Consider the following 113752-nt stretch of genomic DNA (forward strand, 5'->3'; position numbering starts at 1 on the left):
TGTCGTCGCTATCGCCGCAACTCTGCTCTGGCTAAGATAACTGTCCACGCGACCTAGAGCATGATCCGGAAAAGTGGAGACCGGCTTTCCGAAAAGATCATGCTCGAATAAAGAACGATCGGTAGCGGCGGCGATCACGTGAACGCTATTCTCAAAACGGGAATCGATCACGGCGACAACGATAAACAACCACAGACATTAACGCGTGCTGCCGCCGCGAAACGACGCGGCGGCGCACCATTGCAATCGCGCGCGAGCAGTTCGGACCGAATAGCGTCGGAGCACGGGATTTGAGGCCGCCGATGCGCTGATCTGCTTCGATTATTCATTACAATTTTAGCTTTATTTGTCTCTTTAACCCTACCTAAGCATTCATGGGGATTTGAAAGGAGGGTCCTCAAATTTCCCGATTAAGGCCGCCACGGAGATGTACGAGTCAAATCGACATCACGGGAAAGGGCGGGCATGAATCAAATCAACCCCAAGGAATACGCACGACCCGGCTGGTTCGGTCATCGCAAATTGACGCCGCGGGCTTGCGTCGCCGATAGCAAGAAGCACCTTCGTACCTTTCTTTCTGATGCTCTCGAGGATCTCGGCTTCATCACCTCGGAGTGCGGCGAGGCCACCGAACTGGATGGCGCGCTGGACGCGCATCGGCCCGACCTGCTTGTGCTCGGTGTCTCCGTCAACGGGATCGAGGTCGGCAGGATTCTGGAGGTTCTCGTCAGAAAGAATTTCGCCGGCAAGGTTCTCGTCATCGGCCCGCCCGAGTCGATTATGGTAAAAGCGGTCAGGCAAATTGGCGAAGAATACGGCGTAGCCATGCTGCCGCCGCTGGCGACGCCGTTCGGCGCCGGAACGCTGCGCGACAGCGTTGCGATGCTGCTGCCGCAGGAGCCCGCGCCGAGCCCCGCGGTCGATGTGGCAGAAGCGCTCAAGGCCGGCTGGCTCGAATTGTGGTACCAGCAGAAGATCAACTTGCGCACTCTGGTGCCCGCGGGCGCGGAGGCTCTCGTCAGGATGCGGCATCCGGCGTGGGGTGTGGTGCCGCCGGCCTATTTCATTCCCGATGAAAGCGATCCGCATTTCCAAGCGCTGTCCGAATTCGTGGTCGGTCGCGCCATCGAGGACTGGCACTATCTCTTGGAGCAGAAAGGACCGGTGGACCTCTCGATCAACCTGCCGGTATCGTTCCTGAGCGATCCGCAAGCCGTGCGCGAATTATGCCGCCGCGTGCCGCAGCATCCCGCGTTCGGCGGCCTGCTGCTCGAGATCGGAAGCGCCGAGGTGATCGAGAACCTGGACCTCGTGATCGAGGTCGCGCGGCAGGTGCGGTTCCACAACATCGCGATATCGGTCGACCAGGTCGGCACGGAGTGGCCATCGCTGATGGGTCTAAAGAACTTCCCCTTCGTCGAACTGAAGATCGATCATCAATTCGTCACCGGCGCCGCCGACGACCGGCTGAAGCAGACCGTGTGCAAACATGTCGTCGAGCTTGCCCACGACCACGGCGCACGGGCGCTCGCCCAGGGCGTCGAGACCCGCGCCGACTTCCTCACCGCCCATGCGGTCGGCTTCGACCTGGTGCAAGGCTATCTGTTCGGCAAGCCGATGGGAGTGAAGAAGTTCGCCCGCTCGCGGCCTTCCCCTGCCGCGAGCGCTGAATCGAAATCGTGACGTTCACTGGAACGTCATGTCGATGCATTTCGAGATATCCGAGCCGAGGCCGGAGGAGATCGTGATGCAGCCGCGCACCTTCTGCACATTGTTGTCGCTGGCCCAGACCGAATAGCCGCCGGGACCGAAGAACGAGTTGGTGTTCGGCGGTTCAGTTTCGGTGGCATCGAAGGAGTAATTGCCATCGGTGTCGAAGATGCGCGGCCGCTTGGTGCAGCCGCCATCGGCCTGCACGTTGATAACCTCCTTGTTGTCGCGCGTCAGCGCCAGCGAGACCTGGCAGCGGAAATATTCCGAGGTCTTGGTGTTGAACAGATAGGCGTAGGACTTGCAGGTCGCAGTGTTGAGCTTGCCGGCGGACAATCCCCGGCTGCAGGCGATGCGCTGGTTGTTGGAAAGCTTGAATTCGTCGGCATAAGCCGCGGTGGCCATCGTCATCAGCGAGAGCGCAATACCGAAACCGATGTTCATGCCGGGGGTCATTCGAATCATCCCTATCAAACTTTTCGCAATCATGCGTTTGTAGATGGAAACGGCAACATAGTCGCGAAGCAGGAAATCACAAACCCGCAGGTTGCACGTGATGCCGCACGACGACTTCCGTCGTATTGACGGAATAATGACGTTCGTGATTTGTTCAAGGCAAGGGCGCCGGTTTCGGCAGCGACGACTGGGGAGGACGATCATGACTCGATTTCAGGCCAAGAGCTTTTTGATGACGGCTTTTTTGACGGCAGCGGCACTGACGACGCTGGCGGCTCCCGCACTCGCACAGGATGCATCGCCCGCACCCTGGGAGCTGAAGTCCGACATGGGCTACGCCTATGGCAAGGACGGCTCGACCCTCGCCTACAAGATGGGGACCAACAATGCCGGGCTGCTGCTCAAAGGCGCCAAGAAGGTGCCGAGAGGCACGCTGTTCTTCGTCGGCCAGAACGGCCAGCTCTACATGCGCTCCGGCCCCTATCTCGAGGGCGACGGCAAGTTCATGTTCGGATCGAATTAGGCGACGATGCCGCTGTAACCTGTAGGGTGGGCAAAGCGCAGCGTGCCCACCATCCACGGTCGGTGCAAGAAAGGTGGGCACGCTTCGCTTTGCCCACCCTACGGCCCGCGGGCCACTAAAACACTGACGCCAGTTCCTTGGCGCCGGGCTTGTTGCTGTTGAAATCCATCCGCTCGTCGGTGACTGCGAGCAGCTTTGCTACCGTGTTGTGGCGGATCGCGACCGGGTTGCGCTCGTAGCCGCCGCGCTGGAAGAAGTTCGACGTCGGCACCCTCTCGCGCATCGCTTGCGGCATCGTGACCATGTCGTAGCCGGTGCCGTCTCCGGTGAGGTTCATCATCTCGAGTTCGGCCGCGCTCAGCGGGCGGGTGTAGCCCTTGTTCCGCGCGAAGATGACTGACGTCAGCAGCTTGTGGGTCTGCAGCATCGGGCCGACGTCGATATCGAGCACCATGGAATGGACTGCCCAGCCCTGCGGCGTGCTCGCGAGCCGCTCATGCGCCGACCAGTCGTCCGGCACCGTGCGTGCGAATGCCACCATCTTCTTCAGCACCGCGAGCTTGTGATCCATCGCCTTGCGCGCGGGACCGGACAGCGTAGCGGCCTTTTGAGTCAGCACCTTGATGAACTCAGGGCCCTGCTGCGCGATCAACTCGACGGTGTTGGTGGTGAGCAACTGATTGTAGCCGATTGCGGTCGAGATCGCCTTTGTGCCCGGACCGCGGTAGCCCGACTGCATATCATGATTGCCGGTGCCGCCGGTCTCGAAGGAATAGACCCGCACCGCCTGCTCGCGCGTCAAGCCGGCCGCGAGCGCGTAACGGGCGTAGGCGCGCTTGAACTCGATCTCGGTGGCCGGCCGCTCTGGCGTGAACTGAAACTGCTCGGCGGCGGCCTTCAGGAAATCGGCGACGAGAGGAATGGTCCTGCGTGGACGCGACGGTTCCTCTTCTTCGGGTTCCGGATTCACCGGCCGTTTCGGCCCGGTATAGAGCGGCGGCTGATCGAGCACATAATCATCGAGCGTGATCGGCTGTCGCTCGCGCCGTTTGGCGTTGCGGGTGCGCCGTTTCTCGGAAATCGCACTCCAATAGGCGCCCGCCTCCTCATCGAAGGCGGCGCGCGCTTCCTGATATTCGCGCAGCTTGCGGCGATATTCGGCGATCGCCTGCGGCGTTGCGGCCTGCGCCATCGCATCCGCGGTGGAAGCCGAAAGGGTGGCAGCCTCGACCGCCACGGCCTCCGGCGCGCCCGCGAACAGCGCGAGCGCGACCAATCCGGGGAAACAGCGAATCAATGGCGGGCGCATGCTCTCTTGTAGCAAGGACGCGCGCGATGTCAGCCTCGAATTGAATCACTCAAAAGCGACCAAACGCCCCGCCATGGCCCAGAACAAGTGCTTCTCACTCCGGCTCGACGCCGCTGGCCTTCACGAGCTGCGCCCACTTCTTCTCGTCCTTGTCGATGAACTCGGCGTAATCCTCGGGCGAGCCCGGCGTGATCTCGGTGCCGTCAGAGCCCAATTGCCGCTTCACCTCCTCGGAGGCGAGCGCATCGCCCAGCACCTTGTTGAGCTTGTCGACGATCGGCCGCGGCGTGCCGGCCGGTGCCGCAAGGCCATAGTAGAGCGAAGCGTCGAATCCGGGAACGCCGGCCTCGGCGATCGTCGGCACGTCGGGCAGGAGACCGGAGCGGGTCACGCTGGTCACCGCGAGTGCGCGCAGCGTTCCGCCGCTGACATTGGCGTGAGAGGCAGGGATCGGCGCAAATGCCATCGGGATGTGCCCGCCGATGAGGTCGACCAGCGCAGGGCCCGTTCCCTTGTAGGGAACATGCACGAGCGAGATGCCGGCACTGCGCGCGAAATATTCGCCAGTGATGTGGCTTGCTGTGCCGGCGCCGGCCGAACCGAAACTGACCTTGCCCGGATTTTCTTTGGCATAGGCGATCAGCTCGGCGACGCTCTTGGCCGGGAACGACGGATGCACGACCAGCGAATTCGGCGCATTGCCGATCATGCCGATCGGCGCGAAATCTTTCCGCGGATCGTAGCCCGCTTTCTTGTAGAGCGACGGGCCGATCGCGAGTGTCCCGGTATAGCCGAGCACCAGCGTGTAGCCATCGGGGTCGCTCTTGGCGACCGCCTTGGTGCCGACCGTGCCGCCGGCGCCGGGGCGGTTGTCGATCACGATCTTCTCGCCGAGCAATTCACTCATCTTCTCGGCAATGCCGCGGCCGACGATGGACGTGCTGCCGCCGGGCGCGAAGGGGATGACGAGCGTGATCGGCCGGTTCGGATAATCCTGGGCCTGCGCGGGATGCGATGCTGCGCCGACAGCGAGCGCGGCGATGGCAGTGTAAAGTCGCTTCTTCCAGGACAGCATGCCCGAGAGCCTCCCCTGATGTTTGTTGTTATGGTGGCATTGTCGCTCAGATGCCTGGCGTCAGCAACTGGACTTCTGATGACTCGGCCGCCCCGTCATTGCGAGCGGAGCGAAGCAATCCATCGCGCCATTTGCGGAGACGCGGATTGCTTCGTCGCTGCGCTCCTCGCAATGACGGTTGAGAGCTGCCTACTTCCAGGCGAAGACCGGCTGCTCGAGATCGGCGACGCGGGTGTCGCGGCCGGCCAGCACTTCGCGGAACTGGTAGATCAAGGCGGCCGTCGGCGCATGGATGTGCTGGCCGGCGTGGCGGAAGCGGATCACGCGCCTGACACTTTCGGGAATGGTGGTGAAGCTGAACGCATCCTCCGCCTCGATCGATTCAAGCGTGATGCGATGGACGGAAGCTACCTCGTCCGGGTTGGGCATGATCGGCGCCCGTGTCGAGACCCACACTACCACCGGAGTGATCAGATAGCCCGAGCGGGTCGGATAGTCGTCGAGCACGCCGAGCACGTCGCCATCATTGACGCGCAGCCCGAGCTCTTCGTGCAGTTCGCGCAGTGCCGCTTCCGCCTGTGTCTCGCCGGAATCGCAGCGTCCGCCGGGCAGCGCCCATTGCGCGCTGTGGCTGCGCAAGCTGGCCGCACGGCGGGTGAGCAGGAATGCGGTCTCCTCGCCCTCGCCGCTCGTGAGTGCGATCGCGACCGCCGCGCGTTTGAGCAGCGGCGCAGAATCGTCCGGCAGGCGCCTGAACGCCGTACAGAGCTCTGCGATATTCCGCCGGGTGGCATCATCAAATGAACGGGCCATTGATCTTGACTACAACAGTCCCGCGTTCGATGAAATGACCTGATATCATGCCTCGCCGGACGGAAAGCATCACATGACGAAACATGCCGCGGAAAAGCTCAAATCCGACGGCTGGAAGATCGTCGATACATCCGGTTTCCTGCATCTGGTCGGGCCGCTGTGGCAGCGCCTCGTCGATGACGAGCATGAATATGCGTTGATCACCGAGGATAAGCATCACAATCGCCGCGGCCTGGTGCAAGGCGGCGTGATCATGACCTTCGCGGACCGCACCTGCGGCATGACCGCCCGCTATGTCTCGGGCAAGCCGGCGCTTGCGACCGTGCAGCTTGATACGCACTTTGTGGAGGCCGGCAAGATCGGCGAAACCTTGATCTCGAAGCCGCGCGTGGTACGCTCGACCAGGAGCCTGATCTTCATCACCACCGAAGTGACCGTCGACAAACGCTGCATCGCCATGGCGAACGGCGTGTTCAAGATATTGAAGAGCGAGTAGGCTGAGATCGTCGTTCCGGGGCAATGCGAAAGCATCGAACTACGATGTGCAATTGCACATCGGAGAATCTCGAGATTCCGAGTTCGGTCCTGCGGACCGCCCCGGAATGACGCGACAACGCAGAGGTTTGATACATGCAGTACGGTCAACTCGGCCGCAGCGGCCTGAAGATTTCGCCGATCTGCCTGGGCACCATGATGTTCGGCGGCCCGACCGACGAGGCGACGTCGGCGCGGATCATCGCAAAGGCGCGCGAGGCCGGCGTCAACTTCATCGACACCGCGGATGCCTATAATGGTGGAAACTCCGAGCAGGTGGTGGGCCGCGCGATATCCAACAACAGGCAGAACTGGGTCCTCGCTACCAAGCTCGCTAATCAGATCGGCGACGATCCGAATTTCGGCGGGCTGTCGCGACGCTGGGTGCTGCAGGCGGCGGAGGCGAGCCTGAAACGGCTCGGCACCGACTACATCGACATCTACTACCTGCACAAGGAAGACCACACGACGCCGCTGGAGGAGACCGTGCGCGCGATCGGCGACCTGATCAGGCAGGGTAAGGTGCGCTACTTCGGCGTCTCGAACTATCGCGCCTGGCGCGTTGCCGAGATCTGTAACATCTGCGACCGGCTCGGCCTCGACCGCCCGATCGTGAGCCAGCCCTATTACAACGCGATGAACCGCATGCCCGAGGTCGAGCACCTGCCGGCCTGCCGCTATTATGGCCTTGGGGTGGTACCCTATAGCCCGCTCGCCCGCGGCGTCCTGACCGGCAAATACCGCGCTGATGCCACCCCCGACAAGGACACCCGTGCCGGCCGTAACGACAAGCGCATGATGCAGACCGAGTGGCGGCCGGAATCCTTGAGGCTGGCGCAAGAGATCAAGCAATATGCGGAAGCACGCGGCATCACCGCCGCGCAGTTCGCGGTCGCCTGGGTGCTGAATTCATCCCTCGTCTCCGCCGTGATCGCCGGTCCGCGCACGGAAGCGCAATGGGACGATTACGTCCGCGCGCTCGACTATCGCTTCACCGTCGAAGACGAGGCGCTGATCGACCGGCTCGTCGTGAGCGGGCATGCTTCCACGCCCGGCTACAACGATCCGGCCTATCCGATCGAGGGGCGGCGGGCGCGGACGGCGGAGCGGTCCTAGCCGCGCTGAAGATTGAAATAAGCCGCAGACAGCCTTCACGGGCGGCGCCGACGACACCCGAGGCCGCTTCCGACTCGGGCACGCGGACCTCATCCGCTGCCCGACGCTGCTCACGATGCCGGAGAGCGATCCGATTGCGGCCGCGGCGCCGTGGTTCTTCGAGGCGCTCCGCTGCTGCAAGACGCCGTTGTGCTTCTCCGCCAGCGAGCATGGCAATCATGCGCCGAATTTGACGCCAGTGATTCACCCGGCCCTGCGAGCGCGGGGATCGAGGCGATGTTGACGGCGGCCGGCCTTTGGCTCAGAGATGCCGAGGTAAGAGCGTGAGCCTCGATGGAAAGCGCGACGCTGGTCCAAGCCCTCAATCTCCTGGGAACGCTGGTGTTCGCGCTCAGCGGCGCCGCCGCGGGCGTCCGGCAACGCATGGATATTTTCGGCGTTCTCGTGCTAGCCTTCGTGACCGCAGTTGCCGGCGGCGTTCTCCGTGATCTCCTGATCGGCGCGACTCCACCTGCCTCCGTGACGAATTGGCATGCGCTCGCCATTTCCGCCGCCGGCGGCCTGTTCGCATTCTGGTTCTCGGCGCTGATCGATCGCCTGCGCTTTCCGGTCGAACTGTTCGATGCGGCAGGCCTTGGCATCTTCGCAACGACCGGCACACAGAAAGCCCTCGAATACGGCATTCCCCCTGTCATGGCCACGATCCTCGGCATGGTGACGGGGATCGGCGGCGGAATGGTGCGTGACCTGCTCTCCGTGCGGATGCCCATCGTCCTCTATTCCGAGTTCTACGCCATGGCCGCCCTCGCGGGCAGCGCGGTCGTCACGGTCGGACACGCGCTGGGCATGCCGGTCGCGGCCACCCTGCTGCCCGGCACGGCACTCTGTGTGCTGCTTCGCGTCTTGGCGCTCTATCACGGGTTCAGCCTGCCGCAGCCGCGCCGACGCGACGACGAACCCTCGGACCGGTAACCCGATCGCGAGATGCTGGGGCCAAGTCGACTGCGCTGAAAGTCTAATAGAGCCTCCAGCCCTGCGGCTTGTTACCAGAGCGTTTTCTGCTCCTGCCGGAAATAAATCCGAACTCGCAGTCGCGAGCTTGTTGCTCGCGGCCCGCGTCCTAGCGTCGCATCATCGGGAACGTTCTTGCCAAACTCCTGCGCACGCCTTTGTCTTCCTTCCTAAAAAAGAGCGGATCCTAAAGGGACCGCCAATCATAAGGGCAGGGAGGAAACTATGACCAAATCCAATAGAGGCAGTGCGTCCAGTCGTCGCCGCTTCCTGAAGGTTGCGGCCGCGGGCGCCGCAGCAAGCGTTGCAGCGCCTACCATCGTCAGCGCGCAGGGCCCGATCAACATGCGCTGGCAAAGCACCTGGCCGGCCAAGGATATTTTCCACGAATACGCGCTCGACTACGCCAAGAAGGTCAACGACATGACCGGCGGCGACCTCAAGATCGAGGTGCTTCCCGCCGGCGCCGTGGTGCCGGCCTTCGGCCTGCTCGACGCCGTCTCGAAGGGGACGCTCGATGGCGGCCATGGCGTCTTGGTCTACCACTACGGCAAGCAGACCGCGCTGGCGCTGTGGGGCTCCGGTCCGGGCTACGCGATGGATGCCAACATGCTGCTGGCCTGGCACAAATATGGCGGCGGCAAGGAGCTGCTCGCCAAGCTCTACGCCTCGATCGGCGCCAATGTCGTCTCCTTCCCCTATGGGCCGATGCCGACCCAGCCGCTCGGCTGGTTCAAGAAGCCGATGTCCAAGGTGGATGACTTCCAAGGCCTGAAATTCCGCACCGTCGGCATTTCCATCGACGTGTTCACCGGCCTCGGCGCCGCCGTCAACGCGCTGCCCGGCGGCGAAATCGTCTCGGCGATGGACCGTGGCCTGCTCGACGCTGCCGAGTTCAACAACGCGACTTCCGACCGCGTGCTCGGCTTCACCGACGTCTCCAAGATCTGCATGCTGCAGAGCTACCATCAGAATGCCGAGCAGTTCGAGATCATGTTCAACAAGACCAAGTACGATGCCCTGCCGGACAAGATGAAGGCCATCATCTCCAACGCCGTCGAAGCGGCCAGCCAGGACATGAGCTGGAAGGCGATCGACCGCTACTCGAAGGACTACGAGGAGATGCAGACCAAGGACAAGGTCAAGTTCTACAAGACGCCGGATTCGATCCTGCAGAAGCAGCTCGAGATCTACGACCAAGTGGTTGAGAAGAAGTCGGCCGAGAACCCGCTGTTCAAGGAAATCGTCGAATCCCAGCTCGCCTTCGCCAAGCGCGCGACGCAGTGGGAGAACGACACGGTGGTCAACCGCCGTATGGCCTACAACCACTATTTCGGACCGAACGCCAAGAAGAAGACCTGACAGGCGCTGCGCACGACCGAAGCGTCATCCGGAGACAGCGAACCCGGATGACGCTTCCGCTGTCTCTACACCAACCCGATACTTCCGGAACGGCCGGTAGCGAACGCAGATGAGCGCACAGCGTTTCCTGTACATGATCGACGGCATCAGCACCTGGACCGGCAAGGCCGCGGCGTGGCTGGTTGTCGGGCTGATGGGCCTTGTCTGCGCCGAGGTCTTCAAGCGCTACATCCTCAACATGCCGACGGCGTGGATCTTCGACGCCTCCAATATGCTGTACGGCACCCTGTTCATGATCGCGGGTGCCTACACGCTGGCGCAGAACGCCCATGTCCGCGGCGATTTCCTCTACAGCTCGATGCGGCCGCGCCTGCAGGCCTCGCTCGACCTCGTGCTGTATTTCGCGTTCTTCCTGCCGGGCATCGCGGCGCTGGTCTACGCCGGCTGGGACTACGCGCTCGATTCCTGGCGCATCAACGAGCATTCCAACGTGACCGCCGACGGCCCGCCAGTCTACCACTTCAAGTTCATGATCCCGCTCGCCGGGGCCTTGGTGCTGCTGCAGGGCGCGGCCGAGATCGCGCGCTGCATCATGTGCCTCAGGACCGGCGCCTGGCCCGACCGGCTCCGTGACGTCAGCGAGATCGACGTCGTCGAGGAGCAGCTCGCGCACAGCGAATATGTCGATGAGGAATCGCGCAAGGCCGCGATCGCGCATGCGCAGGACATCGAGGAGAGCGCGCGGCAGCGCGGCATGGGCGGAGACCTGCAGCGATGAGCGATCCGGCACTCGGGCTGTTGATGCTCGTCCTCATCGTGGTCGTCATCATGATGGGCTTCCCGACGGCGTTCACGCTGATGGGGCTCGGCATGTTCTTCGGCTTCTTCGCCTATCACCGCGGCGGCGAGGCCTGGAGCGACAATCACATCTTCGACCTGATGGTCCAGCGCACCTACGGTGCGATGACCAACGACGTCCTGATCTCGATCCCGCTGTTCGTGCTGATGGGCTACGTGATGGAGCGCGGCGCGCTGGTCGACAAGATGTTCTATTCGATCCAGCTCGCGTTCCGCCGCCTGCCCGCTTCGCTCGCGGTGGCGACACTGATCGTCTGCACATTTTGGGGCATCGCCTCGGGCCTGGTCGGCGCGGTCGTTGTGCTGATGGGCGTCATCGCCTTCAACCCGATGCTGAAGGCCGGCTACGACGTCAAGCTCGCCTCCGGCGTCATCACCGCCGGCGGCACGCTCGGCATCCTGATCCCGCCATCGGTGATGATCATCGTCTACGCGGCAGTGGCCGGGCAGTCGGTGGTGAAGCTCTACGCCGCGGCGATGTTTCCCGGCTTCTTCCTCGCCTTCCTCTATCTGGTCTACATCGTCGGCTGGGCGCTCTTGAATCCAAAGATCGCGCCCAAGCTTCCCGAGAACGAAACCAAGGTTCCGGTGCGGCCCTGGATCGCCAAGCTGCAGCAGTCCTATTCGCGCAAGATGCTGCCCGCGCTGCTTGCGGCGGTGCTGATGCCCGCAAGGGCCGTCAACGCCGGCGTGGACGGCACCCGCGTCACCTATTCGATGCTGCTGACGAGCCTCGCCCACGCCCTCGTGCCGCTGATGCTGACGCTGGCGACGCTGTGGGCCGCCTGGTGGTACGTCGTGATTCACCAGCAGCCGGATATTGCGCCGCAGCTCCCGGCCGCCGCGCAGCAGCAGCGAACCCAGGAGACGCTTCAGCCGCTTGGTGCAGGCGCCCAGCCCGCGGAAGAAAGCGCGGAAGAGAAACTCGAGGAGCTCGGCGGGGGCGGCGCGAGCCGGTCGGAGGCCACCACGAAGAACGAGCCGGAGGTGCTGCAGGAGATGGGCAGTGCCGAGCTGCGAGGCAAGACCATCGCGGCGCCGGCGGAGCTCGGACCGCCGCCGGAGTTCTATACCTACTTCGCGTTCGTCGCCGGCATCTGCGGCCTGCTGCTTCTCTACTATTACTGGACCATGGAGGCCGAGCAGTTCGAGGTGCTGCGGCTGCTCATCACCTCGGTGATGCCGCTCGGCATCCTCACGGTGGTGGTGCTGGGCGTGATCCTGTTCGGCATCACGACCGCGACCGAATCGGCAGCAGTCGGCGCTGCCGGCGCCTTCCTGCTCGCCTTCCAGGCGCGGACGCTGGACTGGAAGCGCACCAAGGAAGCGGTGTTCCTGACCGCCAAGACCACCTCGATGGTGTGCTGGCTGTTCGTCGGCTCGGCGCTGTTCTCGGCGGTGTTCGCGATCCTCGGCGGCCAGGCGCTGCTGGAGAGCTGGGTGCTGTCGCTCAACATGTCGCCGGTCCAGTTCATGATCCTGTCGCAGGCGATCATCTTCATTCTGGGCTGGCCGCTGGAATGGACCGAGATCATCGTGATCTTCGTGCCGATCTTCCTGCCGATGCTGAAGCACTTCAACATCGATCCGATTCTGTGGGGTGTCCTGGTCTTCGTGAACCTGCAGGCGGCGTTCCTGTCGCCGCCGGTGGCGATGTCGGCCTTCTATCTGAAGGGCGTGGCGCCAAAGCACGTCACGCTGAACCAGATTTTTGCCGGCATGATGCCCTACATGCTGATCGTCATCATCTGCATGGTGCTGATGTATATCTGGCCCGGCCTGACCTTGTGGCTGCCGAACTATCTCTACGGTAACTGACGGGCGGCAAGGTTCTAATTCACTGCATCGAATTTGTAGGACGTCTGCAGGAACGTGCCGAAGCGTTCGGCGCGGATCGGGAGGGTCGATGTCGGAAACGGACTGCCGAATCCCCTCGTGAAAACATCGGTCGCCCACATCGACCAGAAGCGGCCGCCGACGCCGACACTGAAGCGCTCGGTCACGTCATAGGTCAGCACGGCTTCGAGCTGCATGCCGCGCCCGGTGCCGTTGGCCGGGGAATAGGGCGACGGCTCGTCGGAACGCAAGTAATGCGTATCGAGACCGGAAACGGAAACGTAGGGCAAATAGGCCGCGTCGGCCGTGAGCTTGAGTCCGGGCGCAATCGTGACGATCCCGTTCACACCGATGCGCAGAGAGTGCCAGTCTTCGGACTGCGAGATGGTGATCCCGGTGGTCGGCGAGGGAACGGCGCAAATCACGCCGCCGCCGGGATACGCAATCTGGACGCATCCATAGGAGTCCTTGCGGTCGCGATAGAAATTATAGCCTGCGAACGCCCCGAATTTCGCGCCCGGCGTTTCCAGCAGGGTGTATCCAACGTCCAGCGTGGCATAGGCAATCGTGCCCTCGACCCTGCCCTGGTCTGTGTTCGAATAGGCCATGGCCGTGTTGCGATAGGTTGGTAGCCAATCCTCATCGTTCATGTGGCCAGATGTCAGCCCGCCACCGCCGGCAAAGCCTTTCAGGAACACCCTGGCCGGACTGTCGACCCGGCCGAACACCTCGCCGGAGTGCCCTGTGGTCTCATAGGTGAGCCGTGAAATCAGCGCGTTCTGCAGCGGCTGATCTGTGCTCATACCGAGATCGTTCTGATAGCGACCGCTGCTGTACCAGTAACGCGCGCCGACTTCCGCCGACCACCCGGAGACCGACGGCGTCGCCGTCAGCAAAGCAGCGAGCCGATTGTCCCAGCCGCGCGATGCGTCAACACCAGGGCGATAGTTCACGCCGAGCTTGACGACATGGCTGTCCTGCCGGACTCCCGTCGGCAGACCAGCGGTTTCGACCAGGCCGGCTGGATCGAGCGGCGCCGTCTGAAGACCGCCGAGCGGCGTCGCGATGTCGCGGCTTCCGAAATTGGCATAGTCGTATTCCAGCTTCATCGACCAAGCCGGTGCCAGAGCGTGTTCGACACCGAGCCCGATTGTCCATCCCCACTGCACGGCATTGGCGTCCACCGAAGCTTCCGGCCGCCCGAAGAAATCGAGAGCGTTGGTCGTCATCGAGAAACGGCTCGACAGAAACGCAGCACCGCCTTTCACATAGGCCAGCGAGTGACCGGCCGGCCCAAAGGCCTGGCCGACCCGCCCGGTGATCGTTCCCATCACATCCTGCCGGATACGACAGTTCGCCGAGACGAACAGGCCGGAATAGGCGAGACAGGTGTTGGTGCCGTCGACATCGACGGCGGAGACATCGGCTTCGAGGCCGAACACCCATGGTGATCCGGCCTGCTGCCAGTTGTAGCCAAGCTGGCCACCGATGAGCGCCTTCGGCGTACGGATGTCGTCGCCATAGATCGACGGACCGTAGGGATCACCGACATGGGTGATGCCGGAGCCTCCGCCAAAATGTCCGCCGATATAGAAGCCGTTCCAGGTCCACGGCAGTGGCGGCGCCTTCACGACCGGCCGCACAATGTCGGCAGAAAAAGCATCCGTTCCGTTCAGCGCCATGAGCACGCCGACCGCCACCACGTACCGCATCCGTAACACGAGCCGAGTCCTTGCCTTCGAGGAAACCAACTACGCATTACTGAGCCCGCACTATGGTAGGGGCGAAGATTCGAACACCACTGGAGATAGCACATCAGCCGGGCCCGGCAACACCGACCCGCGCGGAATGGAGCCAAGCGTTACCACGCGAAGCTGTGGTGGAGCAGTCCGTAGGATGGATAGAGCGCAGCGAAACCCATCGCGATGGAGCAAGCCGCCCGAATGATGGCTTTCGCTTCGCTCTACCCGTCCTACGATTCTCGCTGTCGTCCCGCGAAAGCCGTAGGGTGGGCAAAAGCGCACTTGCGTCGTGCCCACCATCCAGTGCTGTGCTCGCGATGGTGGGCACGCTTCGCTTTGCCCACCCTACGGCACCGCCAGGACGACGCCGTCATTGCGAGCGCAGCGAAGCAATCCACCTCTCCACGCGCGGAGGTATGGATTGCTTCGCTGCGCTCGCAATGACGGGGATGGGTTCTGATTCAAATTTCAAACAGCGTGAGGATGTGAGTTCGCGTTCTCGCGGCGCATTGCGTCCGAGCTTTGCGTTACTTTGCACCCTCATCGATAGCAGAGGGCGCAGGGAAAGCCGGGTGCTGGTTGCACCCGTGGGTCCCGTGCAACAAAAAGCACGGGGGTAGGACCACAGGTTCAACCGAAGCATTCCGGCTTTCCCTGCGCGATGGTGTTACGGTTTCCTTCGTGCTCTCCCCGGTGACCGGGCTTTTTTGCCACCGTCACCCGCGGCAGCTCTTTGCTGCTCGCGAGCTTAGCGCCAGCGTCGGGGCGCCAGGACCACACGACTTCGCCGTCCGCTGATGTTGCGTTCGTCTCTCGCAACACCTGCGTCCACCGCATCTCACCGCAACGTTCGTGACGATCGCGACCCGCCCCTCATCCGCTGTGAGACGCGCGGAGTTAAATCACTGATTTGCCCGACGACGGAAGCGGATTGTTTTTCGCGCGAAGGGTGGACAGGGCAAATCACGTTGATTGGCCTAAGGAAAATCGCGCGAATGATACGACGCCGTCACGCCCGGGCAAAAGCGCGAAGCGCGTCTTCGCGCAGATGTCCGGGGCATCCACGTCCTTCGCGCCCGGGACAACGTGGATGGCCGGGTCAAGCCCGGCCATGACGGAGGAGAGGATTGCGCAAATGCGTCCCCTGTCATTCCGGGGCGTCCGAAGGACGAGCCCGGAATCCATTTCTCCACCTGCGCACGCGGCGTGATGGATTCTCTGATGTGCAATTGCACATCATAGTTCGCGCTGCGCGCGCCCCGGAATGACGGAGGCGCAACCGCCGGCGCGCCTCACCGCACTATGGCGCCGTAGATGATGTCCTGGACCTGCTCGCGGTAGTACTTTCGGAGCTCGCCCGGCGCCGCCGTTCCGACGACCACAACCAGGCGCTCCTTCGGGTCGCAGAAGAACTGCGTGCCATAGGCGCCGTTCCAGGTGAACTCGCCGGGGTTGCCGGGGACCGCTGACAGACCTTCGCTCGTTCGCACCGCCACCCCGAGACCGAAACTGAAGCCGCCGCGATGCGGCTCCACGTTCGCGACGTTGTTCTTGATCTCGGGCCCGAGGTGGTTGGAGGTCATGTGATGCACCGTCTTGGGCCCGAGAATGCGTTTTCCCTCGAGCTCCCCACCATTGAGCAGCATCTGGCCGAAGCGGAGATAGTCGCCGACGGTGGCAAACGCGCAGGCGCCGCCGCAGTCGAACTTCGTCGGCGTGTCGAGCAGCCTGATGCTCTGCGGCCTGCCCGTCAGCGGGTCATTCGGAAACGGTCGGGCGAGGCGGTCGCGCTCGCCCTCCGACGGATGGAACGTGGCGTCCTTCATGCCGAGCGGCTGCCATACATTCGCAGCCAGATAATCGCCGAGCCGCTGCGAGGTGACTTTTTCGATCACCGCGCCCAGCACGTCGATCGAGAAGCCATATTCGAATTCCGTCCCCGGCTGGTGCACCAGCGGGAGCTTCGTGATGCGATCGATAAAGGCCTGCGTATCGCCCTCGACTGCCGGCGCCGTGCCGTCAGGATAGAGGCGCGCGAGCGGGCTCGCGCTGTCCGGCCGACCGCCATACATCAGGCCGGAGGTGTGGCGATAGAGGTCATGAATGGTGATCGGCGAAGCCTGCGCTTCCATCTTCAGTGAACCGTCCACCTGCGGAACGCCGACCTTCATGTCGGCAAAGGCCGGATAATAGTTGGCGAGGCTGGCCTGCAGCGGCAGGCGGCCCTGCTCCATCAGTGTCAGCCCGGCGACCGCCGCAAGCGGCTTGGTCATGGACGCCAGCGCGAAGACGGCATCGAGCGACATCGGCGTGCCCTTGGCCGGGTCGAGCTGGCCGTAGGCTTTGTAGAGCACGAGCTTGCCGTCCCGGGCGATCGCGACCACGGCGCCGGGCACCCGTTTCGCCGCAATCTCGCGGGCGAAGAAATCGTCCAGCCGGGCAAGGCCCTGTTCCGAGAATCCGACGTCATCAGGCTTGGCTTCGGGCAATGGCGCAGCATGTGCCATTTCGAGAACGAGGCCAGCAGCCACGGCCGCGGCGATGAGCCTTTTCATGATTTCCTCCCCGGTGCGGATTTCGCCCGATTGTTATGCGATTTATGCGTCCACCCAATTTATGCTTAAATCATGTCTGCCGACCAACGGAGTTCGAGATGACCAGGAAACTTGCAACCGCCGCCCTCATCGCCTTTGCGACGCTGGCGCCTTTCGGCACAAGCGCGAAGGCGGCGCAATGCGGTAACGGTCCCGGCGGTTTCGAGGCCTGGAAGGCGGAATTCGCCCGCGAGGCGAGTGGCAAGGGCATCGGACAAGCCGGTGTCGCCGCCTTGATGCAGACGCACTATGCCAGCGCGACCATCGCCGCCGATCGCGGCCAGCGCAGCTTTGGCCTGTCGCTCGACCAGTTTCTCGCCAAGCGCGGCGCCTCGACCATCGTCGCGCGCGGACGATCGCTCAAGCAATCCCACGCAGCGCTGTTCGCCTCGATCGAGCAGCACTACGGCGTCCCACCCGGGCCGCTGATCGCGATCTGGGGCATGGAGACCGGCTTTGGAAGCCAGCGCGGCAATCAGAACATGCTGTCCTCAATCGCCACTCTTGCCTATGACTGCCGCCGACCCGAGTTCTTCACCGATCAGCTCTACGCGGCGCTGAAGCTGGTCGACCGGGGCGTGCTGTCGGCAAGCACACGCGGATCCATGCATGGCGAGGTCGGCCAGACCCAATTCATGCCGAAGAACATCCTGGCCTATGGCACCGGTAATCTCGACGTGGCCGCCAACGCGCTCAACTCGACCGCCAACTTCCTTAAGGCCCACGGCTGGCGCGCCGGCGCCGGCTACCAGCCCGGCGAACCCAACTTCGCGGCGATCGAAGCCTGGAATGCCGCCGGCGTCTATCAGAAGGCGATCGCGATCATGGGCCGCCAGATCGACGGCGAAGGCCGTGCCTCGGCGGCGAGGTGACAGCTGGTAGGGTGGGTTAGCCGAGCTACGGCCTCCGCTGCTTCAACACACGAAGGTGCAAGGCGTAACCCATCATCCTTGGCGAGAGCGAATGGTGGGTTACGCCTCCACCTTCGCTCTTCGAGCTTCGGCGGACGCTAACCCACCTACAAACCACGAACTGACTATTGAGCCTGCGCGGTCGTGGTGCTGGCATCGGGCACCTTGTCGTTCCAATCCGGCGGTACGCCGATCGCTCCTCCGACCAGGCCCGCGATGCCCGGCTCGCGGCCGAATGCTTCGCACGCCGCATATTTCGGCGCGCCACCCGCCCATGACTGGATGCGATCCATGGAAGGTGGTTTCCCGAGCCCTCCGAAGGGTGTCTTGCCGGTGACCAGCATGCGGCTGAAATCGTCGCCGAACGCACTCGCCAATTCGTAGGCATCGCCCGACGGAGACACACGCGCCGAACCGGAGAGGGCATTCGCGCCGCGCCCCCAGACCATGGCGCCTTCCTGCTTGCCGTCGCGCGCCCTCGCTTCCGCTTCGACCGACAGTGAGCCAAGGCCAATGGGAATGCGCGGAACCGGCACCGGCACGCCGGGCAGCAGCACGGTCTTGGCAACGGATGCCCCTTTCGATGCCGCCACCGCCTTCTCGTCGGTCGGCGTCATCTGCGTGATCCGCGAATGAACCGTGATATCCGCGTCGTCGTTCGCGGCGACCACGGTGAAGCGTTCGCTGAGGCCGGCGCAAAGGGAGCGATCGATCGCATTGGCGACCAATCTTCGCTCCTGATCCGTGATCCCCTCCACCCTTGCCTTCTCGGCAATCGTCGCGGGGACGATCCGCACGGTGCGTGCCGCCAGCACCTCTTGTTCACGCACATAGAGCTTCGACTTCGTGACCACGCCGTCGGAGGGTTGGAGCTGACTATACGATGTCAGCGACCCGCCCTCATCCAGCGCCACCGTGGCGCAGCCAGACATCAGGCAGGCCGCGGCCAACGCCGCCACACCCTGCAACCTGGCGCGACCGGACAAATTCCGCATCCGCCGTCGGAGCAGATTCGGTAGCAGGCGATGAACGACCATCTGACAGTCCTGTTTCTGACGGCAATGCTGACGACCGTCAGATGCACGACCGATTGAGGCGGAGATATGCTCTCCTCAATACAGATAGATGATTGCGAAATCCTGTCGCAATCGCCGCCGGTATCGTGGTGGGATTCGCTCTGCCGCATCACGCTTGGGTCGGGGACAATGTCGTAGGATGGGTAGAGCGCAGCGAAACCCATCATTCGCGCAGCTTGCTCCATCGCGATGGGTTTCGCTGCGCTCTACCCATCCTACGGGGCTCGCTCGCGATGACGCATCGTATTGACTCCCGGGCCAATCGTTATAAGGTATAACTATTCTGGGAAGGAAACAATAAGGCCATGGGAAACGCCGACTCCGCCGCGATCGAGGATCGCGCGGCGCTACTGACAATCGAGAACAACGGCGCGGTCCTGACCGTGGGCCTCAACCGGCCGGCCAAGCGCAATGCGCTGAACGACGGCATCATGCTGGCGATCCAGGATTGCTTTTCCGACATCCCCGATGGCGTCGGCGCCATCGTCGTCCACGGCATCGGCGACCATTTCTCCTCCGGCCTCGATCTCTCCGAACTCTCCGAGCGCGACGCGACCGAAGGCCTGCAGCATTCACAGATGTGGCACCGGGTGTTCGACCGCATCCAGTACAGCCGCGTGCCCGTGATCGCCGCACTGAGGGGCGCCGTGATCGGCGGCGGGCTGGAGCTTGCCTGCGCCGCGCATATCCGCGTCGCCGAACCGTCAGCCTATTTCGCACTGCCCGAAGGCCAACGCGGCATCTTTGTCGGCGGCGGCGGATCGGTGCGGCTGCCGCGCCTGATCGGCGTGCCCCGCATGATCGATATGATGCTGACGGGACGCGTCTATTCCGCGACCGAAGGCGCGGCCTACGGCTTCGCACAATATCTGACGGACGCGGGCGGCGCATTGCCGAAGGCGATCGAGCTTGCCGAGCGTATCGCCGGGAATGCGCCGCTGACCAATTTTGCGGTGCTGCAGGCGCTGCCGATGATCGCCGAAGCCAATCCGCAGACCGGGCTGTTGATGGAATCGCTGATGGCGACGGTGGCGCAGAGCGACAAGGAGGCGAAACGCCGGATCCGCGAATTCCTCGAGCACAAGACCGCGAAAGTGAAGCCGACCTGAGATGAGCGCGAGAGCCGACATGTCAGCGCTAGTTACAGACGTCGCCGCGCATCCGCTGCGCGCGATATCGTTCGGCAATCCCGCTGTTATCATCGAGCGCCGCGACGATGGCACGATCTATCTTCGCCCACGCAGCAAGCTCCTCGATTATCCGCAGCGCATCACCGATCGGCTGCATCATTGGGCCAAGGTCGAGCCCCGCCGCGTGTTCATGGCGGAGCGCGCCGCGGACGGCGCGTGGCGCGAGATCAGCTACGCTGAGCTGCTCGATGCCGCGAGGCACATCGCCTCGGCACTGATCGCGCGCGGCCTGTCGGCGGAAAAGCCGCTCGTGATTCTGTCGGGCAATTCGATTGACCACGCGCTGCTCGCGTTCGGCGCGCTCTATGCCGGCGTGCCGTTCTGCCCGGTGTCGCCGGCCTATTCACTGGTGTCACGCGATTTCGGCAAGCTCGGTTTTGTCATCAAGCTGCTGACGCCCGGCCTTGTCTTCGCCGATGACGCCGGCAAGTTCGCCGCAGCGCTGTCCGCGAATGTAGCGCCAGAGACCGAGATCGTCGCCACGCGCGGCGACCTTCCCGGCCGGGTCGTGACCAGACTTTCCGAGCTGCTGGCCACGCCGGAGCATCCGCTGCTCGACGCTACACACCAAGCCATCACGCCGGACACGATCGCGAAATTCCTGCTGACTTCCGGCTCGACCGGCAACCCCAAGGCCGTCATCAACACCCAGCGCATGCTCTGCGCGAACCAGGTGATGTTGCGCGAGACATTGGCGTTCCTGAAGGACGAGCCGCCTGTCATCGTCGACTGGCTGCCCCGGAATCACACCTTTGGCGGCAACCACAATATCGGGCTGACGCTGTTCAACGGCGGCTCGATGTATCTCGATGAGGGCAAGCCGATGCCCGGCGGCATCGAGGACACCGTGAAGAACCTCCGCGAGATTTCGCCGACGGTCTATTTCAACGTGCCCAAGGGCTATGAATCGCTGCTGCCCTATCTGCGCGACGATGCGAACCTGCGCGCGAAGTTCTTCGGCCGCCTGCACGCGATGTTCTTCTCGGGCGCGGCGCTGTCGCCCTATGTCTGGAACAGCCTCGACGAGCTTGCGGTCCGCGAGACCGGCTTCCGTGTGCCGATGCTGACCGGGCTCGGCGCCACCGAGACCGCGCCGTTCTTCATGTCGGTGCGACCCGACACCAGCCGCTCCGGCCATGTCGGCCTGCCCGTATCAGGCAACGAAGCCAAGCTGTTGCCGAACAACGGCAAGCTCGAAGTGCGCGCCAAGGGGCCGAACGTCACACCGGGCTATTGGCGCCAGCCCGAATTGACCGCCGCCGCCTTCGACGAAGAGGGCTTCTACAAGTTCGGCGATGCGCTGAAGCCGGCCAAAGCGGATGATCTTGATGCCGGCTTCGATTTCGATGGCCGCATCGCCGAGGATTTCAAGCTCGCGAGCGGCACCTGGGTCAGCGTCGGCCCGCTCCGCGCGCGCTTCATCGCGACCTGCGCGCCGCTCGTGCGCGACGTCGTCATCGCCGGCATCAACCGCGACGAGATTTCCGCCATCGTGATCCTGGATCTCGACGGCTGCCGCGTGATCAACCCGGCGCTATCAGCCAACGATATCGCGGCGGCGGCGTCCGATTCCCTGGTCCGCGCCGCTTTCCGCGAGCGCTTCGCCCGCTTCCTCGCCAGCGCCACCGGATCGTCGACCCGGATCACCCGCGCGATCCTGCTCGATGCGCCGCTATCGATCGATCGCGGCGAGGTCACCGACAAGGGTTCGGTCAATCAGCGCGCGGTACTGGAACATCGCGCAGCGCTGATCGAGGCGCTTTATGCCGATGTGCCGCCTGCGCACGTCATCACATTGAGCTGAGTTTTATAAGGGAGAAGATCATGCAGTTGAAGGATCAGGCCGCCATCGTCACCGGTGGCGCATCGGGACTGGGCGCCGCGACCGCGCGCCGGCTCGCCGCGCAGGGTGCCAAGGTTGCAGTGTGCGACCTCAACGCAAAGCTTGCCGAAAGCGTCGCGGCCGAGATCGGCGGCGTTGCCGTGATCTGCGACGTGTCGGATGCAGCCTCAGCCGAAGCCGCGGTCGCGCAGGCTGCGACAGCGCATGGCCCGGCGCGCATCCTGGTCAACTGCGCCGGCATCGGCGTGGCAAAGCGCGTGATCGGGCGTGACGGCCCGATGCCGCTCGGCGATTTCGACAAGGTGATCAAGGTCAACCTGCTCGGCTCCTTCAACATGCTGCGGCTTGCGACCGCGGCGATGACAAAGCTCGAGCCGCTACCAACCGGCGAACGCGGCGTCGTGATCTCGACCGCATCGATCGCCGCCTATGACGGCCAGATCGGCCAGGCCGCCTATTCGGCTTCCAAGGGCGGCATCGTCGGCATGACGCTGCCGATCGCGCGCGAGCTCGCGCAGTTCGGCATCCGCGTGCTGGCGATTGCGCCCGGCCTGTTCCTGACGCCGCTGCTTGCAGGCCTGCCGCAGGAAGCGCAGGATTCGCTCGCCGCCTCGATCCCGTTCCCGCACCGGCTCGGCGATGCGGGCGAGTTCGCTTCGCTGGCGCTGCACATGATCGACAACCCCTACCTCAACGGCGAGGTGGTGCGGCTCGATGCCGCGCTTCGCATGGCGCCGCGCTGAGGTCGGCGCATGTTCGTGCACCGGCGCGATGTGCAGATCCAGTGGGGCGACTGCGACCCCGCCAACATCGTCTATTACCCGCGCTATTTCGCGATGTTCGACGATTCGACCTCGATCATGTTCGAAGCGGCCGGCTTCTCGAAACAGGACCTCGTCCGCAACTACGGCCTGGTCGGCATTCCCATGGTCGACACGCGGGCGAAGTTTTACATCCCGTCGACGCACGGCGACTGGATTACAATCGAAACACGGGTGGAAAGCATCAAGCGCTCGAGTTTCGAAGTGACGCACAAGGTGTTCAAGGGCGAGGCGCTGGCGATCGAAGCTTTCGAAACCCGCGTCCTCGTCGGCCGCGATCCGAACGATCCCGCAAAATTGAAGTCGGCGCCGTTTCCGCAGGAGATCATTGACCGTTTCATGATGGGCTGATTTGAGTGCCCTGCCCTATTGACCTAAAGAAGGGGCTGGATTGGCTCCGCCAGTTGCTTACACCAACAAGAATAATTCAAGGGAGGAATGAATGAGGAAGGCTTATCTCGCCGCGGCTGCGCTGGCTGCAGCGCTGGCGCTGCCGGGCACGCCGGCATCCGCGCAGAATAACGAGATCGTCATCGGTATCTCGATCTCGACCACGGGGCCTGCCGCGGCGCTCGGAATCCCCGAGCGTAACGCGCTGGATTTCGTGCCGAAGGAGATCGGCGGCGTGCCGCTCAAGGTGATCGTGCTCGATGACGGCGGCGATCCGACCGCGGCTACCACCAACGCGCGGCGCTTCGTCACGGAATCGAAGGCCGACATCATCATGGGCTCCTCCACCACTCCGCCCTCGATCGCGGTCTCCACCGTCGCCAACGAGGCTGGCATCCCGCATTTCGGGCTGGCGCCGTTTCCGATCAACGAAGCGCGCGCGAAATGGTCGGTCGACATGCCGCAGTCGATCCCGATCATGGGCAAGGTCTTGTACGAGCACATGAAGGCGCACGGCATCAAGACCGTCGGCTATATCGGCTACTCCGATTCCTACGGCGACCTCTGGTTCAACGACTTCAAGGCCCAGGGCGTGCCGATGGGCCTGCAGATGGTCGACGAAGAGCGATTTGCCCGGCCCGATACCTCGGTCGCGGGCCAGGTGCTGAAGCTCGTCGCAGCCAATCCCGACGCGATCCTTGTCGGTGCCTCCGGCACTGCCGCGGCGCTGCCGCAGACCGCGTTGCGCGAGCGCGGCTACAAGGGCCTGATCTACCAGACCCACGGCGCCGCGAGCATGGACTTCGTCCGCATCGCCGGTCCCGCGGCGGAGGGCGTCATCATGGCATCGGGCCCGGTGATGTCGCCGGAGAGCCAGCCGGACAGCGCGCTGACCAAGAAGCCAGGGCTTACGCTCAACACCGCCTATGAGGCGAAGTATGGCGCCAACAGCCGCAGCCAGTTTGCCGGCCACTCCTACGACGCCTTCGAAGTGTTGAAGCGCGTGATCCCGGTCGCGCTGAAGGCCGGCAAGCCCGGCACGCCGGAGTTCCGCGAAGGCATCCGCCAGGCGCTGATGAGCGAGAAGGAAATCGTCGCTACGCAAGGCGTCTACAACTGGACCGACAAGGACCGCTACGGTCTCGACGATCGCTCGCGGATCCTGCTCACGGTGAAAGACGGCAAATACGTGCCGGCGATGTGACGATGCGGGGCGGGAGCGTGGATCAAACCGCGCTCTCGCCCTCATGCTGGAAGCCGAGATAGCTTGCGGCGACGCGCTGGTTGCTGGCGATGTCGCGAGCCGCTCCGCTGAGCACGAACTCGCCGAGCTCCATCACATAGGCGCGGTCGGCGATCTGTAGCGCGGCCTGGGCGTTCTGCTCCACCAGCAGCACCGACACGCCGGCGGCGCGAAGCTCGCCGATGGTGCGGAAGATGTCGGCGACAATGATCGGCGCGAGGCCCAGGCTCGGCTCGTCCAGCATCAGGAGTTTCGGAGCGCCCATCAGCGCCCGCCCCATCGCGAGCATCTGCTGCTCGCCGCCAGAAAGCGTGCCGGCGAGCTGCTTGCGCCGCTCCCTCAGCCGCGGGAACAGGCTGTAGACGCGCTCGAACGAATTTGCCGCGGTCGCCTTCGGGACCCGGAATGCGCCGAGCTGCAGATTGTCCTCGACATTCATGGTCGCGAACAATTCGCGGTGCTCCGGCACGAGGCTGAGGCCCGCCGCAACACGATCCTCGATGTCGAGCGTGGCCATGTCTCGGCCTGCGAAGGCGGTGCGGCCCTTCAGCGGCAGGATGCCCATGACGGCGTTGAGCAGCGTGGTCTTCCCGGCCCCATTGGCGCCGATGATGGTGACGATCTCGTTCTCGTTAACTTCGAGCGAGACGCCGCGCACGGCTTCGACCTTGCCATAGGCGATATGCACATCGGACACCGACAACAACGCGCTCATGCCGCGGCTCCGAGATAGGCCTTGATGACCTCGGGGTTCTTCTTGATCGCCTCCGGCGTGCCTTCCGCGATCTTGGTGCCGAAATCGAGCACGACGATGCGGTCGGCGAGGTCCATGACAAAACCCATGTCGTGCTCGACCAAGAGCACCGACATGCCGCCGTCGCGCAATTGCCGCAGCAGCGCCGCGAGCCGCTGCTTCTCCATGTGCCGCAGCCCCGCGGCGGGCTCATCGAGCAGCAGCAGCATCGGGTCGACGCAGAGCGCGCGGGCGATCTCCACGATGCGCTGCTGGCCGAGCGAGAGCGAGCCCGCGAGCTGGTCGATCTGGTCGGTGAGCCCGACGCGCTCGATCTGCCGTGCGGCTTCCGCGAGCAGCCGTGCTTCATCCGCGCGGTCGAGGCGGAGCATGCTGGCGACCGCGCCGGAATGTCCCCGCAGATGCGCGCCGATCGCGACGTTCTCCAGCACCGTCATGTCGGGCACCAGCTTGACGTGCTGGAAGGTGCGGGCGACGCCGAGCTTCACCACCTCCTGCGGCGGCGCGTTCTCGACCTTCCTGCCGAGCACGGAGATGGCGCCGCTGGTTGCGGTCAGGACGCCCGTGATCAGGTTGAAGGTCGTGCTCTTGCCGGCGCCATTGGGTCCGATCAGCGCCACGATCTCGCGGGCCCTGACGTCGAAGCTGACATCGTTGACGGCGGTGACGCCGCCGAACTGCTTGCGCGCCTTGTCGAGCTGCAGGAGCACGGCCGCCGTCGTGGGAGCACGCTCCCGGGCCGGCAGCGTCAGCGAATTGTCCACCGTCCTGCGGACCGCCTTGAACGGCAATCGCGCCATCAGCCACGGCCAGACGCCGGATGGCGCGAGCTGCAGCAGCATCACGAGGAGGATGCCGAACACGATGGTCTCGAGCTGGCTCTGGCCGCCGAAGATGTAAGGAAGATAGCTCTGCAACACTTCCTTCAGGATCACGACGATGCCGGCGCCGAGCACCGCGCCCCAGACATAGCCGGCGCCGCCGACGACGGCGATAAAGAGATATTCGATGCCGGCCTGCGGACCGAACGGCGTCGGGTTGGCGGCGCGCTGGAAATGCGCATAGAGCCAGCCGGACAGGCCCGCCAGCACCGCAGCGTAGATGAACACCAGGAGCTTGGCACGCGGCGTCTGCACGCCGAAGGCTTCGGCCGCGATATGGCCGCGGCGCAGCGCGCGGATGGCGCGGCCGGTGCGCGAGTCCAAGAGGTTCAACGTCAGCACCGCCGATATCAAGACCGCGATCCAGATCGCATAGTAGATCGTGCCGGGGCTCAGCATCTTGTAGGAGCCGATCGCAAGCGGCGGGATGCCGGAGATGCCGTCATTGCGGCCGAGGAATTCGAGCTTGCTGAAGAGGTAGAACAGCGCGATGCCCCAGGCGATGGTGCCGAGCGGCAGATAGTGGCCGGACAGCCGCACCGTGACGATGCCGAGCAGCACCGCGGCGATGCCACTGACCAGGAGCGAGACCGGCAGCGTCAGCCACGGCGAGACGCCATAGGCGGTCGTCAACACCGCCGTGGTGTAGGCGCCGAAGCCGCAGAACGCCGCCTGCCCGAACGAGGTGAGCCCGCCGACGCCGGTGAGCAGCACCAATCCCATCGCCACCAGCGCGGCGAGGCCGATATTGTCGAGCAGCACGATCCAGAATGGCGGGATGCCCGGCACCAGCGGGATCAGCGCCATCACGAGGGCGAAGATGATGAGAGGCAATCGCTGCGTCATCGCGCTCAATCCTTCTCTTCTTCGACCGCGGGCGCCGCGAGCGAACGCAGCACCAGGACGGGGAGGATCAGCGTGAAGACGATGACTTCCTTGAAGTTGCTGGCATAGAACGAAGAGAACGCCTCGACGACACCGACGAGAATGGCGGCGACGGCCGTCAAGGGATAGCTGACGAGACCGCCGATGATCGCCGCGATGAAGCCTTTGAGGCCGATCAGGAAGCCGGTGTCGTAATAGAGCGTCGTGATCGGCACGATCAAAATTCCTGAGATCGCGCCGATCAGCGAGGCCAGCAGGAAGGCGATCTGGCCGGACAATGTGGTGCGGATGCCGACGAGGCGGGCGCCGAGGCGATTGACGGCGGTGGCGCGCAACGCCTTGCCGGTCAGCGAGTAGCCGAAGAACAGCCAGAGCGCGACGATGAAACCAATGGTGAGGCCGTAGACCGCAAGGCTCTGGCCGGTGAAGCGGAGCGCGCCCGCCGTCAGAGCGACGTTGGAGAGCGCGGGCCCGCGCAAGCCTTCGGCGCCGAAGAAGACGAGACCCAGGCCCTGCAGCGCGAGATGGCAGCCGACGGAGGCGATCAACAGCACCAGCACGGACGTATGCGCGATCGGCTGGAACGCGATGCGGTAGAGGAACAGCCCGATCGCCGCCACGATCAGAAGCGCAAGCGCGATGTTGACGGCAATCGGCGTCTTCGGCCCGGCCAGCGCATAGGTCAGCAGGCAGACGGCGACTGGAAAGACGATGTCGACCGCGACGGCCCGCGCGATCAGCCGCGCATGCAGCGACTTCCGCGCAAAGAACAGGTCGAGGCCGAACGCCACCAGTCCCATCGCGACCGCGAGCTTCGCGGTGCCCGGCACCTGGCCGGTCGCCAGCATGGCATAGCTCAGCGCGCCATAGGTGACGAATTCGCCCTGCGGGATCAGGATCACGCGCGTGACCGCGAATACCAGGACCAGAGCCAGCCCCAGCAATGCGTAGATGGCACCGTTGGTGATGCCGTCCTGCAGCAGGAACAGCATGATCGTCGTGTTCAAGGCCGAGCGCTCCCCCTCACGCGGCGGGCCGATCGACGCGTCGCCGCGCTCGATCGTCCGGTGTCGGCTGTTGAAAGCTGCCGACGTTTGATATAGTCAATAACAATTATCGAATATAATCTCAAGAGCCCGACTCCCGGGATTGCGAGCCTCCGAGCGATGACTGTTCCCAAGACCGCCGCCGACGCCGCCAAGGTATCCCGCCCCGTCGCCGGGCAGGATCTTGACGCTTCGAGCGACGATGGCCTGCTCCACCTGGGAGAACTGTCGGGGCTATTGGGCTATTCGCTGAAGCGTGCGCAGCTCAAGGTGTTCGAGGATTTTCTGCGCTGCGTCGCGCCCTTGCAACTCACGCCGGCACAATTCTCGGTGCTCTTGCTGCTCGACCAGAATCCCGGCCGCAACCAGACCGAGATCGCGAGTACGCTCGGCATCCTGCGGCCAAATTTCGTGGCGATGCTCGACGCCCTGGAGAGCCGCGAACTCTGCGCGCGCATGCGCTCGGCAAGCGACCGCCGCTCGCACATTCTCGTGCTCACCGACAAGGGCCGCGCGGTGCTGGCACGCGCCAAGAAGCTCGTCGCCAACAAGCACGAGGCGCGGCTGATCGAACTCTTGGGACCTGAGAACCACGCGGCGCTGCTGGAGATGCTGGCGAAGATCGCGCGCGAGTTTTGAGGGTGGAGCTGCCGTAGGATGGGTAGAGCGGAGCGAAACCCATCGCGATGGAGCATGCCGCGCCAATGATGGGTTTCGCTCCGCTCTACCCATCCTACGATTCTGCCAGATCGTCATCCTGAGGAGCGGCGTCTTCGCCGCGTCTTAAAGGATGAGGCCCCGCCGGTGGCCTCGCCCTTCGAGACGACCGCTGCGCGGCCTCCTCAGGGTGAGGGGATGAGCTGGAGTGCGCCGCGCTATCCACGTCATTGCGAGCGCAGCGAAGCAATCCATAGGGCCGCAAGCGGAGACGTGGATTGCTTCGCTTCGCTCGCAATGACGGCAGCGTGGCGTCAGTCCACCAGGATGACGCGGACGTCGTTGACGTTGGTCAGCGTCGGGCCGGTCAAAAGCAGATCGCCGGTTTGAGCGAAGAAGCCGCTGGCGTCGTTGTTCTCGAGATAGGCCCTGGGATCGAGGCCCTGCGATTTCATCTTCGCGAACGTAGAGTGGTCGATGACGGCGCCGGCCGGGTCGCTGGCGCTGCCGGCACCGCCGTCGGCGCCGTCGGTGTCCGCGGCGAGCGCCGAGACATCGGTCATGCCCTTGAGCAGATCGGCGAGCGCGAGCGCGTATTCCTGGTTGGGGCCGCCGCGGCCATTGCCGCGCACGGTCACGGTCAGTTCGCCGCCGGACAGGATCGCGACGCGCCTGCCCTCGCTGCGGGCCGTCAGCGCGAGCTGCGCGTGCGCGGCGGCGACGTCGCGCGCTTCGCCTTCGAGATCGGCGCCGAGATCGATGGTCGCATAGCCGGCCTCGCGGGCAACCTTGACCGCGGCTTCGATCGAGGCCTTCGGCTTTGCGATCAACTCGAACGTCGCGCGCGCAAAGGCGGGATCGCCCGGCTTGCAGCTTTCGTTGCCAGGATCATCGAGCGCGCGGCGAACAGAGTCATCGATGGCCAGATTGTATTTGGCGACGATGGCGCGTGCGTCCGCAAGCGTAGTCGGATCCGCTACCGTGGGGCCGGATGCGATCGCGGAAGGATCGTCATGCGGCACGTCGGATATCGCGAGCGTCACGATCTCGGCGCGCTGGCCGGCCCGCGCCAAGCGGCCGCCCTTGATGCGCGACAGATGTTTCCGCACGATGTTCATCTCGCCGATCGGCGCGCCCGAGCGGAGCAGCGCCCGGTTCACCTGCTGCTTCTGCGCAAAACTGACGCCGTCCACCGGCGCGATCCAATTGGCGGAGCCACCGCCGGAGATCAACACCAGCAAGAGATCATCCGCGGTCGCCGTCGCCGCCAGCCGCAGCGTATCGTCGGCGGCTTTCAGCCCGGCTTCGTCAGGTACGGGATGGCCGGCCTCGACCACCCTGATCCGGCGGGTCGGCACGCCATGGCCGTGGCGGGTAGTTGCAATCCCCGCCAACAGCGCCGGATCCAGTTCGAGCGCGTCGAGATAGTGTCGTTCGGCCGCCGCCGCCATGGCGGCGGCGCCCTTGCCCGCGGCAAGCACGATCACCCTCCCCTTCGGCACCGGACGGAGGTGCGGCGCCAGCACGACGTCCGGATGGGCGGCAGCTACCGCCGCATCGAAGATCGCGCGCAGAAGAGGGCGTCGGTTCGTCATCAGTTGCCAGAGATCTCGCCGCTGAGGACTTCGCCGAACAACTGCCAGCGTTCACCCTTGAACTGCATCAATTGCAACTGCTCGATCGGCATGTAATCAGTCGCGCTCGTGGTCAGCGTCACGCCCGGTAACAGTCCGCCTTGCGCGAATTGCTTCAGGCTTTGCGCCTGCTTCATGACGTTCTCCCGGGTCAGGTTATCGCCGCAGCGACGGAGCACCTCTACCATCGTAGTCGCAATGTTGTAACCGGTCATCGCCGAAGAGTCGATGCGGTTCATCTCGGGAAGATATTTCGCAAGCAGATCGTCGAACGCCTTGATGCCGGCATCGCCTGCCCACTGGGGATCGCTAACGTCCTTGGCATAGGTCGCCGAGATCACGCCCTGCGCGTTCTCAACCCCCGCCGGCTTCATCACGGCCGCGGTCGAGGCGCTGACGTTGGAGATGATCGTGAGCGGCTTCCAGCTCATCTCGCCGAGCTTCTTGATCGCCTGCGCACCGAACTTCGGCGTGGTGTAAAGCACCAGAACGTCGGGATTGGCCGATTTGATCTTCACCACGTGCGAATCGATGGTCGGTTCCGAGACCTCGTAGCTCTCCTCCAGGACGATCCGCGAGGCGTCTGCGCCGAACCCATCCTTCAGGCCCTTCAGATAGTCCTTGCCCATATCGTCGTTCTGGTAGAGCACGGCCACCTTGGCGCCCGGCTTCTCCTTCGTCAGGTATTTCGCGTAGATGCGCGATTCGCTCTGGTAGCTCGGCAGCCAGCCCATGGTCCAGGGAAAGGTCTTCGGCTCGTTCCACTTGGTCGCGCCAGTGGCGACAAAGAGCTGCGGCACTTTCTTGCTGTTCAGGTATTTCTGGATTGCAGTGTTGGGCGCGGTGCCCAGCGTGCCGACCACCAGCAGAACCTCGTCGCTTTCGACCAGCTTGCGTGCCTGCTCGACCGTCTTCGGCGGGCTATAGGCATCGTCATAGGAGATAAAGTTGATCTTGCGGCCGTTGATGCCGCCCTCGTCGTTGACCTTCTTGAACAATGCAGCCATCGCCTTGCCGACGCTGCCGTAAGCCGAAGCCGGCCCGCTATAGGGCACGATGTTGCCGATCTTGATCTCGGTGTCCGTCGCACCGGTGTCATATTGCTTCTGCGCGAGTGCGGCAGAGGCAGTGGTGGCGGTTACGGCAAAGCCGAGGAATGCGGTTGCAAGGCGGCGTCGGGTCAACATAGGCATAGGACTCCTTCGGAGCAGAAGCTCCCATTCTGGTGCATCGCATTGATAGCGCGGAAAATCATGTTGGCAACAAAAAGCCCCTGCGACTGTGTCGCAGGAGCTTTGCGTGCTTAACCTTGGGTAACTGCGGGAGACTTTTACCCGCCGACGTCAGCGCTGATGACGTCGCCGAACAGTTCCCACTTGTCGCCCTTGAACTTCATGAGCTGAAGCGAGCTGATCGGAGCAAAGTCGTTTGGTCCGGTGTTGATCTTGATGCCGGGCAGCAGGACTTCGGTGCGGAAATCCTTCAGGCTCGCCGCCTGCTTCATGACGTTCTCGCGCGTCAGGTTGTCGCCACATTGCTTCAGCACCTGAACCAGCGTCTGCGCCACGCCGTAGCCGACCACGGTACCGCCGTCGAGCTTGTCGCCTTCCGGAAAATCCTTGGCCATGAAGGCATAGAATTCCTTCATGCCGGGATCGTTGTCCCACTGCTTGTCGGAGGCGTCCTTGAGGTAGGCGGCGGAGATGATGTCCTGGGCGTTCTCGAAGCCGGCCGGCTTGAGCACGCTGCCGACGGACGCCGAGACGTTGTTGAGGAAGTGCAGCGGCTTCCAGCCGATCTCGGCGTTCTTCTTGATCGCCTGCGCGGCAAATTTCGGCGTGGTGATATTGATGAAGATGTCGGCGCCGGTGGCCTTGAGCTTGACCAGATGCGAATCGATCGACGGCTCGGAGGTCTCGTAGCTCTCCTCCATCACGATCATGCTCGCGGCCTTCGAGCCGAGCCCGTCCCTCAGGCCCTTTAGATAGTCCTTGCCGTAGTCGTCGTTCTGGAAGAGCACCGCGATCTTGGCGTCGGGATGGTTCTTCAGGATGTACTTGGCGTAGATCTGGGTCTCACTCTGGTAGCTCGGCTGCCAGCCCATGGTCCACGGAAAGTTCTGCGGGTCGTTCCACTTGGTGGCGCCGGTGGCGACGAAGAGCTGCGGCACCTTCTTCGAGTTCATGTATTTCTGGATCGCGGTGTTCGAGGGCGTGCCGAGCGAGTTGAAGATGAGCAGCACCTCGTCGCTCTCGACCAGCTTGCGCGCCTGCTCGACCGCCTTCGGTGGCGAATAGGCGTCGTCATAGGAGACGAAATTGATCTTGCGGCCATTGATGCCGCCGGCGTCGTTGATCTTCTTGAAGTAGGCGGCCTCGGTGCGTCCGATTACGCCATAGGCGGAGGCCGGTCCGCTGTAGGGCATGATGTTGCCGACCTTGATCTCGGTATCTGATGCGCCCGGATCGTATTTCTTCTGCGCCGACGCAGTGCCGGCAGTGGCCGCTAACAAGCCGAACGCTGCCGAAAGAATCGCAAGTTTTTTGATAACGGACATTCCGTCTCTCTCCCTTTGGATGACATTGATGCTGTGTCATGGCTTTCTTGATCCGAAAGCTCTTGGTGTTAAGCGTATGGATTACCATTTTGCCGACATTGCCTCAACAAAAAGCCCCTGCTGCAAAGCCACAGGGGCTGCATCTTTAGTAGCCATGTACACGCAAGCCGCAGCAGCACGATGAGATCGGGTCGAATTGCGTCCGCGACGAACACTGCGCTCCCTTTCCCGCCTGCGGGAGAGGTTGGGGTGAGGGTGTCTCCGCGATGGGACTCTTCGTGGGGAGAGAGCCCCCACCCGCTGCACCAAGGGCGCAGCGACCTCCCCCGCAAGCGGGAGAGGTGAATGAGCTCGCGTATAGACTGATTCAAGCAAATGACATCAGGATCAGCCGCCGACGTCGCCGCTCAGGATGTCGCCGAAGCGCTCCCAGGTGTCGCCCTTGAATTGCATGAGCTGCAGTTGCGACAGCGGCGCGAAATCGGTCCGTGACGTATTCACCTTGATGCCGGGCAACAGCCCGTCGAGCTCGAGGTCGCGGATGCTGGCGGCCTGCTTCATGATGTTCTCGCGGGTCAGGTTGTCGCCGCAGGCCTTCAGCACATGCACCATGCCTTGCGCGACCGTGTAGCCGTACATCACCGAAAGGTCGGAGCGATTGGCCTCAGGATAGTACTTATCGAGGAATTCGTTCCAGGCGATCATGCCGGGATCGTTCTTCCACTGCGGATCGGTCGGATCCTTCAGGTAGTTCGACGAGATGATATCCTGCGCGTTCTCGAAGCCGGCCGGCTTGAGCACGCTGCCCACGGAGGACGAGACGTTGTTGAGGAAGTGCAACGGCTTCCAGCCGATCTCCGCGTTTTTCTTGATCGCCTGCGCCGCGAATTTCGGCGTGGTGATGTCGAAGAACACATCGGCTCCGGACGACCACAGCTTGACGATGTGGGAGTCGATGGAGGGCTCGGAGACTTCGTAGCTTTCCTCGATCACGATCATCGAATCCGCCTTGCTGCCGAGGCCGTCCTTGAAGCCTTTCAGGTAGTCCTTGCCGTAATCATCGTTCTGGTAGAGCACCGCGATCCTGGCATTCGGATGGTTCTTCAGGATGTACCTGGCGTAGATGATCGACTCGCTCTGGTAATTGGGCTGCCAGCCCATGGTCCAGGGAAAATCTTTCGGATCGTTCCACTTGGTGGCGCCGGTGGCGACGAAGAGCTGCGGCACCTTCTTCTGGTTCATGTATTTCTGGATCGCCGAGTTCGGCGGCGTGCCAAGCGAATTGAAGATGAAGAGCACCTCGTCGCTCTCGACCAGCTTGCGCGCCTGCTCCACCGTCTTCGGCGGAGAGTAGGCGTCGTCATAGGAGATGAAGTTGATCTTGCGGCCGTTGATGCCGCCCTCTGCATTGATCTTGTTGAAATAGGCCGCCTCCGTCTTGCCGATCACGCCATAGGCGGAGGCCGGTCCGCTGTAGGGCATGATGTTGCCGATCTTGATCTCGGTGTCGGTGGCGCCGACGTCGTATGCCTTCTGGGCGAGCGCGTGGCCGCTGCTCACGGCCAGCAATGCGACGGCGGCCGCAAGGGCCCCCAGCCGCAAATGGATGGCAGACATTGGGATCTCCTTGGGCTCATGGTGGACGTCTCATGTTTTTTGGATTGGCAGCACTTTTCCGGCTCCTGCCGGTATTGAATACCTTCCACCTGGTCCCAGCAACAAAAAGCCTCCCGCGATGGCGTCGCGGAGGGCTGCAAACGGCGGATGCCGCCGCGGCTCCCTCAATGCCCGAGCGCTCCGCTCATGATGCTGCCGAACAACTCCCACTTGTCTGTCTTGAAGCGCATCATCTGCAGTTGCTTGATGGGCGCGAAGTCGGTCGGCGATGTGTTGATGGTGATGCCGGGCAGCAGCGTGTCGGGCGCAAACTCCCTCAGGCTCGCGGCCTGCTTCATGATATTGGCGCGGGTGAGATCGTCGCCGCACATCTGCAGCACCTTCACCATGGTTTGCGCCGCGCCATAGCCATAGACCGCCGCGTCATCGCGCCGATCGGCTTCCGGATAATATTCCTGCAGGAACGCGAAGAAGCGCTTCATGCCGGGATCGTTGTCCCATTGCGGGTCGGCGCCATCCTTGGCATAGGCCGCCGACAGGACGCCCTGCACATTCTCAAAGCCGGCCGGCTTCATCGCGCCGCCGACGGAAGCGGAGACATTGGACACGATCTGCAGCGGCTTCCAGTTCAATTCCGCGACGTTCTTCATCGCCTGAGCTGCGAATCTCGGCATGGCGACGTTGATAAAGACGTCGACGCCGGCGGCCTTCAGCTTGGCGATGTGGCTCTCCATCGACGGCTCTGAGGTCTCGTAGCTCTCTTCGGCGACGATCATCGCCGCCTTCTCGCCGAATCCGTCCCTCAAGCCTCTGAGGTAGTCCTTGCCGAAATCGTCGTTCTGATAGAGCACGCCGACCTTGGCGTCGGGCCTCTCCTTCATGATGTATTTGGCATAGATGCGCGCCTCGCTCTGGTAGTTCGGCTGCCAGCCCATAGTCCACGGAAACTCTTTCGGCTGGTCCCACTTGCTGGCGCCGGAGGCGACGAAGAGCTGCGGCACTCCCTTGCCGTTCATGTATTTCTGGATCGCGAGGTTGGTGACCGTGCCGAGCGAGTTGAAGATCAGAAGCACTTTATCGCTCTCCACGAGCTTGCGCGCCTGCTCCACCGTCTTCGACGGGTTGTAGCCGTCGTCGTAGCTGAGAAAAACGATCTTGCGACCGTTGATGCCGCCCTCGGCGTTGACCTTGTTGAAATAGGCCGCCTCGGTCTTACCGATCACGCCATAGCCGGAAGCCGGTCCGCTATAGGGCATGATGTTGCCTATTTTGATCTCGGTATCGCTGGCGCCGGTATCGTACTTTTTCTGGGCGAGCGCACCGCCGGTGCTGGCGGTGACCAGGACGAGCACGGCTGAAAGGGCAGTCAATCGCAAGCGGACGGCAGTCATTCGTTTCCTTCATCCTTGAGATCATGATCCGATTAGACGGAATCGGATCATGATCTCATCTCTTGTTTGAGCATGATCTTTTCGGAAAACCGGTTCCCACTTTTCCGGATCATGCTGTGGTGGATGCGTTTCTTGGAACTCCCACGGCGGGCATTGAACGCGGTTCTCGCGCCGTCCGTCAACAAAAAGCCCCGCGGCTTGCACCGCGGGGCTTTGCGCTGGTCTCTTGCACTGCACAAGCTTAGAGCGTTTTCGAGCGAAGTGGATACCGGTTCGCGTGAAGAAAACGCGTCAAAACAAGAATCTAGAGCTTCGGTTCTGATTCAATCAGAACCGAAAATGCTCTAGTCGGCGGGAATGTCGCCGCTGATGATCTCGCCGAACAGTTCCCACTTCTGTCCCTTGAAGCGCATCATCTGAAGCTGGCTGATCGGGGCAAAGTCGGTGGCGCTGGTGTTGATCTTGACGCCGGGCAGCAGCGTGTCCGGCGTAAAATCCTTCAGGCTCGCCGCCTGCTTCATGACGTTGGCGCGGGTGAGATTGTCACCGCACATCTCCAGCACCTTCGCCAGAGTTTGTGCAGCGCCGTAGCCGTAAACCAGGGCGCTCTCGGTCTTGTCGGCGCCCGGCATGTACTTGTCGAGGAATTCATTCCACTTCTTCATGCCGGGATCGTTGTTCCATTGCTGGTCGCTGCCGTCCTTGGCGTACGCGGCCGAGAGCACGCCCTGGGCGTTATCAAATCCCGCCGGCTGCATCACGCTGCCGACCGAGATCGAGACGTTGGCGACGATCTGCAGCGGCTTCCAGCCGAGTTCGGCGGTCTTCTTGATGGTCTGGGCGGCGAATTTCGGCGTGGCATAGATCAGCAGCACGTCCGGGTTGGCGGCCTTGATCTTGACGATGTGGGAATCGATCGTCGGCTCGGCGATCTCGTAGCTTTCCTCGAGGATGATCATCGAGGCGCCCTTGGCGCCGAGGCCGTCCTTGGTGCCCTTGAGGTAATCCTTACCGAAATCGTCGTTCTGATAGAGGATCGCGACCTTGGCGTCCGGCTTCTCCTTCATCAGCCATTTCGCGTAGATCTGCGCTTCGCTCTGGTAGCTCGGCTGCCAGCCTATGGTCCACGGGAAGTTCTTCGGATCGTTCCACTTGGTCGCGCCGGTGGCGACGAACAGTTGCGGGATCTTCTTGGAGTTGAGGTATTTCTGGATCGCGGTGTTCGAGGGCGTGCCGAGCGGGTTGAAGACGACAAGGACTTCGTCGCTCTCGACCAGCTTGCGCACCTGCTCGACCGCCTTCGGCGGCGAGTAGGCGTCGTCATAGGTGATGAAATTGACCTTGCGGCCGTTGATGCCGCCCCGATCGTTGATCATCCGGAAATAGGCGGCCTCGGTCTTGCCGATGCTGCCATAGGCGGACGCAGGTCCGCTATAAGGGATGATGTTTCCGATCTTGATCTCGGTGTCGGAGGCGCCGGTATCGTATGTCTTCTGGGCGAAGGCACTGCCGGAAGCGGCAGCACAAGCGACGACCGCCGCCGAAAGCACGGCGGTCCGTAGTTTGAAGGGCATCGTCTCTCCTAAAGTCTCTTTTTTGGTTCTTCAGTTCTTCTTGAGTTTCGCCGCCAGTTGCTGGGCAATGAGGGCGACCTGCCGGGCGCCATGCGGCACCAGGTAGATGACGAGGAACAGGAGCACGCCGAACACGGCGCCAGAGAGACCCTTGGAAATGCCTTCCGCAATGTTAGGCACAAAGATGATGAAGGCGGAGCCGACGATCGAACCCGGCAGCCAGCCGACGCCACCGACCACCATGCCGACGAACAGAGAGATCGCGAGCGTGATGGTGTAGCCGTCGGGCGCCACGAACTGCACCGCGATCGCGCCCAGGCCGCCGGCGATGCCGGTGATGCCGGCGCTGACGCCGAAGGCCAGCGTCTTGTACAGCGCGACGTTAACGCCCATGGCGGAGGCCGCGATCTCGTTGTCGCGGATCGACATCAGGGCGCGGCCCGAGCGCGAGCGGAGCAGGTTCACCGAGGCGACATAGATCCCGATCGAGACCGCCAGTGTGAAGTAATAGAGCCACATGTCTTGCGACAGCGGCAGGCCGAATGGCGCATCCGGCTTGGTCACCACCAGGCCTTGCACGCCGCCGGTCCAGTGCTCGAGGAAGCCGAGCTTGAGGAGCTGAGGCATGGCGAGCGCCAGAGCAAAGGTCGCGAGCGCGAGGTAGATACCCGACAGCCGCAGCGCCGGCTGGCCGAACAGGAAACCCGCGCCGAAGCAGACGACGCCCGCGACCGGCAGGGTCAGCGCGTAATTGACGTTGAAGTGCTCCATCAGGATCGCCGTGGTATAGGCACCGATGGCGTAGAACGCGCTCTGGCCGAGCGAGAACTGGCCCGAGCCGCCGGTCAGGATGTTGAGCGCCAGCACCGCGAGCCCGTAGATCAGGAGCATCGTCATCTGGAAGATGATGAAGTTCTTGACGAACAGGGGCGTCAGGATCAGGGCCGCCAGCACCACCAGCGAGGTGCCGTAGCCGAGCGTCATGGCGCGCTTCGGAACCGCCTCGACGGCCGGGGCTTCGGTTACAACTTCTTCAGCCGCGCTCATGATCAGACTCGCTTCACGATGGGCCGGCCAAACAGCCCGGCCGGTTTGACGACCAACACGGTGATAATCAGCGCCAGCGCGATCGGCAGCTTGAGCTCGTTGCCGACGCCTGGAATGTAGGTGCCGGCAAGGTTCTCGAACACGCCGACCAGGAAGCCGCCGATCACAGCGCCGAGCGGCGAGCTAAGGCCGCCGAGCACCGCGGAGGCGAAACCGTAGATCAGGACGCCGCCCATCATGTTCGGCTCGAGGAACACCACCGGCGCGATCAGCATGCCGGCGATCGCGCCGATGGCGGCGGCCATGCCCCAGCCGAGCGCGATCATCCAGCTCGTGTTGATGCCGACCAGCCGCGCCGATTCAGGCAGTGAGGCAGCCGCTCGCATCGCAAGGCCAATGCGGGTGAACTGGAAGAAGAAATAGAGGCCGGCGAGCAGCAGCAGGGTGACGCCGACCATGCCGGCCTGGTGGGTCGAGATCAGCTGGCTGCCGAGGAACGGCGAGGAGCCGAACGGCGTCGGATATTGCTTGATGGTGAAATCCCAGATCAGGCCCGCGACCGAGTTGACGATCGCAAACAGCGCGATGAAGCCGGCGACGTTGGTCAGTACCGGCGCCTTCGCCAAGGGCTTGAACAACAGCCGCTCGATCAGGATGCCGCCGGCGAAGGAAAGGATGACGGTGAGGATGAAGGCCCACCAATAAGGCACGCCCCACTGCATCATCTGCCAGGACATGAAGGTCGAGAACATCGCCATTTCGCCCTGCGCGAAATTGAGATGGTCGATCGCCTGGTAGATCATCACGACGGCGAGCGCCATGCAGGCGTAGATCGCGCCGGTGGCGATGCCGGCCAGGACTTGGTTGGCAAAAAGCTCCATGGTCCTCGCTCCCTCAGTAACCCAGATAGGATTTACGGACGTCTTCGTTGTTGGCGACGTCCTTGGCATTGCCGGACATCACGATGCGTCCGGTTTCAATCACATAGGCCTGATCGGCGAGCTCGAGCGCGAGCTGCGCATTCTGCTCGACCACCAGGATGGTGACCTTGTCCTCGCGGTTGATCTTGCCGAGGATGCGAAACAGGTCGCGGACCACCAGCGGCGCCAGGCCGAACGACGGCTCGTCCAGCAGCATCAGCCGCGGCCGCAGCATCAGCGCGCGCGCGACCGCGAGCATCTGCTGCTCGCCGCCCGACAGCGTGCCGGCCTGCTGGGTATGACGCTGCTTGAGCACCGGGAAGTGGTCGTACATGCGCTCGATGTCGGCGACGATGCTCTTCTTGTCGCCGCGCGTGATGGCGCCAAGCTGCAGGTTCTCCTCCACCGTCATGTTGGTGAAGGTGCCGCGGCCCTGCGGCACATGGGCGATGCCGAGGCGGACCACGTTCTCGGTCGAACGATTACCGATCGGCTTGCCCTCGAATTCGATCGCGCCGGTCGAGCGCACCATGTTGCAGATCGCCCGCAGCGTGGTGGTCTTGCCGGCGCCGTTGGCCCCGAGCAGCGTGGTGAGCGAGCCTTCGTTAAGGGAAAAGCTGAGGCCGTGAAGCGCCTGGACCTGACCGTAATAGGCGCGCAGATCCTTGACGTTGAGCATCATCGTCATTGGTCCTTGCTCCCGAGATAGGCCTTGATGACGTCGGGATCGGCCTGGACCTGGCTAGGGGTTCCCTCGGCGAGCTTGCGGCCGAAATTGAGCGCGACGACATGGTCGGCGGTCGACATCACCATACCCATGTGGTGCTCGACCAGGAGCACGGTGATCTTGCGCTCGTCGCGGATCTTGCGGACGAGGTCGCCGAGCACATAGACCTCTTCATGGTTGAGGCCGCCGGCCGGCTCGTCCAGCAAGAGGATCTTCGGATCGGCCGCGAGCGCGCGCGCCAGTTCGACGCGCTTCTGGGTGCCGAACGGCAGGCCCGAAACGATGCTGTGCGCGACGTCCTCGAGGTCGAGATAGGCCAGGATCTCGTGCACCTTCTTGTTGACCGAAGCCTCGCTGCGCCTGATCCAGGCGAGCTTGAGCGAGTCGCTGATGATGTCGCTGGAGGTGCGCGCGTGGGTGCCGACGCGGACATTGTCGAGCACCGAGAGATTGGGAAACAGCGCGACGTTCTGGAAGGTGCGACCGATGCCGATCTCGGCAATCTTGTGCGGCGGGCGGCTGAGGATGCTCGCGCCTTCCATCAGGATGTCGCCGGAGCTCGGCTGATAGAGCCGGGAGAGGCAATTGAAGAGCGTCGTCTTGCCGGCGCCGTTCGGTCCGATCAGTCCCAGGATCTGGCCCTGATGCATGTCGAAGGAGACGCCGTTCAACGCGACGATGCCGCCGAACACGACGCTGACGTCGCGAACCGCCAGCAGTGGCGCATGACCCTGCGCGAGTTGTGCCTGCGTCATCTCGTCTCGCCCGCCCGCTTGAGAGGGCGGAGAGCGCCGCGCGAGCGATCGCGCCGGCGATGAAGAAGGCTGTCAGATGCCCTCGGCCACACGTGCAACTTTCCCTCCTGATCTAGACTTTTTGCTTTCAACTTTTCTGGATTGCGGCGCTACCCCACCAAGCGCCTGCTCGATGTTCCTTACCATCGCGACAAGGCGAGGTCCAATATCGTCGAGCAACCGGTCTTCCGTAAAGCGGAATGCCGGCGCACCGCAGTTGAATGCATACGGACCGGTTCCGTCATTGAGCTGCAATGCCACGCCGACAGCGTGAACATCGTCCTGCCATTCACCAGCAGAAATTGCAAAGCCACGCTTCGCTACCAATTCACCCGAACGCTCGATGCCATCGCGCATCTTCGGCCAGCGGCTGCCATAGTGGTCGCGAAGCTCACGCAGCAGAGCGGTACGCTCATCGTCCGGCAGCGCCCAGATATAGGCGCGTCCCATCGCGGTGGTCGCTATTGGTATCCGCGAACCGACATCGAGCTGAACGCCGAGCGTCAGTCCGTTCCGGCTTTGCCCGAAATAGATCATGCTGAGCCGATCGCGCCCGCCGACCGCGACCGCACCGCCGGTCGCACGCATCACGTCCTCGCGATAGGGTTCGGACAAATGCCGGACACCGAGATTGGCGAGCGCGGCATAACCCAGCGCCATGGCAGAGGGCGTGAGCTGGTACTTCTCGAAACGCGGAACGGGTGTAAGGTAACCAAGCTTGGTCAACGTATAGGTCAGCCGCGAAACGGTTGGCTTCGGCAAATTGGTGCGGGCCGCAATCTCCTGATTGCCGAGAAGCCCGTCATTGGGACGGAATGCGCGCAGGACTTCCAATCCACGGGAAAGCGCGACCACAAAATTGCGGTCGGTCGCCGCCTTCTTTCCTGAACGTTTCATTCCCCGCCACTTTGTCGATCTCGTTGACAAGGGACGTGCTTCAAAATAACCCTCCGTGTCAAGATGTGGAATTTAATTTCGCAGTGCGAAATTAGCTACTAAACGCAAGAACCGCAACAACGCCTTGCAAAAGAACACACCGCAAAAGAACACAGCATCCAAGGAGAGCCTCGTGAGCGAAGTCGTAAAACTCGAGCGGCATGACATCATTGGCATCGTCACGGTTAACAATCCTCCGGTCAACGCGCTGAGTGCCGCAGTACGCGGCGGCATCCTGGAATGCATCAAGAGCGCGATTGCCGATGCCGAAGTGAAGGCGATCGTGCTGACCTGCGCCGGCCGCACCTTCATCGCCGGTGCCGACATCACCGAATTCGGCAAGCCGCCGAAGCCGCCCGGCCTCAACGAGGTGCTGGAGGCGATGGAGAATTCACCGAAGCCGATCGTTGCCGCGATCCACGGCACCGCACTCGGCGGCGGCCTCGAAGTCGCTCTGGCATGCCACTATCGCGTAGCAACCAAGGATGCCCGGCTCGGCTTGCCTGAAGTGAAGCTCGGCCTGCTGCCCGGCGCCGGCGGCACCCAGCGCCTGCCGCGCGCGGTCGGACCGGAGCTTGCGGTCAAGATGATCGTCGGCGGCGACCCGATCGGCGCCGCGGAAGCACTCAAGAGCGGCTTGATCGAAGAGATCGTCGAGGGACCGGCCGCCGGCGGCGAAGCCTTCGCACTCAAGGTGCTGGCGGAGAAGCGCCCATTGCGCAAGTTGCGCGACGACGACTCCAAGCTCGCCGCGGCCAAGGCCGACCGTTCGATCTTCACCAATGCGGTCGCCGCGCTGACCAAGCGCGCACGCGGCCTGGAAGCGCCGTTCGCTGCAGCCGACGCGGTCGGCGCCGCCATCGACCTGCCCTTCGATGAAGGCCTGAAGAAGGAGCGCGAGACCTTCCTGAAGCTGGTCGCGAGCGACCAGTCCAAAGCGCAGCGTTACGCCTTCTTCGCCGAGCGCGAGGCCGCGAAGATCGCAGGCGTGCCTGATGGCACCAAGCCGCGCAACGTCGCGCGCGTCGCCATCATCGGCGCCGGCACCATGGGCGGCGGCATCGCGATGTCGTTTGCCAATGCCGGCATCCCCGTGACGCTGATCGAGACCGGCGAAGAGCAGCTCAAGCGCGGCCTCGGCGTGATGCAGAAGAACTATGAAGCGACCGCTGCCCGCGGCGGCATCCCGGCGGATGCACCCGCCAAGCGGATGGCGCTGATATCAGGCGTGGTCGGCCTGGAAAACGTCAAGGATGCTGACCTCGTCATCGAGGCGGTGTTCGAGACCATGGCGGTCAAGAAGGAGGTGTTCGGCAAGCTCGATCAATATGCCAAGCCGGGCGCCGTGCTGGCCTCCAACACGTCCTACCTGAACATCGACGAGATCGCCAAGGAGACCAAACGGCCGCAGGACGTGCTGGGCATGCACTTCTTCTCGCCGGCCAACGTCATGAAGCTGTGCGAGATCGTGCGCGCCGAGAAGACTGCGCCCGACGCGTTGGTCACGGCGGTTTCGATTGCGCGCAAGATCGCCAAGGTTCCGGCCGTGGTCGGTGTCTGCGACGGCTTCGTCGGCAACCGCATGCTGGCCCAGCGCGGCAAGCAGGCGGAAAAGCTGTTGTTCGAGGGCGCGCTGCCGCAGCAGGTCGACGCTGTCGTTACGAAATTCGGCATGCCGATGGGGCCGTTCGCGATGGGCGACCTCGCCGGCCTCGACATCGGCTGGCGCTCGCGCAAGGACCGCGGCATCAAGTCGGAGATCGCCGACGCGCTGTGCGAAGCCGGCCGCTTCGGCCAGAAGACCGGCAAGGGCTATTACAAATATGAGGCGGGCTCGCGGGCGCCGCTGCCCGATCCGGAAGTCGAGAAGCTGATCGACGAGACGCTGGCGCGCCTCGGCCGCAAGAAGCGTGTCGTCAGCGACGACGAGATCCTCGAGCGCATGATGTACCCGATGATCAATGAGGGCGCGCGCATCCTGGAGGAAGGCATCGCGGCGCGGCCTTCCGACATCGACGTGGTCTGGCTCTATGGCTATGGCTGGCCGATCTACCGCGGCGGCCCGATGTTCTGGGCCGACACCGTGGGTCTGAAGCACATCGCCGATCGCCTCTCCTTCTATGCCAAGGAGACCAACGATCCTTCGCTGGAACCGGCGCCGTTGCTCAAGCGCCTCGCCGACGAAGGCAAGACGTTTGCCTCGCTCGCCGCGCCGTCGAAGGCGGCTTGATGATCGGCTTCCGCTACGTGTCATTCCGGGATGCGCCGCAAGGCGCAGGCCCGGAATCCATTTCTCCGCCCGAGTATGTGGCCCAATGGATTCCGGGTTCGCGCTTCGCGCGCCCCGGAATGACAGCCCAGTGAGCATCATGACTCATCCCGGCGAACAGTTTTATCCGAAGGGCGTGCGTTGGGACGATCCGATCGCGCGCGGCACGTTGCCTGATTTGCTCTCCACGGCCGCGGCGGCCTACGGCCCGCGGACGGTGATCGAATTCCGCGACCGGCCGATCAGCTATGCGGAGCTGGAAGCGCTGGTCGAAACCGCGGCTTCCGCGTTCCTGCGGGCCGGCTACGGCAGGGACACCTCGGTGGCGTTGTTCCTCGGCAACACGCCCGACCATCCCATCAACTTCTTCGGCGCGCTGAAGGCGGGTGCCCGCGTCGTACATCTCTCGCCGCTCGACGGCGAGATCGCGCTCTCGCACAAGCTCTCGGATTCCGGTGCGCGCATCCTCATCACCAGCAACCTCTCGGCGCTGCTGCCGACCGCGCTGAAGTTCCTCGACAAGGGCCTGCTCGACCGGCTGATCGTCTGCGAGGACGATCATTGGGGCAAGGTCGGCACGCCCCAGACCGCGTTGCCCGGCCATCCCGCCATCATCACCTATCGCCAGTTCGTCGACGGCGCGACCAAACCCGCCAGATGGCCTGAGGTCAGCGCCGACGACGTCGCGCTGCTGCAATATACCGGCGGCACCACCGGCCTGCCGAAAGGCGCGATGCTGAGCCACGGCAATCTGACCGCCGCGGTGTCGATCTATGAGGTCTGGGGCAAGGCTGCCCGCGCGGAGCGCGATGCGATCGAGCGCGTGATCTGCGTGCTGCCGCTGTTCCACATCTACGCGCTGACGGTCGTGCTGCTGTCCTCGATCCGGCATGGCCATCTGATCTCGCTGCACCAGCGCTTCGACGTCCAGGCCGTGATGCGCGACATCGAGGTCAAGCGCGCCACCGTGTTCCCGGGCGTGCCCACGATGTGGATTGCAATCGCCGCCCTGCCCGATCTCGACAAGCGCGACCTGTCCTCGCTGGTGAGCTGTGGTTCCGGCGGCGCGCCGCTGCCGGTGGAAGTCGCCAAGATCTTCGAGCGCCGGGTCGGCATGAAGCTGCGCAGCGGCTGGGGCATGACCGAGACCTGCTCGCCGGGCACCGGCCACGTCAAGGAAGGGCCGGACAAGCCCGGCTCGATCGGCCTGATGCTGCCGGGCATCGAGCTCGACGTGGTCTCGCTGGATGACCCCAAACAGGTCCTGCCCGTCGGCGAAGTCGGCGAAATCCGCATTCGCGGCCCGAATGTGACAAAGGGTTACTGGAACCGGCCCAAGGAAACCGCCGAAGCGTTTGTCGGCGACCGCTTCCTCACCGGCGACATCGGCTACATGGACGCGGACGGCTATTTCTATCTGGTCGACCGCAAGAAGGACATGATCATCTCCGGCGGCTTCAACGTCTATCCGCAGATGATCGAGCAGGCGATCTATACGCATCCGTCAGTGCACGAAGTGATCGTGATCGGCATCCCCGACGACTACCGTGGCGAGGCTGCGAAAGCCTTCATCAAGCTGCGCGATGGCGCGGCGCCGTTCACGATCGACGATCTGCGCGTCTTTCTCACCGGCAAGCTCGGCAAGCATGAACTGCCGGCCGCACTCGAATTCGTCGAGGAATTGCCGCGAACGTCGGTCGGAAAACTTTCCCGCCACGAATTGCGCCAGCAGCGGGCCGCCCCGGCTGGCGCTGCGAAACAACAACCAGAAAACGCAACAGGAGGTCGTTCATGACCGACGCCGTTATCGTCTCTACCGCCCGCACGCCGATCGGCAAGGCCTATCGCGGTGCGCTCAACGTCACCGAAGGCGCGACCCTGCTCGGACACGCCATCGGCGAAGCGGTCGCCCGCGCCAAGGTCGATCCAAAGGAGATCGAGGACGTCGTGATGGGCGCCGCCCTGCAGCAGGGCTCAACCGGCGGCAACATCGCGCGCAAGGCGCTGCTCCGCGCCGGCCTTCCCGTGACCGTCGCCGGCACCACCATCGACCGGCAATGCGCCTCGGGCCTGCAGGCGATTGCGCTTGCCGCGCGCTCGGTGCTGTTCGACGGCGTCGAGATCGCGGTCGGCGGCGGCGGTGAATCGATCAGCCTGGTGCAGAACGACAAGATCAATACGTTTCACGCCCAGGACCCGGCGCTGTTGAAGATCAAGGGCGAGGTCTACATGCCCATGATCGACACCGCCGAAGTGGTCGCCAAGCGCTACAACATCTCACGCGAAAAGCAGGACGAATATTCGCTCGAGAGCCAGCGCCGCACCGCGGCCGCCCAGCAGGGCGGCAAGTTCAAGGACGAGCTGGCGCCGATCACCACCCAGATGGCGGTGACCGACAAGGCGACCGGCGCGGTCTCGTTCAAGGAGGTGACGCTGTCGCAGGATGAGGGCCCGCGGCCCGACACCACGGCCGAAGGCCTTGCCGGCCTGAAGCCGGTGCGCGGCGAAGGTTTTACCATCACCGCCGGCAATGCCAGCCAGCTTTCCGATGGCGCCAGCGCGACGGTTATCATGAGCGACAAGGAAGCGGCCAAGCGTGGCTTGAAACCGCTCGGCATCTTCCGCGGTTTCGTTTCCGCCGGCTGCGAGCCCGACGAGATGGGAATCGGGCCGGTCTTCGCCGTGCCGCGCCTGCTCAAGCGCCATGGCCTGAAGGTCGAGGACATCGACCTCTGGGAGCTCAACGAGGCCTTCGCGGTGCAGGTGCTCTATTGCCGCGACAAGCTCGGCATCGATCCCGATAAGCTCAACGTCAATGGCGGCGCGATCGCGGTCGGCCATCCCTACGGCATGTCGGGCGCACGGCTCACCGGCCACGCCCTGATCGAAGGCCGCCGCCGCAAGGCAAAATATGCGGTCGTCACCATGTGCGTCGGCGGCGGCATGGGGGCGGCCGGTTTGTTCGAGGTGGTGCACTAGTCCTGTCGTCCCGGCGAAGGCCGGGACCCATACCGCGTGATCTCGCTTTGGGGCCTCGCTGGTAGATAGCTTAAGTCCACTACGAAGGCCGGGGGTTATGGGTCCCCGCCTTCGCGGGGACGACGAACGAGAAACACAAAGCAGAAATAGTTCATTTGCTCACAAGGAGGATCCGATGGATCTCGCTTTCACCAAGGAAGAAGTGGCGTTTCGCGAGGAAGTGCGGGCGTTCTTCAGGGACAATGTGCCGCCGGACACGCGGAGGAAGATGCAGGAGGGCCGCCATCTCTCCAAGGATGAGATGGTCACCTGGTGGCGCATCCTGAACAAGAAGGGCTGGGGCGTGTCGCACTGGCCGAAGGAATATGGCGGCACCGGCTGGACGTCCGTGCAGCACTACATCTTCAACGAGGAACTGCAGTCCTATCCGGCGCCGCAGCCGCTCGCCTTCGGGGTCAGCATGGTCGGCCCGGTCATCTACACCTTCGGCAACGAGGCGCAGAAGAAGCAGTATTTGCCGCGCATCGCCAATGTCGACGACTGGTGGTGCCAGGGCTTCTCGGAGCCGGGCTCGGGTTCGGACCTCGCCTCGCTCCGCACCAAGGCCGAGCGCAAGGGCGACAAGTGGATCATCAACGGCCAGAAGACCTGGACCACGCTGGCGCAGCATGCCGACATGATCTTCTGCCTGTGCCGCACCGATCCCAGTGCCAAGAAGCAGATGGGCATCTCCTTCATCGTGTTCAGCATGAAGTCGAAGGGGGTCACCGTTCGGCCGATCCAGACCATCGACGGCGGCCGTGAGGTCAACGAAGTGTTCTTCGACAATGTCGAGGTCCCGATCGAGAACCTGATCGGCGAGGAGAACAAGGGCTGGGACTACGCCAAGTTCCTGCTCGGCAACGAGCGCACCGGCATTGCGCGGGTCGGCGTCTCCAAGGAGCGGCTGCGCCGCATCAAGGAGCTCGCCTCCAAGGTCGAATCCGGCGGCCGGCCGGTGATCCAGGATCCCGCGTTCCGCGAGAGACTGTCAGCCTGCGAGATCGAGCTGAAGGCCCTGGAACTGACGCAGCTTCGCGTCGTCGCCGACGAAGGCAAGCATGGCAAGGGCAAGCCCAACCCGGCTTCGTCGGTGCTCAAGATCAAGGGCTCGGAGATCCAGCAAACCACGACGGAACTTCTGATGGAAGTGATCGGCCCGTTTGCCGCGCCCTATGACGTGCATGGCGACGACGGCTCGAACGAGGCCATGGATTGGACCGCCCAGATCGCGCCGAGCTACTTCAACAATCGCAAGGTCTCGATCTACGGCGGCTCCAACGAGATCCAGCGCAACATCATCGCCAAGGCGGTGCTGGGGCTTTGAGTTGACGGCTCTTGCCGTCACACACACTGGCGTCATGGCCGGGCTTGACCCGGCCATCCACGTGGTGGTGCAGACAGAGCAAGGGCGTGGATGCCCGGGACAAGCCCGGGCATGACGAAGAGTTTCCGATAATCCTGAGAGAGCAAGAACATGGATTTTGATTTGTCCGAGGAGCAGCGGCTTCTCAAGGAAAGCATCGACGGCCTGCTGACGGATTCCTACGATTTCGAGCAGCGCAAGAAATACATGCAGGAGAAGGGCGGCTGGAGCAAAGCCGTCTGGAGCAAGCTCGCCGAGCAGGGCCTGCTCGGCCTGCCCTTCACTGAGGCCGACGGCGGGTTCGGCGCCGGCGGGGTCGAGACCATGATCGTGATGGAAGCGCTCGGCAAAGCGCTCGTGCTCGAGCCTTATCTGGCGACCGTGGTGATCGGCGGCGGCTTCCTGCGCCATGGCGGCTCGGCCGAGCAGAAGGCCGCGCACATTCCCGGCATCATCGACGGCAGCAAGACGCTCGCATTCGCGCAGCTCGAGAAGAACTCGCGTTACGACCTGTTCGACGTCACCACGACCGCGAAGAAGAAGGGCGCCGGCTGGGTCATCGACGGCGAGAAGTTCGTCGTCCTCAATGGCGAGAACGCCGACACGCTGATCGTGACCGCGCGCACCAAGGGCGAGCGGCGCGACAGAAACGGCATCGGCGTGTTCCTGGTGCCCTCCAATGCCAAGGGCATCAGCAAGAAGGGCTATCCGACCCAGGACGGCCTGCACGCCGCCGACATCAGCTTCACCGGCGTCGAAGTCGGCAGCGATGCCGCGATCGGCAATCCCGAGGATGCGCTTGATCTGATCGAGCGCGTGGTCGACGAAGCCCGCATCGCGCTGTGCGCAGAGGCGGTCGGCGCGATGGATGAATCGCTCAAGGAGACCGTCGAGTACATCAAGACGCGCAAGCAGTTCGGCGTCGCGATCGGTTCGTTCCAGAGCCTGCAGCACCGCGCCTCCGACATGTTCGTCGCGGCCGAGCAGGCCCGCTCGATGTCGATGTTCGCGACCATGGCTGGCGACTTCGAGGATGCCAAGGAGCGCGCGAGCGCGATCGCGGCGGCCAAGGTGCAGATCGGCAAGTCGCTGAAGTTCGTCGGCCAGCAGTCGATCCAGCTCCATGGCGGCATCGGCATGACGATGGAGGCCAAGATCGGCCACTACTTCAAGCGCCTGACCATGATCGAGAACACCTTTGGCGACACCGAGTATCACCTGCGCCGCGTCGCAGACGCGGGCGGGTTGATCTAGCTGCTCGCCATTGCGAGCCCGTAAGCCGCATAATGGTCGTCATGCCCGGGCTTGTCCCGGGCATCCACGTCTTGGCGGCGAAGGAAGAGCGTGGATGGCCGGGTCAAGCCCGGCCATGACGGTGTGGAAAAATGCGAACAAGAGGAGGGAATAGCATAACAATGAAGAACACCCCATTCGATCTCACTGGAAAGGTCGCAGTCATCACGGGCTCGAGCCGCGGCATCGGCCGCGCCTCCGCCGAACTGCTGGCAAAGCTCGGCGCCAAGGTGGTGATCTCCTCGCGCAAGGCCGACGCCTGCCAGGAAGTGGCCGACGGCATCAACAGTAACGGCGGCGATGCGCATGTGATCCCCTGCAACATCTCGCGCCGCGAGGAAGTGGAAGCGCTGATCTCCGGCGCAACCAAACATTACGGCAAGATCGACATCCTGGTCTGCAACGCCGCGGTGAACCCGTATTACGGACCGCTGCTCGACATCAAGGACGAGGCGTTCGACAAGATCATGGGCTCCAACGTCAAGAGCAACATCTGGCTCTGCGCGCTGGCAATCCCGCAGATGGCCGAGCGCGGCAATGGCTCGGTCGTAATCATCTCGTCCATTGGCGGATTGCGCGGCTCGACCGTGATCGGCGCCTACGGCATCTCGAAGGCGGCCGACTTCGCGCTCTGCCGCAGCCTCGCCGGCGAATGGGGACCGAAAGGCGTGCGCGTCAATTGCGTCGCGCCGGGGCTGGTCAAGACCGATTTCGCCCGCGCGCTCTGGGAAGACGCCGAGCTTTTGAAACGGCGCACCGCCACCACCCCGCTCCGTCGCATCGGCGAGCCCGACGAGATCGCCGGCGCGGTCGCCTACCTCGCCTCCGACGCCTCCACCTTCATGACCGGCCAGACCATTGTCATCGACGGCGGCGTCACCACGGCAGCGGTGTAGCTTCGTCTCCCTCTCCCCGTTCTTCACGGGGAGAGGGTTGGGGTGAGGGGCTGCCTCCACAAATTCTGAACACCGTGAATGCGGCGCGTCCCCCTCACCCGGCGCTGCGCGCCGACCTCTCCCCGCGAGAGCGGGGCGAGGTCGAGCCGGCGGCATATTGACCTTCCCGCGCCAATCCGCTCCCTTGGCGCAAACCATCACCTCTGGGAAGGAGCGCCATGTCCTTTGTGCTGGCCATCGATCAGGGCACCACGTCCTCGCGCGCCATTGTCTTCCGCAGCGATATTTCCATCGCGTCAGTGGCGCAGCAGGAGTTCCCGCAGCATTTCCCGGCCTCCGGCTGGGTCGAGCATGAGCCGGAGGACATCTGGACCTCGACCATCGCCACCTGCCGCAATGCGCTGGAGAAGGCCGGTCTCAAAGCGAGAGACATCGCCGCGATCGGCATTACCAACCAGCGCGAGACCACTGTCGTATGGGACCGCGCGACAGGCCAGGCCGTGCACCGCGCCATCGTCTGGCAGGACCGTCGCACCGCGGATTTCTGCGCCCGATTGAAAGCAGATGGCCATGAGCCGGTGATCTCGGCCAAGACCGGATTGATCATCGACCCTTATTTCTCGGGGACAAAAGTCGCCTGGATCCTCGACGGCGTGCCCGGCGCGCGAGAGCGTGCCGAGCGCGGCGAGCTGCTGTTCGGCACCGTCGATTGCTATCTGCTCTGGCGGCTCACCGGCGGCAAGGTGCACGCAACCGACGCCACCAACGCCTCGCGCACCCTGCTGTTCAACATCCACACCGGCGAATGGGACGACGAGCTCTTGAAAATCCTCGGCGTGCCCCGCTCGATGCTGCCAGAGGTGAAGGACTCGTCGGCGAAATTCGGCGACAGCGTGCCCGACCTGTTCGGCGGCAGCATCGCCATCGCAGGCATCGCCGGCGACCAGCAAGCTGCGACCATCGGGCAGGCCTGTTTCGAACCCGGCATGATCAAGTCGACCTATGGCACCGGCTGCTTTGCGCTGCTCAACACCGGCACCACGCCGGTCAAATCGAAGAACAAGCTGCTGACCACGATCGCCTACCAGCTCGGCGGAAAGCGCACCTACGCGCTGGAAGGCTCGATCTTCGTCGCCGGAAGCGCAGTGCAATGGCTGCGCGACGGGCTCGGTATCATCAAGCAGGCCGCCGAGACCGGGCCGCTCGCCGACAAATCCGACTCGATGCAGAGCGTCTATCTGGTGCCGGCCTTTGTCGGCATGGGCGCGCCCTACTGGAATCCACGCGTGCGCGGCGCGCTGTTCGGCCTCACCCGGAACACCGGCCCGGCGGAGCTCGCCCACGCCGCGCTGGAGAGCGTCTGCTACCAGACCTACGATCTCTGGGCGGCGATGCGCGCCGACTGGCCGGATTCGACGGCGGCCAACATCGTGCTCCGCGTCGACGGCGGCATGACCGCGTCCGACTGGACCATGCAGCGATTGGCCGATCTGCTCGACGCCCCGGTCGACCGCCCGATGATCCAGGAGACCACGGCGTTAGGGGCCGCCTATCTCGCGGGCCTGCAGGCTGGCGTCTATCCCGAGCCGACGAAATTCGCCGACAACTGGCGGCTAGAGCACCGCTTCAAGCCCGCGATGAGCCAGGCCACGCGCGAGCGGAAGCTGGCGGGTTGGGCGAGGGCGGTGAAGGGTGTGCTGGCGAGTGATGAGGAGGAGTGATGGGTCGTTCACCGCCAGCGCCACATTCTCCGTCATGCCCGGGCAAAAGCGCGAAGCGCGTCTTCGCGCAGATGTCCCGGGCATCCACGTTTGGCGACAACGAAGAACGTGGATGGCCGGGACAAGCCCGGCCATGACGAATGGAGAGATCGCTAATTCGCCATCATCCGCTGCGGCAACCACGTGGCGAGCAGCGGGAAGGCGATCAGGATCACGAGCCGGATCAGGTCGGTGACGACGAAGGGGATCACGCCCTTGAAGATCGTGGAGAAAGACACGTCCTTCACCACGCTCTTGATCACGAACACGTTCATGCCGACAGGCGGATGGATCAGGCCGAGCTCGACGGTCATCACGATGATGACGCCGAACCAGATCGGATCGAAGCCGAGATGCATGATCACCGGGAAGATGATCGGCACGGTCAGGATGATCATCGCCATGGCGTCCATCAGGCAGCCGAGCACGAGATACATCACCATGATGACGGCGAGGATGCCGTAGCTGCCGAGCCCGAGGCCGGTGAGGAATTCGGTGACCTTTTGCGGGGTCTGCGTCACCGTCAGGAAATAGCCGAAGATCAGCGCGCCGATCAGCACGGTGAACACGGCGGCCGCGGTGCGCGTCGCCTGCAGCAGCGAATTGAGGATCTTCTCCTTGTCCAACCGTCCGGTGAGAATGCCGATCAGGAATGCGCCGGTGGCGCCGACCCCACCGGCTTCCGTCGGCGTGAAGCGCGGCAGGAATAGCAGGCCGTAGAGGCCGCCGATGACAAAGATGAAGAGCAGCACCGGCGCCCAGATGTCGCGCAGGCCGGCAAAGCGCTCGCGCCAGGAAATCCGCTTCCCCGTCGGCAGGAAGCCGGGCCTGATGTAGCCGATCAACGCGATGGTAATCATATACATGGTCATCGCGAGCAGGCCCGGGATAATGCCGGCGATGAAGAGTTTACCGATGTCCTGCTCAGTGATGATGCCGTAGACCGCGAGCACGGTCGACGGCGGCAGCATCGCACCGAGCGTGCCGCCCGCCGCGATCACGCCGGTGGCAAAGGATTGCGGATAGCCGAAGCGGCGCATCTCCGGATAGGCCACGGCCGAGAACGTCGCGGCGGTCGCGACCGAGGAGCCGCAGATCGCGGCGAAGCCGCCGCAAGCGGCGACGGTGGCGATGCCGAGCCCGCCGCGAAGATGGCCGACAAAGCCATTGGCGGCTCGGAACAATTCGCGGCTCATGCCGGAATTGCTGACGAAGGTCCCCATCAGGAGGAACATCGGGATCACGCCGAAAGTGTAGTCGGTCACCGTGCGCATCGAGGTCTGGCCGACCAGTTTCAGCGCCGGCGTGGCGCCGACCAGATAGCTGAAACCGCAGACGCCGACGAGGCCCATCGCCATGCCCACGGGCACGCGGAGCAGCATCAGCGCGAACAGCGCGACAAAGCCGATGATGGCGACGGCGTCGGTACTCATCGGCGCTTACTCCGTCGCCTTGATCTTGGGATCGTGCATCTCCTCGGGGTGGAAGATCAATCTGTAAGTGCGGATCGCGATCAGGAGCACGGCAGAGACGTCGCCGATCCAGGCGAGCGCAAAGAACGGCCAAGTCGGCATGTGCAGGTCGAAGGTCAGGACATTGTCGTTGTAGGTGCCGCGCACCTTGTCGAACAACGTCCAGGTCTGCACGGAGACCACGAACAGCAGCACCAGCGTCGCGAACACGTCGATGACGCGCTGGTATCTCGGCCCGACATTGGCCCAGACCAGGTCGACGGTGATGTGGGTGCCGCGATAGGACGTCGCGGCGATGCCCCAGAAAATGAGGATGCCGAGCAGCATCCGCCCGATGTCGAAGGAATCCGGAATCGAGTAGTTCAGCGTATTTCGCAGGAGCACCGCAAGGAAGATATTGGCGGCGACGATGCCGACGAATCCGGCCGCGATCCATTCGATCGTGTCGATGAAACGGTCCATGTAAGCGCGTTTCATGTGCTCGGTGTCCTATTGCGTACGATCACTTGATCGAGGCCGTCTCGCAGCATGGTTCACCTCTCCCCATCGGGGAGAGGTCGGCGCGAAGCGCCGGGTGAGGGGATCAGGTCCCACGAGGGAGCGGAACCCCTCACCCGGATCGCATCTGCGATGCGATCCCACCTCTCCCAGGGGAGAGGTGGGCACCGCCGATGCAGCACCAGCACAATCCGATCTCATCGGATTCATGAGGCACTACTGCGCGAGCGCGTTGTACTTCGCGAGTGACGCCTTCAGGTCGGCCATCGCAGCGTCCGCATCGACGCCGGCCTTCTTGACGCCGTCGGCCCAGGTCTTGACCAGTGGCTCGGCCGCCTTCTTCCACAGCGCGGTCTGTTCCGGCGTCAGCTTGTAGACCTCGTGGCCGGACTCGGCCTTTACCTTGTCGATGCCAGCGTCCTCGAACTTACCCCAGTGCTCGCCGACCATGCCCGCCATCTCGGTCGAGCAATTCTTGTCGATGGCGGCCTTCTGGCGGTCGGACATCGCGTTGTACTTGTCCTTGTTGATGACGAAGACGAAGGTCGTGACATAGAGCGGCGCCTCCATGTCGTACTTCGTCACCTTGTCGATGCCGAACAACACCAGCGAGCCCCAGGGAAAGGTGACGCCGTCGGCAACGCCGCGCTCGATGATGTCGCGCACTTCAGGCGCTGAGGACTGCACATTGGTGCCACCGAGCGAGGTGACGAAATTGGCCATGGTGGCGTGCGCAGGCCGGATCTTCAGGCCTTTGACGTCCTCGGGCACGACGATCTTCTTGGTGCGAGAATGGAACGAAGACGGCGAATGGACGAAGGCCAGACAATATTTGACGTCCTTCATCTCCTTCTCGGCATATTTGCGGTACCAGGCATCCAGTCCCATCGAGCCGCCCTTGGCGTCCGAGATCAGGAACGGCAATTCGCCGGCGCCGACGATCGGGAAGCGGCCGGGCTGGTAGCCTGGATTGACATAGGTGACATCGGCGATGCCGTCGCGCGCCATGTCGTAATGGTCGAAGGCCTTGCCGAGCTGCTGGGCCGGGAACACCTTGCCCTTGATGGTGCCGCCGGAATCCTTTTCCACCGCCGCGGCCCAGTCCTCCAGCGACTTTTGCAGCGGATGGGAGGCTGGCACCCAATGCGAGATCTTCAGGTCGAACGTCTTCTCCTGCCCGAACGCAGGCGTCACGCTGGCGGCCAGCAGCAACGCCAGAACCGTCTTCCTCATCGGCATCCTCTCCCTCTTTGCGGGCCTTTGGTGGCCCTTTGCGATTATTGTTATATGATATAATCACCATTGCAAGCTGACGACAGCGGCCGGCCAGCGGGTATAAGCTGTGGCCTACGGTATCGGGAGGAGCAAAAATTGCGGTCAAAGGTAGCAATTATAGGCGCAGGTCCGGCAGGATTGTTGCTTGGGCAACTACTTCACGCCCATGGCATCGACAATGTGATCCTGGAACGGCAGACGCCGGACTATGTGCTGGGACGGATCCGCGCCGGCTTGCTGGAAGAGGGCACGGTCGGCCTGCTCGACCAAGTCGGCGCAGGCGAGCGCGCCCATCGCGAGGGGCTGATTCATCACGGATTGGAACTCGCCTTCGGCGGCGACCGGCATCGCATCGACATGCACGCGGCGACCGGCAAGACGGTCATGATCTACGGACAGACCGAGGTGACGCTCGACCTGATGAACGCGCGGCAGAAGGCCGGGCTCACCACCATCTATCAGGCCGCCGATGTCCAGCCGCATGATTTCGACACCGACCATCCGCGCGTCTCTTACGTGAAGGATGGCAAAGCAGGCGAGATCATCTGCGACTTCATCGCGGGCTGCGACGGTTTCCACGGCGTCAGCCGCGCCAGCGTGCCGGCTTCCGCCATCAAGACCTATGAGCGGGTGTATCCGTTCGGCTGGCTCGGCATCCTCTCGGAGACTCCTCCGGTCTCGCATGAGCTGATCTACAACAACCATGACCGCGGCTTTGCGCTGTGCACGATGCGCTCGATGCACCGCAGCCGCTATTACGTGCAGTGTCCGCTCGACGACCATATCGACCAATGGTCCGACGAGCGGTTCTGGGACGAGCTGAAGCGGCGGCTCGACCAGAAGGCGGCGGACGAACTCGTCACCGGCCCCTCGATCGAAAAGAGCATCGCGCCGCTGCGCAGCTTCGTCGCCGAGCCGATGCGCTTCGGCCGGATGTTCCTGGCCGGCGACGCCTCGCATATCGTGCCGCCGACCGGCGCCAAGGGACTGAACCTCGCCGCCAGCGACGTGCACTACCTGTCGCAAGGCTTACGTGAATATTACGACGAGAGATCTTCCGCTGGCATCGATGGCTATTCCGCCAGAGCGCTGGCGCGGGTCTGGAAAGCGGTGCGCTTCTCCTGGTGGATGACCTCGATGCTGCACAAATTCCCCGATCAGGGCGAATTCGGTGCACGTATCCAGCTCGCCGAGCTGGACTATCTCGTCAGCTCCAAGGCGGCGTCGACGTCGCTGTCGGAGAATTACGTCGGCCTGCCGCTATAAAATTGTAGGGTGGGCAAAGCGAAGCGTGCCCACCATCAGCACTCCGCTCGCGATGGTGGGCACGCTTCGCTTTGCCCACCCTACGGGCTACGCCGTCATTGCGAGGAGCGTAGCGACGAAGCAATCCATGCGCCCACGCGGGGAGAAATGGATTGCTTCGCTTCGCTCGCAATGACGACGGAGCATTTCAAACATCCGCGCAGATGCCGTTTAAAACTTTGTATGCGGTGAAGCTGTCATCGACATCGCGTTCAATGGCGCCGAGATCACCAGACATACGGGCCGACCATGAGCACCGATACTTCCGTCATTGCCGACATTCCGGAAGGCTTTGAGCCTCACTTCCGCAAGAGCCCGCTCACCGATCCCTGGGAGCCGCTTTATTCGAAGCGCACCGACAGGGCAGTGATCATGGGGCTCAGGCTCGCAAGGGCGCACACCAACTCGCGCGGTCTGATCCATGGTGGATTGATCGCTGCACTCGCCGACAACGCGATGGGCTATAGCTGCGCCCAAGTGATGGGCTGGACATCTTCGCTGGTGACGGTCTCGCTTGCGGTGGATTTCATTGGCACTGCCGAGATCGGGCAATGGCTCGCGGTCGAGACCGACGTGATCAAGACCGGGAGCACGATCTGCTTCACGCAGAGCCTGGTGAAGGCGGACGACGTCATCATTGCGCGCGCGAATGGGACGTTCCGGGTGATGCCGAGGAAAGACAATGTCAGATGACGCGGGTCGCCATTGCACCTTGCACCGTCATGCCCGGGCTTGACCCGGGCATCCACGATCTTCTGCGCGGCGACAAAGACGTGGATGGCCGGGACAAGCCCGGCCATGACGGAGAATGGTGAGACGAGCGCTAGCCAAATCGCCAGTCCGCGGTCTCAGTCACCAGATCGACGAAGGTGCGCACCTTGGCCGAGAGTAGGCGCGAGGTCGGATAGACGATGTGGATCGGCAGCGGCGGCTGCTCGAATTTCGCCAGCACGATCCTGAGCCGCCCTGCCTTCAGCGAGGCAGCCGCCTGATAGGCGAGCACCCGCGTCAACCCGCCGCCGGCTTCGGCGTATTGAATCGCGGCATCGGCGTTGTTCGATGAGAAGCGCGGACTCGGCGCGACGCGGACCTCCTGCCCTTCCTCGACGAAGCGCCAATCCGGCGCCGCCGACATGGCGCCGAACTGAATGGTGTCATGCGCAGCGATATCCGCGGGCCGCTTCGGCTCGCCGCGGGCGCTCAGATATTGCTTCGACGCCACCACGATGCGCCGCATCTCGCCGACATGGCGAGCAACGAGTGTCGAATCCGGCAGGTGTCCAATCCTGACCGCAAGATCGACGCCCTCCTCCACCAGGTTGATCATGCGGTCGGAGAGCCTGAGGTCCGCGCCGACGTCGGGATAACGCTTCAGGTAGGCCGTCACCATGGGACTGACATGCAGGCGGCCGAAACCGACCGGCGCCGAGATCACCAATCGCCCGGCCGGGCGCGTGCGCTCGCCCTCGACGGCCTCCTCGGCCTCTTCGAGATCGGCAAGGATGCCGCGGGCGCGTTCCAGATAGCGCGAGCCGGCATCGGTCAGGGTCACGGATCGCGTGGTCCGCTGCAACAGCCGCGCACCAAGCCGCTCCTCCAGCGCCGCGATCAGCCGGGTCACGGCCGACGGCGACAGCCGGAGCTTTCGAGCCGCAGGCGCAAACCCCTGCAGATCGGCCACGGCGACGAAGGCCTGCATGGCATCAATGCGGTCCATCGCATTATTGCATAAGCCGCAACAGTGAAGTGTCAATCTCCTTGATTGTTCAATTCGTAGAAAGATCCCATCTCGGACGGTGAACGATGCTTTGGCGCTACACCCAGGAGGCTCGAATGTCAGACACTCAGGTCTATCCGAGCGACGTCGCCTTCACGCCGGCGGTGAAGGCGATCCAGGCGCGCAAAGGCTCGCGCGAGGCCTATGCTCAGGCCGAACGGCGCGGCTGGCGCACCGAGATCGACGAGAATTTGGCAGCCTTGCTGGCCAACACCAACAGCTTTTATTTCGCGACCGCGTCTGCCGGCGGCCAGCCCTATATCCAGCACCGCGGCGGACCGAAGGGATTCATCAAGATCCTGGACGCAAGCACCATCGCGTTCGCCGACTTCAGCGGCAACCGGCAGTACATCACCCAAGGCAATTTGTCGGAAAATCCGAAGGCGTATATTTTCGTGATGGATTACGCACATCGCAGACGCGTCAAGCTCTGGGGAGAAGCGCGCGTGGTCGACGACGACCCGGCGCTGACGCAATCGCTGATGCCCAAGGGTTACAGAGCGCGTCCCGAGCAGGTGATCCTGTTCAAGATATCGGCCTGGGACACCAACTGTCCGCAACACATCCCGCAGAAATTCGATGCCGCCGATGTCGCTGCGGTGCTGGCCGCACGCGACGCACGCATCGTCGAACTCGAGACGGAGCTGGCTGCATTGAAGCGCCAGCCGCAGCCTGTGACATCATCTTAGGCGAACTGATCTTAGGCCGCTTCGCGCACGGGCGACCAAGCGAACTCTGGATAATATTGCCCCATCATCCGGTCGACATAGTCGGTGAGATTGCTGAACTTCTCGGTCCGCGCGCGTAGCGGTGAATCGAAGAACGGGGTCAGGATTCCCGCAAGCGCCCCGAACGCGGTGGCATCCGTGCCGCACGGCGTATCGCCCATCAAATACGGCTTGTCGCCGAGCTGCACGGAAAGCGCGAACAGCGATCGGATGGCGAGGTCGATGTCGTCGTCGGGCGCATGGCGGCCAAGGCCAGACAGAAGATAATTCTCGGCGACACGAAATTGAGCATCCTCGCGTAGTTTCTCGCGCATGTGTTCCGGCGCGCCATCGAAGAAATGCGACGGCCCCTTGGCAAAATTAGTTTCATCGACCCAGCGTGCGCCGACCAGGGCCCAATAGACATGGTGCTCGATCATCCGTTCGAAGGCCCAGGCCTGCGCGCGCGCCTGCAAGCTCAAGGGCGCATCGAAGTCGAAGCCGTATTTGCCTTCGATATGCGCGCGGATGAAAGTGGAATCGGCGATGGTCTCCGCTTCGTCACGGATATAGGGCAACTGCCCCTTGGGCGAACTCGGCGGCATCGCCTTCTCCTTGCAATAGGCAAGCCCGGCCATTTTCAATTGGACCTCGGTCTTGGTCACGAACGGGCTGATTTCCGGCAAGCCGAACCCCGGACCGAAGCCATGGAGAATGATCATATGAAGCCTCCCAATTTCCAAAAAACGATGCCGAGCCTAGCGGCCCCCTGCTGCCACCATGGTGTCAGCAGGGGTAAAATGGGTCGCCAAACGAACCCGTTTCACGAGGCGGCGGCCCCGGAAAACCAGATGCTTTCCGATGGCCGTGAACAGGGCCGCGATCGAACGCAGGGCCAGTTCGATCAGCGCCCAACGGAGATCGGAGGAGACGGTGTGGATCGTGACGAGCTGTTCCAACGCAAAGGTTTGGGCTCGCCTGAACCTTTCAAGACGGCTATCGAGGCCACCCGCATCAAGACGATTCAGCATGGACAAATTCCCTTCAGTTGAGATGTTGTCCCGTTATAACCACCCCCTGCTGCCAACATCCTGTCAGCAGCGGCGAGGCCGACATCGGGAAAATCGACGGCCTGGAACTGACTAGCCAAGAGACCAGCCAAAGAGACCGACCAAAGAGAGCTGCCATGAGACGCGCCGACCGGCTGTTTCAGATCATCCAGGTGCTTCGGCGCACCCGCAAACCGCTGACCGCGGATGCGATCGCCGCCGAGCTCGAGACATCCAAGCGCACGATCTATCGCGACATCGCGACCCTGATCGAGCAGCGCGTGCCGATTCGCGGCGAAGCCGGCATGGGCTATATCCTGGAAAAGGGATTTGACCTGCCGCCCTTGATGCTGACACCCGACGAGATCGAGGCCTGCGTGCTCGGCGCGAGCTGGGTCACGGGCCACGCCGATCCGGCGCTGGCGCGCGCCGCGCAGGATTTGATGGCCAAGATCGCCGATACGGTGCCGGAACGGTTGCGGCCGTTCGTACTCGAACCCGCAAGCCGCGCCCGCTGGGCGCGGAACCAGGAACCCGACCGCATCGACATGGTGCGGACACGCTCGCAGATCCACGACGGCAAGAAGATCACGCTCAATTATCGCGACGAACATGGCCGCGATACCGAACGCACGATCTGGCCGATCGCGGTCGGCTATCATGAAGCGGTGCGCATCCTGGCGGCATGGTGCGAGCTGAGGAAGGATTTCCGCAGTTTCCGCACCGACCGCGTGCAGGGCGCGGTCTATCATGACGAGAAATACCCTGAAAGGCGCGACCTGTTGCGAGCGCGCTGGCGCCGCAGCCTGGTCTGGGAAGCGCCGAAGGACATCTGATGGCGATCGAAAATGCGACCGAGAATCCCTGCCAGGGTTGCGGCGCGTGCTGCTTCTACTCGGAGAACTGGCCCCGCTTCACCACCGAGGACGACGCGGAGCTCGACCTGATCCCGCAGCAATACGTCAATGCAAGGCAATCCGGCATGCGCTGCGACGGCGACCGCTGCTCGGCGCTGTCGGGCAAGATCGGCGTGGCCACGAGCTGCGCGATCTATGCGATACGGCCCGAGGTCTGCCGCACCTGCATGCCCGGCGATGCCGAATGCGCGATGGCGCGACGCCGGCACGGACTTCCGGTGTTGGCAGTTGAATCGTAGCCCGGATGGGGCAGGAGTCCCTCACGGTGAGGAGCGCGTCTTCGCGCGTCTCGAACCATGAGGCCTCGATCTCGCCCGCGGCCCATCCCTCGAGACGCCGCTTTGCGGCTCCCCGGGATGAGGGAGAGTTCGTGGTCCCGTATAGGGCCTAGGCAGTCACACTCTGCGCAACCTCTTCCTCGTCGAGATCGTCGACGATCGGCGCGAAGGTCGCGAGCGGCTTGGTCGACAGCGTGATCGGCTTGCGGCCGCCATGCGAGGGCGCTGCCGAGCGGGCCGGCTGGCGGGACAGTTTATAAAGGTTGTTGCCGACGTGGCCGCCGAAATAAGCGAGCTCGCGTTCGCTGCAGCTTGCGGCGATCGCCACTGCCAGCGAATGCAGATGATGGCGGCGATAGCAGAACAGCGCCAGCATGGCCCGGACATCGGACGAGACGCTTTCGACGAGGGCCTGGAGGCCGGCAGGATTGGCGCGGTACATCTGTCCGAGCAGCTCCTCGCGGACCGGGCAAACGTCGTTCTCGAAGGCGTTGCGGCTTGAAAACATTGCAGTTCTCCCTGGTCCGGAAGATGCCGTGCAATTCTCTAACGAAGGGTTAACCACGGGTGCCAGTAGTCATCCGGGGCGATTGCGATTTTTGAGCGACTCAGAAACGCGCCTGTCATTCCGGGGCGATGCGAAGCATCGAGCCCGGAATCCATTTCTCGGCCTGCGCGTGCGGCGTAGTGGATTCTCGCGCAGAGCCCGCCCCGGAATGACGGAGAGAATTGGGCTCAGTTCGCGGCCATAAAGATCGCAAGGCCGAAGCCGGTCAGGTGATGCAGCGCCTGATCGACGCCGATCAGTGACCAGAACCAGGGGTGCTCGGTCGTGACGCCGAAGGTCGAGGTGGTGATTCCCTTGGCGCGATCCACCGCGAGGTGGATGAAGAAATCGATGAAGGCGACGAACCAGAATCTCGGCGCGATCACCAGGATCACGAGCAGCGAGGTCGCGAGGTGCACGAGACAATGCGCAAACAAGGGCAGCGCCCAGCCGGTCTTCTGATCCTTGCCGATCGCCATCCAGGAAGTCTGCAGAAAGAAGTCCGCCACGATGTGCTTGGCGGTCAGCAGCAGCATCCATCCTACCAGTGCAGCAACCGGGACCGACGACGACATGGATGGAAACGACAAAGCTGACGCCCTTCGCTGCGACTGATGGAAAATGATGGAGAGAAACCGGACCTGGGCGTCAGCGCAACTTTTTCTTAAACCCGCAATATTCAAAACTTGCGGCCATTTATGGCATCTCCCGCGCCCGAATGCACCTCTCGGTCCTCCGAAATTCATATGGTGTGGCCCTACGGCGATAGTGCTGCGGCATCGTCGCGCAGGCCATAAAGGTTAACAGTCGACGGCGATCCGCAGTCGGGACAAAGCCGGACATCGTTCAGCCGCGCGGCATCGCCCGCCCAATACGATCGCAACCTCCTGAACGCGATGGAGTTACGTTGGAACAAAAAATATAGCAAAATCAAACAGATATATGTTCGCAAACAGAGCAGGTGAAACGGGCATTTCAAGAAGATTGCGAACCGCGCCTCGCGTCGCGGCGCGACGATCGGCTGCCGGGCCAGAGCGTCACCACTCCCGCTCCAGGCGTCGGTAATACCAAGCGTCAAGCGATCACCGACCGGGCGGCATCACTCGGTGGCATCGAGCTGACGGCCTTCGCGCTCCATATGCAGATAGTTGGCGTTGAACAGGCCGGCATTCATCAGGCGCCGAAGATCCGGCACGACAAGCGTCCTGCCTTTCAATACGATCAGATTCGCCGAACGCAATTCCTGCAGGGTGCGGTTGACATGCACCTTGGACAGCCCGCTGGCGTCGGCGAGATCGGCCTGCGTCAGGGGGAAGTCGCAACCGTCGCCGTTGGTGAGACCGGCAAGGCGTAGGCGGAAGAAGAGCTCGCACAAAAGATGCGCCATGCGCTCCAGCGCCGTGCGCTGACCCAGGTTCAACGTCCATTCGCGCTGGATCGCGGCATCAACCAGGCTTTCCCACCAGAGCGCCGTCACGATGCGCGGATATCCGACGCTGATCTCCTCGAAGAAATCGCGCGACAGGTCGGCGATGGTGCAGTCCGTGATCGAGCCGATCGAATGGTCCATCTCGCGCAGGATGAAGACGTTGAGATCGCAGCTATCGCCCGGCAGGAAAAAGGACACCACCTGCCGTCGCCCATCCTCCAACTGCTTGTAGCGGCATGCCCAGCCGGCAACGACCAATTGCACGTCCTTGGGCCTCTCGCCCTCGCGCACGATATCGACCCTGGGACCGAACTTGCGCAGCCGTTCCGATGCCGCGCGGGTGAGGTACGCGCGATCGGCCGACGACAGCCGCACAAACTGCTCAAGCTTACGAACGAGTGGACTCAAAGGAACAGTCTCCCCGCTAATAAGTCGAGTAAAGGATAGGACCGTTTTCAATAACCTATGTTATTCCCCCTCAAGTAGCTAATTATATATTATACTCTATCAGGTTGCAGATAGTGACGCCTAAAATGCGAGTTTCTTCAACGACCCCAGCACATGTTAATGCGCGAGCGGAACCCTGTCTGTGACAATCGCTGTTGGTGCAGTCGGGGAAATGTGATGCAGGAATACCGGGCCTATCTGTTGGGAAGCGACGGCCACATTCGGAAGCAAATGGAGCTGGAAAGCGAGACCGACGACGAGGCTGTCGCCAGGGCACGCCAGCACTTCAATGGCGGGACGGTCGAGGTCTGGCAGGGGGTGCGCATCGTCGCCAAACTTGACGATGGCTCCCGAGATGGCTCCGGATAAGTGGACCCCTTCGTGTCAGGCCGTCGCCACGCGCAGCCCCGCAAGAAAGCCACGCGCGTCCTTCTATCCCGTCGGCGCGTCGCCGCTATCGTCGGGGCCCATGCCCGACCCCGGCGTCTTGTTGTCGTCGGTGAGCTTGGGATCGCGGGTCGCCTCCTTCGAAACCGAATGCTTCGGATCCGTCTTGTGAACGGTCTGAGCCCGACGCTTGTCGGCAGGCTGCTCCTCGCCCTTGTTGTCCCTGACGATACCCTGATCCGAACGCGTCATCGGCTGCTTCCCTGATATCTCGACGGCCCCGACGATCTCTTTCGCCGGGGCCTGTCATCGGAGTGCTTCCGCCATCCTCCGGGGACGGATAGCGGAAGCAACAGGCTTACGCTCGACTGCTGCAAACGTTCCAGTCGCCGGAGATTTGCATCTTTGGTTTGATCGGCTTTCATAGGTTAAGGACGCTGTCCAGGCGTCAGACTAGCTTCGCTTCCAGATCGGAGGCGGCATGAAGAAGAAGCGAAACAGATCGCGGCCGACCGAGCCATTCGAGGTCCGTTTACAGAAATTCGCCCGCGATGCCCGCGCCGCTGCGCGCCGGTTGCCGCTTGGCCGCGAGCGCGATGCGTTAATGAAGAAAGCCCGGCAGACCGAGAATGTACTCGATGTCAGCGCCATGCTGAGCGTCCGCCATGTCGATGCGACCAATGAGAGATGAGATCAGGGAGGGGCAAATGATCGAGAGCAAATTTGATTCGAAGACCTTGGCAATCATGAACGCCGCCTTGGATCGGATATGTGAGCAAACGCAGCATGGCGAACGGCACTCGGTTCGCAAGAGAATCGCGAGACGAATCATCAGATCCGCCGAGGGCGGCAAGACCACGCTGACGGAACTGATCGCCGCGGGCAAGCGGTCGCTCAGCAATCTGGCTCCCGCCGCGAAATAACGGCTTTCGCAGGAACACAACCCGCCTGCCGGCTCTTGTTACCCAAACAGGAAAGGCAGCAGCCATGCGAGTGGCGATCATCCTTGCCTTGCTCGCGATTCTGGCGGCCGTTGGCGTCTTCGCCTATGAGGGACTCACAATGCCGGGTGCCGCGATGCCCGGCCAAGGCTATGCAGCCATGGCAATCGGCATCGTGTTCTCTGTTGTCATCGGCGGCGGCCTGATGGCACTCCTGTTCTACTCGAGCCGCCGCGGCTATGACGAACCGCCGAAACTGTCCTCGCGCGAGGACGGCCCGCGATAAAGCATGATCCGGAAAAGTGGGCACCGGTTTTCCGAAAGAGATCATGCTCAGATAAATCGAACGATCACCCGGCTGCTGCGCTGGCTTCGGCAGGCAGACGGGCCCGGATCTCCGCGATCTTGCGCTTCAGCGCCGCCTGCCGCGGATCGGGCATCGCTGCCGCGCGTGCCTCCGCAATGGCCCCGGCGAGATCAGGCAAGGCGAGCACGCCATCGAAGGCCGGCTTGGCGAGGTCGTCGATGATCGTGTGCCAGTCGGCGAGCCCGTGGCGGTAGCTCGCGCCATAGCCTTCGATCATCGTCGCCGTCCGGATGACAGCGAGGGCTGCCGCGGGCTGTTTGGCCAGGCTGCGGTTGATCATATGCAGCCAGCGCTCCACCCAGACCCGCTCCTTGGCGTAGCGAATCGAGAACAGGCGCCAGCGCTTCAGGCCGGCCTCAAGCTTCAGGCGGCGGATGCTGAAGCGGTTCTTGGTGGAGAAGCGGACTTTGACCGTCCTTCGTGCCCAGCCCAGCCGCTCCAGGATATCGAGCACCGGCTCGGCGATCGCCGCGGGCAGAGCATCAACCAGTTCGTCGAACCGGAATCTCCTGATATCCACCGATCCGGCCTGCGCACCCTTGTCGCCGAGCTCGAGCAGTTTCAATTGCGCGATCCGGATCGGATCCTCATAGGCCATGCGCTGCATCATCAACTGCACGATCTCGGCAAGCATCGCTTCGTCGACGTCGCGCCTGCCGACGAAGCGCCGCAAGCGGTCGACATAGAGCTGCGCATAGCCGGCGCTCTGATAGTCGATCAGCAGGTGGATGGCATCGCTCGCGACGGCTGCGACGCTCTCCGGCAATCCCTCGGGGAGCACTGGCTGTGTGTCGTCATCGTCGCCGAGGAAATCGGCGAACAGATAACGCAACGAGGACAGGATGCCATCGTCCGCCACGGTTGCACTCTCGCTCGTCATGCCGGCTTCGGCTCTACCGCCGCCACCTGCTGGGCCAGCCGCTGCTCCAGCGTATCGATATTCTGGAACAGCCGCGCGCTGGCAAGCCTGAGGAAGTAGAAGCCGAAGGCCGGGTTCTGCACATAGAGCTGCTCGACCTGGTCGTAGCTCACCGAAAGGATGACGCCGCCCTGGACGCATTCCAGCGTCTGCGTGCGGACGTTGGACGGCGACAGCATGCCAAGCTCGCCGACAATGGCGCCGACCGGCAGCTCGATGCCGGACTCGACCAGGCGGAAGCGGCCGCTGACGATGTAGAACATGCTGTCGGCCTTCTCGTCCTTGTAGAACAGGACTTCGCCGGCGCTGCATTTGCGCTCGGTCATGAACGGCTTCAGCCATTCCATCGAGAGATCGCTGTTGACGGACTTCCTGACGTCGCGGACGAGCTGCAGCATCTGGTGCAGGCGATAGGTATTGACCAGCAGCATGACCACCTGGACCAGAATGACCAGATAATTATGGATCGGAATGGCTGTGATGATCAGGACAATGTTTGCGAGAATGCCGAAAACGCGCAAGGGAATCATTGTCCGCATCGTGGTGGTCGCGATCACGAAGATCGACGCGAACAACGTGCCGGCAGTCCCTGCGTGCTGAACAAGATGTGAGGTATCCATAGGAAACCAACCAATTTCTAAGCAGTGAATGTCGCCGCGATTTCTTAAATCCGGGGCCGCCCCGCACGGCAGCCTCTCCCTGATATACGGGAAATGTCGCTCTTTTGTTCGCGAATCTCACGACTTTGTCAGGCAAATCAGGCGCCGGCCAGGGCGGCCTGGCATGCCCAGACGGGTGAGACCGAGGCGGAATGCAGCCATTTGCCAGTCGTCGTTGACGGGCTGGGCAAGGAAAGGCACCTTCCGGCAACCGGTGTGGATTACCACGTCCGCGAAGCAGCCGACAGGCCCGGCCTTGCCGAGACGACCGACGCCAAACCGGCGCGAGCTGGAGAACCAACAATGGAGCAAACCATGTCTGACGCGGCCGAGACCGCAACCCCGCCGCAGCTCGAGATTTCGGGCCCTCGCGCCACCATCCGCCTCAACCGTCCCAAGCACATGAACCGGCTGCAGGCGGAAGATCTGGTCGAGCTGGTGCGACTGTTCGACCGCGTCGAGGCCGATCCCGCCGTCCGCGTGCTGGTGCTGACCGGCACCGGCCGGGCCTTTTCCGCCGGCTACGATCTCAATTCGGTGGCGGCCCGCGCCGGTGCTGGCAGCGACGAGCCGAGCTCCGGTTCCGCGTTCGAGGGCGTGGCCAACCGGCTCGAAGATCTGCGGGTGCCCACGATCTGCCGGCTCAACGGCGGCGTCTATGGCGGCTCGACCGATCTGGCGCTTGCCTGCGACTTCCGCATCGGCGTCGACACCGCGGAGATGTTCATGCCGGCCGCAAAGCTCGGCCTGCACTATTACCCGAGCGGTATCAGGCGTTATGTGTCGCGGCTCGGCGTCAACAATGCCAAGATGCTGTTTCTGACCGGGCAGAAGATCAGCGCGGTGGAGATGCTGCGGATCGGCTATCTCACCGCCATGGTGCCCGAGGGCGAGCTGGACCAGGAGGTCGACCGGCTCGCGAGCCTGCTCGCCGCCAACGCGCCTCGCGCGATGGCCGGCATGAAGCGCGCTATCAATGAATTCGCTCACGGCGAGTTCGACAAGGAAGCCGCCGACACCCGTCATCGCGAGAGCCTGCGCGGGACCGAGATCAAGGAAGGCATCAAGGCGCGCGCGGAGAAACGGCCGGCGAAGTTCTGACCGTGGGCGCGCTGCTGCCGGCAAACGTCAGTGGCACGGAATGCGCAACCAGCCGGTCGAGGTCGGCGACTGGGGCGGCTGCACTTGGGTCCGCTGCACTTGGATCCGCTGCGCAGCTCTTCACCGGATTCGCCCGGAGAAGGAGGTTAACCAAGTTTTAGCGCTAGCCATGTCGATGATCCGGCTGGGGCATCTGTGAACACCGACCGAGAAGGTTCCTCCATGCTCAGAAACGGTACCTATGCAGCGTGGTTCAAGACCTCGCTGGGCCAAGGCACCGGCATCGCCCATGTCGAAGACGGCAGGATCTGGGGTCATGACAGCATCACGACCTATAGCGGCTCCTGCGAAATCGACGGGGACCGCTTCACCGCCATCCTATCGATCAGAAGGCACACCGAAGGACATGCAACCGTCTTCGGCGCCGATGACCTTACGCTTCGGCTTGAAGGAACGTGCGCCGACAAATTGGGTCGTTACATAGCGACCGCCGAGCAGGTGCCGGGAGTGATCCTTGAAGGGACTCTGATTCTCAGCGAACCACAGCTGCCTGCACCGGAGCCGATCGGGCCGACACCAAAATTCGACCCTGACAAGCTACCGAAACCACCGACGCGCACCCGCTGATCGGTCGCGGGTTAAACGAGCCTCGTCGAGATCACGGACTACTCGTCCAGGAAGGTCACGGCATCTGCGACGGTCGCCCTTGAGGTCCGATAGCTGTTCACCTTGTGGCTGTGATCGGCGTAGCCGAAGGAGATGCCGCAGACGACGCGGCGGTCGTCGGGCAGGTTGAAGTGACGGCGGATCAGGCCGGAATGGCGGGCGAGCGCCGCCTGCGGGATGGTGCCGAGCCCCAGCGCCTGGGCCGCCAGCATGAAATTGCTGACATAGGCGCCGCAATCGATCGCGCCGTAAATGCCGAGCGGCTCGTTGGTGTGGATAACAGCGACATGCGGCGCGCCGAAGAAATTGTAGTTCTCCAGCGCCTGTTTTGCGTAGGCCGCCTTGTCGCCGCGGGCGATACCCAGCGTGTTGTAAAGCTGGAAGCCGCTTTCGCGGCGGCGCTCCAGATAAACCCCGACATATTCGCGCGGCGGCGCGAAGTCATGGTCGTCCTTGGTGCCGGAAGCGGCCTCGGCATAGATCGATTTGCGGAACCGTTCCTTGGCCTCGCCGCTCGCGATCAGGACCTGCCAAGGCTGGCTGTTGCACCAGGACGCGGTGCGCTGCGCTACGTTGAGCACATGCTCGATGATCTCCCGCGGCACTTCGCGCGGCAGGAAGGCGCGAACGGAGTAGCGCTCGTTGAGGAGCTCTTCGAGCACGCCGATGCGATCTTCCGTCGTGTAACGCGGGCTTGGCGTTTTCGCATCCATGGTCAGCGTCCTTTGGTTGGGATCTTGTTGAACGGCACGTCCTTGTCGACGCGGATATCACCGGGCAGACCGAGCACGCGTTCGGCGATGATGTTGCGCAAAATTTCATCGGTGCCGCCGGCGATCCGCATCGATGGCGAGGTGAGCAGCATCTGCTGAAACTGGCCGCTTGCCACTTCCTCCGAAGCGCCCGTGAGCGCGCCGGCGGCGCCTTCGAGGTCCATCGCGTAAGTCGCGATGTCCTGCAGCATGGTGCCCGCGACGAGCTTGCCGATCGAGTTCTCCGGTCCCGGCCGCTCCCCCTTGGAGAGCGAAGAGATCGCGCGGTAGCTGGTGTATTTCAGTCCGCTTGCCTTCACGGCCCAGCTCGCGAGCTTCGAGCGCACGGCGGGATCGTCGATCGCAAGCCCGTCCTCCGTCATCAAATTCGAGCAGAACTCGAACATTTCCGGAAAGCCGGTCGCAAGCCGCGCGCCGATCGACATACGCTCGTTCATCAAGGTGGTCAGCGAGACGTTCCAGCCGTCGCCGACCGCGCCAAGCCGCTGGCTGTCCGGGATCACGACGTCGGTGAAATAGACCTCGTTGAACTCCTGCATGCTATTGGCCTGCTTGATCGGGCGGACTTCGACGCCTTTGCTCTTCATGTCCAGGAAGAACATGGTGAGGCCCTTGTGCTTTGGCACGTTGGGATCGGTGCGCGTGATCAAAAGCCCGTAATCGGAATAGTGCGCGCCCGAGGTCCAGATCTTCTGGCCGTTGATGATCCAGTTGTCGCCCTGCTTTTCCGCGCGCGTGCGCAGCCCTGCGACGTCAGAGCCGCCGGCCGGCTCGGAGAAGAGCTGGCACCAGATCTCTTCGCCCGAAGCGAGCTTCGGCAGATAGCGGCGCTTATGCTCCTCGCTGCCATAGGCCATCACGGTTGGGCCGCACATGCCCTCGCCGATCTGGAACGGCTGGGTCAATTTGCCGTAGATGCCCTCTTCCTGCTGCCAGATCACCTTCTCGATCGGCGAAGCACCGCGGCCGCCATATGCCTTCGGCCAGTGCAGGCAGGCCCAGCCGGCCTCTGCCTTCTTCTTCTGCCAGGCCTTGCCGACGTCGACGATCTCGGCCTTCTCCAGCCGGATACGGCCGAGCGACGACCTTGACAGCTCCGCCTCATACTCCTTGGGCGCGTTGGCCTCGACCCATTTGCGCGCCTCGGCGCGGAAGGCGGCTTCCTCCGGGGTATCGTCGAAGTTCATGGCGGACCTCTCAATCTCTATTCTTGTTCTCTATCAACCCTCATGGTGAGGAGGCGCGCAGCGCCGTCTCGAACCATGAGGCCCCAGGCGGGCCTGCATCCTTCGAGACGCCCGCTCCGCGGGCTCCTCAGGATGAGGGTCTAGGACCTTCCCTTCGTCGGTATCTGGTTGAACGGCACGTCCTTGTCGACCCTGATATCACCTGGCAATCCCAGCACCCGTTCGGCGATGATGTTGCGCATGATCTCGTCGGTGCCGCCCTCGACGCGGGTGCCGGGCGCCCGCAGCAGCATCGCCTGGAACTTGCCGGCGAGTTCCGCATCCGTCCCGGTCAGCACGCCGGCGGCGCCCTGCAGGTCGAGCGCGTACATCGCGACTTCCTGGATCATCGATCCCGCCACCAATTTACCGATGGAATTCTCCGGGCCCGGCCGCTCGCCCTTCGACAGGGCCGAGATCGCGCGCATGCTGGTGTATTTCAACCCGCTCGCCTTGACCGCATAGTTTGCAAGCCTTGAACGAACACTGCGATCTTCGATCGCGGGGCCGTCCTCCAGCCTCAAGCTGTTGCAGAACTCGAACAGTTCCGGGAAACCGGTCGAGACGCCGGCGCCGATGGACATGCGCTCATTCATCAGCGTGGTCAGCGAGACATTCCAGCCGTCATTAACCTCACCGAGCCGCTGATGATCCGGAATCCTGACGTCGGTGAAGTAGACCTCGTTGAAGTCGGACTGCCCGCTCGCCTGCTTGATCGGCCTGACTTCGACGCCTGGGCTCTTCATGTCCAGGAAGAACATCGTCAGGCCCTTGTGCTTGGGCACGGTCGGATCGGTGCGGGTCAGCAGGATGCCGTAGTCGGAATAATGCGCGCCCGACGTCCAGATCTTCTGGCCGTTGATGATCCACTCGTCGCCCTTCTTCTCCGCACGGGTACGAAGCCCCGCGACGTCGGACCCGCCTGCGGGCTCGGAGAAGAGCTGGCACCAGATCTTTTCGCCCGCGGCCAGCGGCGGCAGATAGTGGCGCTTATGCTCCTCGCGGGCGAACGCCATCATGGTCGGGCCGCACATGCCGTGGCCGATGATGAACATCGCGCTGAGCCTGCCGAACGGACCCTCCTCCTGCTGCCAGATCACGCGCTCGATCGGCGAGGCGCCACGGCCGCCATATTCCTTCGGCCAGTGCAGACAGGCCCAGCCGGCATCCGCCTTCTTCTTCTGCCAGGCCTTTGCGACCTCGAGGATGTTGGCATTCTTGAGCTGGACGCGGCCGAGCGAGGATTTGCGCAGCTCTTCCTCATATTGCTTCGGCGCGTTCGCCGCGATCCAGGCTCTCGCCTCGGCGCGGAACGCGGCTTCCTGCGGGGTGTCGTCGAAATTCATGTTCTAAAATCCTCGGCCGTGTTTCGTGGCGTCGTAGGATGGGTAGAGCGCAGCGAAACCCATCATTTGCCGCCACTGGTTTGATGGGTTTCGCTTCGCTCTACCCATCCTACGGTCATTACGACTTACGCCGCGTTCTTCTTGCGCATGCGGTCGATCAGGGCGTCCTCCCAATAAGAGAGGCTGCCAAGGCCGAGCGCGGTGGCATTGGCGCGGCGGTAGTACATGTGGCAGTCGAACTCCCAGGTGAAACCCATGCCGCCATGGACCTGGATGTTGTTCTTGGCGCAGTGCTGGAACGCCTGCGTCGCGCTGATCCGCGCCGCGGCGGCCGCTTCCGGCAACTCCGCGGCGTTAGTCGAGAGCGCCCAGGCGCCGTAGTAGCAATTGGAACGCGCCAGCGTCGCCGAGACATACATGTCGGCCAGGATGTGCTTCACCGCCTGGAACGAGCCGATCGGGCGGCCGAAGGCGATGCGGTCGAGCGCGTAGTCACGCCCCATCTCCAGCGCGCGGTCGGCGCCGCCGACCTGCTCGAAGGCCAGCAGCACCGCGGCGCGGTCGAGCACTTGCGTGATGATGCCCCAGCCTTCGCCGGTGGCGCCGAGCGGCTCGGCCTTGGCGTTGGTGAAAGTGAGCTCCGCCTGGCCGCGGGTCGGATCGAGATTGGTCAATTCCTTGACCTCGACGCCGCTCCCCTTGAGATCGACGAGGAACAGCGAGATATCGGCATCACGTCCGGTCGAGCCGGTGCGCGCGGCCACCACGGCGAAATCGGCGATGGCGCCGTCCGGCACCGGCTTCTTGGTGCCGTTGAGCGCTGCGCCCGCCGCAGTGAGCTTGATCGCCTTCGGCGACGGATTGCCCTTGCCCTCGAACAGCGCCAGCGTGCCGATGGCTTCGCCTGCGGCGATCTTCGGCAGCCATTTCTGCTTCTGCGCATCGCTGCCGGCGAGCATCAAGGCTTCGGCCGCCAGATACACGGTCGAAGAGAACGGCACCGGCGCCAGCGCCCGGCCCATCTCCTCCGCGATCACGCAGAGCTCAAGATGGCCCGCGCCAGCGCCGCCGAACTGTTCGGGGATCGCGACGCCGAGGAAACCCATCTCGGCGAGGCCCTTCCAGAGCTCCTTGTCGTAGGCTGCCTTGCCGTCGAGCACCGTGCGCACCGCTTTCGGCGGGCATTGCTCGCTAAGGAATTTCCGCGCCTCGTCGCGCATCTGCTTCTGTTCGTCGGAGAAATCGAAATTCATGGCGTTTCACTCGGGTTGATGATGCGTGACAAGAGACTGTCATTCCGGGGCGCGCGAAGCGCGAACCCGGAATCCATCGCGCCGCGTGCGCAAGCGGAGAAATGGATTCCGGGTTCGGCGCTGCGCGCCACCCCGGAATGACGAGTGGAAAGAGCGTCGTGTTCATTGCAGCACGATCACATCTGTATCGGGCCCGTCGGCATAGAGTTTCTCCACCAGCGCCGCGCGACGCTCGAGGCCGGCGCGCTGGTTGATGTAGCCCTTGTCGGTGAGTTCGTTGCCGTCGATCGAGGGCGGCTCGACCATCAGCATCGCGCGCGAGATACGCCGGCTGCTGGCGCCGGCGACGGACGCGTTGTGCGCCTCCAGCCCGCGCCTGAAACAGGCGATCACCTCGGGATGCTTCACAGCGTCTTCGAAGGTAGCGTTGGGATCGCCGATGAGCTGCCGGCAGGCATGAAGATTGGGCCAGGCGAGCAGGCCGATGAAGGGGCGATCCTGCCCGGCCACCAGCGCGTCGTGCACGACAGGCGTTGCCGCCGCGATCGCATCGGTGCGGAGCGAGCCGACATGCACGAAGGTGCCGGTCGTGAGCTTGAAATCCTCGACCACGCGGCCGGCGAAGATGATGCCCTGCACGGGATCCTCGGGGTCGACGAACACGCCGGCATCGCCGATGCAGTAGAAGCCTTCTTCGTCGAACACCGATCTGGTGAGTTCGGGTTGGCCGAAATAGCCGGGCGTGACGTTGACGCCGCGCAGACGCAACTCATATTTCGCGCCGCACGGCACCATCTTCAGCTCGACGCCGGGGAATGGCAGCCCGATCAGGCCGACGCGCTCGGTGTCCCAATAGGTGCCGGTCGAGGTCGGCGCGGTCTCGGTCGAGCCCCAGCCGGTATAGAACACGATGCGCTCGCCAGTGGTGCGGACCGCAAGCGCCTGCATCCGATCGTAGAGATCATCCGGCAGCCGCGCGCCGCCATAAGCCATCACGGAAAGATTCCTGAAGAAGCTGCGGCAGAGCACATCGTCCTTTTCCATCGCCGCCGCCAGTGCGGCGTAGCCGGCGGGGACGTTGGCGTAATAGGTCGGCGAGATCTCGCGCAGGTTCCGGATGGTCTCGTCGAACTGGCCCGGCATCGGCCGGCCGTCGTCGATATAGAGCGTGCCGCCATCGATCAGCACCGGGTTGAACAGCGCATTACCGCCCATGGTGTGATTCCAGGGCATCCAGTCCAGAAAAGTCGCGAGCGGACCATTGGGATCGCGTGGCCGCACCTGCATCATCATCGCGGCATTGGCGCACATCATCTCCTGGGTGTTGATGACGGCCTTGGGCATGCCGGTCGAGCCCGAGGTGAACAATAGCTTTCCGACCGTTTGCGGCGTGATCTGCGCGATCGACGCTTCGACATCGTCCGTCACCGGCGTTGCCGCCAGCTCGGCGAAATTGACGCTCTTGATGCCATCGCAACGGCGAGCGACGTGAACGACGGTGACGCCATCAAGATCAAGCGTGCGCAGCGCCCTCTCGAAGGTCGGGCCGTCCTGCACCATGATCACGGCCGGCTTGACCAGGTCGAACAAATATTTGAGCTTGAGATGATCCTGGCTCATCAGCGAATAGGCCGGCGACACTGGCGCCGCCGGCAGCCGCGCCTGCATCGCCGCCTGTGTCATCAGCGCGTGCTCGATCGAATTCCCTGATAGGATCGTGACCGGACGGCCGGCATCGAGCTTCAGATTGAGCAGGCCTTGCGTGAGCCCATCCACCGTGCGCTTGGCTTCGGCGTAGGACAGGTTGCGCCATTGCCGCTCGGGGCCGGTGCGCTGGGCGAGCCAGGTCCGCTCCGGTGCCTGCTTCGCCCATTTCGCGAGCGAAGCTGGAATATGCTTCTCGTAGGGGCTGAGCGGAATGCGCGACTTCAGGACGATCGCGCCGTCGTCTCGACGCTCGATCGCGATGTCGCGCGGCAGCCATTCGATCTTGCGAAAGCCCGGCTTTTCCAGCACCGCGGCTGCACTCCCACTCATTTTGCGTCTCCCGGAATTTCTTGTCCTTTGCGGATCTTTGTTGCTATCGCCTGATATACACAGGCTTTCGTTTTTCGAGAAAGGCCCTGATACCTTCCGCAAAATCTTCTGAACGGCTGCACAGGACCTGGTTGCGGTCCTCCATCGCGATGACAGCTTCCAGCGATCCGGCATCGACGCTCATGTTGAGGCATTCCTTCGAGAGCCGCAGGCCCACGGGCGACGCCGTCAGCATCGCCTCGATATAAGGCTCGTCGGCCGCATCAAGCCTGCCCTCTTCCACCACCTCGGAGACAAGGCCGACCGCGAGCGCGCGCTCCGCACCAATGAAGCGGCCGGTGAGGATCAGTTCGGACGCAACAGAGACGCCGACGAGACGCGGCAGGAAATAGCTGGTGCCGATATCGCAGCCACCAAGGCCGAGCTTGATGAAAGCGCAATTCATTCGCGCCGATCTGGTCGCGATGCGGATATCGGAAGCGAGCGCCAGTGCGAAGCCGCCGCCGGCGGCCGCGCCCTGGATCAGCGCAATGATCGGCTGCGGACAGCGCCGCATCAGCATCACGATGTCAGCGATGCGCCGCTGCGAGTCCAGCGACTCGGTGACCCCAGGCGGCTCCTGCTGCCCGGCGCGACGCTGCATCGCGTGCTTGAGGTCAAGGCCGGCGCAGAAATTCTCACCCGCGCCTTTCAGCACCACGACACGCCTGTCGCGGTTGCGCTGCAGGCCCTGGAAGTAGACATTCAGCGCATCGATCAGCGAGGGATCGAGCGCGTTCAGGCTCTCGGGGCGATTGAGCGTCACCCGATCGACGCCGTCGTGATGTTCGATCAGAAGCGGTTGCGACACGCTTAACTCCTGCTTCACCCGAACGCGATGCCAGTTACTGCGCCCTCTCCCCTTGTGGGAGAGGGCTACGCCGGCACCAGCCCTGCATTCGATACGGTGAGGGGTTGCCAGCGGGAGAGAACCCTTCATCCGTCGCGGATTTCATCCGCGCCACCTTCTCCCACAAGGGGAGAAGGGAAGCCTACCGCGGGGCCATGCGGATGGCGCCGTCGAGACGGATGGTTTCGCCGTTGAGCATTGCGTTCTCGACGATATGCACCGCCAGCGCACCATATTCGTCGGGCTCGCCGAGGCGGGCCGGATGCGGCACCTGGGCGCCGAGGCTCTTGCGCGCCTCCTCGTTCAGACCCATCAAAAGCGGGGTGAAGAAGATGCCGGGTGCAATCGTGTTGACGCGGATCTTCAGGCTGGCGAGGTCGCGGGCCGCCGGCAAGGTGAGGCCGACGATGCCGCCCTTCGAGGCGGAATAGGCGATCTGGCCGATCTGGCCTTCATAGGCTGCGACCGAGGCGGTGTTGACGACGACGCCGCGCTCTTCGCCGATCGGCTGCGCCGTGGCGAGCCGCTCCGCGAACAGGCGCAGCACGTTGAAGGTGCCGATCAGGTTGACATTTATGATGCGCGTGAACTTCTCCAGCGGATAGACGCCGTCCTTGCCGACGATGCGCTGCGAGCCGCCGATGCCGGCGCAGTTCATCAGCACGCGCGCGATGCCGTGCGCGGCTTCCGCCTTGGCGATCGCGGCCTTCACCTGCTCCTCGCTGGTGACGTCGGCATGAAGCGCGACGCCCTTCACCTCCGCCGCGACCTTCTCGGCGTTCTCCTTGTTCTGGTCGAGCACGCCGATCTTGGCGCCTTTGGCGGCCATGGCGCGCGCGGTGGCGGCACCAAGGCCGGAGCCACCGCCGGTGATGAGAACAGCAACGTCTTTCAACTGCATGGGTACAACCTTTCCTTGGGCGTTTCTTTCTCTAGACTTGGGACTTCCAGAACTCGAAGGTCACTCGGCTGCAGCACCTTGCTTTGAAGGGTTGAGCATGCCGCCGAAGATCAGCGCTTCCATATGCTTGATGTATTCGCGGCAAACGTCGTCGGTGACCGGGCCGACGCCGGTCGCGCGCGACATCGCGTGGCGGCCGAAGAACAGGTGATCGCAGGCGCCGATCAGGCTGGTGTAGAACAGCACCGGATCGACCTCGCGAAATTCCCCGGCTCGCACGCCTTCGTCGAGCAGGCGGCGATGGAAATCCAGCAGCGGCGCGATGAAGAATTTTGACACTTCGTCGGCGGCCTCCGGGCTGCTCTCGTGCAGGAGATAATGGATCAGCCGGTTCATATAGGGGAACTGGTGATAGGCGCGGATGATGCCAGCGATGTGCAGCCGCAGCTTGGCCGTCGGCGCGATCGGCTGCGCGACCAGATATTCGAGCTGCGACATCTCGGTTGCGGCATCGCGCGCGAGCAGCGCCAGCAATAGCCCGTCCTTGTTCCCGAAATGATATTTCACCAGCGCGGCGTTGACGCCGGACTTCTGGGCAATGTCGGACAGCGACACGTCGATCGAAGCGCGCTCGATCATCAATTCGCTCGCGGCGACCAATAGCTTTTCCGCCGTGGCGTTTCTGCCCGCCGGAAGGCGCGTTGGTATACTGGTATTTAGCTGTGCTGCCATCTTCCCTGCCGGAACGTCCGCCTGGCAGATAACCCGATGCCGCGCCTGACCTCAAGAGTTAATTGATTGATTGACTAAAACCGTAGCCGCCCTTTTAATCCCGCCATCTTTGAAACGCCCATCCAGAACACTTAAGGGAGACTAAGCATGGCCGAGGCCTATATCGTCGCCGCTGCTCGCACCGCCGGCGGCCGCAAGGGGGGACTTCTTGCCGGCTGGCATCCGGCCGACCTGGCCGCGACCGTTCTGGACGCGCTGGTCGAACGTTCCGGCGCCGATCCCGCCCTGGTCGAGGACGTGATCATGGGCTGTGTGATGCAGGCCGGCGAGCAATCCAACAATATCGCGCGCAACGCGGTGATGGCCTCGAAGCTGCCGGAAAGCGTGCCCGGCACCTCGATCGACCGTCAGTGCGGTTCCTCGCAGCAGGCGCTGCATTTCGCGGCACAGGCCGTGATGTCCGGCTCGATGGACATCGTGATCGCCGCCGGCGTGGAATCGATGACACGGGTGCCGATGGGCCTTGCCTCGTCGCTGCCGCAGAAGAACGGTTTCGGCTACTACAAGAGCCCGAACATCGAGAAGCGCTATCCCAACATCATGTTCAGCCAGTTCACCGGCGCGGAGATGATGGCGGAGAAATACGGCCTCTCCAAAGACGAGCTGGATGAGTATTCCTATAACAGCCACCAGCGCGCGATTGCGGCAACCCAGGCCGGCCACTTCAAGGACGAGATCGTGCCGGTGCAGATCACCCGCGCCGACGGCACCACCGACACCCATCACATCGACGAAGGCATCCGCTTCGATGCCAGCCGCGAGGGCATCAAGGGCGTCAAGCTGATCGCCGAGAACGGCAAGCTGACGGCGGCGAGCTCGAGCCAGATCTGCGACGGCGCCTCCGGCGTGCTCGTCGTCAACGAAAAGGGGCTGAAGCAGCTCGGCGTCAAGCCGCTGGCGCGCATCCACCACATGAGCATGCTGGGCCATGACCCCGTGATCATGCTTGAGGCGCCGCTGCCCGCTACCGAACGCGCGCTGAAGAAGGCCGGCATGACAATCGACGACATCGACCTGTTCGAGGTCAACGAAGCCTTTGCCTCGGTGCCGACAGCGTGGCTGAAAACCACCGGCGCCGATCCCACCAGGCTCAACGTCAATGGCGGCGCGATCGCGCTCGGCCATCCGCTCGGCGGCTCCGGCACCAAGTTGATGACGACGCTCATCAATGCGCTCAAGCAGCGCAACAAGCGCTACGGCCTGCAGACCATGTGCGAAGGCGGCGGCATGGCGAATGTGACGATCGTGGAGCGGCTGTAAGCCGCGCCCGTTTGGTCGCTATAGCAACCACGCAAAAGGTGTCGTCCCGGGCTTGACCCGGGGCTCATAACCACAGGGTTTCGTGGTTATGCCCGGCTGGGGCTCCAGCCCAACTTTAAAACCACGATCAGTGGTTATGGGTCCCCGCTTTCGCGGGGACGACAGAAACGATCCCCAAGGAAACGTTCGTGACCCACCCCACCATCCACGCTCGCACGCATCCGGACAAGATCGCCTATCGGATGGCTGCTACCAGCAAGGCGATCACCTATCGCGAGCTCGACGAGCTCTCGAACCAGTGCGCACATCTGTTCCGTTCGCTCGGACTGAAGGCCGGCGACCACATCGCCTTTCTGATGGAGAACCGGCTCGCCTTCATGGAGATCTGCTGGGCGGCGCAGCGCGCGGGCCTCTACTACACCGCGATCAGCCGCTACCTGAAGCAGGACGAGATCGCCTACATCATCAAGGACTGCGGCGCCAAGGTCTTCATCACCTCGCCGAAATGCGCCGAGCAGGTGAAGGGCCTCATCAAGGGCGAGCCGGGCGAACCATTGTGGTTCATGCTGGACGAGCCGCTGCCGGGCTTCCGCTCCTTCGACAAGGAAGCGATCGTGCAGCCGACCACACCGATTGCGGACGAAATCGCCGGCTACGACATGCTCTATTCCTCCGGCACCACCGGCCGGCCCAAGGGCATCAAGAAGCAGTTCGAGGGTAACCCGATCGACGTCCCGAACCCGTTCCTGCGGGTGCTGTGCGCCGACATGTGCGGCATAAACGCGGACACCGTCTATCTGTCGCCGGCGCCGCTCTATCACGCCGCTCCGCTGCGCTTCAACATGATGGCGATCGTGCTCGGCGGCACCTCTGTTATCATGGAATCCTTCGACGCCGAGGAATTCCTGAAGCTGGTCGAGAAGCACAAGGTGACGCAGTCGCAGCTCGTGCCGACCATGTTCGTGCGCATGCTCAAGCTGCCGGACGAGGTGCGCACGCGTTACGACGTCTCCTCGCTGAAGGGCGCGATCCATGCCGCCGCGCCCTGCCCGGTCGACGTCAAGGCCAAGATGATCGAGTGGTGGGGGCCGATCCTGATCGAATATTACGCAGGCTCCGAGGGCAATGGCGTCACGGTGTCAACCTCGCAGCAATGGCTGGAGCACCGCGGCACAGTTGGCCGCGCTGTGGTCGGCAAGGTGAAGATCCTGGACGAGAAAGACGAGGAATTGCCGCCCGGCGAGATCGGCACGGTCTATTTCGCCGATGCGCCAGCATTCACCTATCACAACGATCCCGAGAAGACGAAGCGCGCCTATAACGCCAAGGGCTGGTCGACGCTCGGCGACGTCGGCTATCTCGACAAGGAAGATTTCCTCTATCTCACCGACCGCAAGAGCTACATGATCATCTCCGGCGGCGTGAACATCTATCCGCAGGAGACCGAGGATGTGCTGATCACGCATCCTGCGGTTTCCGACGTTGCGGTGTTCGGCGTGCCTAACGATGAGATGGGCGAGGAGGTCAAGGCCGTGGTGCAGCCGCACGACATGGCTGCGGCCGGCAAGGAGCTGGAGGCCGAACTGATCGCCTTCTGCAAATCACGGCTGTCTGCAATCAAATGCCCGCGCTCGATCGATTTCGAAGCCGAGCTGCCGCGCACGCCGACCGGCAAGCTGGTCAAGCGCCACCTCCGCGACCGCTACTGGCCGAAGCCGGCGAAGGCATAAGAGTGTAGTTGTAGTGTTGTCGTAGGGTGGGCAAAGCGCAGCGTGCCCACCTTTCTTGCACCGAATGTGGATGGTGGGCACGCTTTGCTTTGCCCACCCTACGGCAGTCCAGGCTTGTCCTGCGCATCCACGTCTTTACAGTCGCGCACATGACAAGACGTGGATGGAAACGCCATGAGCACTCTCCCCGACATTCCGCTCCCCTCAGGCATACGCTCCCGCTATGTCGAGGACATCAACGGCCTGCGCATGCATGTGCTCGAGGCCGGTTTCGAAACCAAAGGCCGGCCCTGTCTCCTGCTGCTGCACGGCTTTCCTGAACTGGCTTTTTCCTGGCGCAAGGTGATGCCTGTTCTGGCGGAGGCCGGCTACCACGTGATCGCGCCGGACCAGCGCGGCTACGGCCGCACCACCGGCTGGGATGGCGACTATGACGGCGATCTCGCCTCGTTCCGCCTGACCAATCTGGTGCGCGATTCGTTGGGGCTGGTGTCGGCGTTCGGCTACAAAAGCGTCGATGCCGTGATCGGGCATGATTTCGGCTCATCGGTCGCGGCGTGGTGCGCGCTGATCCGGCCGGACGTGTTCCGGGCGGTGACGATGATGAGCGCGCCATTCGGCGGCCCGCCGTCGCTGCCGTTCAACACCGCGGATGCGCCGGCGAAGCCGGCTGTGGAGGACCCGGTGCATCGTGAGCTCGCGGCATTGCCGCGGCCGCGCAAGAATTACCAATGGTATTACTCGACCCGCGAGGCCAATCCCGACATGCACCGCGCGCCGCAGGGCGTGCATGACTTCCTGCGCGCCTACTACCACCACAAGAGCGCGGACTGGAAAGGCAACAAGCCCTATCCGCTAGCGTCCTGGTCCGCGGGCGAGCTGGCGAAACTGCCAACCTATTACATCATGGATCTTGCCGAAGGGATGGCCGCCACTGTGGCGAAAGAGATGCCGTCGGCCGCCGAGATCGCCGCCAATCAATGGCTGCCGGATCACGAGCTTGCGTTCTACAGCGCCGAGTACGAGCGCAACGGCTTCCAGGGCGGACTGCAGTGGTATCGCTGCGGCACCTCCGGCGCCTTCGTTCCGGAGCTGCAGACATGGTCGGGCCGCACCATCGACGTGCCCTCCTGCTTCATCTCCGGAAAGCAGGACTGGGGCACCTACCAGCGGCCCGGCGTGTTCGAGGCGATGCAGTCGAAGGCCTGCAGCAAGATGATCGGCTGCCATCTGGTCGATGGCGCCGGCCATTGGGTGCAGCAGGAGCAGCCGGCGGAGGTCAGCCGGCTGCTGCTCGCATTTCTGCGCAACGCGCACGGCGGAAGGTGATTGACGCGGTAGCCAAGGCCGCCTAATTTAGAATAATTCTAAATTGAGTGAGAAGGCGGCTCCGTGAAGAACTTTGCCGATCTGACCGAGCGCGAAGTGCTGGCGGTCGCGATCGCCTCCGAGGAGGAGGACAGCCGCATCTACATGACCTTCGCGGAGGATCTCGCCGAACGCTATCCAGATACCGCAAAGGTCTTCGAGCAGATGGCTGAGGAGGAACGCGGCCACCGGCACCGGCTGCTCGAACTCTACGAGCAGCGTTTCGGCCCGCATCTGCCGCCGATCCGCCGCGAGAACGTAAAGGGCTTTCTGCGCCGCCGCCCGATCTGGCTGACCAAGAACTTGCCGCTCGACACCATCCGGAAGGAAGTCGAGACCATGGAGCTTGAGGCCGAGCGCTTCTATGCCAAGGCCGCCGAACAGGCCCAGGATGTCGGCGTGCGCCGCCTGCTCGGCGATCTCGCCGAAGAAGAGCGACACCACGAGAACCTCGCCGTCCGGCTCACTGACGATATCCTGAAGCCCGACGTGCGCGCCGAGGAAGACCGGACGCGGCGGCGCATGTTCGTCTTGCAATATGTGCAGCCCGGGCTTGCCGGACTGATGGATGGCTCGGTTTCGACCTTGGCGCCGCTGTTCGCCGCCGCCTTCGCCACCCACCAGAACTGGCAGACCTTCCTGGTCGGCCTCGCCGCCTCGATCGGCGCCGGCATCAGCATGGGATTTGCCGAGGCGCTGTCCGACGATGGCTCGCTGACCGGACGCGGCTCGCCGTGGCTGCGCGGCATCACCTGCGGATTGATGACGACGCTCGGCGGCCTCGGCCACACCCTGCCCTATCTCGTTCCCGATGCGTGGCCCAACGCGTTCTGGATTGCGACCGCAATCGCCAGCATCATCGTGTTCTTCGAATTATGGGCGATCGCCTTCATCCGCTCGCGCTACATGGATACGCCGTTCCTACAGGCAGTATTCCAGATCGTGCTCGGCGGCGCGATCGTGCTCGGTGTCGGCATTTTGATCGGCGCAGCCTAGAGCGCGATGACTTTTCTTCGAATCGTCATCCCGCTCTAGCTCTTTGTTTGAGCATGATCTTTTTCGGAGAACCGGTGTCCACTTTTCCGGATCATGCTCTAGCAATTCCTGTCAAGCATCGGTGCTGTCAGATCGGCGATGATCGCGCGTCGCGATGATGTGTGATGCCTCACGCTTGCGGGCCTCAGGCAAAGCAATCATCATCCCTGCCGGACCAGTCATCACATCGGGAGTCTGCCTTGGCCAAATCGCAATGGAGTTTCAAGACTGCGGTCGAGATATCGGCGGCGCTCGCCGCAAAGCAGGTGTCCGCGGTCGAACTGACGCAGGATGCGATCGGCCGGATCGAGCGTCACGATGCGAAGATCAATGCGGTCTGCGTGCGCGATTTCGATCGCGCGCTATCAGCGGCGCGCGCCGCCGACGCAGCTCTTGCCCGCGGCGAACAAAAGCCGCTGCTCGGCATCCCCATTACGGTGAAGGAGTCCTATAACATCGCCGGCCTGCCGACGACCTGGGGCATTCCCGAACAGAAGAATTTCACGCCGACCGAGGACGCACTCTCGGTTGCGCGAGTCAAGGATGCCGGCGCGGTGATCCTCGGCAAGACCAACGTGCCGCTCGTCCTCGGCGACTGGCAGAGCTACAACGACATCTACGGCACCACCAACAACCCTTACGACCTCGGCCGCACGCCGGGCGGCTCGTCCGGCGGATCGTCGGCCGCGCTCGCCGCAGGTTACGGCCCGCTCTCGCTCGGCTCCGACATCGGCGGCTCATTGCGCGTACCGGCATTTCATTGCGGCGTCTATGCGCACAAGCCGACCTATGCACTGGCGCCGTCGCGCGGTCACACGCCCCCTCCCCTGCCGCCGCTGCCATTCAATCGCGATCTCTCGGTGATCGGCCCGATGGCGCGTAGCGCGGCCGATCTGACGTTGCTGCTCGATGCGATCGCTGGCCCCGATCCGCTCGACTCCAGCGCCTACCGGCTCGAACTGCCGGCGCCGCGACATGCCGCGCTGAAAGACTTCCGCGTGCTGCTGATCGATACTGACCCGGTGATGCCAACGGATTCGGTGGTACGCGGCTCGATCGAAAAGCTCGCCGCCAACCTCGCCAAGGCAGGCGTCAAGGTCGAGCGCCAGAGCAAGCTGTTGCCGGACTTCGCTGCATCGAGCCGGCTCTATATGCGGATACTGATGTCGTTCCTCGCCGCTTCTTTCGCGCCCGACCTCTATGAGGGGGCCAAGCAGGCCGCCGCGGCTCTACCGGAGAGCGATACCAGCCTCGCCGCCGAACGGCTGCGCGGCATCGCGCTCAATCATCGCGACTGGGTGATGGCCGACGGCGGCCGCACCCGGCTCCGCGCGCAATGGCGCGAACTGTTCAAGACCTTCGACGCCGTGATCTGCCCGATCATGCCGACGCCGGCCTATCCGCACGACCATTCACCCGAGCAGGAGAAGCGCCGCATCATGATTGACGGCAAAGGATATGCCTATCCCGACCAGCTCGCCTGGCCCGGAATCGCGACGCTGCCTGGGCTTCCATCAACGGCGATTCCGACCGGCTTCGCGCCGGACGGATTGCCGGTCGGCGTGCAGATCGTGGGGCCTTGGCTGGAAGACCGCACGCCGCTGAAGCTGGCGGAATTGATCGAGCGCGAATTCGGCGGCTTCGTGCCGCCGAAGATGTTTGACGACTAGCGTCATGCGAGCCAACGGGTCGCGCGTACGCGCGCCCGATGACAGGCTCCGCGAAGCAATCCATCCACGCTCGCGGATGGATGGATTGCTTCGTCGCTTCGCTCCTCGCAATGGCGGGCGGAAAACTCGGTGCATGTAACGCCGTGACGTACAGCCGTCATTGCCGGGCTTGACCCGGCAATCCATCGCCAACAAGGACTTCTTTGCGGGAGATTGATGGATGCCCGGGTCAAGCCCGGGCATGACGTACAGAGAGTGCCTCAACTATCGAACATGATGACGCTGCGGAGCGTCTTGCCGGCTTTCATGTTGGCGAAGCCGTCGTTGATCTCGGACAGTTTCAGCTTGGCCGAGATCCAGTCCTCCAGGTGCAATTTGCCCCGCATGTAGAACTCGACCAGGCGCGGCATGTCGACGCGGAAATGGTTGGAGCCCATCGACGAGCCCTGGATGCGGCGCTCGCGCAGGAAATCGAAGCCGTGCAGTTCGATCTTCTGGCCGTACGGGATCATGCCGACGATGGTCGCGGTGCCGCCGGCTGCGAGCATGCCGAAGGCCTGCTCGGCGGTCTCCTTGCGGCCCAGCACCTCGAAAGAATGATGCACGCCGCCGCCGGTGAGCTCACGCACCTGCTGCACCACGTCGCCATTCCTGGGATCGATGATGTCGGTGGCGCCGAGCTTGGTTGCGAGCTGCAGTTTCGCGGGATTGGTGTCGATCGCGATGATGCGGCCGGCGCCCGCGATCTCGGCGCCGTTGATCGCGGCCATGCCGACTCCGCCGCAGCCGATCACCGCCACCGTCTCGCCGGCTTGCACCCTCGCGGTGTTCACGACCGCACCATAGCCGGTGATGACGCCGCAGCCGATGAGGGCTGCGAGCTCGAGCGGCATGTCCTTGCGGATCTTCACGATCGCATTCTCGTGCACCAGCATCTGCTCGGCAAAGGACGAGAGATTGAGGAACTGGTTCAATTTCTCCGGCCTGTTCCATTGCAGGCGATTGGAAGCACCCGGCAGCATCTTCACGGTGGTATCAGTGCAGAGCACGGTACGGCCGGTGGTGCAGTTGTCGCACGTGCCGCAGAACACCGAGAGGCAGGTCACGACATGATCGCCCGGCTTCACATAGTTCACGTCGGAGCCGACCTTCTCCACCACGCCGGCGGATTCATGGCCGAGCACGGCGGGCAGCGGATGCGGGTAGAGTCCCTCCATGAAGTGCAGATCGGAATGACAGAGACCGGCGACGGAAGTGCGGATCAAGACTTCGCGCGGTCCGGGATTTGGCAGGCTGACGTCCTCGATCACGAGCGGCTTGTTGACTTCGTACAGGACGGCGGCCTTCATCGGTATTTCCCCTCTGTTGTTTTATTATGACGCGCTCTCTGCACCTCTCCCTTTGGGAGAGGTGCAGAGACAGCCTACGCCGCGAGAAGCAATTCGCCAACCTCGGCCATGCCGACGGCACGCTCGCCGAGCAGGTGATCGGTGATGGCGCGCGATGCGGTATTTTCCGTTAGCCGGAACGGATCGTGGGTCGCCACGCGATGATCGATCACCAGGCGCGATAGCAACAGCCGCCGTGCATCGCCGCGCATCTCATGGATGCGCCCGCCTTCCCAGGCGAGAGTCACCGCGCTTGCCACGTGGTAAAGCAGGCTGGTCGCACGACGTGCTTCCGCTTCGTTGTCGATGCGGCTGGCAACCTCGCGTGCAAAGCCGATGGCGCGGTCGGTGAGTTCATGCAGACGGCTGCGCCAGGCCTGCGGCACATTGGCGCTGTCATCGAGCCGCGCGTGGAGATCCGCGGCAAGCGCCGCGTCGGCGCCATGGCGGCCGACGGCGCGCTTCAAGGCATCGATCGCGACGATGTTGCCGGTGCCTTCCCAGATCGAGCCGAGATGCGCGTCGCGCAACAGCCGCGCGGTGGCGAATTCCTCAATGTAGCCGATGCCGCCGCGCATCTCCATCGCATCGCCACAGACTTTTCGCGCATCGCGGGTGGCGCGGAATTTCAAGGTCGGCGTCAGGATGCGAAGCAGCGCCGCGGCGTCCTGGCTGCCGGCCTCGGCGCGGTCGAGCGCATCGGCGGTCAGGAAGCTCATCGACAGCGCCTGCTCGGTTGCGAGCATGATCTTCATCAATTGCCGCCGCGCCAGCGGCAGGTCGATGATGCGGCTGCCGAACACGACGCGGCCCTTCGCCACCGTCATCGCATCATGATACGCGCGTCGCATCAGCGCCGTCGACTTGACGCCGTTGGACAGCCGTGACGAGTTGACCATCTCGGCCATCTGCACGAAGCCGCGATCGAGCTTGCCGACCGCATAGGCGATCGCGCCTTCGAGCTTGATCTCGCCTGACGCCATCGAGCGCGTGCCGAGCTTGTCCTTGAGCCGCACGATCCGGTAGCGGTTCTGCGAGCCGTCATCGAGGAAGCGCGGCATCAGGAACAACCCGACGCCACGCGTGCCGGGGCCGGCGCCTTCCGGCCGCGCCAGCAGCATCACGACCTTGGCGTCCGCATTCGAGCAGAACCATTTCTCGCCATAGAGGCGCCAGTGATCGCCCTCCTGCACCGCAGTCGTCGTCAGCGTGCCGACGTCGGAGCCGCCTTCCTTCTCGGTCATGAACTGACCGCCTTGGGTCAGCTTTTCCATATCGGTCTGGGTCAGGCCATCGAGGTATTTTGCCTTCAGCGTCTCACTGCCGAAATTCGCCAGCAGCTTTGCGCAGCCGTCGGTGACGTTGATCGGACAGCCCATGCCGAATTCGGTCTGGTTGAACAGGAACGTGAAGGCGTGTTTTGCCACCACAGGATATTTATCCGGCCAACCCAAAATGCCCTTGCGGATCGACATCGCGTGAATACCGAACTCGCCGAACGCGGCCTTCTCCAATTCGCGATAGGCCGGGTGATATTCGATCCACTGCACGTCGCGACCGAACTTGTCGCGCTGGTGCAGCACCGGCACATGGCGGTCGGCAAGCCGCGCGCATTCATCGAGCGGGCCGCCGGCGAGCGCGCCGAGCCGATCGAGATGCGGCTCGATATGACGAAACAGCGCATCCGGCAGGTGCAGTTGCAGCAGGTCCTGAAACGCCGGATCAGCCTGGTAGAAATTCATGCCCGAGGTGTCGGGCGCGAGCAGGCCCGGCTGGTTGGCGATATCGGCGTTTGGACGTTGTTTCAGCGGCTGCATTGAAATCTCTGGTTCGTTTCCTCATCTGTTGGAGGAGACTATCGCACATCGAATGCCGGGATGTCGCCCTGCCAAGCAAAATCTTCTCCGGCAGTTCAAGGAAAGCTCATGGAAACCCCAAAATACAAGACCGCCCTGATCGTCGGTGTCGGCGAAGGCCTGAGCGCTTCGCTGGCGCGGCTATTTTCGCGCGAAGGAATTCGCGTGGCGCTGGCCGCACGGCAGATCGAAAAGCTCGGCGCACTCTGCACCGAGACCAGCGCGCGGGCCTTTACCTGCAACGCAACGGACGCCGACGAAGTCGAACGTCTGTTCGGCCTGGTCGAGCGCGAGATCGGAACGCCCGACCTCGTGGTCTATAACGCAAGCGCGCGGGCGCGCGGCCCGCTGGTCGACCTCGTGCCGGCCGATGTCGCCAACGCGATCGCAGTCTCGGCCTTCGGCGGCTTCCTGGTGGCGCAGCAGGCCGCAAAGCGCATGCTGCCGAACAAGCATGGCGCGATCCTGTTCACGGGCGCTTCGGCCAGCGTCAAAGGGTATGCGCAATCATCGTCGTTCGCGATGGGGAAGTTCGCGCTGCGCGGACTGGCGCAGAGCATGGCGCGCGAACTTTCGCCGCAGGGCATCCATGTCGCGCATTTTGTCATCGACGGCGGCATCCGCAGCAAGACGCGCCCTGATCCGGAAGGTCATCCGGATTCGATGCTCGATCCCGACGCGATTGCTCTCAGCTACTGGAACGTGCTGCAGCAACCGCGCAGTGCCTGGACCTGGGAAGTGGAGCTGCGCCCCTGGGTGGAGAAGTTCTAGCGCGGTGCGTAGCCCGGATGGAGCGAAGCGTAATCCGGGGATCTCGCGCGCGGCAGCTACAATCCCGGATTGCGCTTCGCTCCATCCGGGCTACGCGCTAAACAACAAAAAGAAAAAAGCCCGGTTCTGGGGCGGCCAGAACCGGGCCAGTGATCAAACCGCAAGCGAGGAGAAAGCGGCCTTGTCGGCAGCAGCGAGCCGCCAAGTGGCACATGGGATATCCCGCGGTTCGATAGCGATGTGTTTCGCGAAGCGCACCAGCTTCCAGTCGCCCGGGCTGTTGGCGAAGGTGTAACCGCCTTTTTTTGCCAGCCCGAGCATGGCGTCATTGGAACGCAAGGTGTCGCCGAACAGCCGTGCAGCGCCGAGCGCGGCGGCACGGCATTCGAGATTCTTCAACAGCGCCCGGCCGATGCCCTGGCCCTGCCAGCGGTCGTCGATCGAGACGCCGAACTCGATGCTCGCATCCTCCGCATGGAAGGCATAGCGCGCTTCGCCGACGATGATTTCGAAGCCGTCGACCGTCACGGTGGCGACGACGCTGAACTGCTCGCGCTCGCCGACATGGACAAAGTTTTCCAGCACGTTCTTCGGCAGCTCGCGCATGGCGCCAAAGAAGCGATTGTAGCGGGAGCGGGTCGAGAGCGAGCGGAAGTAATTCTGCAGTCCCTCCGCATCGCGCGGCTCGACGAAACGCACGGTGATCTTGTCGCCGCTGCGCGAACGCAGGACGTCCGAATACTGCTTGAGATCGTCGAGACGCAGGCTGGCCATGACACGCTCTCCGGAAAAAATGAGCCGGCGTCCCTCCACAGAGGCGACGCCGGCATTGGCGTCACCTCATGCCCGCCAGAAGGGTTTCTCGGCTTCATAAGCGACATCGCTCCAGGACTTGCCGATGTCGTGGAGATCGCGCTCCGACCATTGGGCCAGTTCGCGGCGCATCTCATAGCGCTGACGCCAGACGTGAAGGGTCTCGCTCAATTGGGTCAAAGCCTGTGCGAACAGGCCCTGTCCATGATGATTTATCATCGATTCATGGGTGCAACTGGACATGCTCAGCTCCTATAGCTAATCTCTTACCCGAAATATCTGCGCTGTTGTGGCCTTGCACAAACGACACTTTGTGCCGCATCACATGAGATAAACTCATACATAAGGAGAGATGCGGGAGATGACCGCCAGGCTGCCTTCGCTGAACGGATTGCGGGCCTTCGAGGCCGCGGCGCGGCACCTGAGCTTCACCCAGGCTGCCGCCGAGCTGAACGTGACACAGACCGCGATCAGCCATCAGATCAAGCGGCTCGAGCAGGAGCTCGGCGTCCGGCTGTTCGTGCGGCAGAACCGAGCGCTGACGTTGACGCCAAAAGCGGCCGAATATCTCCCCGGCGTCCGCGCCGCCTTCAACGACCTGAAGCTTGCCACCGACCGGCTGCTGCGGCGCGAGGACGACCACGTGCTGACGGTCTCGACGCTGGCCTCGCTCGCCGCAAAATGGCTGCTGCCGCGGCTTTCCACGTTCCAGGAGGCGCATCCCGGCATTGACGTCCGCATCACCACCTCGACCAGCCTGGTCGACTTCCAGCGCGACAATGTCGACGCCGCGATCCGCTACGGCCGCGGCCAGTGGCAGGGATTGCGCGCCGACTGGCTGATGGCGGACGAGCTGTTTCCGGTCTGCAGCCCGTCCCTGCTTAAAGGTGAGAAGCCGCTGAAATGCCCTGAAGACCTCCGCGGCCACGTGCTCTTGCACACCAGCAACGCCAACAGCGACGACTGGCGGCTGTGGCTGACGGCGGCCGGGCTGCCGGCCGACCTCTCAAAGCAGCCGGGCATCACCTTCGACCTGATCTTCATGACCATCCAGGCCGCGATCGACGGCATCGGCGTCGCCATGGGCCGGACATCTTATGTGCAGGACGACATCGCCAAGGGGCGGCTGGTGGTCCCCTTCAAGATCACGCTCCCCGCCGATGCCGGCTTCTACCTGGTCTCGCCGCAGGCGCGCGCTGATTCGCCGAAGCTCGCGGCATTCCGGCAGTGGATGGTGGCCTCGGCCCAAGGCAAGGCCTGAAGTCCTGAAAAACCAGCAGATTTCCGGGTGACCGACGCGTTTGCGGGTTGGTCGCGCCGCATAGCTGTGCCAAATTGCCGCGCAGACGAGGCTTTTCGTCGCAGCCCGGGGAGAAAACGCGCATGGCGCCAACGAGTACGGCAGAGATACCGCAGATCAAATCGCGCATCGGCGCCATCCTGCGCGCGACCAGCGGCAATTTCCTCGAGCAGTTCGATTTCTTCCTGTTCGGCTTCTATGCGAGCGCGATCGGCAAGGCGTTCTTCCCGTCCGACAACGAGACCGCCTCGCTGCTCAACACGTTCGGCGTGTTCTGGCTCGGCGCGCTGATGCGCCCGGTCGGCGCGATCGTGCTGGGGGCCTATATCGACCGCATCGGACGCCGCAAGGGCTTGATCGTCACGCTCGCGATCATGGCTGTGGGCACAGTGGTGATCGCGATCTGCCCGACCTATGCGACGATCGGCATTGCCGCGCCGGTCATCGTGCTGATCGGCCGCTTGCTGCAGGGCTTTTCCGCGGGCGTCGAGCTCGGCGGCGTCTCGGTCTATTTGTCGGAGATCGCTACTCCCGGCAACCGCGGCTTCTACACCTCATTCCAGTCGGCGAGCCAGCAGGTCGCGATCTTCGTCGCCGCGATCGTCGGCTATGTCCTGAGCGAGATAATCCCGCCGGCGACGGTGGCAGCCTGGGGCTGGCGCATTCCGTTCTTCATCGGCTGCCTGATCATCCCCTTCATCTTCGTGCTGCGGCGGACGCTGGAGGAAACGCCGGCGTTCCTCGCCATGAAGCGGCATCCGACCGCATCCGAGGTGTTCGCGTCGGCGCTCGCGAACTGGCGCATCGTGATCCTCGGCATGATGATCGCGATCCTGACCACCACGACCTTCTATTTCGTCACCGTCTATACGCCGACCTTCGGCAAGAACGTGCTGAAACTGTCGACGCAGGACGCGCTGCTGGTCACGCTGCTGGTGGCCGTGACCAACTTCATCTGGAACCCGGTCGGCGGCGCGGTCTCCGATCGGCTCGGCCGCAAGCCGGTGCTGCTGACGATCGCCGGGCTTTCCTTGGTAACCGCCTACCCGGCGCTGTACTGGCTGGTGGCCGCGCCCAGCTTCGGCAAGATGCTGGCGGTCGAGATGATGTTCTCGTTCTATTTCGGCGTCTACAGCGGCACCATGCTCGGCTGCCTGGTCGAGATCGTGCCGTCACATGTGCGTACCACCTGCTTCTCGCTGGCTTTTGCACTGGCGGCAGCGCTGTTCGGCACCTTTACGCCGTTTGCCTCGACCTGGCTGATCGACCACACCGGCGACAAGGCTTCACCGGGCTTCTGGCTGATGTTGGCGGCAACGCTCGGCATCATCGCGACCTTGACGGTCTATCGCCGCGGCGAGAAGGTCGAGGCACGCGAAGCGGTCGCGGCCTGATGGAAGATTGCCGGCCCGCGGCCTCCGTTGTCATTCCGGGGCGCCGCGAAGCGGCGAGCCCGGAATCCATCGGGCCGCCAGTACAAGCGGTGAAATGGATTCCGGGCTCGCGCGGAGCCTGTCATCGGACCGCGCTTTGCGCGGACCCGGTGGCGCGCCCCGGAATGACAGCGAGCTATAAATCCACCACGACGTAGTCGCTTTCCACCGAGACCGCGATCGTCTCCGCAACGTACGGCCCTTTCACCAGATTCGTGCCCGGCTCGACCTTGACTGGATAGGCCCGCGCGCGGAAGCGCTTGGGGTCGCAGTAGGACTGGCCGGTGCGGATGTCGAATTCCCAGCCGTGCCAGGGACAGCGGATGATCTCGCCGAGCTTCGTGTATTCGATCTCGCCGGGATCGGACGATTGCGCGAGCCCGATCAGCGGTCCCTCGCACAGCGAGGCACCCTGATGCGGGCAGCGGTTCAGAAGGCCGAAGAACTCGCCCTTGACGTTGAAGACCGCGATGGGCCGGCCGTCGATCTCCAGGAACTTCCTCGTGCCCGGCGGCAGTTCATTCACCGGGGCAACCACATGCCTCGCCATCAAGAAAGTCCGTACAGCTTGCGCGCATTGTCGAGATAGAACGCCTGCTTGTTGGCGTCGCTGACGCCGGCCGGCAGCACGCGCGAGGGCTCGTCATAGTCCCAATGCGGATAATCGGTCGCGAACAACAGCCTGTCCCAGCCGATCCATTCGATGGTCTGGAACAGATGCTCGCGCCGCTCCGGATCCTCCATCGGCTGCGTGGTCCACCAGATGTGGTCGCGGATATAGTCCGACGGCTTGCGCCGCAGATGCGGCACCTCGGCATGCAGGCGCTCGAACACCTTGTCGAGCCGCCAGGCCAGCGACGGCGCCCAGCCGAAGCCGGCCTCGACCATCACCATCTTCAGTTTCGGGAAGCGCTCGAACACGCCTTCCAGCACGAGGCTCGCCAGCGCGGTCTGCTGGCACTGCGAATGGCCGACCATCTCCTCGATGTAGAAGCTCGGCCAGCCCGAGGCAGTGATCGGATTGCCGCCGAAGCCGAAGGCGTGCACGCCGACCGGAAGCCCGGCTTCCTCCGCCGCCTCATAGATCGGCCAATAGCGGCGCTGGCCGAGCGGCTCGACATTGCGGCTGAGCAGCAGCACCTGCACGAAGTTCTTGTCCCCCGCGCGCTTGCGGATCTCCGCGGCCGCAGCCTGCCCGTCCTCATTGGCAACGACGACCGAGCCCTTGAGGCGCTGGTCCTTGCTGGTCCATTTCTCGATTTGCCAGTCGTTGATCGCGGAACAGATCGCCGCCGCCAGATCCTGATTGCGGATGCCCTGCCCGGTGTTGAGCGGATTGAGCACGCCGAGCACAACATTGTTCGGATCAAGATGCTGTTGCTGCATGAAGGAAAGCGAAGAGCCCTGTGGACCGCCCTCCGGCGGATAGGCGTCGCGACGCGACGCATTCGGCTGCGCCTTGGGATAGGGCGGACCACCCATCATGCCCTGATAGGCGTGGACGCCGAAGGTTTCGAGATGTGCGTGCCAGCGCTTGGCGAGGAATGGATAGAGCTCGGTCTGGGTGGCGCGCGCCGGATGGATGTCGCAATCGGCGATCGCGGTCTTGATGCTGGCAGACCCAGCCTCCGGACGTTCACGAATCTGGATATTCATGGCGCCACCTCTTTCACCGATTGCTTCAAGCGCGTGTAGGTTGCGAGCGGATTGTCGATCATGATCTTGCGGACCAGGTCGGGCGAAATCCCTTTCGGCAGCGCCTCGTCGCCGTCGAATTGCCAGTGCGGATAGTCAGTCGAGAATAGGAGCAATTCGTCCGACTGCATATGATCGAACAGGCGGTTCAGCGTCTCGCCGTCCGGCGGTGCGTCGACCGGCTGCAGCGAGAAGCGGATGTTGCTGCGCACAATCTCCAATGGCAAGCGGTCGACCCACGGCGTCTCCATGCGGACGCCGCGCCAGAACTTGTGCAAGCGCCAGAGATAGGGCGGCAACCAGGTGAAGCCGCTTTCCAGCATCACCATTTTCAAATTCGGGTGGCGGGCGAACACGCCCTCGATGATCAGGCTGGTGAGTTGCGTCTGAAACGCCTGCGCCTGCGCGACATAGTCCTCGATGTGGTAGGAGCCCCAGCCGACCGAGGTCGGCGGGTTGTGATAGGCGCTTCCGGCATGCACGCCGATCGGCAGGCCCAACCGCTCCGCCGCGGCATAGATCGGCCAGTAGTGCCGCTTGCCGAGCGGCATGTCGCCCATGACCAGCATCAGCACCTGGACGAAGCGCGGATCTTGCGCGCAGCGCTCGATCTCCTTCACGGATTTCTCGATGCTCTGCACGGGGATTACGATCGAGCCGCGCAGCCGCTCGTCCTTGTCGAGCCATTCCTTGGCGAGCCAATCGTTCAGCGCGCGGCAGAAGGCATCAGCCATGTCCTCGCTGAACACCATCTGCACGCCATAGAGCGGATTGCAGATGCCATAGGCGACAGCGAATTTGTCGAGCGCCTGGCGCTGCATGTCGGCAAGATCGGAGCCCGGCTTGCCCTGCGCCGGCCGCCAATCCGGCCGCGCCGAGATCGGCGAATTGACCGGATAGGATTGCGACAGCAGATCCGTCATGCCGCGCGTCGTCACCTGGTCGCGCCAGTAGTCGTTCATGTACGGCAGCAGGCTGGTCAGATGGGGCACGGCGGGATGCAGATCGCAATCCACGCCATCCGCGATCGGCGACGTCATGACGTTTCCTCGTTTAAGCGCGTGCGCCGCGCCCGTTGATTGCTCTGCATTCAAGCAGGCCTGCCTTTGGCCCGCAACTCGGCAGGAGCCGAAGTGGTGTGCTAGGAAGGCAGGACGCCCCGGAGAATTTTCATGGCAAACAACAAGAGAGGCGGCCGATGAACGAACTGGTGTCCATTGCGGAAAAGATCGCCGCGAAACTGATCGAGCGGAAGCAGACGATTGCAGTGGCGGAATCTTCGACCGGCGGCTTGATCTCCGCCGCGCTGCTCGCCGTGCCCGGCGCCTCCGCCTATTTCATCGGCGGCGGCGTGATCTACACCCGCGATGCGCGGCGCGCGCTGATGGACATTCCCAACGAGACGATGAAGGGCATCCGCTCGGCATCGGAACCTTACGCAAAGCTGCTCGCGAGCCAGATCCGCACGCGCCTTGCGACCGACTGGGGCCTGTCTGAGACCGGCGCAGCGGGACCAGCCGGCAACCGCTATGGCGACGCGGCAGGCCATAGCTGCATGGCGGTGGCGGGACCTGTGGAGACGGTGATCACGATCGAGACCGCGAGCGGCGACCGGCAAGCCAACATGCAGGCGTTTGCGAAGGCGGCGCTGAGTTTGCTGTTGGAGAATTTACACTAGCTGTCGCCCGAACGCGGGCGCGACGACGTGAAGTGTTCCCGTCATTGCGAGGAGCGATAGCGACGAAGCAATCCATGTCACCGCTTGCGGAGGCATGGATTGCTTCGCTCCGCTCGCAATGACGGAGGGCTACGGGAGTCACTTCTCCCGGAACGAGCGCATGAACTGGTCGCTCAGGGGCTTCATCAAATAGGACAGCATGGTGCGGTCTCCGGTCTGAACAAAAGCTTCGACGGGCATGCCCGGGATGATCTTGACGTCGCCGAGGCGCTTGATCTCGTCCGACGGCATCGAGACGCGGATGGTGTAGAAGCTCTGCCCCGTGCGCTGGTCGGTGGTGACGTCGGCCGAGACGCGGGTGACGACGCCGCTGATCTCCGGCGTAGTGCGCTGATTGAAGGCCGACAGTCGCAAGAGCGTCTTCTGGCCGATCTGCAGCTTGTCGATATCCTGTGGATTGACCTTGGCCTCCGCCGAGAGAGCATCAGCCTGCGGCACGATCATCATGATGGCATCGCCCGCGGTGATCACGCCGCCGACGGTGTGCACCGTCGACTGCAGCACCATCCCGTCCTGCGGTGCGCGGATATCGATGCGGCGGAGCTGGTCTTCGGCGGTCACCTTGCGCTCCACGAATTCGCCGATCTTGTCGTTGGTCTCGCGCAGATCCTTGGAGACCTCGGCCAGCATGTCCTTGTCGACCTGGATGATCTGCAGCTCGGTCTCGGTGATCTTGCCTTTGGCCTGCGCGCGGGCGGCGATGTATTGTGCGCGCTCGCCGGCGAGCCGCGCGGCGTCGCGCTCGAGCATGGTCAGCCGCGTGAGCTGCACGAGATGCTGGTCAAACAGCTGCCGGACGCCGACCAGCTCCTTCTGCACCAGCTCGATCTCCTTGTCCTTGGCAGCCTCCTGCGCCTTCAGACCCTCGATCTCCTCGTTGAGCTGGGTGACGCGCTCGCGCAGTTGCGCCTTCTGGCCGATGCGGCCGTTGACGCGGACCTCGAACAGCTTGGTTTCGCTCGCCAGGACGTCGCGGACGTCGGGATCCTCGGCGCGGTCGGCCAGGGCTTTCGGAAAGGCGATCTTGTCGCGGCCCTGTTGCTCGGCCTCCAGACGCGCCGCGCGCGCATAGAGCCCGTTGAGCGTCTTGACCACGATCGCAAGGCTCGCTTTCACCACCGTCTCGTCCAGCCGCACCACGATATCGCCGGTCTTGACGAGATCGCCGTCGCGCACACGGACTTCGCCGACCACGCCACCGGTCGGGTGCTGCACCTTCTTGACGTTGGAATCGACCACCACCGAACCCGGCGCAATCAAGGCACCCGAGATCGGCACAGTAGAGGCCCAGCCGCCGAAGCCGCCCGCCACCACCAGCACGACGACGAGGCCCACGATCAGATGCAGCCGGATCGAGCGTCGCGCCCCGCGCAATTCTTCGCTCATGATTTGGCTCCCGCGTCGGAGACGATCTTGATCGGCGGCGCCGGCGCGACGCGCGGCTGCAGCACCTGCGCCAGCACGGTTTCCTTCGGGCCAAAGGCCTGCATGCGGCCTTCCTTCAGCACCAGGATCTGGTCGACACCCTCGATCCCGATCGGCCGGTGCGCCACCACCACCACAATGGCGCCGCGCTCGCGCGCCGAGCGCACCGCCCGCGTCAGCGCCTCGTCGCCTTCGCTATCGAGATTGGAGTTCGGCTCGTCCAGCACGATCAGGAACGGATCGCCATAGAGCGCGCGCGCCAGCGCGATCCGCTGCGCCTGGCCGGCCGACAGCGCCGTGCCGTGCTCGCCGACTTGCGTGTCGTAGCCCTCGCGCATCTTGATGATCATCTCGTGCACGCCGGCCTCCTTGGCGGCGGCGATGATGTCGTCCGACTTCGCCTCGGAATCGAAGCGACAGATGTTCTGCGCCACCGTGCCCGCGAACAGTTCGACGTCCTGCGGCAGATAGCCGACGTAGCGGCCCAGCACGTCCGGCGACCATTGGTCGAGCGCGGCGCCATCGAGCCGCACCTTGCCGCGAAACGGCATCCAGACGCCGACCAGCGCGCGCACCAGCGATGACTTGCCTGAGCCGCTGGGACCGATGATGCCGACGCCGCTGCCGGCTTCGAGCGCGAACGCCACTTCGGCCACGATCACCCGCTGGTCGCCCGGTGCCGCAAGCGAGACGGCCTCGACCGACAGCCGTTTGGTCGGCGCCTGCAGCAAGGTCTGAGTGCCGGCCGGCGGCATCTGCTGCAGCAGGCGGCTGAGACGCTGCCAGCTCTGCCGCGCGGCGACAAACGCCTTCCAATGCGCGATCGCGAGATCGATCGGCGCCAGCGCGCGGGCGCTGAGGATGGAACCCGCGATGATGATGCCGCCAGTCGCCTCCTGGAAGATGACGAGATAAGCGCCGACCGCGAGCACCGCGGACTGCAGCATCATGCGCAACACCTTGGCGACCGCGCCGAGGCCGCCGGCGACGTCGCTCGCGCGCTGGTTGCCCGCGAGATAATTCTCATTGGCCTCGCTCCAGCGCCGCTGCAGCCGGCCGGACATGCCCATGGCAACCAGCACTTCGGCATTGCGGCGGCTCGACGCGGCGAGATCATTGCGACGGGCGGCGAGCGTCATCGCCTCCTTGGCAGGTCTGCGCGACATGAATTCGGTGACCAGCGTCAGCGTGATCAGGATGATCGCGCCGACCAGCGCGGTGACGCCGAGCAGCCAGTGGAAGGCGAAGCAGATCGCCATATAGAGCGGCAGCCACGGCAGGTCGAAGAACGCGCCCGGCCCCTGGCTGCCGAGAAACGATCTGACATTGTCGAGATCGCGCAATGGCTGCAGGCCTTCGGTGCGATTGCCCATGACGAGCGGCAGGCGCACGATGGTGTCGAACACACGCGCGTTGATCGCCTCGTCCAGCGAGGTGCCGATCCGCCCCAGGATCCGTCCGCGCAGGAGATCAAGCATCCCCTGCGCGATGTAAAGCCCGGCAGCGAGCACGACCAGGCCGACCAGGGTCGGCACGCTCCGGCTCGGCAGCACGCGGTCGTAGACCTCCAGCATGAAGATCGAGCCGGTCAGATAGAGGACGTTGATCACGCAGCTCATCAGGCCGACGCCGATGAAGGCGGCGCGGCACGCGCGCAGCGCATCGCCGAGTTCGGAACGCCGGACGCCGGGAGCGGCTGCCATGAATGCTTATCTCTGCAAAAAGGGTCAAGTATTGACCACGTTTTACCGATGTTTGTGGCCAGCGTCTATTTATGTCGCGGCAGGCGCATTCTGGTTGCGTTAATTTCGGCACAGTTCCGCACAGCGCAACCGTCCAGGAAGGTTAATGACGGCCCGACTTCGTAGCCCGGGTGGAGCGGAACGCGCAACCCGGGACAACTGCGTCGGCGTTGGCGAGTGGTCCCCGGGTTACGCTAGCGCTTCACCCGGGCTACGGAGAGAGACTTCGGCGAGCACGCAGCGCGCGATACGGTCCGGCGCCACCTGAACGGCGGCCGGCAACTGCTCGGAGCAGCGCGGCTGGGCCAGGCTGCAGCGCGGCGCGAAGGAGCAATTGGTCGGCGCGCGGTCGAGCGAGGGCGGCGTGCCCGGGATCGTCTCCAGCCGCTCGCCGCGCTTGGCGCCATGGATGGTCGAGGCCAACAGGCCCTTGGCGTAGGGGTGGACCGGGGAACGCACGATGCCGCGGAGACTGCCCTGCTCGACGATCTGCCCGGCATACATGACCGCGACGCGGTCGCAGATCTCGATCGCGACCCCGATGTCGTGGGTCACGAAGATCACGGACATGCCGAATTCGCGCTGCAATTCGCGCAGCAGCAGCAGGATCTGGATCTGCACGGTGGCATCGAGCGCGGTGGTCGGCTCGTCCGCGAGCAGGATCTTCGGCTTGCAGGCGAGCGCGAGCGCGATCATCGCGCGCTGGCGCATGCCGCCCGACATCTCGTGCGGATAGGAGTCGAGCCGGCGCTTGGCGGAGGGAATGCGCACCACCTCCAGCATCTCGAGCGCACGCGCCGTCGCCTCGCGCTCGCTCTTGCCCTCGTGCCGCATCACGGTTTCCGCGATCTGGCGGCCGATGGTGTAGACCGGATCAAGCGCAAGCGCCGGCTCCTGGAAGATCATCGAGACGGTCTGGCCGCGAAAATTCGACAGCGCCTCGTCGTCCATCCCGAGCACGTCCTGTCCCAGCACCTTGACGCTGCCCGAAATCTGCGTCCGCTTCTTCGGCAACAGCCGCATCAGCGCCCGCAGCGTGACGCTCTTGCCGGAGCCGGACTCGCCGAGCAGGCCGAGCACCTCGCCCTCACGAAGCGACAGGCTGAGGTCATTGACGGCGTGCACCGTGCGTTCGCCGGTGAAGCGGATGTTGAGATTCCGGACTTCGACAAGATTGGTCATGCGAGCTTCGGCACCTTGGCGTGGAAATCGGTGGCCCGCTGGAACGCCGCGCCGATGCGAAGCAGCGTGGCTTCCTCGAAGGAGCGGCCGATCAGTTGCATGCCGACCGGGAGCCCCGTGCGGGTGAAGCCCGAGGGGATCGCCAGCGACGGCAGGCCGAGATAGTTGACCGGGCGGGTGAAGCGCGTCAGCCGCTGGATCACCGCCTCGGCGCCAGGACCGTTGCCGACATCGCTCTCGGCGATCGTCGGCGCAGGCACCGGCGCTGCCGGCGCGATCACGGCGTCCACGCCGGCAACCGCGGCATTGTAGGCCGCAAGTGCGGGGCCGCGCCAGCGCATCGCTTCGAGATAGCTGACGGCGGGAACTGCGAGCCCGTTCTGCAGCCGCATCAACACCTGCGCGCCGTAATCCTGCGGACGCTCGATCATCCAGCGCTTGTGGAAGGCGGCCGCCTCGGCGGCAAGCACGAGCTGGGATGCCGAACTGAGCTGGCGCTGGTCGGGCAACTCGACCTTCATGACTTCCGCGCCCTCCCGCTTGAGAACGGCGATGGTCTCGTCGAGGATGCGCGCCACCTCGGAATCGAGATCGTCGACGTAGAATGCGGTGGGCAGGCCGATCTTGAGGCCTTTCAGCGAGCCCTTGGTCGCTTCCAGATAGTCCGGCACCGGCAAGGTCGAGGCGGTCGGATCCTCGGGGTCGCTGCCCGCCATCAGGCCGAGCAGCAGCGCGCAATCCTCAGCCGTTTGCGCCAAGGGGCCGACGGTGTCGAGCGATTGCGACAGCGGCATTGCGCCGGCGCGGCTGACGCGCCCGACGGTCGTCTTCAGTCCGGTGACGCCGCAGAAATGCGCGGGCATCCGGACCGAGCCGCCGGTGTCCGATCCCAGCGCCGCGGAGGTCAACCTTGCTGCGACCGCCGAGCCGGAGCCGGAGGAGGAGCCGCCGGTGATGTGATCGATGTTCCAGGGATTACGGACGGGGCCGTAATGCACATTGTGGCCGGTCGGGCCGTAGGCGAACTCGACCATCTGCAGCGAGCCGAGCCGGATGCTGCCGGCATCCTTCAATCGCTGCAGCGCGGTCGCCGTGGTCTTGGCGACAAAGTCACGGCGGATCAGCGAGCCGCAGGTCACGACCTTGCCGGCCTCGTAATACATGTCCTTGTGCGCGAGCGGCACGCCGTGCAGCACACCGCGGCTCTTGCCCTTCGCGAGTTCCGCATCCGCTTGGTCGGCGGCGGCGAGCGCCTGTTCGGATTCGATCGCCATAAAGGCGTTGAGCTTGGGCTGCCACTCCGCGATGCGGTGCAGCAAGGCTCGGGTCACCTCGCGCGAGGAGACTTTCTTGTCGGCGATCGCTTTCGCGACCGCGGTCAGCGACATCAAGGCAAGCTCGCTGCTCATTTCGACACCTTCGCGGTCTGCGCGAGTAGGAAGCTCGCGGGCTCGAGATCGAACGGCAGCGTGCCGGCGACCGGCGCGAAGCCGGCGAAGGCCGGGCTGATCGAATTCGAAATGCGTGCGGCAGCTTCGCCGTCGATGGGCACGCCCGCGACGTCGGCCATCGCCGTAGCTTCCTTGGGACTGGGTTTCGTCATGCCGCCTCTTCCTCCCTTGCCGGTGCGCGGCTGTGCCCCGAGCCGGGAATAGCCATGTAGCACGCCGCCTGATGACCCGTACTATCGAGCGTGGTCAGTTGTGGAGTAGCTTTTGCGCAGAGCGGCTCCGCAAACGGGCAGCGAGTATGAAACCGGCAGCCCGGCGGCGGATCGATCGGGTTCGGCGGATCGCCCGAGATCGGCGGCACCTCGGTCCGCTTGTCCGGATCGGAGGATGGCATCGCGGCCAGCAGTGCGCGCGTATAAGGATGCGCGGGCTGGTCCCAGACCTTGTCGACCGGGCCGAGCTCGACGACTTCGCCGAGATACATCACCAGCACACGGTCGGAGATGTAGCGGACGACGTTGAGGTCGTGGCTGATGAAGAGATAGGTCAGGCCGAACTCGCGCTTCAAATCCGCGAGCAGGTTGAGCACCTGCGCCTCGACCGATTTGTCGAGTGCGGAAACGGCTTCATCCAGGATCACGAGCCGTGGCGACAGCGCCAATGCACGCGCGATGTTGACGCGCTGGCGTTGGCCGCCGGAGATTTCGTGCGGATAGCGGTTGGCGAAGTTTTCGGGCCGCAAGCCCACCTTGCCAAGCAGCTCGCGCGCCAGCGCACGTGCGGCGCTATCTGCCATGCCGTGCACCTTCGGACCGAAGGCGATGGATTCCTCGATGGTGAGACGCGGATTGAGCGAGGCGTAGCTGTCCTGGAACACCATCTGCATGCCCCGGCGCAATTCGCGCAGCGACAGCGCGCGGCCGACCTGCATGCCGTCATAGATGATCTCGCCGGAATCGCGCTTCATCAGGTGCATCAGGAGGCGTGCGGTGGTCGACTTGCCGCAACCGGACTCGCCGACGATGCCGACGGTCTCGCCCTTGGCGATTGCGAAGGAAACGTTATCGACGGCCCGCACGGTCTTGCGCGCGCTGAACAATTCGCCGCGCACAGGGAAGTGCTTGGTCAGGCCTTTCACCTGAAGCAATGGCTGCGCGGCGCCACCGACGTCCTCGATCGGAGTGAGCATGTCGACTGGGTTACTCATGCGGGGCCTCCAGGTTCACCTCTCCCCACTGGGGGGAGGTCGGCGCGCAGCGCCGGGTGAGGGGGTGCCGGTCCCTCGATGGAGCGTAACCCCTCACCCGGATCGCATCTCGCGATGCGATCCGACCTCTCCCTTTGGGAGAGGTGGGGACCGCTACGGAGATAGCTGTAGTCGATCTCATCGCTTTAGTTCCTGATGTCCATGGCGCTGCGCATGCCGTCGCTCAGCAGGTTGAAGCAGATCGAGACGGCGAAGATCATCACGCCCGGCAGCGCCGCGACCCACGGATTGACGTAGATCGCGGTGCGCAGCGTGTTCAGCATCAGGCCCCATTCCGGCTCCGGCGGCTTGGTGCCGAGGCCAAGGAACGACAAGCCTGCGGCGAGGATCATCGATACCGAGATCAGGCCGGTGGCGTAGACGAAGATCGGGCCCAGCACGTTGCCGAGCATGTGCACGCGCATGATGGTGAGCGGACCGGCACCGGAGGCGCGCGCGGCCTCGACGAAATCCATGTTGCGCACGCCGGTGGTGACGCTTTCGGCAACGCGGGTGATCTGCGGCACGAACACGACGGTGAGCGACACGATGGAGTTGACGATGCCGGCGCCGAGCGCGCCGGAGATCGCGATCGCCAGCAGCACCGAGGGGAAGGCGTAGAACACGTCGATGGTGCGCATGATCGCGGTATTGAGCTTGCCGCCGACGTAACCCGCGACCAGCCCGAGGCCGGTGCCGATCACGAAGGCCAAGATCACCGGCAGGATGCCGATGATCAGCGACAAACGCCCGCCATAGACGAGGCGTGACAGCATATCGCGGCCGAGCTCGTCGGTGCCGAGCAGATAGCCTGGCGTACCGATATGGCGCAGGCGGCGGATCATCGAGCCCTGGTAGGGATCGGCGAGCCCGAGCCATGGCGCGAACAGTGCCGCTGCAAAGATCAGGATCAGAATGAGCGCGCAGGCCATGCTGACCTTGTCGCGCATGATGCGGCGGCCGACGGTGGCCCAATAGCCGCGCGCCTTCGTCGCGGGGGCTGCTTGCAGTGCGAGATCGGTGATCGTGCTCATCGCGCTAGCCTCGCTTGATCCGCGGGTCGATCGCGGCCTGCGCGATGTCGACCAGGAGGTTGAGCAGCACGAAGAACAGCGCCAGCACCAGGATCGTGCCCTGCAGCAGCGGCAGATCGCGCTGGAAGATCGCGGAGTTGAGCAGCAGTCCCGAGCCCGGCCAGGAGAACACGGTCTCGATCAGGATCGAGCCCCCGAGCATGTAGCCGAGTTGCAATCCCATCACCGCGAGCGCGGTGGGGGCCGCGTTCTTGATGACGTGGCGGAACACGTTGGTCTCGCGCAGGCCCTTGGCGCGCAAGGCCTCGACGAAATCCTGCGACAGGATATCACCGGTCAGCGCGCGCACCGTGCGGGTGACGATGCCCATCGGGATCACCGAGCTCGTGACCGCAGGCAGGATCAGGTAGCGCAAATGATCCCAGTCCCACGCCCACGCACCGGAGCCGCCAGGACCAGCGCCGACCGCGGGCAGCCAGTTGAGCTGCACCGAGAAGATGATCACCAGCACCATGCCGAGCCAGTAATGCGGCACCGAGACGCCGGCGATCGCAAACGACGTCGCGAGCTTGTCGATCCAGCTATCGCGGAAATAGCCGGCGATCAGCCCGAACAGCAGCCCGAGCGTGAAGCCGATCATCGCCGCAAAAATCGCGAGCGTCACGGTATTGCCGACGGCGCGCATCACTTCCGACAGCACGGGCCGGCCGGTCGCGATGGAACTGCCGAGATCACCGTGCACAGCGCGCCATAGCCACAGCCCGAACTGCACCGGCAACGGACGGTCGAAGCCATAGGCGGTGCGCAATTGCTGCGCCAGCTCCTGCGAGGCGTCGGCCGGCAGCACCGCGACCAGGGGATCGCCGGGCGTGATGTGCACGAGCAGGAAACACACCAGCGCGACGCTGATGACGATCGGGATCACATAGACGATGCGTCTGGCGATATAGGTAAACACGGGCGTTACTCTGATTTGTGCGTGTGTCTCTCATCCGTCATGGCCGGGCTTGTCCCGGCCATCCACGCCTATCCACTTGCCCCAGTCATTCCGGGGCGCCCGCAGGGCGAACCCGGAATGACAAAGCAAGAAGGGCGTGGATGCCCGGGTCAAGCCCGGGCATGACGAAGGATAGAGCAGCGCAGGCCTCACTGCGTCATCGAGACCGGCGAGAAATCGACGAACCAGCTCTTCGGCTGCACGAAACCCTTGACCTTCGGGCTCATCGCGCGCGGCGCGACGTCGTGGGCGACGTAAAGGAACGCCGCGTCATCGACGGAGGCCGCATGCAGCTCGGCAAGCGCCGCATCGCGCGCGGCGGGATCGAAGCTCTGGCGCGCCTTGGTCACGAGTTCATCGAACTTGGGGTTATTGATATAGCCCCAATTGTTCGACACCGGCGGCGCCATCGACGATTGCAGGAATCGCACCAGCGCGAAGAACGGGTCCATCGCCGCATAGGTGACGTTGGTGGCGTTGGAGCCATTGGCGGTCGGGTCCTTGGCACCGCGCCGCCAATTGGTGAACAGCGTGTTCCATTCGATCACGTCGAGCTGTACGTCGAAATAGCATTCGGCGAGCGCCTGCTGCAGGTATTCGTTCATCGGCAATGGCAGCATCTGGCCAGAACCTGAAGCAGAGGTCTGGATCTTCACCGTCAGCTTCTTGTTCGGACCGTAGCCTGCTTCCTGCATCAGCTTCTGCGCGGCAGGCTTGTCATACTTGATCTGGAAGGTCGGATTGCCGCGCCAGGGATGGCCCGGCTCGAAGGTGCCGGTCGCAGGCACCATCAACCCGGCGAGCAGGCCGTCGCGCAGACCTTCACGATCGACACAGAGATTGGCGGCCTTGCGGACGCGAATGTCGTTCCACGGCGAGCCCTCGATGCGGGAGAACTGCCAGGGCCAGACATGCGGCTCTTCATTGCTGTAGAGCACGAAGCCGCGCTGCTTGATCTCGGGCAACGCATCCGGCGCCGGCGCCTCGACCCAGTCGACCTGGCCGGAGAGCAGCGCCGCAGTGCGCGCATTGGCTTCCGGCATCGGCAGCAGCACCATCTTGTCGACCTTCGGAACGCGCGCCTTATCCCAATAGGCAGCGTTCTTGGCGAGTTCGAGCCGCTCGCGCGGCGTGAATTTCGTCATCTTCCACGGACCGGTGCCGGAGGCGTCCTTGGCGAACGCGGCCCAGGCGGCCTGCGATTTCGCCTTGGCATCGGCGCCTTCGGAAGTGTCATAGAACTTCTGCCACTTTGCCGGGCTCGCCATGAACAGGTTGGTCAGGTTGATCGGCAGAAAACTGTCCGGCTCCTTGGTGGTGAGTTCGACCGTCATGTCGTCGACCTTGCGGGCCGAGGCCAGCGTCGGCATGCGCGAAGCGGTGACGCCGACCTGGCTCGGATCGAACTGCGGTGCATCCTGCCTGAGCACCTTGTCGACATTCCAGACAACGGCATCGGCATTGAACGGCGAGCCGTCATGGAAGCTGACGCCGGGGCGCAGCTTGAAGATCCACTTCTTCTTGTCGGCATCGTCGACCTTCCACTCGGTCGCAAGGCCGGGGATGACGACGCTCGCCTTGTCTGATGACGACAAGTCCCACATCGTCAGCGCGTCGTACATCGTGAGCCCGGTGAAGCGGTTGCCTTCGAAGCCCTGGTCGGGCTGCCCGAGCGTGCGCGGAATATCGGCAGCGGTCATGCCGATGCGCAGCACCGTTTCGGCGCCGGCCGCGCGCGGCAGGCCCGCCAGCGCAATTGCCAGCGCCGCCGCCAGCATCATCGTCCTGGTATTCTCATTACGCATCGCAAGGTCCCTTCTTCAACTTCGGGTGATTAATTGTTGGGCAATCGTATGCAATGCCTGTGCCAAGGGGAATAGTTCTGCGGGAAATCGCCCCTGGATGCGTCGATTCTTCTCAGTCCATGCTGCGGGACGGAAAGATGTGCCTAATCTGGCATCAAGCTTGCTTGGTTGGCATCCGGTATTCGGAATACGTCAACGGAGCTTCAGTAACATGCGCACCCGATATTCGATTCTCCTAGCCGCTTTGGCGCTTGCCATCGGCGCAGGCTGGAGCGCCAAGCCGGCGCGAGCCGAATCCGTGGTGCGCTACGGAATCTCGATGGCGGATATCCCGCTCACGACCGGCCAGCCCGATCGCGGCGCCGGTGCCTATCAATTCACCGCCTATACGATCTACGATCCACTCGTCGCCTGGGAGATGGATGTCGCCGACCGGCCGGGAAAGCTGGTGCCGGGCCTCGCCACGGAATGGAAAGTCGACGACAAGGACAAGACCAAGTGGCGCTTCACGCTGCGCAAAGGCGTCAAGTTCCATGACGGCAGCGAGTTCAACGCCGACGCCGTGATCTGGAATCTCGACAAGGTGCTGAACGACAAGGCACCGCAGTTCGACAAGCGGCAGAGCGCGCAGGTCAAGACCCGCCTGCCGTCGGTCGCGAGCTATGCCAAGATCGACGATTTCACCGTGGAGATCACGACCAAGACGGTCGACTCCTTCTTCCCTTACCAGATGCTCTGGTTCCTGGTCTCGAGCCCCGCGCAATATGAAAAGCTCGGCAAGGACTGGGACAAGTTCGCCAGCCAGCCCTCCGGCACCGGCCCGTTCAAATTGACCAAGCTTGTGCCGCGTGAACTCGCCGAGCTCACCAAGAACGACGACTACTGGAACAAGAAGCGCATTCCGAAGGTCGACAAGATGGTGCTGATCCCGATGCCGGAGGCATTGACGCGCACCAACGCGCTGCTCGCAGGGCAGGTCGACCTGATCGAGACGCCGGCACCGGACGCCGTGCCGCAGCTCAAGGCTGCCGGCATGAAGATCGTCGACAACGTTACGCCGCATGTCTGGAACTATCATCTGAGCGTGCTGCCCGGCTCGCCCTGGACCGACATCCGCCTGCGCAAGGCACTCAACCTCGCGATCGATCGCGACGCGGTCGTCGGACTGATGAACGGATTGGCAAAACCCGCCAAGGGCCAGGTGGACCCGTCGAGCCCATGGTTCGGCAAGCCGACCTTCGACATCAAATATGATCTCGCCGCCGCCAAGAAGCTGGTGCAGGAAGCCGGCTACTCCAAGGAGAAGCCGCTGAAGACGACCTTCATCATCGCCCAGGGCGGCACCGGACAGATGCTGTCGCTGCCGATGAACGAATTCCTGCAGCAGAGCTTCAAGGAGATCGGCATCGACGTCGACTTCAAGGTGGTCGAACTCGAGACTCTCTATACACATTGGCGCAAGGGCGCGGCCGACGAGATGAACGCCGGCATCACCGCCAACAACATCGCCTATGTGACCTCGGACCCGCTCTACGCGATCGTCCGCTTCTTCCATTCCGGCCAGATCGCGCCTGTCGGCGTCAACTGGGGCGGCTACAAGAACCCGAAGGTCGATGCGCTGATCGACGAGGCCAAGCAGACCTTCGACACCACCAAGCAGGACGAACTATTGGCGCAGGCGCATGCGCTGATCGTCGACGATGCGGTGCTCGTGTGGGTGGTGCACGACACCAACCCGCATGCGCTGTCGCCCAAGGTCAAGACGTTTGTGCAGGCGCAGCACTGGTTCCAGGACCTGACGCAGATCGGGTTGGAGTGAGTCTGCCGTAGATAGCGTTGTCATTCCGGGGCGCGCCTCTCGGCGCGAACCCGGAATCCATCGGACCGCAGGCGATGGCGGAAAAATGGATTCCGGGTTCGATGCTTCGCATCGCCCCGGAATGACGACGCGGAGTCGCAGGGTGGGCAAAGCGCAGCGTGCCCACCATTTCTTGCGGTGTCCGTGATGGTGGGCACGCTTCGCTTTGCCCACCCGCGCTACTTCGTCAAGAGCGCAAACGCGCCGTTCCAATCTTCCGGGGGCGGGTTCTCGAGAAAATGGCGGATGCGGGCTTCGTAGAGATTGTACAGACGCTCCAGCGCATGGCCCTCGTCGGTCTTGCGGCCGCGCTCGATCGCGGCGAGCGCGCCTTGCCAGTCGCGGCCGCGGTAGCAGGCCAGCATCTCGATCGTGAGATTGCGCAGGCGCTGGAAGCGGCCGGACTGCGCGATGTCATCGCGGCCGGCAATCGCATAGATCACCTCCGGCTCCTTCTTGCCCTTGACCATGATGAAGTCGAGTTCGAGGATCGCGAACTTCTCCTTCGCGGCGAGTGCAGTCTGCGACCCCACGATGATGGGAAAACCGTATTCCTTGGACTGTCCCTCCAAGCGCGAAGCGAGATTGACGCTGTCGCCGAGCACCGAATAGTCGAAGCGCAGATCGGAGCCCATATTGCCGACCACGCAGACGCCGGTGTTGAGGCCGATGCCGACATTGAGCGGGATGTAGACGTGGCCGCCGGCGTCGGCCTCCTGCTTGCGCAGCCTGTTGAGCTCATCGATGCGCTCGAGCATGTCGATCGCGGCCTCACAGGCGTTGATCTCGTGCTCCTTGTCGTCAAGCGGCGCGTTCCAGAACGCCATGATCGCATCGCCCATATATTTGTCGATCGTTCCCTTGCGGGCGAGGATCGCATTGGTGAGCGGCGTCAGGAAGCGGTTCATCAGGGCGGTCAGTCCCTGCGGATCGTGCTTGTAGGATTCCGAGATCGTGGTGAAACCGCGGACGTCGGAGAACATGATGGTCATTTCGCGCTCCTCGCCGCCGAGCACGAGTTTCTCCGGCGATTGCGCGAGCTGTTCGACCAGCGCAGGCGACATGTACTGGGCGAACGCGCCGCGGATCTGCTTCCGCTGCTGCTGCTCGCGGACGAAGCTGGAGAAGATCAGCGTGAGATAGATCGCCGTGGTCGACATCAAGGGATAGGTGAAATCGATCAGCAGGCGGTGCTGCGTGTAGAAATACCAGGAGGTGCCTATCAGCGCGGTCGCGAACACCGCACCTAAGCCGACCAGCGTGATCGGCCCGAACAGCGGGGCGAATGCAATCACGAGCAGGCCGAACACCAGCGCGGTCGCGAACTCGAACGCGATGCCGTAGTTCGGCTGCGACACGCTGGCTCCGCTTAGCGCGCTCTCCAGCACCTGAGCATGAATCTCGACGCCAGGCATCGCGGGCGTGACCGGCGTGGTCTTGATATCGTTCAGCCCGACCGACGAGGTGCCGATCAGGACCAGCTTGCCCTGGATCCTCTCCGCCGGCACCCGCCCGTGCAGCACGTCGACCGCCGAGACGTAGATCGAGGGGTCAGCCTGGGCGAAATGCACCCAGAGCTGGCCGTTATGGTCGGTCGGAATCCGCAAGCCGCGGAGCGAGAGGCTCTTGATTCCGGCCTCGTCGGTATCGACCAGCACGGTGCCGGAGCCGGTCGCGACCCGCAGCACCTCGAAACTCAGTGACGGCATGGTCGCGCCTTGCGCCAGCATGATCATCGGCACGCGGCGGACGATGCCGTCGCGCTCGGGCCTGATCGTGAACAGGCCGCGGCCGGCGGCGGCCCCTTCCAGCACGGGGACGTTGCGCAGCAGGCCGGGGAAATCGAACATGAACGGCTGCGGCTCCTCGCCCTTCATGGCGAGCGGCGTCAGCGGCAGCGACTTGTCGAATTCGGCGACCACGAACGGCAGGCCGGAGGCGCCCAGCACCACCCGCGACTTGCCCATCGCCTCCGCCAGGATCTGGTCGTTGCTTGGCAGCGCCCGCAGCTTCGCTCTGGTCTCCTCGTCGAGATTGCGGATCGTGTCGGCGGCGGCATCCGGATTGAGCCGATCAGGCTCGGAGAACACGATGTCGAAGGCGACCACGACCGCGCCAAGCTTGGTCAGGTTGGTGACGAGATCGGCGATCAGCGTGCGCGGCCAGGGAAACTGGCCGAGCTCGGACAGGCTCTGTTCGTCGATATCGACGACGGTGACCGGCCTGATCGTCTTGACCCGGGGCTCGACGACCTGGAAACCGTCAAACGTCCTGACCCGAAGTTCCTCGATCGGCGGGGGATCGAGCACCCTGAGCGCGGCAAAGCCGATCAACAGCGCAACGCAGGCGAGCCGCGCGTAGCCGAAGCGCCGCTTGAACCACCTTCGCAATGCCTTCAGCCGCCTCATACCGTCTCGATATCACGCCCGCGTCGATTGATCACGCCGGGAGTTCTCCACGGGTGCGGTGCACCCAGGCGTGCGGGCCGGTTCGGTCAGACGCTGCCCGGCGGAAGGATGAAGTCGTTGGCGTGCAGTTGGGCCAGCGCGACGTTCTTCAGCAGGATGGTGTTGTGATCGTTGCCGTCGAGGTCGATCTGCACGTCATGGCCGTTCGGCGCGGCCGCGACGTGATCCTGGAACCAGGCGTTAAAGCTCTCCTGAGAGTTCGGATCGAAGGCGACATAGTCCAGCTCGATCTTGTCCTGGCCCGGCGTGAAATCGCCGATCGTGGCGTGGCCCATGGCATTCTGCTTGAAGACGAAAGTGTCGTTGCCGCTACCACCGAACAGCGTGTCGTTGCCGCCACCACCGGAGAGGATGTTGTTGTGGCCGTCGCCGATCAGCGTGTCGTCGAAAGCGGTGCCGCGCAGGTTCTCGATCGAGGAGAAGATGTCGCCTTCGGCCGCGGTGCCGGAGGTCGCACCGGTGAGCAGGTTGACGCTGACGGGACCGCTTGCGTGCGAGTAGTCCACGGTGTCGCTGCCTGGATCGGTCGGGCCGAGCGGACCGCCGAGGCCGTTGAAGACATCGGGATGATCGCTGGCCATGAACACATCGGCACCGACGCTGCCGACATAATTGAAAGCGACAGCGCCGAAGACGTTGCCGACCGTGCCTGTTCCGGCAGACGGGCCGGCGCCGGACGGAGCGCCTTCTCCGGTGGGATTGACGACGGCCTGGACGTTGATGTTCCAGCCATGGGTGCTGACCAACAGGTGCTCCGGCGTGGCCTGGCCCGGGTCTGTTGTGCGGAAAATATCGATTTCGTTGATGATGTTGGAGAAGGAGTTCGTCTGCGGATCGTAGCTGTAACCGCTTCCGACCATCTCGAATGCGATGCCTTTGTCGAAGTTGACGACGAAGGCATGAATGCCGTCAGTGCTAGCGAACTGGCTCGCCGCCAGATCGTCGTAGAACGAGCTGAAGTCGTAACCGCTGGGCGTGTGCACGGTGACCGCAACCGGCGTCACCACCTGATCGGAATCGACGTGATCGACGACCACGGCCTGGGTCTGCGCCGGCGTGGTTGCAGAGGTGTGGCTGCCATGAACGACGCTGGTGGCCGTCACGGTCAGCGAGAATCTTCCGCAATAGTCCAGCGGCGTGGTGAGGGTCAGGTTGCCGCCGAGGTCGGCGGCGTCGATCCGCCACGTATCGTCGACGGCGTTGTAGACGCCGTGATTGAAGATCGATCCGACCGGCGCGCCCGATATCGTGACATAGGTCTCGTCGGGATGGGTGTCGCCGGCAATGGAAACGGCGATCGGGACAATGATCGGCGTGTGCTCCGGTCCCTCGACCTGATCGAACGTGCCGTTCGCGCCGACCGTCAGCATCGGGGCGACCGCGGACTCGTAGTCCAGCGTCAAGTACGCCGTCGAGCTCGCGCTCAGAGAGCCATCGGAAGCGGTGTAGGTGAAGCTGACCGGGCCGGCATAACCCGGGGCCGGCGTGTAGGTCCACGTGCCGTTGTGATTGTCGACGAGACTGCCGCCGCCGCTCGCAATACTGAGGGCGGTGATCGAGAGCGACTGGCTGTCGACATCGCTGACGCCGGCCAGAAGATCGGAGGCATCGACGACGTAGGATGCGTCTTCGGTGCCGCTCACCAATGTCACCGGCGTTGCGACCGGAGCATCATCGGTGCCGCTGATCGTCCACGACACCGAGGCCGGCGTGGTGGCGTGGCCGTCGGACACGCCATAGTTGACGGTCACCGTTGCATGCTCACCTTGAGCCAGATGCTGGTAGGCGGCAACGCTCGGATCGAGCGTGAAGGAATGCGTGGCCGCATTGTAGCACACGCCCGCCGGCAACTGCGTCGGAACGTTCACAACCGTGAGCGTATCCTGGTCGGCATCGGATGCGTTGGCGAGCGCGTCCAGAGTGCTGGGGCTGCCATCTTCCGTCGCCGAACCGGTGACAGCGCCGGAGACGACCGGCGCGTGGTTGCCGATCTCGTTCAGCGTGACGGATACGGTTTGGGTGAGCGTGCCGCCGTGGCCGTCGCTGATCACGACGTTGAAGGTCTCGACCTTGCTGTGATTAGGCAGGCCGTCG

104 protein-coding genes (1 of these 104 cut by a window edge) are annotated in these 113752 nt (G+C 63.5%); 43 read left to right on the forward strand and 61 right to left on the reverse strand.

Translation table 11 applies throughout. The annotated features are described in order from the left end of the window. Positions 1-189: hypothetical protein (locus AC5ZG5_RS16210; protein WP_496165451.1), on the reverse strand; the 189-nt coding region annotated here is incomplete at its 3' end. A 276-nt stretch (positions 190-465) separates the two neighbouring features. Here AC5ZG5_RS16210 and AC5ZG5_RS16215 point away from each other — a divergent pair. Further along, positions 466-1683 (forward strand): EAL domain-containing response regulator, encoded by a 1218-nt coding sequence (locus AC5ZG5_RS16215; protein WP_130229578.1) that lies wholly within the window; start codon positions 466-468, stop codon positions 1681-1683. 3 nt (positions 1684-1686) lie between these two features. Here the strand turns inward: AC5ZG5_RS16215 and AC5ZG5_RS16220 are convergent, their stop codons facing one another. Continuing rightward, the gene (locus tag AC5ZG5_RS16220) at positions 1687-2166 is read right to left on the reverse strand and encodes a hypothetical protein (protein ID WP_028168237.1); all 480 of its coding nucleotides are present in this window, start codon (positions 2164-2166) and stop codon (positions 1687-1689) included. A 202-nt stretch (positions 2167-2368) separates the two neighbouring features. Here AC5ZG5_RS16220 and AC5ZG5_RS16225 point away from each other — a divergent pair, with 202 nt between their 5' ends. Beyond that, positions 2369-2689: a hypothetical protein gene (locus tag AC5ZG5_RS16225; protein WP_165435540.1), complete on the forward strand. Its 321-nt coding sequence runs from the start codon at positions 2369-2371 to the stop codon at positions 2687-2689. A 115-nt stretch (positions 2690-2804) separates the two neighbouring features. On the opposite strand, the gene AC5ZG5_RS16230 is transcribed toward AC5ZG5_RS16225, so the two are convergent. The 3 genes from AC5ZG5_RS16230 to AC5ZG5_RS16240 all read right to left on the reverse strand — a co-directional run bounded on the left by AC5ZG5_RS16230 (position 2805) and on the right by AC5ZG5_RS16240 (position 5886). Further along, positions 2805-3998 carry a hypothetical protein gene (locus AC5ZG5_RS16230; RefSeq protein WP_028168235.1) on the reverse strand — a complete coding sequence of 398 codons (1194 nt, stop codon included), beginning with the start codon at positions 3996-3998 and terminating at the stop codon, positions 2805-2807. A gap of 94 nt (positions 3999-4092) precedes the next feature. Next, complete coding sequence (locus AC5ZG5_RS16235; RefSeq protein ID WP_456642932.1) at positions 4093-5073, reverse strand: Bug family tripartite tricarboxylate transporter substrate binding protein; 981 nt, start codon at positions 5071-5073, stop codon at positions 4093-4095. A gap of 189 nt (positions 5074-5262) precedes the next feature. After that, positions 5263-5886, reverse strand: coding sequence for an NUDIX hydrolase (locus tag AC5ZG5_RS16240; RefSeq protein WP_130229581.1), 624 nt, complete (start codon positions 5884-5886; stop codon positions 5263-5265). A gap of 73 nt (positions 5887-5959) precedes the next feature. Here AC5ZG5_RS16240 and AC5ZG5_RS16245 point away from each other — a divergent pair, with 73 nt between their 5' ends. The 6 genes from AC5ZG5_RS16245 (at position 5960) to AC5ZG5_RS16270 (ending at position 12585) form a co-directional block, all read left to right on the forward strand. After that, on the forward strand, positions 5960-6382 hold the full coding sequence (locus AC5ZG5_RS16245) for a PaaI family thioesterase (RefSeq protein ID WP_130229582.1): 423 nt from the start codon (positions 5960-5962) through the stop codon (positions 6380-6382). Between the two features lie 134 nt (positions 6383-6516). Next, entirely contained in the window at positions 6517-7536 is a 1020-nt protein-coding gene (locus tag AC5ZG5_RS16250) for an aldo/keto reductase (RefSeq protein ID WP_456642931.1), read from the forward strand. A 333-nt stretch (positions 7537-7869) separates the two neighbouring features. Further along, positions 7870-8508, forward strand: coding sequence for a trimeric intracellular cation channel family protein (locus AC5ZG5_RS16255; RefSeq protein WP_130229584.1), 639 nt, complete (start codon positions 7870-7872; stop codon positions 8506-8508). 264 nt (positions 8509-8772) lie between these two features. Then, the gene (locus AC5ZG5_RS16260) at positions 8773-9909 is read left to right on the forward strand and encodes a TRAP transporter substrate-binding protein (protein ID WP_456642930.1); all 1137 of its coding nucleotides are present in this window, start codon (positions 8773-8775) and stop codon (positions 9907-9909) included. 109 nt (positions 9910-10018) lie between these two features. Next, positions 10019-10687 carry a TRAP transporter small permease subunit gene (locus AC5ZG5_RS16265; RefSeq protein WP_130229586.1) on the forward strand — a complete coding sequence of 223 codons (669 nt, stop codon included), beginning with the start codon at positions 10019-10021 and terminating at the stop codon, positions 10685-10687. Continuing rightward, positions 10684-12585 (forward strand): TRAP transporter large permease, encoded by a 1902-nt coding sequence (locus AC5ZG5_RS16270; RefSeq protein ID WP_456642929.1) that lies wholly within the window; start codon positions 10684-10686, stop codon positions 12583-12585. Before AC5ZG5_RS16265 ends, AC5ZG5_RS16270 begins: the two co-directional genes overlap by 4 nt. Before the next feature lie 14 nt (positions 12586-12599). On the opposite strand, the gene AC5ZG5_RS16275 is transcribed toward AC5ZG5_RS16270, so the two are convergent. Beyond that, entirely contained in the window at positions 12600-14315 is a 1716-nt protein-coding gene (locus AC5ZG5_RS16275; protein ID WP_456642938.1) for an outer membrane beta-barrel protein, read from the reverse strand. A gap of 1322 nt (positions 14316-15637) precedes the next feature. After that, positions 15638-16900, reverse strand: a complete 1263-nt coding sequence (locus AC5ZG5_RS16280; RefSeq protein ID WP_456642928.1) for a serine hydrolase domain-containing protein — start codon at positions 16898-16900, stop codon at positions 15638-15640. 98 nt (positions 16901-16998) lie between these two features. On the opposite strand from AC5ZG5_RS16280, the gene AC5ZG5_RS16285 reads away from it, so the two are divergent. After that, entirely contained in the window at positions 16999-17811 is an 813-nt protein-coding gene (locus AC5ZG5_RS16285) for a lytic murein transglycosylase (protein ID WP_028168223.1), read from the forward strand. A gap of 164 nt (positions 17812-17975) precedes the next feature. Here the strand turns inward: AC5ZG5_RS16285 and AC5ZG5_RS16290 are convergent, their stop codons facing one another. Continuing rightward, positions 17976-18887 (reverse strand): DUF3313 domain-containing protein, encoded by a 912-nt coding sequence (locus tag AC5ZG5_RS16290; protein WP_456642927.1) that lies wholly within the window; start codon positions 18885-18887, stop codon positions 17976-17978. Positions 18888-19231: 344 nt separating this feature from the next. Between AC5ZG5_RS16290 and AC5ZG5_RS16295 the strand changes: the two genes are divergently transcribed. The 5 genes from AC5ZG5_RS16295 to AC5ZG5_RS16315 all read left to right on the forward strand — a co-directional run bounded on the left by AC5ZG5_RS16295 (position 19232) and on the right by AC5ZG5_RS16315 (position 24374). Further along, positions 19232-20035, forward strand: a complete 804-nt coding sequence (locus AC5ZG5_RS16295; protein WP_456642926.1) for a crotonase/enoyl-CoA hydratase family protein — start codon at positions 19232-19234, stop codon at positions 20033-20035. Positions 20036-20054: 19 nt separating this feature from the next. Continuing rightward, positions 20055-21920 (forward strand): feruloyl-CoA synthase, encoded by a 1866-nt coding sequence (locus tag AC5ZG5_RS16300; protein ID WP_456642925.1) that lies wholly within the window; start codon positions 20055-20057, stop codon positions 21918-21920. A 20-nt stretch (positions 21921-21940) separates the two neighbouring features. After that, a complete protein-coding gene (locus AC5ZG5_RS16305) occupies positions 21941-22702 on the forward strand; it encodes an SDR family NAD(P)-dependent oxidoreductase (protein WP_208828322.1) in 762 nt (253 codons plus the stop codon). Between the two features lie 9 nt (positions 22703-22711). Continuing rightward, positions 22712-23131 (forward strand): acyl-CoA thioesterase, encoded by a 420-nt coding sequence (locus AC5ZG5_RS16310; protein ID WP_456642924.1) that lies wholly within the window; start codon positions 22712-22714, stop codon positions 23129-23131. A gap of 91 nt (positions 23132-23222) precedes the next feature. After that, positions 23223-24374, forward strand: coding sequence for an ABC transporter substrate-binding protein (locus AC5ZG5_RS16315; RefSeq protein ID WP_456642923.1), 1152 nt, complete (start codon positions 23223-23225; stop codon positions 24372-24374). A 22-nt stretch (positions 24375-24396) separates the two neighbouring features. Here AC5ZG5_RS16315 and AC5ZG5_RS16320 read toward each other — a convergent pair whose 3' ends face one another. Genes AC5ZG5_RS16320 through AC5ZG5_RS16330 form a run of 3 tightly spaced genes read right to left on the reverse strand, consistent with a single transcriptional unit; the run spans position 24397 to position 27940 of the window. After that, positions 24397-25128: an ABC transporter ATP-binding protein gene (locus tag AC5ZG5_RS16320; protein WP_208828319.1), complete on the reverse strand. Its 732-nt coding sequence runs from the start codon at positions 25126-25128 to the stop codon at positions 24397-24399. Next, positions 25125-26894, reverse strand: a complete 1770-nt coding sequence (locus tag AC5ZG5_RS16325) for a branched-chain amino acid ABC transporter ATP-binding protein/permease (RefSeq protein ID WP_456642922.1) — start codon at positions 26892-26894, stop codon at positions 25125-25127. The genes AC5ZG5_RS16320 and AC5ZG5_RS16325 overlap by 4 nt, the downstream gene beginning before the upstream one ends. Before the next feature lie 5 nt (positions 26895-26899). Continuing rightward, a complete protein-coding gene (locus tag AC5ZG5_RS16330; protein WP_456642921.1) occupies positions 26900-27940 on the reverse strand; it encodes a branched-chain amino acid ABC transporter permease in 1041 nt (346 codons plus the stop codon). Positions 27941-28099: 159 nt separating this feature from the next. Between AC5ZG5_RS16330 and AC5ZG5_RS16335 the strand changes: the two genes are divergently transcribed. Beyond that, entirely contained in the window at positions 28100-28618 is a 519-nt protein-coding gene (locus tag AC5ZG5_RS16335) for a MarR family winged helix-turn-helix transcriptional regulator (RefSeq protein WP_028166743.1), read from the forward strand. A 332-nt stretch (positions 28619-28950) separates the two neighbouring features. Here the strand turns inward: AC5ZG5_RS16335 and AC5ZG5_RS16340 are convergent, their stop codons facing one another. The 11 genes from AC5ZG5_RS16340 to AC5ZG5_RS16390 all read right to left on the reverse strand — a co-directional run bounded on the left by AC5ZG5_RS16340 (position 28951) and on the right by AC5ZG5_RS16390 (position 41794). Then, positions 28951-30231: a glycerate kinase type-2 family protein gene (locus tag AC5ZG5_RS16340; protein WP_456642920.1), complete on the reverse strand. Its 1281-nt coding sequence runs from the start codon at positions 30229-30231 to the stop codon at positions 28951-28953. Next, a complete protein-coding gene (locus tag AC5ZG5_RS16345; protein ID WP_130226608.1) occupies positions 30231-31463 on the reverse strand; it encodes an ABC transporter substrate-binding protein in 1233 nt (410 codons plus the stop codon). The genes AC5ZG5_RS16340 and AC5ZG5_RS16345 overlap by 1 nt, the downstream gene beginning before the upstream one ends. Before the next feature lie 137 nt (positions 31464-31600). Continuing rightward, on the reverse strand, positions 31601-32827 hold the full coding sequence (locus AC5ZG5_RS16350) for an ABC transporter substrate-binding protein (protein WP_456642919.1): 1227 nt from the start codon (positions 32825-32827) through the stop codon (positions 31601-31603). Between the two features lie 387 nt (positions 32828-33214). Further along, complete coding sequence (locus AC5ZG5_RS16355) at positions 33215-34444, reverse strand: ABC transporter substrate-binding protein (protein WP_130226610.1); 1230 nt, start codon at positions 34442-34444, stop codon at positions 33215-33217. A gap of 164 nt (positions 34445-34608) precedes the next feature. Continuing rightward, on the reverse strand, positions 34609-35835 hold the full coding sequence (locus tag AC5ZG5_RS16360) for an ABC transporter substrate-binding protein (protein WP_456642918.1): 1227 nt from the start codon (positions 35833-35835) through the stop codon (positions 34609-34611). 344 nt (positions 35836-36179) lie between these two features. Further along, on the reverse strand, positions 36180-37409 hold the full coding sequence (locus AC5ZG5_RS16365) for an ABC transporter substrate-binding protein (RefSeq protein ID WP_456642917.1): 1230 nt from the start codon (positions 37407-37409) through the stop codon (positions 36180-36182). Positions 37410-37439: 30 nt separating this feature from the next. Continuing rightward, on the reverse strand, positions 37440-38456 hold the full coding sequence (locus AC5ZG5_RS16370; RefSeq protein ID WP_028166749.1) for a branched-chain amino acid ABC transporter permease: 1017 nt from the start codon (positions 38454-38456) through the stop codon (positions 37440-37442). A gap of 2 nt (positions 38457-38458) precedes the next feature. After that, positions 38459-39337: a branched-chain amino acid ABC transporter permease gene (locus tag AC5ZG5_RS16375; RefSeq protein WP_028166750.1), complete on the reverse strand. Its 879-nt coding sequence runs from the start codon at positions 39335-39337 to the stop codon at positions 38459-38461. Positions 39338-39350: 13 nt separating this feature from the next. Next, positions 39351-40064: an ABC transporter ATP-binding protein gene (locus AC5ZG5_RS16380; RefSeq protein WP_456642916.1), complete on the reverse strand. Its 714-nt coding sequence runs from the start codon at positions 40062-40064 to the stop codon at positions 39351-39353. Beyond that, positions 40061-40858 (reverse strand): ABC transporter ATP-binding protein, encoded by a 798-nt coding sequence (locus AC5ZG5_RS16385; protein WP_455997704.1) that lies wholly within the window; start codon positions 40856-40858, stop codon positions 40061-40063. Before AC5ZG5_RS16385 ends, AC5ZG5_RS16380 begins: the two co-directional genes overlap by 4 nt. A gap of 72 nt (positions 40859-40930) precedes the next feature. After that, positions 40931-41794, reverse strand: a complete 864-nt coding sequence (locus AC5ZG5_RS16390; protein ID WP_456642915.1) for an IclR family transcriptional regulator — start codon at positions 41792-41794, stop codon at positions 40931-40933. Positions 41795-41966: 172 nt separating this feature from the next. Between AC5ZG5_RS16390 and AC5ZG5_RS16395 the strand changes: the two genes are divergently transcribed. From AC5ZG5_RS16395 to glpK, 7 genes are all read left to right on the forward strand, one after another. Continuing rightward, a complete protein-coding gene (locus AC5ZG5_RS16395; protein WP_456642914.1) occupies positions 41967-44063 on the forward strand; it encodes a 3-hydroxyacyl-CoA dehydrogenase NAD-binding domain-containing protein in 2097 nt (698 codons plus the stop codon). 139 nt (positions 44064-44202) lie between these two features. Then, positions 44203-45897, forward strand: coding sequence for a dicarboxylate--CoA ligase PimA (gene pimA, locus AC5ZG5_RS16400; RefSeq protein ID WP_456642937.1), 1695 nt, complete (start codon positions 44203-44205; stop codon positions 45895-45897). After that, entirely contained in the window at positions 45894-47081 is a 1188-nt protein-coding gene (locus AC5ZG5_RS16405) for an acetyl-CoA C-acyltransferase (RefSeq protein WP_456642913.1), read from the forward strand. Before pimA ends, AC5ZG5_RS16405 begins: the two co-directional genes overlap by 4 nt. Positions 47082-47256: 175 nt before the next feature. Continuing rightward, positions 47257-48447, forward strand: coding sequence for a pimeloyl-CoA dehydrogenase large subunit (gene pimC / locus AC5ZG5_RS16410; RefSeq protein ID WP_130226618.1), 1191 nt, complete (start codon positions 47257-47259; stop codon positions 48445-48447). Positions 48448-48597: 150 nt separating this feature from the next. After that, positions 48598-49740, forward strand: coding sequence for a pimeloyl-CoA dehydrogenase small subunit (gene pimD / locus AC5ZG5_RS16415; protein WP_456642912.1), 1143 nt, complete (start codon positions 48598-48600; stop codon positions 49738-49740). 161 nt (positions 49741-49901) lie between these two features. Next, positions 49902-50675 (forward strand): SDR family NAD(P)-dependent oxidoreductase, encoded by a 774-nt coding sequence (locus AC5ZG5_RS16420; RefSeq protein WP_208828300.1) that lies wholly within the window; start codon positions 49902-49904, stop codon positions 50673-50675. A gap of 218 nt (positions 50676-50893) precedes the next feature. Next, positions 50894-52396, forward strand: coding sequence for a glycerol kinase GlpK (glpK, locus tag AC5ZG5_RS16425; protein ID WP_456642911.1), 1503 nt, complete (start codon positions 50894-50896; stop codon positions 52394-52396). A 152-nt stretch (positions 52397-52548) separates the two neighbouring features. On the opposite strand, the gene AC5ZG5_RS16430 is transcribed toward glpK, so the two are convergent. The 3 genes from AC5ZG5_RS16430 to AC5ZG5_RS16440 form a co-directional block, all read right to left on the reverse strand. Further along, positions 52549-53868, reverse strand: coding sequence for a TRAP transporter large permease (locus tag AC5ZG5_RS16430; RefSeq protein ID WP_456642910.1), 1320 nt, complete (start codon positions 53866-53868; stop codon positions 52549-52551). Between the two features lie 6 nt (positions 53869-53874). Beyond that, positions 53875-54384: a TRAP transporter small permease gene (locus AC5ZG5_RS16435; protein ID WP_456642909.1), complete on the reverse strand. Its 510-nt coding sequence runs from the start codon at positions 54382-54384 to the stop codon at positions 53875-53877. 237 nt (positions 54385-54621) lie between these two features. Beyond that, positions 54622-55638 carry a TRAP transporter substrate-binding protein gene (locus AC5ZG5_RS16440; RefSeq protein ID WP_456642908.1) on the reverse strand — a complete coding sequence of 339 codons (1017 nt, stop codon included), beginning with the start codon at positions 55636-55638 and terminating at the stop codon, positions 54622-54624. Between the two features lie 138 nt (positions 55639-55776). On the opposite strand from AC5ZG5_RS16440, the gene pobA reads away from it, so the two are divergent. Both pobA and AC5ZG5_RS16450 read left to right on the forward strand, forming a co-directional pair. Next, the gene (gene pobA / locus AC5ZG5_RS16445) at positions 55777-56946 is read left to right on the forward strand and encodes a 4-hydroxybenzoate 3-monooxygenase (RefSeq protein ID WP_456642907.1); all 1170 of its coding nucleotides are present in this window, start codon (positions 55777-55779) and stop codon (positions 56944-56946) included. 288 nt (positions 56947-57234) lie between these two features. Next, positions 57235-57678, forward strand: a complete 444-nt coding sequence (locus tag AC5ZG5_RS16450) for a PaaI family thioesterase (protein WP_456642906.1) — start codon at positions 57235-57237, stop codon at positions 57676-57678. A 130-nt stretch (positions 57679-57808) separates the two neighbouring features. Here the strand turns inward: AC5ZG5_RS16450 and AC5ZG5_RS16455 are convergent, their stop codons facing one another. Then, positions 57809-58702, reverse strand: a complete 894-nt coding sequence (locus AC5ZG5_RS16455; protein ID WP_456642905.1) for a LysR family transcriptional regulator — start codon at positions 58700-58702, stop codon at positions 57809-57811. A 116-nt stretch (positions 58703-58818) separates the two neighbouring features. Here AC5ZG5_RS16455 and AC5ZG5_RS16460 point away from each other — a divergent pair, with 116 nt between their 5' ends. Further along, the gene (locus AC5ZG5_RS16460; RefSeq protein WP_456642904.1) at positions 58819-59451 is read left to right on the forward strand and encodes a pyridoxamine 5'-phosphate oxidase family protein; all 633 of its coding nucleotides are present in this window, start codon (positions 58819-58821) and stop codon (positions 59449-59451) included. A gap of 11 nt (positions 59452-59462) precedes the next feature. Here the strand turns inward: AC5ZG5_RS16460 and AC5ZG5_RS16465 are convergent, their stop codons facing one another. Beyond that, on the reverse strand, positions 59463-60191 hold the full coding sequence (locus AC5ZG5_RS16465; protein ID WP_456642903.1) for a glutathione S-transferase family protein: 729 nt from the start codon (positions 60189-60191) through the stop codon (positions 59463-59465). Between the two features lie 36 nt (positions 60192-60227). Next, a complete protein-coding gene (locus tag AC5ZG5_RS16470) occupies positions 60228-60500 on the reverse strand; it encodes a hypothetical protein (RefSeq protein ID WP_456642902.1) in 273 nt (90 codons plus the stop codon). 155 nt (positions 60501-60655) lie between these two features. Between AC5ZG5_RS16470 and AC5ZG5_RS16475 the strand changes: the two genes are divergently transcribed. Together AC5ZG5_RS16475 and AC5ZG5_RS16480 are read left to right on the forward strand one after the other, a co-directional pair. Further along, complete coding sequence (locus tag AC5ZG5_RS16475; RefSeq protein ID WP_456642901.1) at positions 60656-61354, forward strand: helix-turn-helix transcriptional regulator; 699 nt, start codon at positions 60656-60658, stop codon at positions 61352-61354. Further along, positions 61354-61674, forward strand: coding sequence for a YkgJ family cysteine cluster protein (locus tag AC5ZG5_RS16480; protein ID WP_456642900.1), 321 nt, complete (start codon positions 61354-61356; stop codon positions 61672-61674). Before AC5ZG5_RS16475 ends, AC5ZG5_RS16480 begins: the two co-directional genes overlap by 1 nt. A 148-nt stretch (positions 61675-61822) precedes the next feature. On the opposite strand, the gene AC5ZG5_RS16485 is transcribed toward AC5ZG5_RS16480, so the two are convergent. The 4 genes from AC5ZG5_RS16485 to AC5ZG5_RS16500 form a co-directional block, all read right to left on the reverse strand. Beyond that, a complete protein-coding gene (locus tag AC5ZG5_RS16485; protein WP_456642899.1) occupies positions 61823-62221 on the reverse strand; it encodes a hypothetical protein in 399 nt (132 codons plus the stop codon). Between the two features lie 227 nt (positions 62222-62448). After that, entirely contained in the window at positions 62449-62796 is a 348-nt protein-coding gene (locus AC5ZG5_RS16490; protein WP_051397039.1) for a DUF3307 domain-containing protein, read from the reverse strand. Between the two features lie 221 nt (positions 62797-63017). After that, complete coding sequence (locus AC5ZG5_RS16495) at positions 63018-63338, reverse strand: hypothetical protein (RefSeq protein ID WP_456642898.1); 321 nt, start codon at positions 63336-63338, stop codon at positions 63018-63020. Positions 63339-63359: 21 nt separating this feature from the next. Then, positions 63360-64097 carry a Crp/Fnr family transcriptional regulator gene (locus AC5ZG5_RS16500; RefSeq protein ID WP_028166773.1) on the reverse strand — a complete coding sequence of 246 codons (738 nt, stop codon included), beginning with the start codon at positions 64095-64097 and terminating at the stop codon, positions 63360-63362. Between the two features lie 216 nt (positions 64098-64313). Between AC5ZG5_RS16500 and AC5ZG5_RS16505 the strand changes: the two genes are divergently transcribed. Then, the gene (locus AC5ZG5_RS16505; protein ID WP_456642897.1) at positions 64314-64505 is read left to right on the forward strand and encodes a hypothetical protein; all 192 of its coding nucleotides are present in this window, start codon (positions 64314-64316) and stop codon (positions 64503-64505) included. Between the two features lie 63 nt (positions 64506-64568). Here AC5ZG5_RS16505 and AC5ZG5_RS16510 read toward each other — a convergent pair whose 3' ends face one another. After that, a complete protein-coding gene (locus AC5ZG5_RS16510; protein WP_028166775.1) occupies positions 64569-64775 on the reverse strand; it encodes a hypothetical protein in 207 nt (68 codons plus the stop codon). Positions 64776-65004: 229 nt separating this feature from the next. On the opposite strand from AC5ZG5_RS16510, the gene AC5ZG5_RS16515 reads away from it, so the two are divergent. The 3 genes from AC5ZG5_RS16515 (at position 65005) to AC5ZG5_RS16525 (ending at position 65750) form a co-directional block, all read left to right on the forward strand. Then, positions 65005-65214 (forward strand): hypothetical protein, encoded by a 210-nt coding sequence (locus AC5ZG5_RS16515; RefSeq protein ID WP_208828270.1) that lies wholly within the window; start codon positions 65005-65007, stop codon positions 65212-65214. A gap of 16 nt (positions 65215-65230) precedes the next feature. Further along, entirely contained in the window at positions 65231-65446 is a 216-nt protein-coding gene (locus AC5ZG5_RS16520; RefSeq protein ID WP_028166777.1) for a hypothetical protein, read from the forward strand. Positions 65447-65510: 64 nt separating this feature from the next. Continuing rightward, positions 65511-65750, forward strand: coding sequence for a hypothetical protein (locus tag AC5ZG5_RS16525; RefSeq protein ID WP_456642896.1), 240 nt, complete (start codon positions 65511-65513; stop codon positions 65748-65750). 64 nt (positions 65751-65814) lie between these two features. On the opposite strand, the gene AC5ZG5_RS16530 is transcribed toward AC5ZG5_RS16525, so the two are convergent. Both AC5ZG5_RS16530 and AC5ZG5_RS16535 read right to left on the reverse strand, forming a co-directional pair. Then, positions 65815-66711 (reverse strand): DUF6537 domain-containing protein, encoded by an 897-nt coding sequence (locus AC5ZG5_RS16530; RefSeq protein ID WP_456642895.1) that lies wholly within the window; start codon positions 66709-66711, stop codon positions 65815-65817. Continuing rightward, on the reverse strand, positions 66708-67370 hold the full coding sequence (locus tag AC5ZG5_RS16535) for a Crp/Fnr family transcriptional regulator (RefSeq protein WP_028166780.1): 663 nt from the start codon (positions 67368-67370) through the stop codon (positions 66708-66710). Before AC5ZG5_RS16535 ends, AC5ZG5_RS16530 begins: the two co-directional genes overlap by 4 nt. A gap of 354 nt (positions 67371-67724) precedes the next feature. Here AC5ZG5_RS16535 and AC5ZG5_RS16540 point away from each other — a divergent pair, with 354 nt between their 5' ends. Both AC5ZG5_RS16540 and AC5ZG5_RS16545 read left to right on the forward strand, forming a co-directional pair. Continuing rightward, a complete protein-coding gene (locus AC5ZG5_RS16540) occupies positions 67725-68510 on the forward strand; it encodes an enoyl-CoA hydratase/isomerase family protein (protein ID WP_130226637.1) in 786 nt (261 codons plus the stop codon). A 222-nt stretch (positions 68511-68732) separates the two neighbouring features. Further along, entirely contained in the window at positions 68733-69137 is a 405-nt protein-coding gene (locus tag AC5ZG5_RS16545) for a hypothetical protein (protein ID WP_456642936.1), read from the forward strand. A gap of 38 nt (positions 69138-69175) precedes the next feature. Here the strand turns inward: AC5ZG5_RS16545 and AC5ZG5_RS16550 are convergent, their stop codons facing one another. The 8 genes from AC5ZG5_RS16550 to AC5ZG5_RS16585 form a co-directional block, all read right to left on the reverse strand. Next, positions 69176-69889: a nitroreductase gene (locus tag AC5ZG5_RS16550; protein WP_456642894.1), complete on the reverse strand. Its 714-nt coding sequence runs from the start codon at positions 69887-69889 to the stop codon at positions 69176-69178. 2 nt (positions 69890-69891) lie between these two features. After that, positions 69892-71136, reverse strand: a complete 1245-nt coding sequence (locus AC5ZG5_RS16555; protein WP_456642893.1) for an acyl-CoA dehydrogenase — start codon at positions 71134-71136, stop codon at positions 69892-69894. Positions 71137-71276: 140 nt separating this feature from the next. Beyond that, a complete protein-coding gene (locus AC5ZG5_RS16560; RefSeq protein ID WP_456642892.1) occupies positions 71277-72521 on the reverse strand; it encodes an acyl-CoA dehydrogenase in 1245 nt (414 codons plus the stop codon). A 125-nt stretch (positions 72522-72646) separates the two neighbouring features. Next, positions 72647-73774, reverse strand: a complete 1128-nt coding sequence (locus AC5ZG5_RS16565; RefSeq protein WP_456642891.1) for an acyl-CoA dehydrogenase family protein — start codon at positions 73772-73774, stop codon at positions 72647-72649. A 162-nt stretch (positions 73775-73936) separates the two neighbouring features. Continuing rightward, entirely contained in the window at positions 73937-75811 is a 1875-nt protein-coding gene (locus AC5ZG5_RS16570) for an AMP-binding protein (protein ID WP_456642890.1), read from the reverse strand. 43 nt (positions 75812-75854) lie between these two features. Beyond that, a complete protein-coding gene (locus tag AC5ZG5_RS16575; RefSeq protein WP_456642889.1) occupies positions 75855-76661 on the reverse strand; it encodes an enoyl-CoA hydratase/isomerase family protein in 807 nt (268 codons plus the stop codon). 181 nt (positions 76662-76842) lie between these two features. Continuing rightward, on the reverse strand, positions 76843-77601 hold the full coding sequence (locus tag AC5ZG5_RS16580) for an SDR family NAD(P)-dependent oxidoreductase (protein ID WP_028166789.1): 759 nt from the start codon (positions 77599-77601) through the stop codon (positions 76843-76845). A gap of 60 nt (positions 77602-77661) precedes the next feature. After that, positions 77662-78333 (reverse strand): TetR family transcriptional regulator, encoded by a 672-nt coding sequence (locus AC5ZG5_RS16585; RefSeq protein WP_130225867.1) that lies wholly within the window; start codon positions 78331-78333, stop codon positions 77662-77664. Positions 78334-78480: 147 nt separating this feature from the next. On the opposite strand from AC5ZG5_RS16585, the gene AC5ZG5_RS16590 reads away from it, so the two are divergent. The 5 genes from AC5ZG5_RS16590 (at position 78481) to AC5ZG5_RS16610 (ending at position 85456) form a co-directional block, all read left to right on the forward strand. Next, positions 78481-79653: an acetyl-CoA C-acetyltransferase gene (locus AC5ZG5_RS16590; protein WP_456642888.1), complete on the forward strand. Its 1173-nt coding sequence runs from the start codon at positions 78481-78483 to the stop codon at positions 79651-79653. Between the two features lie 188 nt (positions 79654-79841). Then, the gene (locus tag AC5ZG5_RS16595; protein ID WP_456642887.1) at positions 79842-81383 is read left to right on the forward strand and encodes an acyl-CoA synthetase; all 1542 of its coding nucleotides are present in this window, start codon (positions 79842-79844) and stop codon (positions 81381-81383) included. Between the two features lie 174 nt (positions 81384-81557). Continuing rightward, complete coding sequence (locus AC5ZG5_RS16600) at positions 81558-82712, forward strand: alpha/beta fold hydrolase (RefSeq protein ID WP_456642886.1); 1155 nt, start codon at positions 81558-81560, stop codon at positions 82710-82712. A 63-nt stretch (positions 82713-82775) separates the two neighbouring features. Further along, positions 82776-83747: an iron exporter MbfA gene (gene mbfA / locus AC5ZG5_RS16605; protein WP_456642885.1), complete on the forward strand. Its 972-nt coding sequence runs from the start codon at positions 82776-82778 to the stop codon at positions 83745-83747. Between the two features lie 239 nt (positions 83748-83986). Further along, complete coding sequence (locus AC5ZG5_RS16610) at positions 83987-85456, forward strand: amidase (protein WP_456642884.1); 1470 nt, start codon at positions 83987-83989, stop codon at positions 85454-85456. 260 nt (positions 85457-85716) lie between these two features. Here the strand turns inward: AC5ZG5_RS16610 and AC5ZG5_RS16615 are convergent, their stop codons facing one another. Both AC5ZG5_RS16615 and AC5ZG5_RS16620 read right to left on the reverse strand, forming a co-directional pair. After that, positions 85717-86805, reverse strand: a complete 1089-nt coding sequence (locus AC5ZG5_RS16615; RefSeq protein ID WP_028169027.1) for a Zn-dependent alcohol dehydrogenase — start codon at positions 86803-86805, stop codon at positions 85717-85719. A 74-nt stretch (positions 86806-86879) separates the two neighbouring features. Further along, positions 86880-88661 carry an acyl-CoA dehydrogenase family protein gene (locus tag AC5ZG5_RS16620; protein WP_456642883.1) on the reverse strand — a complete coding sequence of 594 codons (1782 nt, stop codon included), beginning with the start codon at positions 88659-88661 and terminating at the stop codon, positions 86880-86882. A gap of 108 nt (positions 88662-88769) precedes the next feature. Between AC5ZG5_RS16620 and AC5ZG5_RS16625 the strand changes: the two genes are divergently transcribed. Then, entirely contained in the window at positions 88770-89471 is a 702-nt protein-coding gene (locus tag AC5ZG5_RS16625) for an SDR family NAD(P)-dependent oxidoreductase (RefSeq protein WP_456642882.1), read from the forward strand. Between the two features lie 153 nt (positions 89472-89624). Here AC5ZG5_RS16625 and AC5ZG5_RS16630 read toward each other — a convergent pair whose 3' ends face one another. Further along, positions 89625-90245, reverse strand: a complete 621-nt coding sequence (locus AC5ZG5_RS16630) for a GNAT family N-acetyltransferase (protein ID WP_456642881.1) — start codon at positions 90243-90245, stop codon at positions 89625-89627. 66 nt (positions 90246-90311) lie between these two features. Continuing rightward, on the reverse strand, positions 90312-90527 hold the full coding sequence (locus AC5ZG5_RS16635; RefSeq protein WP_456642880.1) for a DUF1127 domain-containing protein: 216 nt from the start codon (positions 90525-90527) through the stop codon (positions 90312-90314). Positions 90528-90645: 118 nt separating this feature from the next. Here AC5ZG5_RS16635 and AC5ZG5_RS16640 point away from each other — a divergent pair, with 118 nt between their 5' ends. Further along, a complete protein-coding gene (locus AC5ZG5_RS16640; RefSeq protein ID WP_130225856.1) occupies positions 90646-91545 on the forward strand; it encodes a transcriptional regulator GcvA in 900 nt (299 codons plus the stop codon). A 122-nt stretch (positions 91546-91667) separates the two neighbouring features. Continuing rightward, a complete protein-coding gene (locus tag AC5ZG5_RS16645; RefSeq protein WP_456642879.1) occupies positions 91668-92978 on the forward strand; it encodes an MFS transporter in 1311 nt (436 codons plus the stop codon). A 175-nt stretch (positions 92979-93153) separates the two neighbouring features. On the opposite strand, the gene AC5ZG5_RS16650 is transcribed toward AC5ZG5_RS16645, so the two are convergent. From AC5ZG5_RS16650 to AC5ZG5_RS16660, 3 genes are read right to left on the reverse strand one after another with little or no spacing between them, the layout of a single operon-like run. Next, complete coding sequence (locus AC5ZG5_RS16650; protein WP_456642878.1) at positions 93154-93567, reverse strand: Rieske (2Fe-2S) protein; 414 nt, start codon at positions 93565-93567, stop codon at positions 93154-93156. Further along, complete coding sequence (locus tag AC5ZG5_RS16655; RefSeq protein WP_028169035.1) at positions 93567-94673, reverse strand: amidohydrolase family protein; 1107 nt, start codon at positions 94671-94673, stop codon at positions 93567-93569. Before AC5ZG5_RS16655 ends, AC5ZG5_RS16650 begins: the two co-directional genes overlap by 1 nt. Next, positions 94670-95752: an amidohydrolase family protein gene (locus AC5ZG5_RS16660; protein WP_456642877.1), complete on the reverse strand. Its 1083-nt coding sequence runs from the start codon at positions 95750-95752 to the stop codon at positions 94670-94672. Before AC5ZG5_RS16660 ends, AC5ZG5_RS16655 begins: the two co-directional genes overlap by 4 nt. Before the next feature lie 158 nt (positions 95753-95910). Here AC5ZG5_RS16660 and AC5ZG5_RS16665 point away from each other — a divergent pair, with 158 nt between their 5' ends. Next, positions 95911-96390, forward strand: coding sequence for a CinA family protein (locus tag AC5ZG5_RS16665; RefSeq protein ID WP_456642876.1), 480 nt, complete (start codon positions 95911-95913; stop codon positions 96388-96390). A gap of 138 nt (positions 96391-96528) precedes the next feature. Here AC5ZG5_RS16665 and AC5ZG5_RS16670 read toward each other — a convergent pair whose 3' ends face one another. From AC5ZG5_RS16670 to AC5ZG5_RS16710, 9 genes are all read right to left on the reverse strand, one after another. Continuing rightward, positions 96529-97836 carry an HlyD family type I secretion periplasmic adaptor subunit gene (locus AC5ZG5_RS16670; protein ID WP_456642875.1) on the reverse strand — a complete coding sequence of 436 codons (1308 nt, stop codon included), beginning with the start codon at positions 97834-97836 and terminating at the stop codon, positions 96529-96531. Beyond that, complete coding sequence (locus AC5ZG5_RS16675; RefSeq protein ID WP_456642874.1) at positions 97833-99578, reverse strand: type I secretion system permease/ATPase; 1746 nt, start codon at positions 99576-99578, stop codon at positions 97833-97835. Before AC5ZG5_RS16675 ends, AC5ZG5_RS16670 begins: the two co-directional genes overlap by 4 nt. Positions 99579-99806: 228 nt before the next feature. Next, positions 99807-100799, reverse strand: coding sequence for an ABC transporter ATP-binding protein (locus tag AC5ZG5_RS16680; protein WP_456642873.1), 993 nt, complete (start codon positions 100797-100799; stop codon positions 99807-99809). Next, positions 100796-102208 carry an amidase gene (locus AC5ZG5_RS16685; protein WP_456642872.1) on the reverse strand — a complete coding sequence of 471 codons (1413 nt, stop codon included), beginning with the start codon at positions 102206-102208 and terminating at the stop codon, positions 100796-100798. The genes AC5ZG5_RS16680 and AC5ZG5_RS16685 overlap by 4 nt, the downstream gene beginning before the upstream one ends. Continuing rightward, a complete protein-coding gene (locus tag AC5ZG5_RS16690; protein ID WP_130225846.1) occupies positions 102205-102402 on the reverse strand; it encodes a hypothetical protein in 198 nt (65 codons plus the stop codon). The genes AC5ZG5_RS16685 and AC5ZG5_RS16690 overlap by 4 nt, the downstream gene beginning before the upstream one ends. Next, entirely contained in the window at positions 102399-103457 is a 1059-nt protein-coding gene (locus AC5ZG5_RS16695) for an ABC transporter ATP-binding protein (protein WP_456642871.1), read from the reverse strand. The genes AC5ZG5_RS16690 and AC5ZG5_RS16695 overlap by 4 nt, the downstream gene beginning before the upstream one ends. A 185-nt stretch (positions 103458-103642) precedes the next feature. After that, on the reverse strand, positions 103643-104530 hold the full coding sequence (locus AC5ZG5_RS16700; RefSeq protein WP_208828209.1) for an ABC transporter permease: 888 nt from the start codon (positions 104528-104530) through the stop codon (positions 103643-103645). 4 nt (positions 104531-104534) lie between these two features. Further along, positions 104535-105488 carry an ABC transporter permease gene (locus tag AC5ZG5_RS16705; RefSeq protein ID WP_028167796.1) on the reverse strand — a complete coding sequence of 318 codons (954 nt, stop codon included), beginning with the start codon at positions 105486-105488 and terminating at the stop codon, positions 104535-104537. Between the two features lie 188 nt (positions 105489-105676). Further along, complete coding sequence (locus tag AC5ZG5_RS16710; RefSeq protein ID WP_456642935.1) at positions 105677-107308, reverse strand: ABC transporter substrate-binding protein; 1632 nt, start codon at positions 107306-107308, stop codon at positions 105677-105679. A gap of 235 nt (positions 107309-107543) precedes the next feature. Here AC5ZG5_RS16710 and AC5ZG5_RS16715 point away from each other — a divergent pair, with 235 nt between their 5' ends. Next, positions 107544-109151 carry an ABC transporter substrate-binding protein gene (locus tag AC5ZG5_RS16715; RefSeq protein ID WP_456642870.1) on the forward strand — a complete coding sequence of 536 codons (1608 nt, stop codon included), beginning with the start codon at positions 107544-107546 and terminating at the stop codon, positions 109149-109151. A 218-nt stretch (positions 109152-109369) separates the two neighbouring features. Here AC5ZG5_RS16715 and AC5ZG5_RS16720 read toward each other — a convergent pair whose 3' ends face one another. Both AC5ZG5_RS16720 and AC5ZG5_RS16725 read right to left on the reverse strand, forming a co-directional pair. Further along, on the reverse strand, positions 109370-111598 hold the full coding sequence (locus AC5ZG5_RS16720) for a CHASE2 domain-containing protein (RefSeq protein WP_456642869.1): 2229 nt from the start codon (positions 111596-111598) through the stop codon (positions 109370-109372). Positions 111599-111684: 86 nt separating this feature from the next. Continuing rightward, positions 111685-113752: the 3' portion of a cadherin-like domain-containing protein gene (locus AC5ZG5_RS16725; protein WP_456642868.1), read on the reverse strand. It continues 3863 nt past the right edge of the window; the window shows 2068 of its 5931 coding nt (coding positions 3864-5931); its start codon lies off the right edge, out of view — the gene reads right to left on this strand; its stop codon occupies positions 111685-111687.

Source organism: Bradyrhizobium sp. Ses1, from assembly GCF_059512365.1.

Coding starts and splice junctions, on each gene's coding strand:
- AC5ZG5_RS16635 (WP_456642880.1), bottom strand. CDS start 90,527: ATGTCCAGTTGCACCCATGAATCGATGATAAATCATCATGGACAGGGC.
- AC5ZG5_RS16625 (WP_456642882.1), top strand. CDS start 88,770: ATGGAAACCCCAAAATACAAGACCGCCCTGATCGTCGGTGTCGGCGAA.
- AC5ZG5_RS16460 (WP_456642904.1), top strand. CDS start 58,819: ATGTCAGACACTCAGGTCTATCCGAGCGACGTCGCCTTCACGCCGGCG.
- AC5ZG5_RS16675 (WP_456642874.1), bottom strand. CDS start 99,578: ATGGCAGCCGCTCCCGGCGTCCGGCGTTCCGAACTCGGCGATGCGCTG.
- AC5ZG5_RS16620 (WP_456642883.1), bottom strand. CDS start 88,661: ATGCAGCCGCTGAAACAACGTCCAAACGCCGATATCGCCAACCAGCCG.
- AC5ZG5_RS16555 (WP_456642893.1), bottom strand. CDS start 71,136: ATGAACTTCGACGATACCCCGGAGGAAGCCGCCTTCCGCGCCGAGGCG.
- AC5ZG5_RS16490 (WP_051397039.1), bottom strand. CDS start 62,796: ATGCTGCTGCTGACCGCCAAGCACATCGTGGCGGACTTCTTTCTGCAG.
- AC5ZG5_RS16655 (WP_028169035.1), bottom strand. CDS start 94,673: ATGAATATCCAGATTCGTGAACGTCCGGAGGCTGGGTCTGCCAGCATC.
- AC5ZG5_RS16640 (WP_130225856.1), top strand. CDS start 90,646: ATGACCGCCAGGCTGCCTTCGCTGAACGGATTGCGGGCCTTCGAGGCC.
- AC5ZG5_RS16470 (WP_456642902.1), bottom strand. CDS start 60,500: ATGCTGAATCGTCTTGATGCGGGTGGCCTCGATAGCCGTCTTGAAAGG.
- AC5ZG5_RS16480 (WP_456642900.1), top strand. CDS start 61,354: ATGGCGATCGAAAATGCGACCGAGAATCCCTGCCAGGGTTGCGGCGCG.
- AC5ZG5_RS16325 (WP_456642922.1), bottom strand. CDS start 26,894: ATGACGCAGCGATTGCCTCTCATCATCTTCGCCCTCGTGATGGCGCTG.
- AC5ZG5_RS16360 (WP_456642918.1), bottom strand. CDS start 35,835: ATGACTGCCGTCCGCTTGCGATTGACTGCCCTTTCAGCCGTGCTCGTC.
- AC5ZG5_RS16240 (WP_130229581.1), bottom strand. CDS start 5,886: ATGGCCCGTTCATTTGATGATGCCACCCGGCGGAATATCGCAGAGCTC.
- AC5ZG5_RS16335 (WP_028166743.1), top strand. CDS start 28,100: ATGACTGTTCCCAAGACCGCCGCCGACGCCGCCAAGGTATCCCGCCCC.
- AC5ZG5_RS16665 (WP_456642876.1), top strand. CDS start 95,911: ATGAACGAACTGGTGTCCATTGCGGAAAAGATCGCCGCGAAACTGATC.
- AC5ZG5_RS16525 (WP_456642896.1), top strand. CDS start 65,511: ATGCGAGTGGCGATCATCCTTGCCTTGCTCGCGATTCTGGCGGCCGTT.
- AC5ZG5_RS16700 (WP_208828209.1), bottom strand. CDS start 104,530: ATGAGCACGATCACCGATCTCGCACTGCAAGCAGCCCCCGCGACGAAG.
- AC5ZG5_RS16255 (WP_130229584.1), top strand. CDS start 7,870: ATGGAAAGCGCGACGCTGGTCCAAGCCCTCAATCTCCTGGGAACGCTG.
- AC5ZG5_RS16375 (WP_028166750.1), bottom strand. CDS start 39,337: ATGGAGCTTTTTGCCAACCAAGTCCTGGCCGGCATCGCCACCGGCGCG.
- AC5ZG5_RS16630 (WP_456642881.1), bottom strand. CDS start 90,245: ATGGCCAGCCTGCGTCTCGACGATCTCAAGCAGTATTCGGACGTCCTG.
- AC5ZG5_RS16350 (WP_456642919.1), bottom strand. CDS start 32,827: ATGTCCGTTATCAAAAAACTTGCGATTCTTTCGGCAGCGTTCGGCTTG.
- AC5ZG5_RS16455 (WP_456642905.1), bottom strand. CDS start 58,702: ATGGACCGCATTGATGCCATGCAGGCCTTCGTCGCCGTGGCCGATCTG.
- AC5ZG5_RS16430 (WP_456642910.1), bottom strand. CDS start 53,868: ATGAGTACCGACGCCGTCGCCATCATCGGCTTTGTCGCGCTGTTCGCG.
- AC5ZG5_RS16320 (WP_208828319.1), bottom strand. CDS start 25,128: ATGAGCGCGTTGTTGTCGGTGTCCGATGTGCATATCGCCTATGGCAAG.
- AC5ZG5_RS16275 (WP_456642938.1), bottom strand. CDS start 14,315: ATGCGGTACGTGGTGGCGGTCGGCGTGCTCATGGCGCTGAACGGAACG.
- AC5ZG5_RS16560 (WP_456642892.1), bottom strand. CDS start 72,521: ATGAATTTCGACGACACCCCGCAGGAAGCCGCGTTCCGCGCCGAGGCG.
- pimD (WP_456642912.1), top strand. CDS start 48,598: ATGGATTTTGATTTGTCCGAGGAGCAGCGGCTTCTCAAGGAAAGCATC.
- AC5ZG5_RS16485 (WP_456642899.1), bottom strand. CDS start 62,221: ATGTTTTCAAGCCGCAACGCCTTCGAGAACGACGTTTGCCCGGTCCGC.
- AC5ZG5_RS16535 (WP_028166780.1), bottom strand. CDS start 67,370: ATGGATACCTCACATCTTGTTCAGCACGCAGGGACTGCCGGCACGTTG.
- AC5ZG5_RS16270 (WP_456642929.1), top strand. CDS start 10,684: ATGAGCGATCCGGCACTCGGGCTGTTGATGCTCGTCCTCATCGTGGTC.
- AC5ZG5_RS16235 (WP_456642932.1), bottom strand. CDS start 5,073: ATGCTGTCCTGGAAGAAGCGACTTTACACTGCCATCGCCGCGCTCGCT.
- AC5ZG5_RS16690 (WP_130225846.1), bottom strand. CDS start 102,402: ATGACGAAACCCAGTCCCAAGGAAGCTACGGCGATGGCCGACGTCGCG.
- AC5ZG5_RS16310 (WP_456642924.1), top strand. CDS start 22,712: ATGTTCGTGCACCGGCGCGATGTGCAGATCCAGTGGGGCGACTGCGAC.
- AC5ZG5_RS16510 (WP_028166775.1), bottom strand. CDS start 64,775: ATGACGCGTTCGGATCAGGGTATCGTCAGGGACAACAAGGGCGAGGAG.
- glpK (WP_456642911.1), top strand. CDS start 50,894: ATGTCCTTTGTGCTGGCCATCGATCAGGGCACCACGTCCTCGCGCGCC.
- AC5ZG5_RS16245 (WP_130229582.1), top strand. CDS start 5,960: ATGACGAAACATGCCGCGGAAAAGCTCAAATCCGACGGCTGGAAGATC.
- AC5ZG5_RS16285 (WP_028168223.1), top strand. CDS start 16,999: ATGACCAGGAAACTTGCAACCGCCGCCCTCATCGCCTTTGCGACGCTG.
- AC5ZG5_RS16590 (WP_456642888.1), top strand. CDS start 78,481: ATGGCCGAGGCCTATATCGTCGCCGCTGCTCGCACCGCCGGCGGCCGC.
- AC5ZG5_RS16440 (WP_456642908.1), bottom strand. CDS start 55,638: ATGAGGAAGACGGTTCTGGCGTTGCTGCTGGCCGCCAGCGTGACGCCT.
- AC5ZG5_RS16520 (WP_028166777.1), top strand. CDS start 65,231: ATGATCGAGAGCAAATTTGATTCGAAGACCTTGGCAATCATGAACGCC.
- AC5ZG5_RS16475 (WP_456642901.1), top strand. CDS start 60,656: ATGAGACGCGCCGACCGGCTGTTTCAGATCATCCAGGTGCTTCGGCGC.
- AC5ZG5_RS16305 (WP_208828322.1), top strand. CDS start 21,941: ATGCAGTTGAAGGATCAGGCCGCCATCGTCACCGGTGGCGCATCGGGA.
- AC5ZG5_RS16280 (WP_456642928.1), bottom strand. CDS start 16,900: ATGAAAAGGCTCATCGCCGCGGCCGTGGCTGCTGGCCTCGTTCTCGAA.
- AC5ZG5_RS16295 (WP_456642926.1), top strand. CDS start 19,232: ATGGGAAACGCCGACTCCGCCGCGATCGAGGATCGCGCGGCGCTACTG.
- AC5ZG5_RS16380 (WP_456642916.1), bottom strand. CDS start 40,064: ATGACGATGATGCTCAACGTCAAGGATCTGCGCGCCTATTACGGTCAG.
- AC5ZG5_RS16615 (WP_028169027.1), bottom strand. CDS start 86,805: ATGAAGGCCGCCGTCCTGTACGAAGTCAACAAGCCGCTCGTGATCGAG.
- AC5ZG5_RS16390 (WP_456642915.1), bottom strand. CDS start 41,794: ATGAAACGTTCAGGAAAGAAGGCGGCGACCGACCGCAATTTTGTGGTC.
- AC5ZG5_RS16260 (WP_456642930.1), top strand. CDS start 8,773: ATGACCAAATCCAATAGAGGCAGTGCGTCCAGTCGTCGCCGCTTCCTG.
- pimA (WP_456642937.1), top strand. CDS start 44,203: ATGACTCATCCCGGCGAACAGTTTTATCCGAAGGGCGTGCGTTGGGAC.
- AC5ZG5_RS16230 (WP_028168235.1), bottom strand. CDS start 3,998: ATGCGCCCGCCATTGATTCGCTGTTTCCCCGGATTGGTCGCGCTCGCG.
- AC5ZG5_RS16565 (WP_456642891.1), bottom strand. CDS start 73,774: ATGAATTTCGATTTCTCCGACGAACAGAAGCAGATGCGCGACGAGGCG.
- AC5ZG5_RS16465 (WP_456642903.1), bottom strand. CDS start 60,191: ATGATCATTCTCCATGGCTTCGGTCCGGGGTTCGGCTTGCCGGAAATC.
- AC5ZG5_RS16580 (WP_028166789.1), bottom strand. CDS start 77,601: ATGCAGTTGAAAGACGTTGCTGTTCTCATCACCGGCGGTGGCTCCGGC.
- AC5ZG5_RS16685 (WP_456642872.1), bottom strand. CDS start 102,208: ATGAGCAGCGAGCTTGCCTTGATGTCGCTGACCGCGGTCGCGAAAGCG.
- AC5ZG5_RS16570 (WP_456642890.1), bottom strand. CDS start 75,811: ATGAGTGGGAGTGCAGCCGCGGTGCTGGAAAAGCCGGGCTTTCGCAAG.
- AC5ZG5_RS16550 (WP_456642894.1), bottom strand. CDS start 69,889: ATGGATGCGAAAACGCCAAGCCCGCGTTACACGACGGAAGATCGCATC.
- AC5ZG5_RS16660 (WP_456642877.1), bottom strand. CDS start 95,752: ATGACGTCGCCGATCGCGGATGGCGTGGATTGCGATCTGCATCCCGCC.
- AC5ZG5_RS16365 (WP_456642917.1), bottom strand. CDS start 37,409: ATGCCCTTCAAACTACGGACCGCCGTGCTTTCGGCGGCGGTCGTCGCT.
- AC5ZG5_RS16585 (WP_130225867.1), bottom strand. CDS start 78,333: ATGGCAGCACAGCTAAATACCAGTATACCAACGCGCCTTCCGGCGGGC.
- AC5ZG5_RS16355 (WP_130226610.1), bottom strand. CDS start 34,444: ATGTCTGCCATCCATTTGCGGCTGGGGGCCCTTGCGGCCGCCGTCGCA.
- AC5ZG5_RS16670 (WP_456642875.1), bottom strand. CDS start 97,836: ATGAGCGAAGAATTGCGCGGGGCGCGACGCTCGATCCGGCTGCATCTG.
- AC5ZG5_RS16720 (WP_456642869.1), bottom strand. CDS start 111,598: ATGAGGCGGCTGAAGGCATTGCGAAGGTGGTTCAAGCGGCGCTTCGGC.
- AC5ZG5_RS16545 (WP_456642936.1), top strand. CDS start 68,733: ATGCTCAGAAACGGTACCTATGCAGCGTGGTTCAAGACCTCGCTGGGC.
- AC5ZG5_RS16530 (WP_456642895.1), bottom strand. CDS start 66,711: ATGACGAGCGAGAGTGCAACCGTGGCGGACGATGGCATCCTGTCCTCG.
- AC5ZG5_RS16450 (WP_456642906.1), top strand. CDS start 57,235: ATGAGCACCGATACTTCCGTCATTGCCGACATTCCGGAAGGCTTTGAG.
- AC5ZG5_RS16385 (WP_455997704.1), bottom strand. CDS start 40,858: ATGACGCAGGCACAACTCGCGCAGGGTCATGCGCCACTGCTGGCGGTT.
- AC5ZG5_RS16345 (WP_130226608.1), bottom strand. CDS start 31,463: ATGCCTATGTTGACCCGACGCCGCCTTGCAACCGCATTCCTCGGCTTT.
- AC5ZG5_RS16600 (WP_456642886.1), top strand. CDS start 81,558: ATGAGCACTCTCCCCGACATTCCGCTCCCCTCAGGCATACGCTCCCGC.
- AC5ZG5_RS16405 (WP_456642913.1), top strand. CDS start 45,894: ATGACCGACGCCGTTATCGTCTCTACCGCCCGCACGCCGATCGGCAAG.
- AC5ZG5_RS16370 (WP_028166749.1), bottom strand. CDS start 38,456: ATGAGCGCGGCTGAAGAAGTTGTAACCGAAGCCCCGGCCGTCGAGGCG.
- AC5ZG5_RS16315 (WP_456642923.1), top strand. CDS start 23,223: ATGAGGAAGGCTTATCTCGCCGCGGCTGCGCTGGCTGCAGCGCTGGCG.
- AC5ZG5_RS16340 (WP_456642920.1), bottom strand. CDS start 30,231: ATGACGAACCGACGCCCTCTTCTGCGCGCGATCTTCGATGCGGCGGTA.
- AC5ZG5_RS16695 (WP_456642871.1), bottom strand. CDS start 103,457: ATGAGTAACCCAGTCGACATGCTCACTCCGATCGAGGACGTCGGTGGC.
- AC5ZG5_RS16265 (WP_130229586.1), top strand. CDS start 10,019: ATGAGCGCACAGCGTTTCCTGTACATGATCGACGGCATCAGCACCTGG.
- AC5ZG5_RS16540 (WP_130226637.1), top strand. CDS start 67,725: ATGTCTGACGCGGCCGAGACCGCAACCCCGCCGCAGCTCGAGATTTCG.
- pimC (WP_130226618.1), top strand. CDS start 47,257: ATGGATCTCGCTTTCACCAAGGAAGAAGTGGCGTTTCGCGAGGAAGTG.
- AC5ZG5_RS16420 (WP_208828300.1), top strand. CDS start 49,902: ATGAAGAACACCCCATTCGATCTCACTGGAAAGGTCGCAGTCATCACG.
- AC5ZG5_RS16515 (WP_208828270.1), top strand. CDS start 65,005: ATGAAGAAGAAGCGAAACAGATCGCGGCCGACCGAGCCATTCGAGGTC.
- AC5ZG5_RS16710 (WP_456642935.1), bottom strand. CDS start 107,308: ATGATGCTGGCGGCGGCGCTGGCAATTGCGCTGGCGGGCCTGCCGCGC.
- AC5ZG5_RS16680 (WP_456642873.1), bottom strand. CDS start 100,799: ATGACCAATCTTGTCGAAGTCCGGAATCTCAACATCCGCTTCACCGGC.
- AC5ZG5_RS16715 (WP_456642870.1), top strand. CDS start 107,544: ATGCGCACCCGATATTCGATTCTCCTAGCCGCTTTGGCGCTTGCCATC.
- AC5ZG5_RS16435 (WP_456642909.1), bottom strand. CDS start 54,384: ATGAAACGCGCTTACATGGACCGTTTCATCGACACGATCGAATGGATC.
- AC5ZG5_RS16215 (WP_130229578.1), top strand. CDS start 466: ATGAATCAAATCAACCCCAAGGAATACGCACGACCCGGCTGGTTCGGT.
- AC5ZG5_RS16650 (WP_456642878.1), bottom strand. CDS start 93,567: ATGGCGAGGCATGTGGTTGCCCCGGTGAATGAACTGCCGCCGGGCACG.
- AC5ZG5_RS16225 (WP_165435540.1), top strand. CDS start 2,369: ATGACTCGATTTCAGGCCAAGAGCTTTTTGATGACGGCTTTTTTGACG.
- AC5ZG5_RS16300 (WP_456642925.1), top strand. CDS start 20,055: ATGTCAGCGCTAGTTACAGACGTCGCCGCGCATCCGCTGCGCGCGATA.
- AC5ZG5_RS16250 (WP_456642931.1), top strand. CDS start 6,517: ATGCAGTACGGTCAACTCGGCCGCAGCGGCCTGAAGATTTCGCCGATC.
- AC5ZG5_RS16645 (WP_456642879.1), top strand. CDS start 91,668: ATGGCGCCAACGAGTACGGCAGAGATACCGCAGATCAAATCGCGCATC.
- AC5ZG5_RS16290 (WP_456642927.1), bottom strand. CDS start 18,887: ATGGTCGTTCATCGCCTGCTACCGAATCTGCTCCGACGGCGGATGCGG.
- AC5ZG5_RS16220 (WP_028168237.1), bottom strand. CDS start 2,166: ATGACCCCCGGCATGAACATCGGTTTCGGTATTGCGCTCTCGCTGATG.
- AC5ZG5_RS16505 (WP_456642897.1), top strand. CDS start 64,314: ATGCAGGAATACCGGGCCTATCTGTTGGGAAGCGACGGCCACATTCGG.